The organism is Agrobacterium tumefaciens (genome assembly GCF_031801495.1).
Classification (GTDB): Bacteria; Pseudomonadota; Alphaproteobacteria; order Rhizobiales; family Rhizobiaceae; genus Agrobacterium; species Agrobacterium tumefaciens_K.
Genome location: NZ_JAOEGC010000001.1, coordinates 1,116,070 through 1,228,182 on the forward strand (window position 1 = coordinate 1,116,070; position 112,113 = coordinate 1,228,182).

The following is a 112,113-nucleotide window of genomic DNA, read 5'->3' on the forward strand; positions in this document are numbered from 1 at the left end:
GTTCTTCCTCTTTTTCCAGCGACTGCTGATCGAAGGCATCGCGACAACCGGCATGAAACGCTGAAAGGCTAGGGCATTCCCGATGAAACCTGTAAGATTTGCGACCATCGGCATCAATCACGACCACATTTACGGGCAGACGTCCTGCCTCCTGAATGCGGGTGCCGAATTCGCCGGCTTCTATGCCGAGGAAGATGACCTTGCCTCAGCCTATGCCGCGAAATTTCCCGGCGGTCCCCGGACGGACGATGCGCGCCGTTTTCTGGATGACGAAAGCATCGATCTCATCATCAGCGCGGCGGTTCCGGGAGACAGGGCGGGGATTGCCATCGCCGCCATGCGGGCGGGCAAGGACGTGATGGTAGACAAGCCCGGCATGGTCACGATGGAAGAGCTTGCCAGCGTGCGCCGGGTTCAGGCCGAAACCGGGCGTATTTTCTCGATCCTTTATTCGGAGCATTTCGAAAATCGCGCAACGGTCAAGGCGGGTGAACTGGTCGCGGCGGGCGCCATCGGCAAGGTCGTGTCCACCGCCGGATTCGGTCCGCACCGCCTGCGTGCGCCCACCCGACCGGAATGGTTTTTCAAACGCGAGCGTTATGGCGGCATTCTTGTCGATATCGCCTCGCATCAGTGCGAACAGTTTTTGTTCTTCACAGGTGCCGAAAGTGTCGAAATCCGCTCCGCTACCGTTTCTAACCGCGCAAACCCGCAATTTCCGGGCCTGCAGGACAGCGGCGACATTCATCTGTCGACGGCCGATGCGGACGGTTTTATCCGGGTGGACTGGTTTACCCCGGAAGGCCTTCCAAGTTGGGGGGATGGCCGTCTGTTCATCACCGGAACGGAGGGCGCGATCGAAATCCGCAAAAATATCGACATTGCAGGACGAGACGGCGGCAACCACCTGTTCCTGACTGACAGGAAAGGCGTGCAGTACATCGACTGCTCGGACGTGCCGTTGCCCTATGGCGGACAACTGCTGGACGATATCCGCAACCGCACCGAAACCGCCATGCCGCAGGCCCGTTGCTTTGCGGCGATGGAAGTAGCGCTCAAGGCACAGCAGATTGCGGAGGGTACATATCGTGGCTAAACGTTACAGGGTTGGCATTATCGGCTGCGGCATCGGCAAATCGCATATTGAGGAAGGTTATCTGCCGCACAGCGACAAGTACGAAGTCGCGGTTCTCTGCGATCTCAACACAGAAAGGCTCAACGCCGTTGCCGACGAATTCGGCATTGCCGGCCGCACACAGTCTTCTGACGAACTGATGGCTCGGGACGATATCGACATCATCGATATCTGCACGCCGCCTGCCACCCATACGGGGCTGATATTGCAGGCTCTCGCTGCTGGAAAACATGTCGTCTGCGAAAAGCCCCTGACCGGCTCTCTCGCCGAAGTGGATGAGGTCATGGCGGCGGAAAGGAACTCGAAGGGCGTGCTGATGCCGATCTTCCAGTACCGTTATGGCGAAGGTGTGCAGCAGGTCCGTCGTATCATCGAGAGCGGACTCGCCGGAAAGCCCTATGTCGGGACCGCCGAAACCTTCTGGAAGCGCGGCGCCGATTATTACGACAATCCATGGCGCGGTCGCTGGGCGACCGAACTGGGCGGCGTGATGATGACGCACGCCATCCACCTGCACGATATGCTGACCTATCTGATGGGGCCGGTATCACGGGTTTTTGCCCGCGCCACCACCCGCGTCAATTCGATCGAGGTTGAGGATTGCGTGTCGGCAAGCCTTCTCATGGAGAGTGGTGCGGTCGTGTCTGCCACTGCCACGCTCGGCGCACAGGAAGAAGAAAGCCGTCTGCATCTCGCCTTTGAGAATGTCACCTTTGAAAGCAATCATTCCGCCTATTCGCCCGGTGACGGACCATGGCGTATCGTTCCCGCCAACGAGGAGATTCGTGGGAAAATCGATGCGCTGCTGGCTGGGATGCCGCCGATAGGACGGCGTTTCAACGGACAGATGGAGGCATTTTATCAGGCACTGGAAAAAGGTGGGAAGCCGCCGGTCACAAGTGCCGATGCGCATCGTTCGCTAGAGCTTCTGGCGGCGGTCTATCATTCCAACGATACCAATAGCGATGTCGCCCTGCCAATCGGCAAGGGACATCCGAAATACGTCACCTGGCGGCCTTGAACGCGGGGCGGGAGGAACAGCATGGCAAGCAGCATCACTCTGGAAAAAATCGTCAAGCGCTACGGCGCATTGACCGTCGTTCACGGCATAGATCTGCAGATCGAACCGGGCGAATTTACTGTTTTCGTCGGTCCGTCCGGTTGCGGCAAGTCGACGCTCCTGCGCATGATTGCCGGACTTGAGGAGATTTCCGGCGGAGATCTGAAGATCGACGGCGTGCGCGTCAATGAGACGGCCGCCTCCAAGCGCGGCATTGCCATGGTGTTTCAGTCCTATGCACTGTATCCGCACATGAGCGTTTACAAGAACCTCGCTTTCGGTCTGGAAACGGCAGGCTACAAGAAGGCCGAAATCGAGGAGCGTGTAAAGAAGGCGGCGGATATCCTGCAGATCGGGCCGCTCCTGCAGCGCAAGCCGAAGGCGCTTTCCGGCGGTCAGCGCCAGCGCGTCGCAATCGGCCGCGCCATCGTCCGCGAACCGAAAATTTTCCTGTTCGACGAGCCGCTTTCCAACCTCGATGCGGAACTGCGCGTGCAGATGCGTGTCGAGATCGCCAAACTGCACCAGACGCTGGGCAGCACCATGATCTACGTCACGCACGATCAGGTCGAAGCCATGACCATGGCGGACAAGATCGTCGTGCTGCGCGATGGCAAGATCATGCAGGTGGGCCGTCCGCTCGACCTTTACAACAACCCCGCCAACCAGTTCGTTGCGGGCTTCATTGGATCGCCGAAGATGAACTTCCTGTCTGCCAGGCTCTCGCCGGGTGACAACTCTAACCGCACCATCGAGGTTGCGGGACGTCGCATCACGCTGGAGAAGCCGGTGGCAGCGCAGGAAAACGAACCGCTGACCTTCGGTGTGCGGCCGGAACATGTGAACCCGCAATCGCAATCGGCGTCGCTCGGTGACGCGTCGATCCAGCTTGTCGAACATCTCGGCGGCTCGACGGTGATCTACACCAGTACGCCTGATGGTCAGCCAGCCACCGTCCTGCTGGACGGCCAGCGGCAGATCCGGATCGGCGAAACCATTCCGCTGGCGTTCGATCTGTCGCAGACGCACCTGTTCGGTGCGGACGGCCGGCGCATATGAAGCGCACACGGGCCTTTCGATACGCATCATAGGGATCGGAAAACGCCTCACGGCACCTCATGAAAAAGCGCAATCCCGGAAATGTGTTTTCCGGGATTGTGCAATATGACCCGTACGATAAAAACGCCTTCATGTCCGTTCCCCTGTTTATCTTCGCTGATGGATCCTTCAATCCTGACACCCGGTCGGGTGGGTGGGCGTTTGTGGTCTATGAAAACGGCAGGCAGATTCATGCGGATAGCGGATCGGCGACCGGCCCTGCCAATAACGGGTTCGAGGTGCTGGCCGTTCTGAAAGCCCTGACATGGCTGGCAACGGAAGCGCCGGATCGAAAGGCCGTCCTGCAGACGGACTCGCGCCATGTTTTCGAAGGCTGCCATCGCTGGCGGGCCATATGGCGTGGTAACGGCTGGAAACGTGTCAATCCGAACCCTCGGGCGCGGAAACGGCAGATACCGGATGCAGACCTTTGGCAGGGTGTGGACCGCTTGCTCCTTGGCAATCCGGGTGTCGTCATAGAGTGGTGTAAGGGGCATTCCGGTGTCGCTGGTAACGACGTCGCGGATTGTCTGGCGAGGAACCGCATGCACGCAACCTGACCTTTCTGACCGTGCAATCAGATGCTTGCCAACCTTGCTCCCTGATCCCGGCCATCCTCCAGGGGAAGGGCGCTGCGATCCCGCGCAGAACAATGATGCTATATATGAACTGGGGAGAAATTCATGTTGACCATCAAACGTCTAAGTCTGGCCGACGCACGCGTCCTGATTGCAGGCGCTGTCGCAAAAGCCGAAGAAATAGGCGTTCCGATGTGCATAGCTGTCACGGATGAATCCGGGCAGCTCATTGCGTTCGAAAGAATGGATGGAGGCAAGTTCACGAGCGTTATCATCGCGCAGGACAAGGCCTTTGCGGCTGCGGGAACAAGGAAATCGACGGAAGCCCTGGCGAGCGCCAGCCAGCCCGGACAACCCGCCTATGGCATCAACTCCGCGATCGGTGGCAGGCTCGTGATTGTTGCCGGTGGGATTCCGGTGGTTGTCGACGGCGAGGTTGTCGGCGGCATCGGTCTTAGCTCCGGCACACCTGCTCAGGATAGCGAGTGCGCGCAGGCGGGTATCGACCACTTCCTCGCTTCGTTGCACGCGTAACGGTCGTCACGCTTGGCTGAGCCCGGTTCCCAGTTATGTGTCTGACCGGGAACCGCCACTTACCAAGGTGTCACTTGATGGCGTCAGAATCCGGCGAAGTGCCTGGGCATCCTGCGCGAATTGCGCCGCATCGTCATTCCTGACGAATTCCAGCATTGCGTAGTTGGTGCCCTTCCAGTCGCTTTGAGGCAGGGCGGCGAGGCACGTGCGCCAATAATCCGTTCGTTCGGCAAACGGCAGGCGGCTGGAATCGACAAGCCATGCGAACACATGCAGATGGCAGATACGAGATCCAATCGCCTGGATTTCTGCCAGCGCGGATTCCAGCGGCAGACCGGGAGCGGGCTGCCAGTAGAAGAACAGGTTCGCAAACGGCAGATCCTTCGCGAGTTGCAGCGAGGAGTTGAGGTTGTCCGTCAGCGAGTTCGGATGGTATTCCAGCCCGATGGTCATGCCTCGGTCCTCGGCCTTTTCAGCGATCCCGGCAAGCGCATCTGTCGCCATGCGTCGTTCCTCGGCCGTATAATCGACGGAAGGGCGCTTGCGGCTGCCCGGCCAGATACGGATGTGGGTTGTCCCGAGCACCTCCGTCGTATCCAGAACCGCATTGATCTCCTGCATCGTGAAATCCGGTGCGAAAATATAGGAACCGTATGATGAAATTCGAAGACCCGCATCGGTTGTGCGGGTGTTGACGGCTCTGGCATTGGCAAGGTCGCCAGGCGGGACGTGAACATCTGCGCCCCATTCGATCGCGGACATGCCGTTGGATGCGGCAAGATCGATCACTGCGTCCGGCCTCAAGGAGCGGAAGGTGACGGAACAGAGGCCGGGTTCGAACGGCCTCATGCGATGAGTTCCAGGTGTTCGGCGTGCACCTGCTGTTCCAGTGCCGCGCCGAGACAGTAGCGCTCGATTTCGGCAATCGCCATATCGCCCAGACGCGCACGCTCCAGCCCGACAGCTCCGGCGATATGCGGTGTCAGAAACACGTTCGGCAGGCTGTAGAAGGGGGATGACTGCGGCGGAACTTCCGGATCGGTCACGTCGATCACGGCCTCGATCCTCCCGGTTTGCAGCTCGTTCAGCAACGCCTTTTCATCCACCAGCGCCCCGCGCGCGGTGTTGATGAGCGTCGCCCCGTCCTTCATGCGCGCAAGCATCTCTGCTCCGATCATATGCCGGGTTGCCGGCAAGGAAGGGGCGTGCAGGGAAATGACGTCACTCATCGCCATCAGCTCATCAAGCGTAACAAGGCGCGCCCCGAGTTCACCAGCGTCTGCCTCGCCCAGGAACGGGTCGAACAGCACGCAGTCAAGATCGAAAGGTTGAAGCAGCTTCAGAACCCGGCGGCCGATGCGCGATGCACCGATAATGCCGACTGTCAGACCGAGATTGCCGATCGCTTGCGATTGCAGAGCCTCGGAATTCTTCCGGCCTCGCTCCTCGCCGTAGAGGCGCCGGAACGCGAAGGTGCGTTTTCCGGCAAGCAGGATCATCGCCAGCGTAAATTCCGCGACCGGCTGCGCATTGGCTTCTGCCGCGCTCGAGACGGTGATGCCGCATGCGAACACGTCGCCCGACAGGAAATATTTCACGGTTCCGGCCGCATGCGAAATCATCCGCAAGTTCGGCATCAGGGCGAGTTCCGGCGCTCCTATCTGAGGGCAGCCCCATCCCGTCAGCAGAATGTCGGTGTCGGCCAGTTGCTTGCGCCATTGTGGATCCTGAAAATCGATGACCGACCTTTCATCGAGAACATCGACCACCTGCGACAGCCGCTCCATCGCGGCAGGCGTTAACACGTGCCGCGTCCTTTGCGGGTCCATTGCGAAGCTGAGCCGGAGACGCGGTGTCGTCATGTACCATCCCCGGTGACAGCGATTGCGCTTACCTTTTTACCCTGCATGGCGAAAAGCCGGTCCAGGGTATCAAGGTCAGGCAAAACGGGAACCTCGGCGATCGATTGCCTGCTGGCAGCATCCGCCTTGGCCGCAAACACTGCGCAGACGAGCAGGCTTTCCCCCGCCGGGATTTGGCCGCGCAATTGCGGCACGGTGGTCTTGCCGTGGATGAGGTTGGTGTTTGGCAGCGCTTTCAACGCCACACCGCTTCTCTCTATCGTGGAGCCGAGATCTATAATCGCTGAGATATCGCTGCCGCAGTCAGCCATCGCCTTGCCCGGCGCTTCCGTTACCGGGTCACGGTCGGCATCGTTTCGCTCTATCGCAAACCCGCCCTCTGTCACGAATAGCGGACGGGGGCTGGTTATCCTGTGCAGGCGGATATGCCAGTCGCCGGCCGCCACAAGCGTGGTCTGTACGGAAACATCGGCATAGGGCCGCCAGTTTGCCCGCAGGCTGGTATCCGCCAGTTGAGCGCTTTCATTGGTTTCACGTACCCGGTAGTGAAGCCCATCCTCTGAGAAGGCCAGCGCGTTGTCGAACCCGTTGGTCTTGAAGCCGCGTTCGTCAACCTCCACGCCGAAGCCGTAACGGGATGAATAGGCGAATTTCGCATATTTCTCAGGGCCGCCGCGCATCATGAGGTTTTCCTGGCCGCTGCTCAGCGCCGTCACGCTACCGGTGGTGCGCATCATCACCATGCCGGGATGGATCAGCGGATGCGTTTTTTTCGTTGTATCGAGCGGCTTTTCTTCCGCTTGCCAGAACGGATGCGTCTCGGGAAGTGCAAGCGGCAGGAAGGCCTTGAAAGCCCAGTAGGGAGAGCCAGCCGAATTGTAGCTTTCCGACATAGTCAGCTGCGGATAACCGTAGCCGATGGAAAGCACGCCATCGCGGTCGGCGATCGGCCTGTCCGCCCACCAGCGAAGATGGCGAAGGTAATGGCCCTTTATCTCGCCCCAGGGCAGGGCTTCCTCGTCGGCAAAGGCAAGCCCGGCCCAGAAGCCACCGCAGGCGAAACGGTAGGTCATGGAACGGCCGAAGGCGAGCGTCCCTCCGTCCTCGTCGAACCAGCTGGCAAAATCTCCCGCAAACAGCCGCGCCCTCTCGCGGTAGCGTTTGCCGTAAACGTCGTCCGGCTTGCAGATTTTCGCGTAGATCAGGCCGTAAAAGTGCATGGCGAAGGCAATGTAGTGATCGATCCGGCGATAGTTGCCATCGCGATACCAGCCGTCATCGATATAAAAGCCGTCCAGTTCAGCCTGAAATGTTTCCGTCAGCTTGCGGTCGAAGGGGATGCCGAGATGGTCGAGCGCCGCGTCGACCATGATACGGAAGAATTTCCAGTTGTTGTCGGCATAGATGCGCTCACGTGCGTTAAGAAAATAGCGGCTGACATTGTTTTTCTGGGCGTCAGACAACGGCTCCCAGAGATGTTGCGGCGCAAGTCTCAGGGAAAAGCCGAGTGCTGCAAGCTCCACGAGGCGCTGGTCTTTCTGGCGCACGTCACCCCAGTAGTCGGGGTGCTGCGGGTCGGTGCCGTTGGCGATGCCTCGGGCCAGAAGCGGCCAATGCTCGAAATGGTCGCCGCTCATCGCAAGCGGTGCGATGCCCCACAGAGGACGGGCAAACCCTTCGAGATCTGCTGCCGCACGGTCGAAATGGGCGGCCGTTGCGCTCAGCGTCACGCGTGCGCCGCTTTCGGAAAAGTAGGGCAGCAATGGCGCGAAGCAGTCATCCAGCGCCTTGCGCACGTCCCCGCGGTCGCGAAGCGGATTGCCGTGAAGAGGGTTGAACCGGATATTGGGATCATGCATTGCCTGCCGCCTTTCCTGTCACGCCTGCCGTCTGTCCTTCCACGAGATGTACGGCCAGCTGAACCTGCCGCGCATTGGCAGACGGTTCGAGGAGCCGCCTCCGCATGAGGTCGATTGCCTCGCGGGCGATTTCCCGGCGGTCGACACGAATGGTCGTTAGACGCGGCGTGGAAAGCTCGGCAAAAGGCAGGTCGTCGAAGCCGATAAGGGAGATATCCTGCGGAACACTCAGGCCGAGTTCCTGCACAGCTCCCAGCGCCCCAAGCGCTATCGCGTCGTTCATGCAGAACAGGCCGGTAATATCGGGCTTTTCGGCCAGTAGACGCCGTACGGCATCGCCCGCCTGTGCAAAGCCGCTTTCGGTGGTGGTCAACAGCGCCTCGTTATAATCCGTGCCCTCCGTTGCCCGCACCTCGTGACGGAAGCCGCGAATGCGTTCGCGCACCGTGTGGCGATGGTCCGGGCCGATATAGGCGACCTTGCGGTGACCGAGTTCCATCAGCCTGCGCCCTGCCAGCCTGCCGCCGTAGAAGTTGGACGGAGATACGCAGTCGAAGTCCATGCCTGGGTCGGCGCCGTTGACAAGTACGGTCGGCAACACGCCCTGCGCCATGCGGTTGATCTTGTCGTCTTCCGGGTCGAGGCCGATTGCCAGCAGGCCGTCGGCCTCGCAGGCGCGCTGGATCATCTTTTCATCGATCTGCGTCTGGTTCAGCAGTTTGATATCCAGTTCGAAGCCTTCGCTCTGGGCAAAACTGCGCAACGTGTCGAGAATGTCATGGTAGAAGGCGCCGATATCGCCGGTCGCCCTTTCTGCAGACATGAAGGCGATGATGCGCTTGCCGTCGAGGGGCATCACGCCATTCGCAGTCGCGGGTCTTAAAGGGTAGCCCAGTTCCGCCGCAACACCCAGAACCTTTGTCTGTATCGAGGCGCTGATTCCCTTTTCCCCGGCCAGAACGCGCGAAACCGTGCTGATGGAAACGCCCGCCCGCTGGGCAATATCGGCCTGTCTTGGGCGGTTGATATCGGTGGCGTCTGGCATTGTGACTCCTGCGCTTGCAAATAAAGCATTTATGATGCAAATATTGCAAAGATAGAAAATTTGCAAGAAATAACTCATTTATGCAAATTTTGCAAAACGCGGGAGGAGCAGATGCAAACTATCGACAGACGCAGTTTCTTGAAGACGGCAGCTTTCGGCCTTGGGGCGGCAGGTCTTGGTGTTACTCTGGGGGGAGTGAGCGCGAATGCACAGGATACCCGGCTCAGATGCGTATGGTGGGGATCGGCAGATCGTAGCAGACGTACCAATGAAGTCATTTCGCTCTACCAGAAGGCCGATCCGAAAACGGCGATCAGCGGCGAAATGATTGCCGGGTCGGACTACTGGACCAAGCTGGCCACCTCGATGGCGGGGCGCAACGTCGCGGATATCTTCCAGCTGGAACCCTCGACCATCGCCGACTATTCCGGCCGTGGCGCCTGCATGGAACTCGACAAATTCGTTGGTTCGTCGCTCGATCTTTCCGGTTTCGGCAAAAGCGAGATGGACCTTTGCCGTATCGATGGCAAGCTTTACGGGGTGGGCCTTGGGCTGAACTCCTTCTGCATGATGTATGATGCCGAAACGCTGAAGGAGGCAGGTGTTTCGATCCCGAAGGAGCAGATGACCTGGAAGGCACTGGCCGAACTGGCGCGGGATTTCAAGAAGAACGCACCGGCCCGCCGCAATTACTGGGCCGTGCCTTATGGCGGGCGTTATCATTATGTGTTCGATGTCTGGCTGCGCCAGCGCGGCAAGCTGCTGTTTCAGGACGGCAGCATCGGCTTCAACAAGGAAGATGCGAAGGAATGGTTCGCCTATTGGGAAGATCTGCGGCAGAACGGCCTTGCCGTTTCCGCCGATATCCAGACGCGTGACGACAACACCATCGAATCCAATGCGCTGACGCTCGGCAATTCGGCCATCGGTTTTGCCTACTCCAACCAGCTTGTCGGTTATCAGCAACTCAACAAGAAGACGCTGTCCATCGGCATGTTGCCGGGCGAGGGAGCGGGCAAGCCGACCGGCCACTATTATCGTCCGGGGCTGATCTGGTCGATCTCGTCCACCTCCACCAATCCCGAGGCGGCGGCGAAGTTCATCAGCTTCTTCGTGAATGATCTTGACGCAGGTAAGGTTCTCGGTGTGGAGCGCGGCGTGCCGCCATCGAAAGCGGTGCGCGAAGCCGTGCTTCCGAGCCTCAACGAAACCGAGCGCAAGACGGTCGACTATATCGAAAGCATGTCCGGCAAGCTCGACCCCTATCCGGAACCGGCTCCGATCGGTGCAAACGAATTCGACCGGGGTGTCATGCGGCCGATCGCCGATTCACTCGCCTTCGGGCGTGCCACGGTGGATGAGGCTGCGCAGAACCTCGTAGATACAGGAACACGCACCTTGCGCAAACGTGGCTGACAGAGCGTCATGCCGAAAAATGCCTCGGTGTTTTTCGGACTGTCACATGTTTGCTTTCAAAGAAGACGCCGGTTCGCCCGGCGTCTTCCTTTTTTACAAGCGATCGTGTCTTGAACCGTTTTCGAGCAGATGCGATGAACGGGAAGCAGGCAATTCCTGTTCTGCCTCACACGTCTTCTGTTTCGGGTTTTGAATGATGGCCACAGCTTCGCCGGAACGTTTCGTTCTGCTGGATGGGATACGGGGCGTTGCGGCCCTGTTTATCGTGCACCGGCATGCCGAGGTGTTTTTCGGCAGACCGGAAGAGTCGAGCTATCTGGCCGTCGATCTGTTTTTCGCACTCAGCGGTTTCGTACTGGCGCATGCCTATGGCGAGCGGCTTGCCGAAGGCAGAACGTCGCCGTCCATGTTCATGACGGCACGTTTCTTCAGGCTGTATCCGCTCTATGTTCTGGCCTTGGCGTTGATGGCGGCATTTTTCGTCTGCCTTTACATTCTTGGCCTGCCAACGCCTATCGATGACCTGCATCGGCAAATCGATATTCCGGAACTTGCCTTTGCGCTGCTGACAGGGCTGCTGTTCATTCCAGCACCCTTCACGCTGACGTTGAATGGCGCGTTGTTTCTGGTCAGTCCGGCATGGTCCCTGTTCAACGAGCTGGTGGTGAATACGGTTTATGCCCGTTGGGGTGTGCGTGCCAGCGTGCGCAATATTCTCATTGTGGTCTTTGTGAGCCTTTGCGTGCTTGTCGTTGCGGCTATTCAGTTCGGCAAGCTGCACGCCGGATTCCGCTGGCATGAAATGTATGCCGGCATGGGGCGGGTGTTCTTTTCGTTCTTTGTCGGTGTGTTGATCTACCGCTTTCGCTACAAGGTTCCGAAGGCAGCGCCATGGAGTGCGGCGCTGTATCTCTTCTTCGTCTGCCTGGTGCTGGCGCTGCCGATCTCAAAAGAGGTGCGGCCCTTCTTCGACCTGTTCATCGTTCTGCTGGGTTGGCCGGTTCTGCTTTATCTCGCCAGCCGCACCGTACCTGGGCGTATTCTCGGTGCCGTTTCCTCGTTTCTCGGGACGGCATCCTATGGCGTCTATGTGCTGCATATTCCGATGCTGGCGTGGACCGTCTTCCTGCTTCCGGGGGTGACGCGAGGCGGTGTCGTGCAACTCGCCGGTTTGGCCTTCATCGCGGTGGTCACGGTCGTCTGCTGGCTGCTGACGGTCTATTATGACCAGCCATTGCAGTCGTGGCTGAAAAAACGGCTCAAGGCAAAAGCCGCGAGCCGTCAGACAGCGTAAATTGCGCAATTGCAGAAAATGAAAGTCAGATCGTATCAGTGATAGGCGAGTATCGGCGCCGTCAGCACGAAAAGCGCGGTCAGGCTAATTATGGTCAGTTTCACGGCCCGCAGGCTGCGTGTCTTCCGTCCTTCCCAGTCGTACGTCATAAAACCCTCCATACAGACGTCCGCGGTCAAGGCATTCTTGCGTGAAGGTAGGCACCTGCCAAGCACGAATTTTCACCTCTATATTAGATATCCACGAAATTGACGGGCGTGGTGGCAGGAATGCATCACCTGTGGTGATGCCGTATCGCGTTACTTTCGCTCGGCGTCGCCCGCCCTGACAGTCTGATTTCGCCCGTTTGCCTTCGCCATGAGCAGTGCTTCGTCGGCGCGGCTGACCAATGTCTGAACCGGACCGTCTTCTGGGGAAGCCGCCACGCCGATCGATATGGAAACCCGACCAAGCGGTCTGCCATCGTGTGAAAGCAGGGCGCGGCTGGTGTTTTCACGCAGTTCCTCAGCTAGGGCGTAGCACTCGTCCTCAGCACGCTCGGGCACAAGCACGGTGAACTCCTCTCCGCCGAAGCGAAAGGCGGTGCCGCGCTCTGCGAGCGTATCGGCAAGGATCTGGCCGACATGCTGGATCACCATGTCGCCCGCGTCGTGGCCGAACATGTCGTTGAAGCGCTTGAAGTGGTCTATGTCGATCATCATGCAGGCAAGCTTCTCCTGTCTGCTCGCCTTCTTGTGCTGCTCGAGTTTTTCCTGAAGAAAACGGCGGTTGAACAGGCCGGTCAGCGCATCGCGCTCGGCAAGGTCCGTCAGCGTGTTGCGCAGTTGCAGGTTGGCAATCGCGAGGCCGACATTTTCAGCGATGAGTTCCAGATAAAGCTGCGATCCTGCCGCGGAGGCCGTCTCGTCCTCGGGCTTTTCCAGATAGAGCAGTCCGATCATCTCGCCCATCGCCGTCAGCGGCACGCACAGGGTTGCCGAGGCTTCACCATGCAGGTGCTGGCAAGGCACATCCGTGCCTGTCACGCCGCTGATGTGCGGCCGTCCCCGACGCAGCGCCCAACAGGCGTCGATGGAAAAGATGGCGTCGGAATGTTGCGGCTCAAGCCACGTTCCGGTCCGGTTGAGAACGGCCTTGTCCGCGGTTAGAATATAAAGCCCGCCTGGGTGGTCGGGAAAGATCTGCGGCGCGAAGCGGGCGACGATATCGGCCAGTTCGTTCTCCGTCTGGCAGGCCTGCAGCCGGTGCATCATCTGCAGCAGCAGGTCCTTGGTGTGCTGATCTGCGCGCCGTTCGGCATCCAGCCGTTCGCGTTCCAGCCCGTTTTCGCGGAAAACGAGTATGGCTTCGTTCATTTCACCAATCTCGTCGTGGCGGCGGTCCTGTGGCACCTCCACGGCATAATCCTCCCGCGCAAGCCGGCTGACGATACCGGTCATACGGGCAAGCGGCATGGTGATGCGCCGTCGCAGGATGAAATACAGCACCGCCAGAAACAGCGCCCCGGTCAGCCCAAGCATCGCCCGCGCCGCGAGGCTCCACCAGTCGGCAAATTCGCGTGCCGTGTCGAAAGCAGCGCTCGTACGCGTGTTGACGAGCGCACGGAATGTCCCGACCTTGCCGAGCAGGTCCGCCTGTAGCCGTTCATGTTCAGAACCGAACAAAGTTTCACGTGCGGACGCGGCATCGCCATTTTCGAATGCGGCAATCGCTGCCCGCTCGAGTACATCCAACGCATCGGCATCCGCCGTCAGCTGTTTCAGCGTGGTGGTTTCCGCCGCTGAAAGGCCGTGCTCTTCCAGCCGCTTCGCAATCTCTTCGAGCCGCCGCTCTTCGCCTTCTGCTCTCCGGAATGCATCCAGATGCCGCTTTTCACCACGCATCACATAAAGGCGCGCCTCGTCGCTGCGGATTTCCGCGTCGATCTCCAGATCTTCAACGAGTTCATCGAGCCGAAGGCGCTCCTCGACAGCCAACCGCTCATTATTGGCGCTGCGCGAGGCCATGATGAAGGCGCCTGCCGACAACGCCGTCAGCACGACCGTAATGCCATATGCCCAGTTCGTGATCGTACTTATTCGCATGTGAGCAGAATAGAAAATACCGGTTGAGAGAGCATTAAGAACGGCACCGGCGCGCTGAGATGAAAAAGCCGGAATATTGTCGAGGCCGTTGGTCTTTGCATATGGTCCGACTTGCGCGATAATCGGCGTATCGCGCCACACAAACGGGGAATAGGAGCGGGGAGCACGCGTGGCAATCGGGGCTGCAAGCCGTATCGGTGCTGGTATTTGGCTGCTGGTTCTGGCCGGCGGCACTGCGGCGGCCGAGAACAGGGCTGATGAGGTGGCCAAGGAGAAAACCGCCTGCATCTCCGCACACGATGTCGCGCCAGAACTCTGCATCCGGGCAGCGAGCTACAACGCCGACCTGTGTCATGCCATCGAGGTTCTGGCGCAGCGCAATGATGTTCCCGCGGATTATTTTGCCCGCCTCATCTGGCGAGAAAGCCTGTTCCGTGCCGATGCCATCAGCCCGAAGGGTGCGGAAGGCATCGCCCAGTTCATGCCGGGAACGGCAAAGCTGCGGGGGCTGGACGACAGCTTCAACGTTGTCGCGGCGCTGGAGGCATCTTCCCGCTATCTGTCGGAGCTGAAAACGCAGTTCGGCAATCTTGGCCTGGCCGCAGCGGCCTATAATGCCGGTGAAGCAGGGCTGCGGACCTTCATCGACAAAGGCCGCTTGCCCATGGAAACGCGTGATTACGTGTTTGCCATCACCGGCTATCCTGTGGAGACATGGAAAGACGCGCCGCCGGATCGTGCCGCTCCCGCACTTGATGACAACAGGTCTTTCATCGATGCCTGTGTGCGGCTGGCAGAGACGCGCACGATGAATGATCCTGTCCTCATGGCATCGGCGGATTGGGCGCCCTGGGGTGTGCAACTGGCGGCGCATTACAATCCCTCTGTCGCAAACCGGCTTTTCACCCGCGCCATTGTCCGGCTGCCCGAACCGCTGAATGCGGAACGCGCTTTGCTGGTTCGCCAGCGTGGTGGCAATTTCGGCTCCCGCCCCAGATATGCCGCCAGGATTGGCCGCGAAACGCGGGCTGAAGCCAACGAACTCTGCGGGCAGATCAAGCGGGGCGGCATTGCCTGCACGGTGTTTCGCAACAGGTAGAAAGCGTTGATGTCGCTCTTCTCTTGAGCGATGCTCCCACTTGCGGTGATGAAATCCGTGCCACGAAATGATCACGATTCATTCAGCTACAGTTCACTGGACGGGGCGCTAAATCCTCTCATCCCACAAGGAGGGAGATAAGATGCGCAAGATGATTTTAACCGCCGGACTGATCTTCGGCACCCTCGTTGGCACAGCCGCAAATGCCATGCCGGTCGGGCAACCGTCTGCTCCTGCCGCGTCGCAGATCCAGAAAGTGGACTACGCCTGCGGACGCGGATTCCATCTGTCGCCGCGCGGCTATTGCCGCCCGAACGGTCCACCGCGATATGAGCGCGGCTGGGATCGACGTGACCGCTGGGAAGCGCGTCGGGAATGGCGCGAGCGTCAGGCCAGAAGAGAATGGCGCGAGTGGCGTGAACGCAGGGACTGGCATGACCGTCGCGATTATTACCGCTGGTAATGAGAACAAGACCCTCCCTGACCGGGAGGGTCTTTTCGTTTGACTGTCTTGTCGTGATGTTCTCCGGCTGTACTCATCGCCCGTTGCTTGCCCTCAGGTGCATTTGAGTTACTATGCTTTCGTGGCGGGGAGGCCATGTTAGAGGAGGGTTCATGACTTATCGGTTTTCAAAGCGGCGCACGGTATTGAAACTTGCCGCGACGGCAGCGTCTTTCTGCTTTATGGGTTTGGCGGCCAACGCACAGGGTTTTCCCGATAGAACGATCACACTGGTCGTGCCGTTCGCGGCAGGCGGCTCCACCGATGTGGTTGCGCGCGTCGTGGCCCAGAAGATGGGCGATGAACTCGGCCAGCAGATCGTCGTCGAGAATGTGGCAGGTGCGGGCGGCAATCTGGGTGCCGATCGTGTCGCCCGCGCCGATCCTGATGGTTATACGATCCTCATGGGTACGGTCGCCACGCACGCCCTGAATCCGCTCATTCTCAAGACAAAGCCCTACGATCCCGAAAAGGATTTCGCACCCGTATCCCTGCTGGTGGTGGTTCCCAACGTGCTGGTCATCAATCCGCAACTGAAGGTCAACAACGTCGCGGAACTCATCGCTTTGCTAAAAGCCGAACCGGACAAGCACGCCTATGCGTCTTCCGGCAACGGCACGCCGCTGCATCTTTCCGGGGAACTGTTCAAAAGCATGGCGGGCGTCAGCATGCAGCACGTTCCCTACAAGGGGGCAGGCCCGGCGCTCAACGATTTGCTCGGCAACCAGATTTCGATCATGTTCGATAATCTGCCGTCATCGTCCAGCCATATCAAATCAGGAACCCTGAAGGCGCTGGGCGTAACCACCGCTGAGCGCGCCTCGTCGTTCCCCGATGTGCCGACGATTGCAGAGACTGTTCCGGGTTATGAAACCTACACTTGGAACGCGCTCTTTGCACCCGCTGGCACGCCGCCTGAGGCAATCGACAAGCTGAATGCAGCTGCGAAAAAGGCGCTCGCCGATCCGGCCGTCGCCGCACGTATGGCGGATTTCAGCGCTAAGATTGTCGCTTCGTCACCCGATGAGCTGAAGAACCATGTGTCCGCAGAAATTGCCAAGTGGGGACCGGTTGTAAAGGACGCCAACGTTCAGATGGATTGATCGAGAAGGTAAGGTCTGATCTTTGAGGTTGTCGCCACGCGCCTGTAAACGGCGCGTGGTCGTATTGTGAAGTCGAGGGTGTGCAAAGTTCGTCATCGGCCTTGGTGCCACTTGCGCTCTTGCTCCAGGATTGATTGCCATCCTGTCGTGAAAGATGGTCTGCAGACCAGATTTATTAGCTGAGGTATTCCCTCATCGCAGCGCGGTACTGCCGCAAGAAATTTGTGCTGCCCGTGAAGGTTGAGATCGCTGTTGATTTACTACTTTTCTGAATCGTCCGCACGAGTAGATATAAGCGCGAAACAGACCACTGCGTGGGTCAAGAAACTGTTGTCCGCCCCATGACCAGTTCCAGCAACAATACCCTCTGTTGAAGACGATCCAGTAGGTCCTTCTGGGGGCTGGATCTTCTCGATTAGAACCCCGCAAATGTGTTTGTTAAGCTTTGCTACCAGATCATACTCGTGCAGACATCTATTCAGATGCCAGCCGAGAGCCGCTGGTCAAAAAAACATTCGATTCCAAACCTATGGGCTTCCAAGGCGATAAGGGCGACAGGCTAGGCAACAACGTTGCGGAACCTTGGACCGCCCGACACCGTGCGTCCATCCAAGCCAAGGCATTGATCGGCGTTTCCAGCCCATTCTCAGCTCGCCCCGATTACGCCCCATGCGTCGGAAAAGCCGTCAAGCGAAAGCTGGATCGGAATTTTGTTCCCATCCGGAGCGGTTATGGTGAAGTGCGCGGAGGCCTCTTTTTTCATCGCATTGACAAACGCTTCCTCGGCGACGCCTTCCAGAATGCAACCCTGCTGTGTGCAGCGCGTAACCGAGAACTCCGTCGTGAACGTATCGCCAACTGCCACCACCACCTTCTGCTGAACCGCAATTCCGAGAGGGAGTGCCGCCTGGAACCGCATCGCCTTCTTATCCGCATCAGCAGCAAGGCTAAACACAAGTATGGTCTGTTTTTGATCGGCCGAGGCCGTTTTGCCGGTGATCTGACACTGCCTGCCCGCTTGAGGCACGGTCATGCATTCAACCGCCCAGTTCTGGAAGGACCTGGGCTTTTCCGTAGCCTGTGCGGCCTTAGGCTCCTGTGGAGCGGCGTGCGGAGCCGCATGGGGCGCGTTCGTCGACCTTGGTGACGCCGCGCCTCCGCCCGCCGAGTTCAAAATGCCACTCGCGTCATCCGCAGGCCTGTTCAAAATCGGAGCTCCGGTTGTAGAGCGCTGCGCCGGCGTCGAGAACATTGGTCCCGAGCCCTGGCTTTGCGCAACTGCTATGTGCGGCGAAGCCATGGAAACAGCGGCAAACAGCGTCACGACAAGAGCCTTGTTGTGAACGAACATATTGGAAATCCTCCAAGAATTGCATGAGATGAAACACAGTTTAAATCAATTTGTCCCTCTGGCAATTGCTTAGAGGCAATCTATTCGCTTATGATTTTGCAATATTACAAGTGTGAGACAGTTCCTATGAATATAAATCCGATTTCCACTGCCTTTTCGGTCGCAGTTCTTCTCTCTGCCATTCTGCCGTCCGCGCAGGGGGCTGCCCAGGCTTATGTCAATCAGGCCAATCCAAATGTGGGGTCTGTTTACCTTGACCAAGTACCCCCCGATGCCAAGCTCGCGCCCCCGGCAAAGGCCAAACCAGCACAAAGGGCTGCTGCGCAACGGGCACCTTCGACGCGTGCCGCAGCAGTCGCGGTCGCAGGCAAGCCCCACTATCCGGACGTGGGAAGCGGCTCGCTGGCGGTCGTTCGACCCGGCACAAGCGATTGGCCAACTGTCGGCAGCGGCGCAGTAACCCGCTAGAATAACCGACTGTTGCATAATTAACCACCCCGAACATTATTTGACCAAAAGCTGTGAAACAGGCAAATACACCCAAAAATGGGACTGCCACTTGATGGTTGCTTGGTGTTAGTAGGCGTTTATACGATCTGCAAAGTATTGCGTGTATATCTATTTTTCGGGGGTGCAATTTCAATTTACCGCATACCTGTCACGCGTCCATTTCACGTTTGGCTTGGGTAGTTGAAATAGCAAGAGTTGGGGATTGGGTTAGAATGAAAGTTCAGATCGCGGCTCTGTGCGCGATGAGTTTGGTTGTGGCTGGTTGCCAGAGCGGTCAGTATCTCGATACCCCTCCAGCCGCCATGACCTCCGCCACGAAGACAACCGCCAAGATTGAGCAGGCTCCGCAACCCGCGGTTCCAGTCGATGTCGCCGTATACGACTTCCCGGACCTTACCGGGCAGGCCAAGCCGAACGAAAGCTTCGCAGAATACAGTCGCGCCGTTACTCAAGGCGGGGGCGCAATACTTATCGACGTCTTGAAGCGAGCCGGAGGTGGACAGTGGTTCCGCGTCGTGGAACGTGGCGGCCTGAAGAACCTTGTTCAGGAACGAACTCTGATCGAGAACACCCAACGCTCTTTCAATCGTCCCAGCGGACTGCCTCCCGTACGTTTCGCAGGGCTTCTGCTTGAGGGCGGCATCGTCGGATACGACTCCAACGAAATTACGGGCGGCGCAGGCGCGAAATACCTCGGCGTTGGCGGGGACGTTCAATATCGCTCCGATGTCATAACGGTTAACCTTCGCGCCGTAAGCGTGCAGACCGGGGAAATTCTGGCATCCACCACCACGACCAAACAGGTTTATTCGGTTCAGCTTAGTGGGGGCGCTTACAAATTCGTGAAGGTCGGCGAACTGCTTGAGGTCGAACTCGGCCAGTCGCGTAACGATCCGGGTGCTCTTGCGGTGCGTGAAGGGATCGAGCTTGCTGTTTATTCGCTTCTGGTCGACGGGGTCCGGCAGGGGCTTTGGCACCTGAAAGACCGATCCCAGGAGCCTCAATTTATCAATAGTTTCGAGAAAAAATACCGGAAAGACCTGAAAGAAGGCGAAAAAATCGCATCGGCCAGCTGATTTACCAAGTACAAAATCGAAATACAAAGGCCTGAAGTCAGACTTCAGGCCTTTTTTATGTGCTTTTATTTTATTGTTTATCCCATTTTTGGGTTATTACACCTTTAGAAGTTAACTATTACTTAATGTATAATTAAAGGTGTCTTGCTCAGAGACACAAAATAATGTCATTAAGAAATTGTTAAGGCACCACTAGCCGAGGCATCACGATCCCAGAAGGATTGCCTCATAGGGAGAGAATTATGAGAGTTCCCAGCAGACGCACACTCCTGCTCGCAGGTGTTGCTGTCGTTGCGCTTAGCGGCCAGGCTTTGGCTCAAGACGCAAACTTCGGCTACATCGGCCAGCGCGATGACAGCAACCTTGCCTACCTTTTCCAGGAAGGCGCCAACAACGGCTTCGTATACCAGTACGGTAACAAGAACGTTTTCCTGCCTTTCGGTGACGCACAAAGCGGAACCAACGATCTTGGTGTAGAACAGCTCGGCAACAACAACTTCATCGGCGGCAACTTCCTCCAGACCGGTTCGAACACTGCGGGCCTTGCTCAGTTCGGCGCTGACAACGTTATCGATCAGTTCCTTCAGACCGGCCAGAACCGGGCTGCGATCTTCCAGGGCGGTCACGAGAACCTTGCCCGCAACATCCAGACCGGAAACGCCAACGAAACCGGCATCATCCAGCTGAATGGCGACTATACCGCGGCTGGCAACTATGCCATCAGCGAACAGACCGGCGGTAGCGAAGGCGCCTTCTCCGGCACGCTTCAGGCGGGTACAGGCAACGTAGCCTCCACGACGCAGCGCCTGGCCACTCAGGGTTCGACCGCGAACACCCTGCAGGTCGGCAGCGACAACTTCGCTTCCAATTCCCAGGTCGTCGAGATCTACTCGGCACCGCAGCTCGTAAGCCAATATGATATCGGCCAGGGTAACAAGGCCAATATCGCTCAGTTCGGCTCTGACAACGCAGGCATCAACGCTCAGGATTCGACCACCAGAAGCTCGGTCGGAATTCTGCAGGTCGGCGCTGAAAACGGCGCGACAAACGCCTACACGGGCGGTACGGAGCACGTCGGCACGATCGCCCAGTTTGGCGATAACAACACCGGCGCCAACGTCAGCCGCGACGGCACCGGCAACACGGCCGGCATCCTGCAGGTCGGCACAGGCAACATGGCCGGTAACACCTCGCGCGACGGCTTTGGCGACAACGCTTCGATCGGCCAGTTCGGTACTGACAACGTCGCCGCGAACGAACAGCGTGGCGCTACCAACCTTGCAAACGAAACCGGCGCACGTGCGGCCATCGTTCAGGTCGGCAAAACGAACCGCGCAGGCAACTCGCAGGTTGCACAGGCCGATGGTGCCAAGAACAACGCGGGCATCGTCCAGCTCGGCGACAACAACGTTGCTGCCAACAGCCAGACGGGCGGCAACTCCGGCAATGCCGGCATCCTTCAGGGCGGCGCAGGCGGCACGGCTGTCAACACCCAGGCGGGCGTTGCCGGTTCCAGCGCGGGCATCGTTCAGTACGGCGCAGGCTCCAACCTCAACCAGAACGTCGGCGCCAACGCCCAGACGACCACCGTTGGTGGCTCCGCTCTGATCGTACAGGGCAATGACGGCGGCGCAGTCAACGTTGCAACCAACACCCAGACGACAACGACCGACTCCACGGGCTTCATCGCCCAGGTCGGCTCGGGCAACACGGCTGGCAACCTTCAGGTCGCTTCCACGACGTCCAACGCTGCAATCGTGCAGCTCGGCGACAGCAACACGGCTGCCAACGTGCAGGACGTCTATACCGGCGTCGGCGGACCGATCGCTGGCACCAACCTGAATGCTGGGATCGCTCAGATCGGCGACGGCAACAACGCTGGCAACGCCCAGCAGGGTGCGGACAACAATGCCGGTATCCTTCAGGCTGGCGACAGCAACACTGCGGCCAACGCACAGGTCGGCGCCAACCTCAACGCTGCTATCGTTCAGGGCGGTTCGTCCAACGTTGGCACGAACACGCAGAACTCCGGCAGCTCGCAGGCCGCGATTGCTCAGTTCGGCACCTCCAACGCTGCTGCCAACGTTCAGTCAACGACCATTGGCCAGGCAGGCATTCTGCAGTTCGGCTCCAGCAACATCGCTGGCAACTCGCAGACCCGTGGTGGCGTAGTCGGTAATCCGAACCGTGCCGGCATCATCCAGGGCGGCACGTCCAACGTTGCTGCAAACGCCCAGGTAGACGGCCTCAACGATGCGGGCATCGCCCAGCTCGGCTCAGGCAACAACGCCGGCAATACCCAGACCGGTGGCGTCGACAGCCAGGCCGGTATTCTGCAGGTCGGTTCCGGCAACAATGCTGCCAACGTTCAGACGGCGACCGCCAACTTGAGCGGCGACACCAACACCGCTCTGACCGCTCAGATTGGTTCCGGCAACACGGCAGCCAACGTTCAGTCCGGCACGACCGGCGCTGCCCGTACCGGCCGTATCCTGCAGATCGGCGACACCAACACCGCGGGCAACGCCCAGACCAATGGCGATGCCCTCTCGGCAAACGTCATTCAGGGCGGCGTCGATAACGCGGCTGCAAACACCCAGAACGGCGGCCTGAACAACACGGCCAATGTTCTGCAGCTCGGCACCGGCAACATCGGCGGCAACGTCCAGACGGGCGGCGCGGATGCAACGGCAAACATCGCTCAGATCGGTTCCGGCAACGTCGGCGTCAACCTGCAGACGAATGTCGATCCGACGTCCGCACTCATCGTTCAGGGCGGCACCGGCAACGGCGCGTCCAACACCCAGACCACTGTCAACAACTCCACGGCTGCCATCGTTCAGCTCGGTAGCGGTAACGGTGCGGTCAACACCCAGACCGGCGGCAACAACCTGACGGCGCTGACGATCCAGGGTGGTACGGGCAACGCTGCAGTCAACACGCAGGACGGCGGCTACAACAACAACGCCCTTATCGCCCAGTTCGGTACGGGTAACGTTGCTGCCAACACCCAGCAGGAAAAGAGCACCGGTGTAACCGCTGCTGTTGTGCAGGTTGGTAACGGCAACCGCGCTCTCAACACGCAGGGCAAGAAGGAGACGGTCAGCTATCAGCTTGCTCCGGCAACTTCCACCGTCGTGTATGCGCCAGGCCAGAACTATACCAACTGGCAGTTTTGGAATCTGAGCGGCTCCTACAAGTGGGGCGTTGAAACCAGCCCGGTCATTGCTTCTGGCTCTGGTTCTGCTCCGGCCAAGGATTCGATCGCTGTCGTTGCTCAGTTCGGCGATAACAATACCGCTGCAAACTCTCAGGTTGGCAGGTTGTTGCTGCCGGCGTCTGGAACAGCTTCGTCCACCCTCACGACTTATCGTGCCGAGACGACATACAGCGGCTCCAGGATTGCGGGTGTATACAGAAACGGTTCTACGGCTCAAAAGTCCTCGACGACTGACGTTGTAGTGCCTTTCACCAACCCGCTTGGCGAAAGCTCTCTCCCGACGATTGCTTCGGCAGCTGGCATCGTACAGAGCGGAGATAACAACAACGCCTTCAACTTCCAGACTGTTGCCGCAGGTTCGCTTGCTGCCACGGTTCAGCTCGGAGACGGCAACTTCTCCAGCAACAACCAGACGGCCACCATTGGCGCGATTGCTGCTACCGTCCAGAAGGGCAACGGCAACTTCTCCAACACCACGCAGGAAGTCGCTCTCGCTTCGGCTGCCGGCGTTCTCCAGAACGGCAACGGGAACATCGCCACGACGACGCAGGTCGGCTCGCTGTTGGCTCCGTCTGCGGGCAACCTCTCGCTGATCGCGCAGAGCGGCAACAACAACGCCGCTCTCGTCAACCAGCCTGGCTTGGCCAACAACTCGCTCGTTGTCCAGAATTCCGCAAACAGCATCGCGCTGATCAGCCAGACCGGCAGCACCAACAACTCGGCAGTCTATCAGGCTGGCGCATATTCCAACGCCTGGATTTCCCAGCAGGGAAGTGCGTCGAACTCGGTTGTCCTGCAGATTGGTACCGGTTCGTCCGACGCGGAACGCAACCAGGCGTTCGTAGCCCAGCAGAACTCGGGCCAGAACTCTCTGGTCACGCAGATCGGCAAGGCCAACGTCGCGTACGTATCGCAGCGTTAATCAAGGCAGGGGGCGCCGCGAGGCGCCCCTTTCCCGGCCAACGGAGCGGACCGATGTATCCATGGGTTGATCGAAAAGCACTTTTGGTACCGTTTTTTCTGAATGCCCTGTTTGCAGATGGAGCGATCGCTCAGAGCAGCGATATCTATCTGGGAACAGTGACCGACGAACGGGTCACCCGCTGCGGCATCCTTGTCAACGCGGATGACATGATACGGATAGAGCCGTTTCTGGAAGGTCGGAAAGACCTTCAAGGCAGAGTGGTTCTTGATTTGATCAAGGACAGCGCAGCCGGCAAGAGCCAGTCCAGACAGGCAAGCGGGTTTGCGAACGGAGCCGCAGGAAAAATCCTCGCTTCGACCGGACGTCCCTCGGATGTGACGGTCGTACTGACAGCGACGGACCGATCCGGCAAGGCTCTGTGTGAAATGCGGCGGTCGATGAAATTCGATGCAGCACCGACAAAGATTTGAGAGAACGAGTGGAGGGCGTAGCCATGAAAATTGCAGGCAAGATGATCGCAAAGCTGAGGAGTGCACTCCTTGTTGCCAGTGTCGCCGCAATCGGCACCACGGCAGCGGCCGAAGGTCTCCTCGTAACGAACTACGAAACGAATACGGCGGCGGTGAAAGGGCTCATGGAGCCCATCATGCCGCTCATCAACAGCTCGACCGCTTCCAATGTCGGCATCATCCAGCTCGGTACGCAGAACAATGCCAATGCATCGATCGATGGCACGAGCAGTCTCGCACTGATCCAGCAGTCCGGCTCCAACAACCGCGCGGTCCAGGCGATCGAAGGTACGGGCTCGGCTTTGCTTCTGGTTCAGGGCGGCCAGAATAATTCGGTAGTACAGGCCAGCCAGGGAAATGATAATTTCCAGCTGGTCGGTGTTTCCGGCAATAACAATCAGATAGCTTACGTTCAGAAGGGCGATAACCTTGCCGGGGTTCTGGACGTGCGCGATTCCGTGAATTCGACGGTTGTGGCGATACAAACGCCGCAAAGCGGAAATTTCATGATGCCGACAGGGTTGCGCGGTCTTGAAAACAAGACTGTCGTTGTTGTTCCCGGTCGGATGTACGTTCTTCCAAAGCGCTAAGCGACAAACAGTTGGAGTTTGATATGAAAAATATGAGATATACTCTTCTTGCCGCAGCGGTTCTGCTTGCAGGCAGTGCACAAGCATCTCAACTGGTATACCGGCCGGTTAACCCGTCACTTGGCGGCGATCCGCTCAACGGCAGCTGGCTTCTCTCGCAGGCAACCTCGCAAGGAGACGGAGCAAGCCAGAGCCCTGGATTCACGATCGACTTTCCGGATTTTGGCGGCGTAACGCAACCGGTTCCTGATCCATCTACTTTGCCCGACGTGGACGGTTCGACCAGCGGAAACTGAGTGTCGACGTGGGGGCTGCATTTGCGGCCCCTTTTGCTTTCCTACCTCAACAATCCGAAGGCAACGCAGTTTCCAGCGTCGCCATGATTATTTTGAGATTAACGCTGGCGGATGACGGCAACGTTGTTGCGGCCCTGCTGGCTGATGAACGCATTATGACCGGTACCTGTCTGGGTGATCGAGGCAGCGTTCATATAACCGATCTGCTGTATGATGCCGATGTTACGCGTGCCGGTCTGTTCGATGGATGCCGTATTGAGCTCGCCACTCTGATAAGCCAGGGCGAGATTGCCGACCAGATTAGTGCTATCCATCGCCTTCGGCATCGACGAAATCACATCCATCGAAGGCTTGAAGATTGCAGCAGTATCCATCAGCGGAGCTGTAGTTACATAATTCGCGCTCGTCGCCTGCGGTACGTAGGCCAGGGAAGGAACGATAGGTCCTGCGGTAGCAGAAGATGCGGCCATTCCGAAAACAAGCGAAGCGAGAAGCATTACCGATTTATTGCGCATGTTTATTCTCCCTGTTTCTTTGTCGTTGGGGAGATAATTACGTGCGGAGTATAAAAATATACCTCACTAATAATGGTTATTATTATTGAAATATGTGATGGCCAATTCTACGCAACCAATTCATATATTGCTAAGCATGGTCCGGATACCTGTTTATCGTTCAAGTATTCGAATCTTCGATTTCGCTCCATGCTATCTGGATCGCGGCAAATTTTAGGGCCTGCCATAAACGGTAACTTTCTATGAGGTCGCGGGATATCCACAAGCTGCCCCCGTTACCCGATCTCTCCCAGCCAAGCAGTTGCCGTTCTTTTGCGCGGGCGAACACCCGCTGCGCATGGCTGCGCGATATTATATAAGCGCCGGTAATGTCCGATGCGCTGATGGAGCCGACCCAAATTCGGTCAGGCAGATCGATCTGCGGCGGTGTCCTCAGAAAGAGGTCGTGGAGAATGTTGCTGCCTGATTCAACCCACGCAAACGTGCCGACACTATCAGGCGGGTCAGACCACCCTTTTTCACCCAGCAGTATGCGTACCGCGCGCGGATGCGCCCGATAAAGAAGTTCAGGCTCGTTGAGGGAGCGTTCATGACGGGTGCCGCCATCCATCATGTCAAGTGACATCAGGTGACCGTTAAACCATCGGCAGACCAGTTCTTGCCCGGTTTCAGAAAGGAGCAGTGGCTTGGCGCGCTTGCCTGTATTGGTTTTGTCGTCGCTTACGAGGCCATATCTACGCATCTCCCCAAGATGAGAGACGATAGTATTTTTACTGACGGCACTAACCTCGTGCGCCGCAAAGAGCTTCAGGAGGTTGGCTGACGTCAAATTCGGCGCAGATTTTTTGCGGAGATGCTCGAAATACAAAAGCACGGCCCCTTGCGTCATAAGCCAGTTTGGCACGTTGGAGACATAGCGGGCTGTGCGAGGAGCGATCGTATTGAGTTCCAGCATCTTGCTTGCGGAGTCATGCAACGCGCGAGGAAAATCGCGCCGTGCGGCAATTGATAGGGCGAGGTCCAAGATATTCAAAGCAAATGCTCTAATACTACGCGTCTAATAATCCACGAAAGAATAATTCGGCATAACTTTTTATTGTAACATTATCTCTGTGTTCGCAATCTCAATTTAGTGAATAATTAATAATGCGATGGGCTCGATGCATATTTTGAAGAACGCCGCGACTTCATGATCGTTCCGGCCTTCATAGATGACTTCGATGATGGTGCTCCAAGGACCACAAAACCGAGAGGCAAGCCCCCAAATAGCCTCGCCCTCTTCCCCTATTCCAGAATATTGGTCTGACGCTTCAGAGCCTCAGAAATCGCACATCACCGATAAACGATTCCAGTGTCTGCAGGTAAGGTTGCACAGAAGGTGGAAATTTCTCCATTATCGGCTTTGGCACCACTAACGTTACTCTGGCGTCGAACATTTCTCTGAACTGCGTTTTAGAGATAGCCTCCTGCAGCGTAAGCAAATGTTTCTGTTGAACGCGATTGGCTTCGTTAAGAATCTGGCGCCAGCGGTCTTTCACCGTAGTCTTAACCGCAAGCATTCGCAGCCTGTCCTGAGGAAATTGCGGATCTTTGTAGGCCGATTCAGACGGAAACAGAAAATCTGGTGACTTCCCGGCTTCCGATTCCGGTTGATGCGAAAAGTCGGTTCCCTCAACCAGTTTCTCTTCCGTGAAAATCTCCCGGGCATGAAGCTCGAGCGACCGACCGGCACGGGATTTACGACGCTGAAGAATGGTCTGGGCTCTTGCAGATGCGGAGGTCTCGTTTCCAGTGCCGGTTCGATCCAGGTAGACAATCGTATTTGCATCTTCAATTGTGCTAATATCGTCGGCGGCTCAGCTTTTTGGGGACGCAACGCTTTTGAAGTCGAGAGTGATCAGCAGAGCGACCACGAACGCGGCGACGGTGGCAAGCAGAAATGCTCCGACGAAGAAGGCAAGCGCTCTTGCTGCGCCGATGCCCAGATCACGCATGAACCAACGCACCTGTGATTGTGCATACCAGCCCAGGGCAAACACCATCGCGATGACACCTGAGAGCGAACCTTTGCCTTCTGGCATGCTCAGAAAATCCAGACCCAGCACCAGTACGAAAGCGAAGGGTGCCGCGACGTAGCATTGGCTGAAGAAGGGCGGGCGGAGCGAATTGCGCGTGATACTGACCGTCTTCGATCGCAGAAGCGTAACGGCCATGCACAGGGGATAAATCCCGAAGATCACTCCTCGTGCGATGAGAAGGTTCGATCCAGACCCCAGTTCCCGGGCGGCTTCAGTCGGATCATAGACCGAGGGCAGAGACCCCGACAGTCCCTGCGAAAGAAGCAGAGTGATCAGCAGGAACAGCGGCGGGCTCAGAGTATCCTGATACTGGTCTTCAGGTTTGTCGGTGAGTTCGATGTCAGCGTAGCGCATCATGCTGAGCGGCCGCACGACCGAGCGCCACATCGTGACAGGATAGAAAACCAGCCATGACACCAGTTCGTATAGCAACTCTTCAAGCGACTTCAGCAGCTTCATGAAGTCCACGTGCCAATCCTTCCCGTCCTATTTCGTCCTGCGGATGCATCCTCTTACCAACGTCAGCGACCGACGTCACGTTGCTTTGGCTTCTTCGGCGGTTGCAACCATTGAGGACTTCGCCATTTTGGCTTCCCCCTTCGCGTGCTGCCGACTAGGGTAGGCAAGTGGAGTGCCTGGAACGATGACCGGATGTGGTCACAGGAACCCGAGCAACGCTGTCAGGGTGCGACGCCCTGAGGAAACGGTTGCGCATGCAGCGGACCACGAGGAGCCTTCCATGAAGATCGTGAAATCCCTGATTTTAGTCGTTGCCATGCTATCAGCCATGCCAGCGGTCGCCGACGACATGCGGCAGGAGACCGTTCGTTTCGCGCCCGGATCTTCGAGCGCGACAATCAAGGCATCCGTGAAGGCTATCAGACCGTCCGGTACGCGCTGTCTGTCACAGCCGGCCAGAAGATGAGCGTCCAACTCGATTCCCGCAATACCAGCCTCTATTTCAACGTCACCGCGCCGGGCGCCGATGCGGCGATGTATAACAGCTCGATCGATGGCAACGGCACTAGCATTACAATCCCGTCCAGCGGCAAGTACGTCATCGACGTGTACGTGATGCGCAACGCTGCCCGGCGGAACGAGACTGCAAGCTATGATCTCACCCTCTACGTCAAGTAATCAGATGCCGGGCCCCTGAGATGATGTCGTCCGATCGCGATCTCCAATTTTTACAACGGCAAACCCGTGGAGATCGACGGAATGGGCTGGCGCGTTCTCATGGCATCAGTGGCGATCGCCTTTCTGGCGCTCACCCTCACTCCGTTTCGCAGCTTCCCATACAATCTCGTTCCGGCGCTGGCCTTCGTCGGCATTCCGATCCTGGCGCTTTACAGGGTCGCTGGCAGATAATGGACGTGCCTGTTCCGGGTCCGTCGGCTTCCGAGCCGCAACTCTGATGGTGCTGTTCGGAGCGGCAACGCTGGCCGGATCCATGGCGATTGGTTGGATCTTGCAACGATTTTTCCAGATCAAGTCGAACCCGGTAGCAGATCGGATCGCCGCAATGTCGGCTTCTGAGATGGCCGCGACGCTTTTAGTAACCGGCATCCAGTTGGTCGGGGAAGAGCTGTTCGGAATACTTCATCAGCCGTCGTGGGAGGCGGCTGGATGACACCGCCTCAAGGTCGTGTCGATTGGGCCCGCGCAACCGGCTTTGAGGTCACTTCCGCCGGTAAGGGCATGAACTTCGAGCCGCGATACCGCTACTCTACGCCCGACACAGTCTAGAGCTTCTTCGGCTGGACCGAAGAAGAGGTTGCCAAAGGCGACTTTAATCAGTCCTCAGCCAGGGAGTCGATCGCGGCAAGCGTGCCGCTGCCAAAGCGCCCATCGATCGCGCCTTCATACTCGCCCAGTTCCTTCAGCCGCTTCTGGAATGCGCTGAGGAATTCCGGTACCCAGTCGGACCAATTCTCTTTCAGATCCTCGCGTGCTTGTTCATCCTTGCGAACGGCCAGTTCGGCGAGTTGTACAGACAGCGGAATGTCTTTCCTGGTTCCAAGGCCGCGTGAAAACAGGATCGCGAGATTGAGATTGGCGTAATGATTGCCCGCGGCCGCGGCCTTCTCGTACCACTTGCCCGCCTCCGCCGAATCCTTGGCGACGGATTCCCCGTTCGCGTACATCGCACCGATATTGTTCAGAGCTATTGCGTCACCCAGTTCGCCTGCCTTCCTGTACCATTTCATAGCCTCGGCAAGGTTCGGCTTGTTGCCCATGTCCTGTTCATAGAGCCTCCCCATGCGGCGCATCGCCTCCGCGTTGCCGAGGTCCGCGGCGGCGCGAAACCACTTCTCGGCCTCGGCGAGGGCGATCGGAGAGGCATTCCTGGCCAGCTTTCCCAGTTCCAGCATCGACTCAGTGTCGCCAGTCGCTGCGGCCTTCTCGTACCAGTCGCGCGCCTGATCCGTGTTGCCATCGAGATCGTGCATCTCCGCGATCCGGAGCATGGAGGGCACATGCCCCTGGTCGGCGGCCTTTCCATACCACTCCAGGGCACGTCGCCGATCCTTTTCGACGCCGTGGCCGATTTTATAAAGGAAACCGAGGCGCCACTGAGCAAGGGCAAAGCCGTGGTCCGCCGCCCTTGTGTACCAGCTTATGGCGTCAGCGAGCCGATCGGGCGGGGTATCCCCATAAAAGCCGTACTTCCCCAACCATGTGCGTTCGTTGCCGGGCCAGAATTCGCGCCTGACGCCGATCTGGAACTCGCCCTCAGGCCCCGCCTTCAGATACCATTTTTCCGCCTCCGCAGGGTATTTCGGCACGCCCAGGCCAAGGTCGTACATCTCCGCGATCTCGGCATTGCGGCTCTCGCTTTCACCAAAGGCAGCCGCCTTCAGATACATAGCGAGCGCCACGGCATAATTCCTTTCCGCAGGCGCGCCGGTTCGGTAAAGGTCTCCCAGCTGGTCGAGGCCCGCACCGGTGCCGCGGTTCATCGCCCGCTTGTACCATGCCATCGCATCCGCACGGCTCTTGGGCACACCGTTGCCGTCGCGGTACATGTCGCCCAAGGTCACCGCGGCCACCGCGTTGCCCTTTTCAGAGGCGGAATGCAGCAACCGCAGCGCTTCCGCGGTGTTCTGGCTGGGCGCCGAGGCCGAGAGGTGGAGGCGGCCGCGCGCGACCATCGCGCTGGTGGATCCCTTTGCAATCGCCTCGTCGAGCATCCGGGCGGCCGCCGCCTCATCCTTTGAAAAACCTGCCCGGCCGCCGAGGATCTGGTCGGCAAGGGCGACGCTCGCCTGCACGCTCCCGCCTTTGGCGGCACGTTCGAAATACCGCCGCTTCACGGCCTCGTCGCGCGCGGCGCGCCCCGCCTGGTATAATAGCCGGGGATCGTCAGGATGGGCGCCGAGCGCGGCCGTGCATGCCTCTTCCGCTGACCGCGGAATATTGGATTCGCTCTCCGAACCCGTGTAATTCGCGGCCTTCTGCGGGTCGTTGGGGTCACCCGCCAGGCGGTCGCATGTCTGCGCGGGTGTTTCATCCGCCGGCGGCTGTGCCGTTGCGACCTGCGGCTCGGGTGCTGCGGCCTGCTGCGGCAGAAGAGGCGGGCCTGCGGCAATGCTCCCGAAATGGACAGGCTTTGTTGTGTCTTTGTCGCCCATGCCATTGATGAAGGCGTTGAGGGCGGAAGCGAGGTCAGCGCCCGGTTGTGCCGCAGCCGATATGAAGCCGGTCGCATAGGCGCTCGGCTCATCCGCGTCGGCATGCAGCGTCTGTGCTTGCGAGACGAACACCGAACCCGCCGTCGTCTCGACCGGCGCAAAGACATTGTCCGCGTTGACTGAGGTTGTCCCTAGCCGCGTTGCCATCAAGAAAGGATTTTCCGATGCGGTGTTGACGAGCGCGACCTTCGTGCCGGCACGGGCCATGGAGGCAATCGCATCCTCGAGGTTTATCCCATCCAGCCTGACCGAGACGTCGCCTGACGGCCGCGCATCGACAGGCAGCAGGAAATTGTCGCTACCGGTCGCAAGGCCGTAGCCCGAAAAATAGAGGATGGCGATTTCCGCACCGTCCGAGCGCGCGGCAAAGCCGGAAAGAGCGTCGGCAAGTCCCGCTCGCGTGGGATCGACGACTGCGGTGGTTTCGAAGCCCAACTGCTCAAGCACCGACGCGATCAGGTCGGTGTCGGCGGCGGCGTGCGGCAGCGCGGTCGTGTATTTGTACTGAGCCTCGCCGATCACCAGCGCCACCCGGTCGGCGGCGGGCGCGGTGAAGGGTGTCAGCAGAGCAGCAACCGCAATCGGAAGGCAAAAACGTTTCATAGACATGCCCTCGCTTGGCTCACGACTTCCGGTAGACGTCAGGCAAAACACACAGCATCCTGTTGTTCTTCTGCGGCGTCATGTTGCAGACGATCCCCCGGACCTGCCAAGGCAGTTTCCTCGACGTTGCGATGCTTGTCGTGGTCTCGCCGGGGTTGAGTTCGATCGTTGCCCATGAACCGTTGCCGCCGGGCAGGCAGTTCCGTTCCTCGCCCACGTCGAAGTAACAGGCGATGACGGCAATCGGATAGGAGCAGCGGTTGGTGACCTTCACCCAGTCCCAATCGACAGCGCCGCGATTTGGCGCAGGCTGGAAGAGCGGGCAGTTGCGGTCCCCGTAGGGAGCCTTTGTCTTCATTTCCGGCAGTTGCTGAGTGTCGTCATCCTTGCCGTCGATCCGCTTTCGCGTGTCGCCCGTCCATTGGGGATCGACTTTGGCGCTGTCGGTCAGATTTCCGGAATCCTGCGGCTTGGTGGCGGTCCCGGCGGGTGGCTTGCTAGGCCGGGGCTTGGACTTGGACTTGTTGCGTGCGGCCCAGCTATCCCGCATGCACTGGTGCCATTCCGGCGTCCACCCGCTCAGGCCCAACGGATACAGCTTTATGTTGCATTGGTCGTAACGGCGATTGTATTCCGGCATGGTCTCGCCGGGGCCAGGCCGAACCCCGTCCTGAGAACTGGCGACAGTGGTGGAGAGCACCAAAGCCAAGAATATGCACAGGCCGCAAAGTGTATATCCCGCGAGAGTTTTCATGACCGCCCCAATTCTGTTCTGCAAGAAAACCCGGAGATAATCTTAATCCGAAGCCCATCCCTTATCTAATGCCCGCAATTTGTTAGAGTCCAGTATAAATCTCCTCTGTGACCGAACGTTGGACCGCCGGGCGCGTCTCGCAAATCTCCTTGATGCGTCGTTCGAGTGGGGCCTGTCCGGTGCGACAGGATTTTTAATGGTAGGTCGACGTGTCAAACTTCAGGACCTTGCAGGCCCGTCGGATCGAGATGCCCCAATCCACCAGCATCCCGTGTATCAGCTTGCGCTGCCGGACAGGCCGCAGAGCTAATGGGATGGTCCGCCCTGTCTCTCGAGAGCATAGTGGAGATGGGCAAAGGAGGGCCCTGATTATGAATCGTAACCAACCGCACGAGTGCGCCGTCTTTGGAATAGATATTGGAAAGAACCTCTTCCATGTCGTGGGCCTTGATTGCTCAGGCGCGATCATTCAGCGCGTTAAATTCCGACGTGAGACTTTGTTGCAGTTTTTCGAACGGGCGCACCGGACGCTTGTTGGAATGGAAGCCTGCCCGGGATCGCAATGGCTCGCGCGCAAACTGCAGACGATGGGCCACTCCGTCCGCATTATCCCTGCACAATTCGTCAAGCCCTATGTGAAGTCGAACAAGAATGACATCATCGATGCCGCGGCAATCGCCGAGGCTGCAACGCGGCCGACAATGCGTTTTGTTGGTGTCAAGCAAGCGGATCAGGTTGACCTACAAATGCTGCACCGGGTTCGTAGCCGACTGGTATCGGCCCGGACGAACCTGATTTGCCAAATGCGCGCCTATTGCCTCGAGCATGGCGTCGCGATGCGGCAGGGAGCTGGCGTATTCAAGGTTGACATTTGCCGGGTTATGGACGACCTCGACAATGATCTGACGCCTATGGCGCGATCTGTTCTACGAGATCTGCATGATGATTTCCGCCGGCTCGAAGCCCGGATCAGACAGGTCTCCGACGACATTGAGAAGATCGCCGATACCGACGAGCGCGCAAGACGCCTTATGACAATTCCTGGGATCGGGCCGCTTGGCGCAACCGCCATTCTTTCCGGGATCGGTGATCCGACACGCTTTTCCAAAGCCCGGGACGTTGCGGCCTAGCTGGGCTTGGTTCCTCGACAATATTCCACTGGAGGGAAGCAGAACCTCCTGGGCATCAGCAAACGCGGCAACAATTATCTTCGTCGCTTGATCATTCATGGAGCACGGTCATGCATGCTGCATCTTGATCGCGGCAAAGATCGTCTTGGCGTCTGGATCGATACCTTGCGACTGAGAATGCACGTTAACAAGGTGACCGTAGCTTTGGCTGCCAAGCTGGCCCGTATCGTTTGGGTTGTCCTGACAAAGCCGGGGGCCACGTACATGCGTCAGGTCGCAGCTTGACCCAATCGCCTTTCTGGCCGTTGAGGCCGGACAGATTGCGAGGTTCGAGGGTGATGACGAGTCAGGGCGGTCTATCTTTAAATAACTGTATTTTATTTGCTATTTTGAATGGTTTTTTGAGTGTGTGTAAAAATGTGCGTGTGAGGAGTGGAGTCTTACGCTTGCGTTCACGGAGATGTGATTGGTCGTGGTGAACTCTACTCCTCTATCCGGTCGGACACGTTGACGTTGGTGTCTTCGTAGTCAATTTCATTGGCGCCGCATTCCATACAATAATCGCAGCCCCAGTTTTCGCTATAGGTCCATCTACATGCCCATCCACATGCTGGGCAAAACTCTTGCGGATTTACATCTGCCCATCGCCAAGGGCTGGCGAATTCAGGTATTCCTTTGCAGTCGTATGACACTATTTCGAATGGATTGTCTCCAACTGTCAAATATGCACGGGACGAATATCGGTGCAGTGCTGTGATGACATCTTCGGGAAAAATTTCAAACCACTCGCCGTTTTCTCCCCTCCTGTCTGCAAACAGACGGTGAAGGTCCGATTCAATTGTTCTGTCTTCACGTTCGCCCTCACTTTTGATCTGTCCCATCAAAGCGATTGTACGCGGGTTACCAGTTTGCAGCTCTGCTCTTCGTCGTTCGACATTGTTTGAAAATCCGATCTTGACTGAGGGTGGATCGGCTTTGTCCTCAAGTTCGGTGAAGAAATATACGACCATGTTGCGGTTCTCTATTCTGTAGCAATGTCGCTAAATTCTTGGCCCTTGACGAGAATACGCAGAACAACCACGTCATCGTTCTCTACGACGAACGCCACGCTGGCGCTGCGCTCAAAGCCAATAATGCGGAGACCGGAGCGCACTTCCTCACGAACGGTACCGCGCTCAGGAAAAACATTCAGCGAACTTAGAAAGCCGCTAATGCGGTCAATGTAGCGGTCGGCGGTAACGGGTGAGCCGGAATTCTCAACGATGCTGGCGTGTATCCGCACGATGTCGGTCTGCGCCTCGGGCGACAGGCGCACAGCATAATATTTCATTTAATCGCGGCCTTCACCCTTGGCGATGCGGGCGCGGACGCTCGCCATTCCTTCATTGAGCGGAACGGCACGGGCAGGGTCAGCTTTGTGGGCGTCGTAAGCTGGCGCGACTTCATCCCGCAGCCAGCGCTCTACCGCAGCGTCTCGCGCAGCAAGGGTACGCAGACCATCACGAATGACCTCGCTTTCGGTGGCATATTCACCGGATGCGACCTTGGCCTTGACCATTTCGGCCATGTCGATGGGTAAGGTAATGCTCAGAGATTGGGTGGTGCGCATGGTCGTCACTTTCGTTTCTAGGCTTTTATACCATGCGACACGATTTAATCCTACACTTTCCTGACGGTGTTCGCGGACCCTTTGGCGTGGTTTAATCTCACGATTCGAACGCGTGCTGCATAGGCTCTCCCTAGGAAAGGGAGAGTTGCTGGTTTTCTGCTTCGCGCTTTCGCCATAATGCGGAATTCGCCGCAGCATCAAGTTCGGCGATGACAAAGGCCAGCGGCCCGCCCGCCTGCTCGAACTCTGGGTCCGTGAAATGCGAACGGTAGCCGGTTTCTGTAACGGGTAGGGGGCAGCGCGCGGGGGGGCGATGGTGGTGATGGTCAAGTGGCAGGGCCTATAGCCCTCGAAGAGTAGCCAGTTACGCTCGGTTGGGTTGCGGTCATGCAACCTTGCCCATCGGCGAGATGGGGTGTGCAGGCGGCAAGAAGAATCCGTCCGGTTGGTGCGGGCGCACAAGTGTAGCGCGGAGCCTAGGACGGGCGGATTGTGCTTGCCGCGCGCGGAGGGACTGGCCCCTTAGATTAGGTAGCACCGGCTCTAAAGGGGCCTTGATCCTCCTATTGACTCAGAATCATTGCACGGGCAGGATGTGCTTGGCCTCACGCACAGGCCGGAGTGCCCATCACGCGAAGCTTTGCAGTGCGATATTCGATTACCATGACTGATACCGTTCCATTGGACGGGTCTGGTCGGCAGTGGGCACCCGGTTGGATTCGTTTTCAACAAGGAATGGATCATTATGGCCACCGACACTCTCAACACATTCAGATATACCGCCAAGAAGATTGCTAAGATACGTTGCATCAAGCACATAGAAGGCTTGGAAATTGTCGCGCATGCACTGGGGAAACCTCATTGGCGCGGACTGGTCGAAGCCTATAAGCAGGGCTGGCGACCTACACCCGAGCAACTCGCCAATCTACCGAATTTGCTTTCGGTCTATGCAGACACACCTGCAATCCCAAATCGCGACCAGAGCAATGATTTCACTGTGTTCGGTGACAGACTCGCCTTTACCCGTTGGGTTCCTGACGATGTAAAACCGATGGAAGCTGATGAAATTTATGGCGAGCTTGACGGCCATAAATTCTATTTGGCTGGAGACGAGTTCGAGGTGGCCTTTGGTTCGCAAGGCTGGGAGATCAGCCTTGATCAGGCACCTTCAGCCAAGCCGGAGCTCAAGCGCTTGGGCGGGCGTGTCAAATCGGTGGATGCACTTGAGCCAGCCTTTATCGAAAACGCCACTCAATTGCTCATGATCCGTGCGCGCCGGATGCATGCCGAGGTTGCTGCCGATTGGCCACGGCGTTCGACCATGCCGGACAAGCAGGGACGGGCGCTTCATCCTTTGGGAGGCGGATTGTCGGCGGAGTGGCACTGCCTCCATTGCGACGGCGTGCATGATGGGTATGCCATGGCCAAAAATCTGTGGCACTGCACGAAATGCGGGGCGACACCCATCGACATTTTCCCCGAACCGTTCTGGAACGGGGTTAAGCAGCCCGCTTGACGGATATGTGGAAAGGAAGGCGTAGGCATCTACGCCTTTCTTTTTCGGTCTAGTATTCCTCGGCCAGCATGATGGTAAGTACCCGCTTGATGACAGCGGGATTGGCTGGGTCTTCCGAACCGTATTGCTTGGTGGGGTCGTAGTAGTCGATTTTCCAGAACACCTTATACCCATCAATGGTCACCGCGCCGAAATCATGCTCTCCGTACGGATCGTTGTCTGGTGTAAACGTGTCAAAGCCTTGTACGGCCTCCACGATGCGGGATTGGGTGATATCCGGCAGGTTCTGGATGCCGGAGGTCAGAAGCACGGTACCGGTGAGCCCGGTCCTACGGAATATGTCATTCAGTTCGCGAATGCGGTCGGTTTGAGTGGTTGTCATGGTTTTATCCCTTGTCCTGATTTCTTTCGTAGGACAGGGAAACAGGCCCCCGTCCTGCTTCCCGGAGCCGCGCGAGCGGTGGGGTTGGAAGGGGACCACAGGGATTCGCGGGGAACCGGCTGCACGTAATGCAGCACAGCGGAATGAAGGAAGCTGGGCGGAAGACCTGTTTGGGGGAGAGAAGGGGCAACGCCACTCGGCTCCCTTGAGCGAACAGGCTGTGAGGATCTCTCCGCTTATTTTGTTGCTGAGGATACCCTTGGTAGAGCGTCAGGGCCTAACCGCGGCCTTTGTATTAACGAAGCAATATTTGGAGTGTTAATGCTACAAAATACGCTAATTATTAGAAATAATTATTTAAAATCAGATTATTAAACGTTTTTTTATAATCGCAGATAAGCGTGACTTGCTTTGGTGTGCGCTTGTGACTAGTCATGGAGAAATGAAACGTTTAGTTGTGTTTTTCTCTGTTGTTTTTGCATTGGGTGTCGCTGCCTTTATTGGTTTTTTGCCTGATCCGGACAGGTTTCGTCATAACATCCCATGCGGGATTGAGGTCGAGCGGTCAGGGTTTGCCGTTTCTGATTATACAGGCATTGGCGGTCCCGGAGACTTCTTTGCGATATTTGCGGTCTTCGATCTTACGGAAAGTAACTCAGAGCAAATCAAAAAAGGTGGGACGCCTTTTCTTGAGGGATTGAGATGCGAGAAAGCAGCGACTCCTCATCAGGAATGGCCGCGCGATTATTTTTCATGGCGAGAAACACCAATTTTACTGAAATCCCGTTTCAATGCCAAAGCGTTCGAATCAATTAGCGAATATCTGTCGCAACGCGAGATAGACCTTAGCATCGCACCTGAGATTCTTACTGCATCTGAGAATGCGCTATCATCTAAAGGAAACTTCGTAGGTCAGCAAAACAACGGGTTTTTGCTAATCGTTCCTGACCAACGCAGAGCTTATTACTTTTACTCCAACTAGGTTTAGTCAAGAATTACCGTATATTCGTACACCGATTTAAGTATCCAAAACGCTATATATAAATTTCTTTATGGGACGTTCGATCCTATTAATGATTTAAACGGTCACGATGAGAGAATTCGTGAGGGTACGAGCTCAGGTGACAATATTTCTGTCGGATTGCAAGCATTCATGATTGACGGTCCGGGGAGATATATCAAGCCAAACAATTTCAGTATTGTTTCGGCTTTTTTTGACAATTCGATCTCTCTGGACGACGGGTCTTACAGTCTCTCGGCTTTGATGGGCGTGAACGGCTTTGGCAGTAAAAGCGCTACCGCATCGATTAGAACGTATCCAATTGATATAACGTCCGACGACTACGATACTCGTGCGTTTGTTTGGGGTACTACAGGATATAGCATTAGAAACGCTACCTTTACCGTCCAGAACGGCGTGCGGACAATCGAATATCTTGAAATTATTGCAGAACAGGAAAATTTTGATTTCACGGGTGGTCCAGGAACCAGCTACATAAACTCAATACTAAGTGACGTCGTTGATCCAATGAAATACTCTGGAATGGCGATAGAAATTTCTGCCAGAGTAGATTGTTCTTGGCTATGATCTGAGTGCTTGATTGTTTGATGCAAAAGGCCCATCGGGGCCTTTTGTGTTCTTGCGAAGAGGGATTTTATTCTGTTACATGAAAGTTACACGAAATCTGTTCGACGGGATGCAGTGGTTGTAATCTATTGAAAAACATGGTGCTGGAGAACGGATTCGAACCATCGACCTACGCATTACGAACCGAGTCAGTTGATCGACATTCTGTAAATCCTGGTTGAAAGCGGGCTTCGTGCCCGAAGAAGCTGTTTGGAAACAGAATGTGCGGATCTCATCAGGGCCTGGCTGCAACAGCAGTCCACTCGCGAGAGGCCGGATACATTTACGCAAACTGCTATCGCCGGAACCTAAAATCCTTGCAATGACAGGGCGGACCATACATTTCGGCGGATGACGTCCTGGAGCATCCCATGGTCCAGTGTCAGATCGGCGACAACCTTCTTTAAGCGGCTGTTTTTTTTCTTCCGAAGCTTTCAGACGACGCATCTCGTCCGGCAACAGGCCCGCATACTTCTTGCGCCAATTGAAATAGGTCGCCTGTCTGCCCGCCTTGCGGCAAATCTCCGCAACCGGCACGCTGTCATCGCCCTGCTTGAGAATGAACGCCTTCTGGGCGTCTGAAAAATTCGATGCCTTCATCGCTTCCGCTCCTGTTCCCAGCCGGGAATTAAACGCGGAAAATTCCAGTAATGAACGATCCAGTTTTTGGGGATCAGAGCAATAATCCCAGCCCTTTCGTGATGCTCCGAGACAACGTGTGTTCACGTGCGAGCTCGGCGCGGTGTAGTCTCTCCGCCAGAGCCGCAATGTTTTTGACCCGCTCAATGTTGTGAACTGTGTCAGCCGCAAGTCTGAGTGTTGGCGTGTCGATGTTGCGCAGGTCTGCTTTGCCGAACCTCTGCTCAAGGGCGCGGACCACTGCGGCAGCTTCCTGCAGGGCTCTTTGACCATCTTCCGAGCCTGCCATCTGCCTGAGGGCGTCTGGCCTGTCCTGGTGGGGCAGGGCATCGAAGGCTTTGAGGAGGGCTTCGCTGCGTTTCGAGATCCCCGGCACTTCGACCACGTCGCATTTTTCGCGCGCCCAGGTTTCGGTGTCGCGTGCGAGGGTGAGCTGCCTTGCCCACGTGTCGGCTGCGGCTTCGACATGGTTTCCCAATGCCCGGGCTGAGTGTAGGGCCTGTTTGCGCTCCGTGCTGTCGCGGAAGATGCCGGCGCTGCCACACAGGGGCCCGAACTGTTCGGGACGCTCCCTGACGGCTCTGGCGAGAATGGCGGGCTCGGCCGTGCCGTCCATGATGTGTTTCCTGAGTGTCGCCGCAGTGGCGAACGGATCGAGATAGACGTTGGAACCAACGGAACGGACGACCTGCATATCCCGCTCGAGATGCGGCAGGGCCCTGTCACGGGCTACCTCGTCAATGCTGCGATAATAGTCGGTGATGGCTGGAATAAGCGGGGGCGGATTTTTTTGATGGGGATGATGCAGGTCGTTGTGTTCACCGATCGGTGGTCGCGACTGCAGCAACCCGCCAGCCACCCCGGCATGGTGTGTCAGTCGATAATCCTTCTTTGCATCGGTCGATTGACGCAGCTCGTGTTGCGGTTGCTCGACAATGACCTTTGCGTCGTCGACCCGCCCCATATCCTCCCCAAGCCCGCGCCGCTCTGCGAACGCATTTGTATAATCGAGCGTGGTTTCCTTGAGGCCGTAGCGGCTCATGCTGGCGGTGAGGTTCTTCATGTCTTTCAGTTGATCACGACCGGCATAGAGCGTTGCCTGATGGCGATGCCGTGTCATGGCGACATAGGTGAGATGACGATCCATGGTGGTGGAGGCCATGAGAAAGGTCCGGTCAACCGTTGCGCCCTGTGCCTTGTGAATGGTGGTGGCATAGCCATGATCGAAGGCCTGGTAATCGCGAACTGGAATGGACAGGATCCGACCGGCGTCATGAGTGCCTGACGATCCATCGAGCCGGATGTGTACGGCGTTTTTCCCGACGGTTTCCACCGTTGCCAGCATGCCATTTTTGACACCGAGATCGCGGTTGTTCTGCAACAGCACCATGCGATCACCGGCGGCAAAGGCACGGGCACCATTGACGGTTTCGTAGATGATCTCACTATTCGGGTGCGGGGCATTTTGATGAGAGGCAATATTGATCCTGTCACTTGCCGGCGACGTTCCTTTTGCCAGCAGTCCTTCCGCCTGCAATACCGATCGGATCGCATCGTTGATCGCCCGGACATCGACACGACGATGAGCAAGAGCAAGGCGTGATCCTGCTGGATTGTTAATCCGGTCGGCAACGTAATCGCGCACCAGATCAGCCGTCGCCGCGTCCCGGTCTGCGGCGAACATGATGGCACCACGCTCTGCGTAATGGAAAAGTCTGTCTGCCGTGCGATGGGTGGCAAAGGCTCTGGATGCCAGGCGCTGCCAGTCCTGTTTCTGACGACGGATATCTGTCAGTTCGACGGCACCGATCCGCTCGACAAGAGCGCGAAACGGAGATCCCGCACCGATCGCCTGCAGCTGTTCGTGATCACCAACCAGGACAAGTTTGGCACCACGTGTCTGTGCCTCGTTGACGAAGCGCGCCAGCTGTCTGCTGCCGATCATGCCGGCCTCGTCGATGACCAGAATGTCGTCACCGCCCAGCATACCTTTGTCGTTTGTCCAGCCAAGCTCCCATGCGGCAAGCGTGCGTGAGGCAATGCCGGAGGAGGCGGTCAGGCCAGCGGCGGCTTTGCCGGCAAGGGCTGCCCCGTGAACGCAGTAACCCTGCAACTCCCAGGAACGGCGTGCGGCAGACAGCATGGTCGACTTTCCGGCACCGGCAAAGCCGATCACCGCGGCAATCTGCTGTGGTCCGCTGATGTGGCGGATGGCGTCCTCCTGCTCGTCGCTGAGACCGGCGCCTCCCAGTTGTTCATTCTGCTGTGCGATCGCACGTTCCACTGTGACGTCCCTGACCGGGTGGCGACTGGTCTTTGCCATATGGGTGGCAAGCGCTGCCATGCGGTGTTCGGTTTCGATCATCTCCCGGGTGGAATAGCGCGCCAGTTCACCGTTCTGTTCGGCCTGCAGTTCGACCAGCTGCGGTGAGGCCATGACAGCGGCAAAGGCCCGATGGAAGGCTTCCGTATCGGTGATGTAGCGGCTGAGTGTTCTGGCGATATGGTGACGGTCGAAGACGCTGCGTTCGCCGGTGATGAGCGACAGGATCTGGTCCGGGCGGCGCCGGATCAGCTCGGCGTTTCGGTGGGCGGCGGCGGCATCGATGCGAGATCTCGAGACATCCATGCCCCGCTGCTTCATCTGCGAAGCGTGCACGCCGACATGTTCGGTCGGTTCGAGGTCAAGGCCACGATCGGGATGGGAACGATGATCGACGCGGCGGTCGAAACCGGCCTGCAGCAGATGGCGGTTGATGTGGTCCGCCAGCACCTGCCGGACCTCGCGCATCTGCATGTGCGAGGTGGGGAGTGCGTTGGCCAGTAGCCATCCGTTCTCGCGCTCGATCAGCGATTTATCCGCAAAGCCGGTTGCCGTGATGACACGGGTGGTCATCATTACATGGGCATGGACATTGCGGGCGTCGTGCCTCTCATGGTGCTCACCTTCACTTTGCAGGGCACGGTCAGAGACGGTGACAGACGCCCTGGCATGGACGTTGCGTTTAACATTGACAGGGACATGAATGGCGAAGTCGACAGCGGTGCCAAACCGGTTGGCAAGATCGGTTGCAAAAGCGCGTGTCAGCGACAGTCTCTGCGCGTCATTCAGCTCATGGGGAAGAGCGATTTCGAACTCGCGGGCGACACGGGCATCGAGGCGGCGCTCAGCGGCTTCGGCTGCATTCCACAGCGTAGAGCGATCGCGCGCCCAGCTGGCATCGATGCCGTCGGGAAGGACAATCTCGCAATGGGCGACACCGCGTTTTGCGGTGAAGTCATAAAGCACATTCTCGCGTTCGTTGATGATGCGGCTGGCGGAGCGATAGGCGATGGCCGCAACCGCACTCCTGCCGGCACCGCGGGAGACCGGCTTCATGCTGCAATGGTAGATTGCCATGCCTGCCTCCACCGCAAAAGGAAGGAGCGTGGGCTGATCGTTGCCCACCCCGTTGCCTGCCGGATCGCCGGCGCCGCATTAGCCCCGGGGCCAGCGCATTCCGGGGCACTCGCCGGGGCAACTCGTAAGTGCGCCCTTGGTCCTTTCTGTTTTAGCGGGCCCAGTGGGATCGCTCTATTGTAGGATTCACCAGTATGCGGTTCGAAACGATGCCCGCTACCATGGTTGCCGGATGGAAACGGCGCTCATGGAGGCGGGAATGGCAGATGCGATGACGCGCAGGAAGGTGCAGGTTTCAGCGGACGGCAGAGCACGGATCCGGCAGCACAGGGCTGCACCGACACCTGTGCTGGCAGTGCTGATCGATGGGGACAATGTTTCGTCGAAGATTGCTGATGAGCTGTTTGGCGCCATTGAGGGTCTGGGGACAGCTGCAGTCCGGCGGATCTATGGTGACTGGACAAAGGCCAGTCACCGCGGCTGGAAAAGCAAACTGGCCGATCACGCCATTCAGCCTGTTCAGCAGTTTGCCACCCTGTCGGGTAAGAATGCCACCGACTTCGCCATGATCATCGATGCGATGGATCTTCTGCATCGGGGACGCTTCGATGGCTTTTGTCTCGCGACAAGCGATAGCGACTTCACGAGACTTGCCGTGCGCATTCGTGAGGAGGGGGTGGCTGTGCATGGTTTTGGCGCAAGGCATACCCCGCGATCGCTCATTGCCGCCTGCAGCAGCTTTACGCAGTTCGACCAGATAAGGCCATCGGTTGAGCGACAGTCCCTCTGGCCGGTACCGGCATTGGCGATCGGCATGCCAGACAGGATTCTGGAAATGATCGAGGCTGCCGTTGTTGCTACTGCCGATGATGATGGATGGGCGACGCTGGCAAGGGTCGGCCTTTATCTGGCGCTCCATGAACCGGGCTTTGATATGCGCCATTATGGCTTTACCAAACTGAGCAGGCTTGCCGATGCCTGTCCGGTACTTGATGTGCGGCGCACTGGCGATGCGGTTGAACATATCGGGGTGCGACTGCGTCAGGACAGAACCCTTCTGCGATCCAATGGAGCAGGCCATGGTGCGTAAGCCCGTTGCGTTGCTTACCGCCGAACCTGAGGCACGCAAATCCATGCCGATGGGACAGCGCAGGTGATCAGACATGACGCCGTTCCAGCTTTTGAAGGCACTCGTCTGGGCACCGGTGCTTGCCGTGATCAGTGCTGCACTCGGATTGCTGTTTGCTGCAATTCTCCTGCTCGCCGATTATGCCGTACATATGCTGGCGGGTATCGAGCAAGGTGCTGTCAGCCATGGTGTGGAGACCTTCGCCCGCGGTCTTCCGATCGTTCTGGGGATCGGCGGACTGTTTGCAGCTTTCCTGTCAGAACACACGGCACGATCAGTGTTCGGTTCGGCGCGCTGGGCAAAGACGGCAGAGCTCAACGTCCTGAAGGCGAAGGGCAGCACCGGATTGATTGTCGGGCGTGATCCGGACAGCCGGGCATTGCTGCGCTATGATGGACCGTCGCATCTGATCACCATGGCGCCAACCCGAACCGGCAAGGGTGTCGGCACCATCATTCCCAATCTGCTGATGGTGGACCGGTCGATCATCTGTGTCGATCCGAAAGGAGAGAACGCCAGGATAGCAGGAAGTGCGAGGGTCGGCTTTGGACCGGTCTACTATCTGGATCCCTTTGGTGTGAGCGAATGCCCATCTTCTGCCTTTAATCCGTTCAGCGACCTTGATCCCAACGATCCGGATATCGCCGAGGATGCAGGCATGCTCGCGGACGCCCTGGTTTTTGATGAACCGGGCACAACGGGTGACGTGCACTGGAATGAGGAAGCGAAGGCACTGATTGCCGGACTGATCCTGATGATCATGGTCACGGAGCCGCCGCACGCCCGGCACCCGGCGACACTGCGTGATTACCTGACCCGGTCACCTCAGGCTTTTGCAGAGCTTCTTGAAAAGATGCAGATGATGGGGGAATGCGATGGCCTGATTGCGCGTGCCGCCAATCGTCATCTTGGAAAATCGGACCGTGAGGCATCGGGTGTTCTGTCATCGGCGCAGCGGCACACACACTTCCTCGACAGTCGGCGCATGAAAGCCGTCATGCAACGATCCGACTTTGCGTTTGCCGATCTGAAGAGCCGGGTTGGATCCGTGTTTCTGGTGCTGCCGCCGGACCGGCTTTCGATGGGATCCCGCTGGTTACGGCTGCTGGTCACGCAAAGCCTGATGGTGTTTGCACGCGACCGGCGCGGACCCTCAGGTGCTCCGGTTCTGTTCCTGCTGGATGAGTTTGCAGCACTCGGACGGTTGACTGCGCTCGAGCGGGCCATGGGCTTGATGGCGGGTTACGGTGTACAGCTGTGGCCCATCCTGCAGGACATTCATCAGTTGCGTTCGACCTATGGCAAAAGCGCCAATACCTTTCTGTCGAATGCGGCGATCCTGCAGGTGTTCGGTGTCAACGACATTGACACCGCAGAGCTGATGGCACGCACCATTGGCAAGACGGATGTGGACTATCGCACCCGTTCCTTCAGCGAGGGCAAGGTCTCGTCATCGGAGCACGTGGCGGCACGCGATCTGATCAATGCGGACGAAATCATGCGGCTGCCTGACGACACGATGATCCTGCTCAGACAAGGGCAAAGACCTGCCCGGGCAACGAAACTCCGGTATCATGCCGACCCGGAGTTCAGGGGCCTGTTTGATCCCGGTTGAGGAAGAACGAAGACGCTGTTCGGGTGGACGCCGGGGTGCCGTGCCGCTCAGTCAACGATGTGGCGAAGGATCAGAAACGGCCGCTGCCACGCAGGCTGGAAATCTCCAGTCTACGCGGCCCGTCCATTTCGACATGCGCCACGAGGGCTGCGGATCAGCCCTCGACCGAACCGGCTCTCCGGTTGCAGGGAGAGGGAGGGTGCGGTGGTAAACGCCCCCTTTTCAGGGTTTGGTTTTTTAAGGCGAGAGGACGGCGAAGAACCTGTGCCCGGCGCCGCAATGGCGATCATGCCATTCAACCCCATCCTGCGCATCAGTTTGAAGTCCACACAACAGCCGGGTTGCTGGCAGGAAAGCTCAGCGAACTGGGCTGTGAGGAGATTGTGACAGGTATCGGCCTTCAGATGAATGTGTCGAATGCGTCAGCTTCACTTTGCGTGGTGAACGTGAACGTGACCAGTTCGCTGTCATCGCCCTGACGGATGCCAATTGCGGTCACGATCAACCGCGCGATCTCATCCTGGGCTTCGCTTCCCGACCGCAACGAATTCACGGCTTTCTCGATGGCTGGTGCGAATACCTCGCTGATGACACCGAGGCGCATGTTGTGTTTCATGATGATATCCCGGTCCTCGATGATCGCTGCCTGTTCGGCTTTCGGGATGCCGGCATTGTCCATCGCGGTTATCGTGGCACTGGTTGCAAGCTTGATCGGACCCTCCTCAAGCCACCGATCGACCAGCTGATGGAACTGCTGCATACGCGCAGCCGGGATTGTTTTCTGTACTGTGATCGACATCTGCGTTCCTCTGTCAGCTTCCATGTCTTCCTGATGCGGGTTCCCGAGACAAGCGTGCGGCGATCGCACGCATCAAAAACCCTGGCCAAGCAGGGTGTATGGGGTCGGGCATCAAGCTTCAATTCATTTCTGCGAATGGTTTGCTCCGCCGCCGCAGGTCAGCGAGAGGATCCAACGGGCTTCCCGTCGCCACGACATGGCAGCCATAAGCCACCAAGCACATCAATCTGATCGTCACCTTCAATGGGGACTTAGCGCGAGCCGAACAAACGAATGAACAGTTTTGACCCGAAGCCGTCAGGACGCCGATGCGCCAGTAGCAGTCAAAAGAGGCCATATAGGGCGGCGGTCTTCATCGGGTCGCGTCGCTAGATCACTCGCATGCTGGTGCCGGTACTGAGCCCATGCCTTTTAGCGAACCTGCCAGGGGAGCAGCCGAGCTTCTTGCTGAATGCTGTGCTAAAGGCGCTCGCAGATTCGTAACCTATCTCATCGGCGATCCGGTCGAGCGACTTTGAACCACTCAGAAGGGCTTGCTTGGCAAGAGCGATGCGCCAGTGTGAAAGATATTCGATTGGCGCGTACCCGAGCGTCTCATTGAACCGCGCGGCAAAACCCGATCGCGACATGCCAGCTATCCCCGCAAGTTCGGCTACCGTCCACCTCCGACGAACGTTCTCGTGAATTGCACGCAGGACACGGGCCATGGCGGGATCGCGCAGTCCATTCAGCACACCCGCCGAGGCTATCGTGATCCCGGTAATGTCCCACCTCAGTGCTTCTATCAGCAGCGTCTCCAGCAAACGCTGGACGATAAGTTCCTTGCCGGGATGTTCGGCAAAACATTCCTCAGATAACAGTTCGATCAAGCGGCCAAATCGCGTCCCGCGCCCCGCCGAAGCGGGAATATGAATTGCATCTGGCAGCAGCGCGAGCAGCAGCGGCGCGTTGACACTTTCGATAGAAAAGCTCCCGCCCAGCGCTTCAAAGTCTGGCTTTCCTTGTTGCTCGCCGTGGCGAACAGCTTCTGCCAGAGGTTCAGCGGGAATGCAGGGAGTTCCAGGTTGGTTTGACAGGCAGAATGCTGGGGTCGTGGGCAAAAGAAGAAAATCGCCCTGGGAGATGCGGAACGGTTCTCGATCACTCAAGGTGAGCCATGCGTCGCCAGTTAGGACGAGCGTGAACCCGGGTGCCTGATAGGCTCTGTAGCGAACGCCCCATTGACCTCGCCCGGAGATGGGCTTTGCTATCGCGGCTCGCGCCCGCAATAATGTGATGATATCGCTAAGAGGATCCATATTTGGACGATCCATAATCTTTCCTGGAGTCTGGACCATAGATCGTCTCCAGGCTGCGGTCTATCATTCTGTGATCGCAACCAGGGAGATTGACATGACAAAGACCATCCTCATCACCGGTACATCATCCGGCTACGGCAAGGCCACCACCGGACACTTCCTCACTCAGGGTTGGAACGTTCTCGCGACAATGCGGCGTCCGGATCCGTCGCTGTTTCCCGAAACTGACGGGCTGCGCGTGCTGCCGCTCGATGTCACCAGCCCCGAGAGCATCGCCAGCCTTGTCGAAAAGGCGGGTCCGATTGATGTGCTGGTCAACAATGCTGGGCTTGGCGGAATTGGTGCATTCGAGGCAATGCCAATGTCCCTCATCCGGCAGCTTTTCGAGACCAACACGATCGGCGTCATGGCGATGTGCCATGCGGTCATCCCACAGATGCGCGAGCGTCGGTCCGGAACCATCATCAATGTAACATCAAGCGTCGCCCTGGGAGAGTTCCCACTTGCAGCAGCCTACACCGCTACTAAACAGGCAATTGAGGGCTTCTCGGCTTCGCTGGCGCATGAGCTTGGTCATTTCGGGGTGCGCGTGAAACTCGTTGAGCCGGGCTATGCACCGACCACCCGTTTTGGGGCGAATGCCATCGTTCCCGTCTCTGATCTCCTTCCCGGCGGCTATGGGGAATTCGCACGGCCATTCCTCGAGGCGTTTGCGTATCCATCACTGACCACCACCGAAAGCGATGTTGCAGAGGCCATTTGGCAGGCCGTCCACGACACCGGGAACCAGCTTCGGTTCCCTGCTGGAGCGGACGCAGTCGCCCTTGCTCAGGCGCGCTGATGGAGAAGCAGGAGGGAGCGGCGGCTAGATCAGGGAGCATTCTGCCGCCCTTCGCCTGGACCGCTTGTTGCAGCGTCCTCATCGTCGGTTGTCTGACGCAGTACCAAGATCAACGTATACCGGCTCCCGGGCTTTGTGGCCATGACCGTTTGGGGCCGACATCCGCCATTGCTGCTACGCGCGCTACGTGACGGCGACGATCGAATAGTCCGGCGTGCCTTGCCAAATCAGATCCCAGGCCGCGCCCGGCCGGACGCTCTGGACAGCCCCCGGATCGAAACAAACCAGGCAGTTTCCGCCGGGAGCACGGACGGAGGGATAAATGAGGCCGCGGCTTCCATCTCTTCGCAACCGGGCGGCCAGTTCCTGCCCCTCGATATAGCCAGCCTTCGGGTCCGGATTGAGCGCGGCGTGTTCGGGTTCATCGGTCAGGTCATCGAATTCTCCGATGAAGTCGGAGATCAGTTCGACATAACGGGCGCTGTCATGGAATGTGCCGGTGAAACGAAGCTCGCGGGTCCTGTGCCATGCGACCTCCGCAACCGATACCATCACCTCCCAGGCGCAGTACCAGGCACCGCGATCTTCGGAGTTGAAGCGATTGCCGCCTACCCGCGTATAGGTGAAAGCAGCATTGACGTGGGTATCACCGTAGATCCTGAGATCACGGTTGCGCCGCCGCCAGGCAAGTTCCCGCGGATCGAGATGCGGATTGCGTCCGCGCTCGGCGAGCAACCGGGCGCTGGTCAATCCCTCGATCTCGGCAAGAACCTCCAGTTCCTCGTCGCTATCGACCAGACCGCGAAGCGCCGGCGGCTTGTGGTAGGTCGCAGGCAGCAGGCGGACCAGTCCCCGAACCGATAGTTCGGTTTTCTTCATGCGCCGCCCCGCAGCGCGTCGAGATAGGTTCGGATCGCCAGAATTTGCGGGAGGCCGCCATCAATGGCGGTGTCGATCGGCCGCGCGCCGCTGAAAAGCGGGCCCGTGTTCCGGCGCGTGAACCAGCTTCTGGAGAGTTGCTCAGAGAAATAAAGTTCGAGCGACTTGTAGATCCCGATCACGGCGCTGAGACGCAGCAACTGGTCTTTCGTCAATTCGCCGGTAAACCCCGGTTTACGCGCCCGCTTCCAGGTGCTCTCCGACATGTCGGCGAGGCCCGCAGCTTCCCTGAGGCTCAGCGACCACGCATCGGCGACCTTGGCATAGGCCTTGAGTGCAACGGCATTGAGTTCCGCGGGTTTGCGGGGCTTGACGGCGATTTCCATGGTTGCCTCCTGATGTTCGCAATATAGGTCATATGATCTGAAAGTAAAGATCATTTGGCCTGTATTGGATCGTGAAGGTGGCTCTTACTGCAAGAGCCTCGGCTCCTGCCTCCATATCGCGTCCTGAGCACGAGCAACGCGCATGCTCTGCCGGAATGGGGTGGCGAGCTGTGCTGCCAAATCGCCAGCTTCGGGCTGGAGAGGCCAGGCGATCGTGAAAATGTTTCAACCGAATTCGAATGAGCCCTGGCTGTGGGGCTCTCCTGCCTGTTTCGCAACCTCCTGCCGGGGAAAGTAACTGTCTTTGGAAAACGCGCGGAAGTACAGGAAATAGTTTTGCTGCGCCTAGCGCCTTTCCTCCTGCAGCCTCACGGCAGCTCGACCGCATTCCTCTACCTGACACAAAAAGAAACCCTCCGGGCCAGAGGGTTTCTACTTCAGCTCAATGTCTGGCTTGCTAGAGAGCGCTTTGCCGGACGACGGTAATTTTACCGAGTTCGACCAGCGGCGTGACGTCGAGGCTTGTGCCCTTTTCCACCAGTTCGAGGCTGTAGAGGAATGCCCGTCCGGTGGGATTATCGTCTGCTGTGCGGAGTTTTTCCTTGCCGAAATATGCTCCGGCAGGGATGGGAGTGCCTGAGGCCTCACAGTCCTCAATGGCTCTGAATCGTACGGGTGCACCTTCCATTTGGTCCTCCTTTGGGTTGGCAAATGAAGAATATGCAGCGGGTACTGCCGTTTCATGATGCCCTGAAACAAACCGTGAGGCAACTGCCGGCATCACGTTGACGAAGCCGGCTTTGCTGGACGTGGGTATTCCGGCAAAAAGAAACCCTCCGGCGGGGAGGGTTCGAGTTGTGCCTACCTCACCGGGGCTGCAAGGCGGATGGTCGGCGGGGAAAGGTCCGTCCGGCATATGAATGCGGGCAAGGGCGAACGGTTCCACGGCTCTCCTGGATAATCGCGATGATCTGCGCTCTTGCGCTGTTTCAACTCCCTGCCGGCAGATGGCGAGGACAGACTGTGACGGCCTGCTTTTCGGCCAGTGCAGGGCCATGAGCCAGCTTCATCAGTCTGGCCACCTGTTGATCCCGTTGACGGACTGGCCTTCGTCGGCTGCTGGGCACGTAGGTGATCAGCGAGCTTTGGAAAACAATCACAGAACCCCGAGTGCAGATGCTGCGCGATTTGCTGCAGCGTCAGTTGTCGAGGATAACGCTGCGTGGTGCCGATCGTCGACTGCTTGAGGAATTGGTCGAAGAGGGAAGACAAGATGAGAACAGCCGGGCTGCTGCAGGCCATCAGTCAAGCTGATATTCAATTGCGGCCTTGTCGATCACCGACCAGACCTTGCGGATTTTTCTGTGTTCAAACTCGTAGAAAACGTGTTCGCAGAACTGTATCTGCCGACCGTTGACGGGCAGGTCCATGAAGGTGGCCCTGGGTGTGCAATTGAACTCGAGCCGGGCTGCAATCCTGTTCGCGTCGCTAACAAGGATCTCTGCCTCAAACCGCAGATCGGGAATGTCGGCAAAGTCTTTCACTAGCATGTCGCGATAGCCCGACAGCCCGAATGGTCGTCCGTTGTGTTCGACGGTATCCTCGACGAATGTGCCGAGTTCATCGAAGGCCTGACGGTTGAGGCAGTCGAGATAGGCAAGATAGACTTCCTGAAGTGTCGGCATATGTTTCTCCGTATCGATGGATCCTGTTTTAGTGCCGAGGCCGGCTGATCGTTACACGGCTTCCCATTGTTTTGTTGAATAGCTTTGCCCGAACCTGATGGCGTTGACATGACGGTTTGTTCTCAGCAAAAAGTTGTCAATTCAGGGGGAGTTGAAGGTGCATGACAAGCTCGCAGGTAAACGCTGAGGTTCTCCTGAATCTCGGTTTCGTAGATGTTGGGAAATGGGGGCTGAAAGACGATTTCATCACTTACGAGCTTGACGGTGAGAACGCCGTCTCAAATCGAATTCTGCTGGATGCACCGAACGCGCTATACGCATTCGTGCGTGAAGACCAAGTTCTCTACATTGGGAAGACCGCCCGCTCAATCAGAAAGCGATATGTCGGGTACTGTCGTCCTGGTGGATCGCAAGCCACGAACCAACGTTGCCATCGCAACATAAAGATGGCGATCGCGGATGGGGGTATGGTCCGTATCTTTGTTTTCACGCCGATAACGCATCTCCAATATTTGGATTTTGAAATCAATTTGGCTGCCGGACTAGAGGACAGCCTGATCCGCGAATTCGACCCGCCCTGGAACGGAAAGGATAAAGGTCGTGCGATCTCGGAAGACGCAGAACGTGAGGAGGAACAGGAGGCCGAGCTTGACGCTTCGGCTATCACCGAGGCCGATCTGTCGTCACGCGAGACGGGTAGCATATTGGCGTCTTTTTCTGTCGTGCTGGGACCTACTTATTACAAAATGGGGATTCTCAACCCCGGCGCCGATGCCAGCAGATTTCTCGGAAAGGATGGAGAAGCTATTCAGGTCAAATTCAGTGATGATAGCCCGACGGTCGTTTCTAAGATCAACCGGAGCGCCAATCGAACCGGGGCTGTCAGAGTGGTAGGCCAGAATTCCCGGATTGCCAGATGGTTTCAGACGCACTTCGATGAGGGAGAGATAGTCGAGGGCGTTGTGCTCGATGAACATACAATCGTACTGGTGTGCAACTAGTACGCTTTCGTCAGGCAAAGTGGAGGGGCGAAACGGTATTTCGTTAGTTCGGTTGTTTCACTACCTTCTCAGTTGCGGTTGTTGACCCAGATCCCATATCCGTTTTCGTTCTCTGGCAGGAACTCAATTCCAGATTCCTCAAAAACCAACTTGATCGTCGCGACCGTATTGTCCTTGAGTGGCTCACCACGTTCAAGCCGCGATACGGTCTGTGTCGAGACGCCCGCAATTTTGGCCAGCTCGCGGACACCCCATCCGAGCGCTACACGAGCAAGTTTGCATTGAACGCCATTCATTTCGCTACGCTGTTGTGATTTTTCTTGCTCGTTGACATCTAATCTCGTAACCTCCGAAGCTGTAAGCGGCTGGACTCAGTGTTGGTACCACTTCGTCCAGCCTAACCACAATCTAGCTAGTTGGAGCTTGGATCATGGCTGATTCTGAGAATAGCAGAACTTTACCTAAAATTTCGTGCGTAAATGAATTCCCGAATGACCGGTTCGTGGAGAACCTTCCCAGTGTCATCAACCGCCGCAATCTGCTTCCGCTTGCGGCACGTATTTTGCCGGTTTTGCTGGAAGAACTGCCGTCGCGAACGATTGCTGGCCCGACGCATGCGAAAGAGTTGTGGCCGCGTTGGTGGGACCTTCACCAGCAGCAACTGGCTGCGGAGCGCAAGTGCCGGGACCTTGAGGCGAAATTACTGGAGGAGACTGGTGGCCGTCCTTCCGTGACGATCAATTTCGACGGCGATCCGTCTTTCTCCCGTGTTATTGACACGTTCGATGAGATCCGGGCGGTTGCACCGTGCATTGGAGCCGAGGCGGCCGCAAAGGTGAGGGCTCAGTTGCGCCAGCGCAGGCGGCAATGGAATGCCATGGACAAACGGGTCGGCTACAGCGCGGCCAGGGCTGAAGCTCAGGATATCTCCCGTTTCGCAGGAATAGCCGGACGCGTGCTGATTTCATTGCAGCCCTATTATATTCACGATCTCGCCGCCAAGCTTCACTGCATGCTGGTGATGTATGACCCGGAACTCAAGCGGCAGGAGATGCCCTGGCCTTATCTGCGCAAGATGCTGCGGCAGCTTATCCAGCCGCAATGGTCCATCATCGAACCGCAGTCGCGTATTCGCTGGTTGCGTCCAATCGCTCGCAAGGAAGATCTGCCTTCAGACGCAGATATGATTGCTGCCGGAAGAGAGTTGAGTGTCGCCGGAGAGCCACTTGCCAGAGAAGCGCACGCGGCATGAGCGGACAGTTTCATGGGAAGCGAGAACTGGCTTCAACAACCTTCCCGGACGTCTTTCCATTTTATGCCTGGGTATAAGAAACCCCGCCGTATTCCAGGCGGGGTCGAGGGCGAACCGAAGATGTTCGGCCGAGATCAGATCAGTATGGCGATATGCACTGTGCCCGAACGCCGACCCGAGGAGCGTAGGTGTTGTCATACGCCCGGTATGTGCGGTATCGGGAAGAGCACCAGTTCACATGCGCCTGGCTGACCCGACCATAGGATGGAGGCGGTGGTGCTGGCTGATTTGCAATTGCTCCGCCAATGATGGCACCGGCGCCGAATGCTGCCAGCGGGTACCACCAGCCATCGCTGTGGCGGCGGTAGCCTGGCCGGCGGTCACGGTAGCCCTGATGGCCATTGTGCCAGCCATGGCGCGGCGGTGGACGGCGAAAGTCCGGGCGGCGATCACGCTCCCAGCGATGGTCACCACGTCTATCATGACGATATTGAACCTGATCGACATCACTCTGGACGACGGGCTGTTTTGGCGCGGCAGAAAGAGGAGCTGCATTGACTGGCAGAACACCAGAAAGAGCTGTGAACGCTGCCATCAGCACGATTGGAATCTTTTTCATCAACAATCCTTTCATGCGATGCCTCATTATGGTGGCCGGGATTGAACGCAGTATGAACAAACGTTTCCGGGGCATGGCTGATCGCTGCGTTGATCAATCCCGCTCGCGCGGATGAATGTACTGATGTTTTATGGCGAGTGCCGGGACAGGGCACATCAGGTTTAAAATTTCCCGATCAGGATGATTTGGCATACTCTTGGCGGTAGCTTACCGATCGGGAAGCAATGCATTGATTTGCCGTAAATCTTCCTGTACGGTAAGTTTTTACGCGGAGGTCATGGATGTTTAGGTCCGCAGGCGATTTCGGCGCTGCTATCAAGGAAAGACGCAAAACTCTTGGTTGGACGCAAGCCGAACTGGCGACTCGTTCTGGAACAGGCGAACGTTTCATCGTTGAGCTTGAGGGCGGAAAGCCGAGCTGTCAGCTCGACAAGGCGCTAATCGTTGCGCGCACCGTCGGCATGGAGATTGGCGATATCAAAACTGTTCGGGCTGCTCCCTCTGCGCCAGACGACGACCTCAGCTTCCTGCCGACGTTCGGTGCCGATTGATACCATTTTCTACGAGACATTGCCGATCGCTCATCTGACGTTCGAGGGGGAGTGGCGGTTGGACTATGATCTGACTTGGGAGGCGCGTCGCCTGGCCTTTCCGGTTTCGCTCACCATGCCGCTGCGCTCAGGGCCGGTGGACGGCTCGAGGTTATTGCCGTGGCTTGCCAACCTGCTTCCGGAAACACATCTTGCCGAGATCGGCCAGCGGCTCAAGGTTTCTCCGCAAGACATTGTCGGCCTGCTTGGTCATATTGGACGAGACACGGCCGGGGCACTGTCGATCGGCGAGCCGCGCAAGGCTGGCGTCAACCTCCAGTCCGTGCCGGATGAGCAGGCCCTGGAGCGTATCCTCGAAGAACTGCCTGCCAAGCCCTTTCTGGTGGGAGAGCGTGGTGTTTCGATGTCACTGGCGGGCGTCCAGGAGAAGTTGCCGGTATTTGTCGGTGAGAATGGCGATATTTCAGTTCCTGTTGAGGGGACGCCATCCACGCATATCCTGAAGCCGGATACGAAACGACCTGGGGGAAGCGTGGAAAACGAAGCCTTTTGTCTTGCTCTTGCGCGTGCTTGTGGCCTGGATGCCGCCGAGGCGACGATCGGTGTGGCCGGTAAACGACGCTATCTGCTGGTTAAGCGCTACGATCGCTTCACAGATCCTCAAGGTGAGATCCGCAGGCTGCACCAGGAAGATCTTTGCCAGTTAACCGGTCATTTTCCGTTGCAGAAATACGAACGCTCGGCGATGGGTGGCGGCGTGACTCTTAAAATGATGTTTGACGCTGTCAGCGATCTCGTTTCGCCAGCCGAACGGCTAAAACTTCTCGACGCGGTGATCTTCAACCTTCTGATCTGCAATTCGGACTCGCATGCCAAGAATTACTCGATCCTCATCGGCGCAGGTGGGTCGGCGAAGATGGCGCCACTCTATGATCTGATGTGCGCTGCCGTCTATCGCCAGGTCGATCAAAGTTTGCCGCAGGGGATTGCCGGTCGGTTCCAGGTACCTGAGCTGCGGCGTGCCGATTGGCAGTCTCTGGCTGATGCTGTCTGCCTGAGCGGCGCATCAACGCTCAAAAGGGTGGATGAACTTGCGCAATCGGTCAGCATCGCATGCAACGAGGTCGCACGGCATATTGTTGACCTGGCCGGCGATCCGACAAGGGTTCTTGAGCAAATTACCCACAGTGTTCAAAAGCGGTGCCGACGAATTCAGGAGCAGATGCGTAGCCAGTGAGGTGAGACACGGTCCGCTCTCTGTTGGGGGCTTTATCGCGACAAGCGACGTTCATCGTCGATCAGGATCAGGATCAGGCGGCTGGGAGCGACGGTTAGAGTTCAACACCGCGGCCGGATAGCAGTTCACGGGCGTAGACTGGATTGAGCGCTCGATACAGTTTTCCGTGATAGCGCATAGTCTATGCGTGCACGCCAGCGTCGACAGCATCGATGTAGTCGAGGACGTCTTCGGCGCGACCATTCCGAACGAGTTGCATCGCCGTTTGACCGGAAAAACCGGCAAGTGGCTCAGAGCGATACCAGGCGTAAGCCATCAGGGCAGAGCCGTAGCGAGGTTCTATTTTGTTGATGATCTCGACCATCTCGCGTAACCGCCGTTGCGTCCGGTCGGAGCGAATACGGTCTCTGCGTTGGATCGCATCTTTCCCAGCCCCACAGTGCGGGCAATCTCTTCGCTGGTCGTGCGAAACGCATCTGCGATCTTGCGTGGCGTGAACAGTCCGTCGTCTGCGTATTGGGCGAGGCCCATGATCTGCCTCTATTCGTCGAAATGCCGTTTATATAGACGTGGCGAATGATGACTTCGCGGGTGCTGGGCTCTGACCGCAACTGTCTCTGAGGGCGTAACACCCGTTATGTGGCTGGGTGGTTGAAACTCTGGTGGCAAAGTAATACCATCTATGGAAACGGTATTACAGGAGTTTGCGATGACAACCACGGTAACGGCCAAAGGGCAGGTCACTATTCCAAAAGCCGTACGCGAGCTTCTTGGCATTTCACCAGGGAGCTCTGTCGATTTTGTGCGGGCGCCCGATGGACGGATTGTACTTGTCAGAGCTGACAAGCAGCAGCCAGTTACGCGTTTTGCCAAACTGCGCGGCCATGCTGGTGAAGGTCTCGATACCGATGCAATCATGGCACTAACCCGTGGTGACGAGTGACTCTTGTCGATACCAATGTCCTTCTTGATCTTGTGACGGATGATCCGGTTTGGGCGGACTGGTCAATCGAGCAACTTGAACTGGCAAGCGTTTCCGGTCCGCTGTTCATTAACGATATCGTTTACGCCGAGCTTTCTGTTCGATATGCGCGGATAGAAGCGCTTGATGCTTTTGTTGATCAGGCGGGATTGAAGCTCACGCCTTTGCCGCGCACTGCGTTATTTTTGGCAGGCAAAGTCTTTACGAGATATCGCCGCGGCGGCGGTACCCGCACCGGAGTTTTACCTGACTTTTTTATCGGGGCTCATGCAGCAATACAAAACCTTCCTTTGCTGACGCGAGACGTGGCTCGTTATCGGTCTTATTTTCCAACGGTCACCCTGATCACACCCGAACCCTAGGAGTGTGGTGGTTTCCGCGTCTGTGATTTGCCGCCGGTTCGGCCGCGAAAAAAGGCGTTCAGCTTGCAGGTTTGACGAAGCTGATTTCGGTGTTGCTGTCGAGGATGATATGCAGGTCCCGGATCATGCCTGCTGCCTGCAGGAGAGCGTTTCGGATGTCGGTATCGCTGCGCCATCCGCGTTCGATCAAGAGGGCAATGGTGTGGATGTCTATTAGACAGTCACGGCCTGGACCTGATGGCATCCCGATTGTTTCGCGCATGTCGCGGATTGTTTTGACTGCCCGTTCGAGCATGCGCCGCTTCTGATAGCTGTCGAGCTGATCGAGCCTGTTGGCGTCGCGGACAAGTTCGGCAATGAAACTGTTGGTCAGGGTCATGACATGAGGTTGCAGGGTCGACCGGCAGGCGTCAACGGAAGACGTGTATAGGGACGTTAATGCCCCGATTTTTGGGAGATGCTGTGATGATGATGCATCAGGAGATGACGCGAGGATTAGCTTTTCGATCGTGAATTCGTCGCTATGTTTATGCTCACCATCAGAATGTTGGTGCTGGTTTTGAAAGCACGAGATTCATTGTGATTATCTACGCACTGATGTTGCACGGCTAGGTTCAGGCTTGAGTGGAATTATTTTCCGATTACATCTTGGGTAATACATATAAATAACATAAAATATACTTTACATTAGGTTTTATTTCCAGCAAAGATTGCCGCGTCAGGGCGCGGTCGCGAGCTTGATGGCCTGGCTCGGAGAGGGTGATCTGCAGCAGGGCTAAATACACATATATTTATATGCGCCACGAGGAGTAAAATATATAAATAAACATAAGGCCAGCATTCCGCTAAGTGATTATCGCTTGAATCTGCGATTTTGATGTGGACAAATTACCTGCGCAATCAAGTATATGATTTTACGTTGATTTTAATGAGGGGAATACAGATATGCGGATGGATAATTGTGTGAATTGCCAGCAGATTGGCTTGAAACAGGGGGTGGGATTCTGTTGGCGGCAGATCATAATAACAATATCATGATATTCTATCTTGTGGCCGATTCCACCAAGATCAACCGGTCGTCCTTCACGCGGCTCGGCTCGCTCGATGTCATCCATTCGTTCATCACCGATGACGGGATTTCAGACCGCGACGCCAGGGAATTCGAGAAACGCGGCATCGAAATCCTCATAGCAAAATAAACCGGCTTTTATTTTAATTCTGAAATTTTTTCACCGATCGGGGTGCTTCCGTGGCGCGATTGGCTGTTGCAATTCGGGCAAATCTTGAAATATATTCCATCTGTTCTCAGGGCGGGGCGAAACTCCCCACCGGCGGTATCGGGGTTTTCCCGGAGCCCGCGAGCGCTTCCGGCAACGGGAGGTCAGCAGATCCGGTGAGATGCCGGAGCCGACGGTCATAGTCCGGATGGAAGAGAGCAAATCGCGACAGCCCTTCACCAGGCTGCCTGTCGTGCTTGTTCGCCCAAGGGAAAGTTTTTCGGTGAAAACCGATTCAACGGCCTTCGATGGCCTAACCCTTGAAAGACTTGTAAATGCCGATTTCCAGAATTGAAGATGCCATAGAGGCAATCGCTCGCGGTGAGATGGTCGTTGTTGTTGATGATCAGGACCGCGAGAATGAAGGTGATTTGATCTTTGCGTCGGAAGATGCGACCGCCGAGAAGATCGCTTTCATGATGAACAAGGCCCGTGGTCTTATTTGCGTGTCCATGGATCACGAGCGTCTCGATGCACTTGATCTGCCTCTTATGGTTCCAAACAATACCGAGTCAATGAAGACCGCTTTCACGGTGTCGGTGGACTATCTTCCCGGCACGACCACCGGGATTTCCGCCGCAGACCGCGCTGCGACGGTCAAGGCTCTTGTGGATCCCGCATCCCGTCCAGAGGATTTTGCCCGTCCTGGCCACATTTTCCCGTTGCGCGCCAATCCGAAGGGTGTTCTCGGCCGTCCCGGCCATACGGAAGCAGCGATTGATCTTTGCCGCCTCGCTGGCAAGTCGCTGTGTGGCGTCATTTGTGAAATCGCCAATGACGATGGAACGATGGCAAGGCTGCCGGAACTCGAGGTCTTTGCCGAAAAACACGGCCTGCTGGTCATCACGATCGAAGATCTTGTTGCCTATCTCGAAGAGGCTGCGCATATCGCGGCCAAGTCGGAACTCAGCGCCGCTTGAGTCTCGATATTTTCGTCGCGTCGCAGTTCCGGTCCGCCGGAGATGCGACGCGAAACTGTTTGAATTACCTTTTACTGACCTGTCTTTGCGCTCCTTGCGAGCTTTAGTCCGCGCGAAAGGCCGTTTCTGTTTCATCCCTGGCGCTGAGCGTTCCGCCAGACACTGAATTGGTGTGTCGCGCCATAAGCCTATTGGACTTTGGTGCGGTTCGTGTGTCGCCCACGATTGCCGCCCACGGCTTTGTCGAAGGCACACGCCTGTGCATCGAGTTTCAGGAATATACTCAAGTACTGTCGTTCCTTATCGCTTTTGGCCGCACCTGTGATGGACGGGTGTGATTCCTTTCGTAATATTTCGATCTCTGCGTTTTTCTCCGTTACTACAATCGATGTCATGTTGAATTCAGCGTTATCGCAAAAAATCGCTTGAATACGACAATGTTTTATGTGAATAGATGGCTAAATCGCAGGAAATCGAAGGTATTCGGAATATTTCCTCTTGCGAAAGGATGCGGTGGCTGCGTGACCATGGAGGGTGGGCGCGGGTTGTCCGTGGCAGGAGTACGTGCTGGTCTGTTCATGTTGGCTTCTGCGTCGTCAGGGCTTTTGTCCTGCTATGCGGCTCTGTGTACCAGTTGCGTTTGGATTGGATAAATGGAGGAAATTCGTGGCCACTCAACGTTTTGGCGCAGGGATCTGGCACTTTGCAACATATCTCGATCGTTATGCCACGGATGGCTATGGCGCGCCCCGCAGCGTCATCGAGGCGATAGATCTGGCCGGTCAGGTCAGGGATCTGTCGGTCGTGGATATCAATTATCCTTTCTTCGGCGGTGATTTTTCCAACGCCCAGGTCAAGGACGCGCTTGACCGCAACAATCTCGGTGTCATCGGTGTAACGCCCGAGATTTACACGCGTGAATTCGTCAAGGGATCGTTCACCAATCCCGATGCAGGCGTGCGTCGCCGGACCCATGAGCTGGTGACCCAGGCGTGCGATCAGGTCCGTTACTTTGGTGCGGATTACGTCAAGTTGTGGCCGGGCCAGGATGGTTGGGATTATCCGTTCCAGGTTGATTACGGCACGCTCTGGAAACACTCGCTGGATGGTGTGGGCCAGTTGGCGAGCGAAAATCCGGATCTGAAATTCGTCATCGAATACAAGCCGCGTGAACCGCGTGTGCGCATGAGCTTCGGTTCTGTTGCCCGCACGCTGCTCGGCATCGAGAAGATCGGTTTGCCGAATGTCGGCATTCTGCTTGATTTCGGCCATGCCATAATGGGTGGAGAATCGGCGGCTGACAGCGCCCAGCTTGCCATCGATTATGGTCGCCTTTTCGGGATGGATGTGAACGACAATTACCGCTCGTGGGACGATGATCTCGTGGCGGGCAGCCTGCATCCCATAGAGCTCTTCGAGTTTTTCTATGTACTCCGTAAGAACAAATGGGAGGGTGTCTGGCAACTCGACCAGTTCCCGTTCCGCGAAGACAGCGTTGCGACCGCCAACCACGCCATCGACTTCCTCAAGGCTGCCGACAAGGGGCTCGATGCGCTGGACGTAGATGCGCTCAGGGAGGCGCAGGCCCGACATGACGCGATCGGTGCGCTCAAAATCGCGCAGAAGGCTCTTTTCGGCGCCATGTAAGGCGTCGTTCAGGTCAGCAGCCAGCTTTGGCAATGAAAGGCCATGACAATGTTGAAGAATGATGTCGTCGAGACGATCCGCGAAAAAGCGTTGTGGATGCGCCGCAGGGCCTTCACGATGGTTTTCGACGCGCAGATCGGCCATCCGGGCGGGGACTTTTCTGCGATCGACATCATCGCGACACTCTATTTCGGCGTGATGCGCTATGACCCGAAAAAACCGGATATGGCGGAACGGGATCGCTTCATCATGTCGAAAGGGCATGCGACCGGCGCGCTCTATACCGCGCTTTGCGCGGCCGGTTATTACCCGGAAGACTGGCTGACCACCTATATGCAACCGGAGTCCATGCTGAACGGCCATCCGAACCGGAACTATCTGCCGGGTATCGAAACCAATACGGGGCCCTTGGGACACGGAATGCCGGTTGGTCTTGGAATCGCGATTGCCGGGCAGCTGACCAACAGCGATTATCGTACCTTCGTGCTCACCGGTGACGGTGAGTTGCAGGAGGGTTCCAACTGGGAAGCGGCCATGACGGCGGGCAATCGTAAGCTCGGTAAATTCACATTGATCGTGGACAGAAACCGTTTGCAACAGGGTATGGGCACCGAGGAGACGAACGGGCTTGATCCGCTCGATGACAAGTTCCGTGCCTTCGGCTGGGATGTCGAGGTTGTGGATGGCCATGATGTTGCGGCGCTCGTCAGCGCGCTGTCGGAGCCGCCCGGTGGACGTTCGAAGCCGCTCTGTGTGATCGCCAATACCGTCAAGGGCAAGGGCGTGTCTTTCATGGAAAACAAGGCCTCATGGCACCATGGCGTGCCGAATGTCGAGCACTATAAAACTGCCATGGAGGAATTGGTCTGATGGCTGCTCCCGCTGCAAAACAGGAAGGTTTCTACGATTGTCGCGACGCATGGGCGCGTACCATTGAGGAGCTTGCCGCTGCCGATCCCCGCATCGTGGCCGTTGTCAACGATTCCGTCGGGTCGTCTAAACTCGGTGGCTTCCAGAAGAGGTTTCCGGAGCGTCTCGTCAATGTCGGGATTGCCGAGCAGAACATGGTGGGCGTGGGGGCGGGTCTTGCGAATGGCGGACGTATTCCTTTCGTCTCCGCGGCATCCTGCTTTCTGACAGGTCGGGCGCTGGAACAGGTGAAGGCGGATATCGCCTACGCCAATTTCAACGTGAAGCTGGTTGGTCAGTCCTCTGGTGTCGCTTACGGTGAACTGGGACCGACCCACCACTCGATCGAGGATTTCGCCTGGCTGCGTCCCTTGAACAATATCACCGTCATCGTTCCGGCGGACCCGTGGGAAACGGCAGAAGCGGTGAAATGGGCCGCGGAGCATGACGGGCCGGTCTATATCCGCCTCAGCCGCATGCCGGTCCCGGAGCTTGCCGTCGAGAACCGCAAGTTTCAGCCGGGCAGGGCGGAACTTGTTCGTGATGGCCGCGATGTTACGCTGATTGCCTGCGGCACGATGGTGCATCTGGCGGCAAATGCGGCGGAAGAGCTGGCAAAGGATGGTATTTCTGCACGCGTGCTGAACATGGCGACGATCACGCCAATTGATGAGGCGGCCATTTCGCAGGCGGCAAGCGAAACGAGTGCCATCGTTACCATCGAGGAGGCCAATATCCATGGCGGGCTTGGCGGCGCGGTGGCAGAGTTTACCGCCTCCAACATCCCAGTTCCGGTCGAACGCATGGGCTTTCCGGGCTTCGTGCCGACAGGTTCCGTCGAATGGCTCTTCGATCACTTCGGCTTGACATCCAACGGCATTTCAAGAACGGCACGCAAGGCGATAGGACGCAAACGCTGATGACAGGCAGATCGGGAGGAGGATCTGTCATTGCCATCGATCAGGGAACAACCAATACCAAGGCGATACTGGTCGATACGTCAGGCAATGTGATTGCAAAAGCCTCGGCGCCGGTGAAGTCGACATACCCTCGCCCCGGATGGGCCGAGCAGTCCGCGGAGGATATCTGGGCCAGCGTCCAATCTGTGATCGCTGATATCGTAGGCGCGTCGGAAAGTACGATTGCAGGCATGGCGATTGCCAATCAACGCGAGACGCTTGTGACATGGGATTCCCTGACCGGCAAGCCAATCGCCCCTGCAATATTGTGGCAATGCCGACGCACGACGAAGGCCTGTGAAGGCATGATCGCCGATGGTGCTAACCCCACGGTGGTGGAAGCAACCGGGCTTTCCATCAATGCCCTGTTTCCGGCGTCCAAGCTTGCCTGGGTGATGGAAAACGTTCCCGAGGCACGGGTGCTTTCGCAGGAGGGCCGTCTCCGAGCCGGGACCGTCGATAGCTGGCTGCTCTACAAACTGACGGGCGGCAAAGAGTTTGCTACCGATCACTCCAACGCCTCACGCACGCAACTGTTCAATACCGGCCGGCTGCACTGGGATGACAGCCTTTGTGACGTTTTTGGCGTGCCACGTTCCGCATTGCCCGAAGTTAGACCGTCCGATGGTCTGTTCGGTGAAGTAGCCGAGGGCGCGACTGCACTCTCGTCCGGCGTTCCCATCCTTGCCATGATGGGTGACAGCCACGCGGCGCTTTATGGTCATGGCGTTCGCACTCCCGGCCTCGTCAAGGCGACCTATGGTACGGGCTCATCGCTGATGACGCTGACGCAGGAGCGCGTTCTGTCGAAAAACGGGTTGTCCGCAACGATTGCCTGGAGCGACAGTGACGGTGTTGCCTACGCCCTTGAGGGTAATATCACAGTGTCTGCGCAGGCTGCGGCTTTCGCAGCCGATCTACTTGGAATACCAGATGCACGCGCTCTTTCAGGACTTGCCCAAACCGTAGCGGATAGTGGCGGCGTGACCTTCGTTCCCGCATTAGCCGGTCTTGGCGCGCCGCACTGGGACGACAATGTTTCAGGAACGATCGCCGGTATGACGCTTGCTACGACCCGTGCGCATGTTGCCCGTGCGACGCTCGACGCCATCACCTTGCAGGTCGCAGATGTGTTCGGCGCCATGGAACGGGACATTGGTGGAAGGTTGCAGGGACTGCTGGCTGACGGTGGCGCCACGTCTAACGATTTCCTCATGCAGTTGCAGAGCGATGTTCTCGACCGGCCCGTCACACGCAGCGGTCAGGCTGAGGTCGGGGCAATCGGCGTTGCGGCCATGGCGCTTCGTCGTCTGACGGGGGAAAGTCCTCATTTGGACGCTTCAACGGTGGAGTTTTCGCCTCGGGCCGAAATGGCATCCTGGCGTTCGGCTGTGACAAACGACTGGAAATCGCTGCTGTCACGGCTTACCGCATCCTGATCGATGGTGCGATCGGCGGTTGGTGCCGGGCAGCCCGGCTATCAGCCTGGCCGGGAGGCGATGAATGCGCCGATCGATTCTTCCAGCAGGGCAACGCCATCACGGCGGATGGCACGAATCCAAGGATGGCGAGGATCTGGATGAACGGAAAATACCGGGGATTTCCTGTCTTGATCGCCAGAACAAGGCGTACAGCAGAGCGATTTATGCAGCGTGTCTGTCGCCATAATGCGGTAGTCTCCTACCAGTAGATGATCAATGAAGTCAGCATAGACAACCCCTTTTTGCCGCTTTGATACTCGGGCATTGCGAGGCGCCGTGTGGCGCTCATGCTGCCTATCGTTCTGCTAATGCCTTGGGAAGTGAACTGGAGAGCGGACGCACTCTCCAGTCAGAATTCGGCCCGCGCGGAGGCCGGATCGCGTGTTCGAACTCGCGGAGCATGCCTCGCCGTCAGGCCTCATCGAGAGCAAGTGTCAGGTCGGCGATGAGATCATCCGGGTGTTCGATGCCGATCGACAGGCGAATGGTGGATTCCAGTACGCCTATGCGTTGGCGCACATCGGCGGGTACGCCGGAATGCGTCATGGTTGCCGGGTGGGAAGCGAGAGATTCCGTGCCGCCTAGGCTGACGGCGAGTTTGAAGATCTCCAGTGCGTTGAGGAATTTGAAGGAAGCCGTCTGTCCGCCCACGATGTCAAACGAGAATGTCGATCCCGCACCTGTGCATTGCGCGGCGAAGGTTTTTCCCTCGGATGAAGCGGGGTCGTTGAAGGGCAGGTAGTGGATTTTTTCGACCTTGGGATGGGCCTGCAGGAACTCGGCCACGAGCTTTGCATTGCTGTTGGCCCGCTCCATGCGGATCTGTAGTGTCTCCAGCGAGCGGCCGAGCATCCAGCACGAATGCGGATCGAGCTGTGTGCCGATGGCGCCGCGCAGCGCCTTCACCTGCTTCATCACATCTTTCCGCCCGAGTGCTGCTCCGGCGATGAGGTCGGAGTGGCCGCCAACATATTTTGTCAGCGAATAGAGCGAGATATCGGCGCCGTGCTCGATGGGGCGCTGGAACACCGGTCCCAACAGCGTGTTGTCGCAGGCGATGATCGGCCGATGCCTCTGCTTCTCGCCAATCCTATCGGCAACGCGGCGTACCATGGGGATATCGACAACGCTGTTTGTCGGGTTGGCGGGGGTTTCGATGAGAATGACGGATACCCTGCCTTTTTGCATTGCCGCCTCTGCGGCGGCGGTGACCGATGCTTCGCTGACACCATCGGCGAAACCCACGGACGACACGCCGAAATTCTGGAAGGTCTTCGCCAGCAGCGTTTCCGTGCCGCCATAAAGCGGTTGCGAATGAAGAACAGTGTCGCCAGGGCGGACGAAGGCGAACAACGTTGTTGAAATGGCCGACATGCCGGAGGAAAACAGAGCACAGCTTTCCGTGCGCTCATAAACGGCCAGGCGATCCTCGACGATCTCGCTGTTGGGATGGTTGAAACGCGAGTAGACGAGACCTGCTCCCTTGCCGGCTGGCGGCTCCTTGCGGCCGGAAACGTAGTCAAAGAAATCACGGCCATCTTCCGCCGTTTTGAACACGAAGGTCGATGTCAGAAAGACCGGCGGTTTTACCGCACCCTCAGACAGTTCCGGATCGTAACCGTAGTTGAGCATCTGCGTTTCAGGATGAAGCGCATGGTTGCCGATGTGGGTTTTGGACGGATGCGGCGCGGTCATGTCCGGTGGGCCTCCTCAAACAGGCGTTGAACTCAGACAAGGTTACACCCAATCGAGCCGAAATACCTTGCATTCTGAAGCGCTGATCTGTCTCATGGCGCAATAAATTGCGAGGAACAGTCGCCTATGTCGCAGAAAATTGCTGACTCTATCGACAAACGGATATTGAAAGAGTTGTCTGCCGACGCGCGGATCACCAACAATGAACTGGCCGAGCGCGTCGGTCTTTCGGCATCGGCGTGTCTGCGTCGGCTCCGCCGCCTGGAGGAGTTGGGGGTGATCAAGGGCTATTCCGCCATCATCGATCCGGCCACCGAAGGCTGGACGATGACGGCGCTCGCCTCCATCCGCCTCAGCCGCCAGCATGACGACGAAATCCGCATGTTCGAGACGGCGGTGCTGGATTGGGACGAGGTGCTGGAATGTCACCTCGTCACCGGTTCGCGGGATTACATGCTCAAGGTCATGTGCTGCGGACTGGAAGATTACGAGCGCTTCATCAAGGAGAAGATCGCCAAGCTGAAATGCGTCGATACCATCGAAACCAGCTTCGTGATGAACACGATCAAGGCTCGCCGTATCTGACTAGCGTGATACAAATTGCTCCAGTTCGGCCAGCGTGAAACGCGGAGTGATGTGCTGCGGGCAGTTCCAGTCAAACGCTTCCACCGAGATGAGGGCGAGACGCTCCACTCTGGCGGGGTAATCCGGCATTGTCAGTCGCTTTGCGAGTTCCGGATCGTCGTCCGCATCGATGACCCGCATGTGGCCGAAGATCTTCAGACGACGCCGGTGGGCATAATCCATGAGGAACAGTGAAACGCGATCATTGGTATTTACATTGCCGGTGGTGATGTATTGCCGGTTTCCGCGAAAATCCGCAAAGCCCAGCAGCGTCGGGTCAACCGTGGTGAGAAAGCCCGCAGGCCCACCACGGTACTGCACGTAAGGCCAGCCGGTTTCCGAGACGCTGGCGAGATAGAAACCATCCCGCCCATGAATAAAGGCTGCTTCCGCCGGACCGAGGCGCTGGCTCCCACCCGTTTCTGCACCACCACGTGCGCCGATCCGCGCCCATTGATCCGCGCTGCCGTAATGTTCCTGCGCGGCCGCCACGGAAGGCGTCGTGGCGATATTGAGATATCTGCTCATTCCGTTTCATCCTTTCCACGCCAGTTCATGTCTGCGGGCGGCCGAAGCCGACCTCAATCCTGCAAGGCCCAGTCTGCCACTTCCCAGCGTGTCTGCCCACGGTCGGACACGACGCGGCCGAGCCCTGGGAACGGCATGTGCGTGGCCGCAATCAGCGCACCTTCGGCAGCGGCTTGTGGGAAAAACCGGTCACGCATCGCCTTGGCGGCTTCACGATCCTGCTCGAACAGGAAGAACACATCGGTAGCGCCCGGATGCACGACCGGGAAGATCATGTCCGACACCATGATCATGCTCTTGCCGCCGTCTTCCACCCGCACGCCGATATGGCCGGGCGTATGGCCGGTCAGGTCGACAATCGAGACGCCGGGGGCGATCTCACGCTCGCCATCAATCGCCTGCAGTCTTGGGTACAGGCGCACGATTTCATCCGCCATCTGGAAGCTGGTCTGCAGGTAATCCGGTGCACCGGCACGCTTGGCCGGGTCGGTCCAATGCTTGACGTCTCGGCGATCAATATAAAGCTCCGCCTTGGGATAGTTGTTCTTGCCGCCGGCGATCAGACCGCCCATGTGGTCCTGATGCATATGCGTTACGATCACCGCGTCGATCTGGTCGAGCTTGAGGCCAAGCGTGGCAAGCGCCTGCGGCAGTTTTCCGGTCTGGCCGATGGAACCCGCGGCACCGGCATCGATCAGGATGCGGCGTTGGCCATCATCGATCAGATACTGGTTGAACAGGAACCGCACGCCGCTTGGCCGGGCGGTAGACTGGGCAGCGGCGGCACGCTCCACCTCCGCCGGGGTGCGTCCGGGGAAAAAGTTGTAGGGCATGTCGGCGTAGCCGTCCGTCAGTGCCGTCACCGTAAATCGACCGATGCGGATCTGCGCCAGCGGTGTGATGCTCGCCAGAGCCTTGGCAGGTTCCTGCGCTGCGACGAGTTTCGGCAATGCGCCACCGATCAGTCCTCCCCCAAGGAGGCCGAGAGGAAGAGCGCTGGCAAATGCACGACGTGAAAGTTGGGGCATGACGTCTTTCTCCTGATCTTTGGTGATGTGGGGAGCTGTTTGCATCCCCTCTACGACATGAAGCTATGATATCCAAAACCGATGGGGTATCCTGCGATTTCAGGAGTTTTCCTCTCATTTTCTGGAAGGATGATATGGATCGGTTCGATGCGATGTCGGTGTTGCTGGCGGTGGTGGATGCCGGAAGCCTTTCGGCGGGAGCGCGGCGCCTGCACGCACCACTCGCAACGGTCAGCCGCAAGGTTGCCGATCTTGAAAAACACCTCGGCGTGCGCCTTGTGCTGCGCACCCGCCGTGGCCTGACCCTGACGGATGAAGGAAGGAGCTATGTCGCCGCTTCACGGCGTATTCTGGAAGAACTGGATGCGGCGGAGCGACAGGCCAGCGGCGATTATGGGGCGCTGCGCGGCGGTTTGCACATGACCGCGCCCGTCATCTTCGGGGAGCGGCATGTGCTGCCAATCGCGCTGGAATTCCTGAAGGAGCAACCGGAAATCAACCTGCGGCTGACACTGGCCGACCGACAGATAAGCTTTGCAGATGAGCACGTCGATGTCGCGTTGCGGATCGGCCATCTGGCCGACAGCGCGTTAATCGCAACCCGCGTCGGTACGGTGCGCCGCGTGGTCTGCGCCAGTCCGGATTATCTCGCCCGACGTGGCATTCCGCTGAAACCCGAAGACCTCGCCCAGCATGACGGGATAAGTTTCCAGGGCTTTGCCGTGGCGCCGGAAGTGCGCTACCGTCGAGACGGGATCGCCTTTAATGCTGAACCCCACCCCAAATTCGCTGTCAACACGACCGAGGCCGCTATCCAGGCGGCAGTGGCCGGTATCGGTATTGTCCGTGTGCTCTCTTATCAGATCACCGACCAGTTGCGATCCGGTGCTCTAAGGGAAGTGCTGACAGATTTTGCACCTGAACCGCTGCCGGTGAACGTGGTCTATGCGCCGGCCGATCCCCAGCCAATGAAGGTGCGTCGCTTCCTCGACTGGATCACGCCCCGCCTGCGCAAGCGAATGGCTATCTAGTCAGAATTCCTGTCTGTCTTTTCTTCGCTTTTCGACAACGAAAATTGAGCAGAAGGAAGACGATGAACATCATCAAAATCATCAGGCAATGGGCGGCTATACTACCCTCGCGTGTTACCCGGAATATTTCCATGGCCATGCAGATTGTGGGTTGCCTCACTCCGCACGGTCTTTTATATGATATAACATAACATTGTATATGACCAACCACACCAGATTACGAAAGAAACTCAGACCGTGCCAGAACCATGCCTGACACTCAGTGACTTGATACCGGGATTTAACCGGCACCCGGTCGTGTGTCATCTAGGCGGTGTTGTCGGGAAGACAGGACTTACCCGAAGTCCGTTGGCCATACGGCCCCGTTTGAAACTGCCAATCGAAGTTTAAATGAGAAAATTCACCTGCCTTCTGGCCGGCCTGATGTTGATGTCGGTCAGTTCGGCTGTGCGCGATCAACCGCAGTTGACTGGAGAAGCCACCTCCAGACTTCGACCAAATTTCGTTACTATATATCATTAATAAGGAGAAAGAAGTGAGATACTTGACCCTGAGCGTTTCCGCCCTTGCGCTATCCGTGAGCCTCGTTGGCCCACCGGTACAGGCCGAGGACGACGAGGAAAACGTGACGCTTTATCGAGTCTTCGTCGGCGACCACGCAGCTGGAAAGGTTACAGCCTTCGATCTGAGCAAGCCGGAAAATCGCTGGACGTTCGAAACGAAGGGGCAAAACAAACTCTACAGCGTAAACGAAGGAGCGGTCATTGTTTCGGTCCAGTCCGATAACGATGTGGTTAACTTCATCAATAGCGGCATCTCGCTTAACGCCCACGGCGATCACGCGGACATCGAGATCGGCGACCCGTCGGCTGTGCAGCGGCCTTTGACAGGACCCAGGCCGTTCCACGTCATCGACCATGACGGCAAGATCGTGATCAACTTCGACAAGGGCGGTTACAATGAAATTGTCGATGCCCATAAACTTTCGGATGGCAAAGTCGAAGCGACCCGCCTCAACCAAGCTCGTCCGCACCACGGGTTTGCGTCACCCATCGGAAACGCATGGGTGACGACTGTCGCCTCGGATGCTGCAGTCGAAGGTGATGCCGCGCCGTCGCGTGTCGGCCTGAGGGCGGTCAAGGCGGACGGGACGCCGGTCGGAGACGTGGCAACCTGCACGGGTATTCATGGCGAAGCTTTTTCTGGAGCCTATCTCGCGGCGGGTTGCAAGGAAGGCATCCTGACCGTCAAGGCAAGCGCCGATGGGCCCGTGACGAACATGTTGACCTATCCGGCCGAACTCCCGAGCGGGCAATCCACGGGCACTTTGCTTGGTGCCAAAAGCATGCAGGTGTTCCTTGGCAATTACGGAGCAAAGGGCCTGGTCGTCGTAGATCCGGTCGATGTGCCGAATTTCCGCTATATCGGGCTACCGTTCCGCAGGATCGATTTCGTGCTCGACCCTGCAAATGCGCGTTTCGGTTACGTCCTCACCGAGGACGGATCGCTACACCAGATCGATGTTCTGGACGGCAAACTGTCGAAGAGCGCGAAGATAACCGAACCTTACTCGATGGACGGCCATTGGAACGAACCGCGTCCGCGCATTGCCATGGCAGGCGATGCCGTGGTCCTTAGCGATCCGAATGCCGGACTGGTGCGTGTCATCTCCAAAACGGAGCTGAAGGAAATCGAAGCAATCAAGGTGGACGGCAAGCCTTACAACATCGCGGTAGCCGGTGGCAGCGGCAAGGCGCATGAGGCGGGCGAGGGCCATGATCACGCCCATAGCCACGGCGATCCGAAGATTTACGCAGGCTATTTCGAGGATAGCCAGGTCAAGGATCGTCCGTTGTCAGATTATGCAGGTGATTGGCAGTCGGTCTATCCTTATCTGCAGGACGGCACACTGGACCCCGTCTGGTCACACAAAGCCGAGAAGGGATCAGCAAGTGTCGAACAGATCCGAGCGGAATATGAGGTGGGTTACAAGACCGATGTGGAGCGCATCACGATCAAGGGCAATGAGGTCAGCTTCTACCGAAGCGGCAAGCCATTGAAGGCGACGTACGTTTACGACGGCAAGGAAATACTGACATACAAAAAGGGTAACCGCGGCGTTCGTTTCGTCTTCAAGAAGGATGAAGGTGATGCGAATGCCCCAAAGTTCATCCAGTTCAGCGACCATAAGATCGCACCGGAAAAGACCGACCACTACCACATCTATTGGGGCGATGACCGGGCAGCCTTGCTGAAGGAAGTGACGAACTGGCCGACCTATTATCCATCGTCCTTGAAGGCGAAGGATATTGTCAGCGAAATGAAGGCGCACTGATCTCGCAAAAATGATGCGGCGTCCGACCGAACCGAACGTCGGACGCCGAGAACAGTAACGGCGGTAAGCCCGTATAGCCTACCGCCGTCAGTTTCCCTGCAACCGAATAGGGATTTCGGAAGGAGCAAGAGGGTGCTCAAGTTTGTCTTCGTATTCCCAATTTGTCAGTCGACCCAAAGACGTTGATCGCAAGATTTCGAGCGTTCATCCGGGTGTATCATCGGACCATGCGTTACTGTCGTTTCAGCAAACGATAGGGGGAGATGTCCACGCCAGTCTCGGCATATTCCGGAAAACCGCTGCATTTCTTATCGGCGATCACAAATTCAGCCTGAACGTCGGCAATCTTGGCTATGCTGACCTTGTAGAAGCGCTGCATGTAGGTGTGCAGGGCCCAATCCTGCCAAGCTTCTTCACATGCACTGATGCTTGGCCTGCAATCGACTTTGTCGGCGCAAACGAATGCCTCGATGGCGGTAGCCTGTTCGATTGTCCGTGCATCATTCCCAAGTCGTCCGATGTTGAGGGCCACCGCCGCGATGGAAGCCGCCAAAATGAATAGGGAACCGAACCGGAGGATTTTCGCATCTCGTTCCCTCAGTCGAGAGAGGCCGTCCATGATGACAGGCGTTGCTAGGATGGCAAAGCCAGCCGAGTAAAAGAGGAGCGACGTATTGAAATAGAAATTGGAGACCCGTGGGCTGAGGCCGATAGGAAGAGAAGCCGAAAGCCCGACAATCACGAGGAAAGCTGCCCGTTTCAATCGTAACCGGCGCATCTCACTTTCGCTTTTGCCGAGCCCCAGGCGCCATGCGGCGAGGGCTGCGATCGCGACGACTGCCAGCGAGTAACCGTTGATTCCGAGAATCTTGCGGAAGGTGTAAAGTCCGCCGCCATAGTGGCCGCGTGCGCCGCTTAAACTTGAAAACAACTGTGCGGTGGCATAGCGTTGAACCGCTTCTCTCGAAGCGTCAAATGAGTAAAGAAGCGCCGCAAACAGGGCGATCACGAGCAGGATGATGAGAGTGTCGAAGACCATCGTCAGAAAAGCCGGCCTCCGAAATACCAGCCAGTAGATGGCCGGGGTCGCCAAGGGGAACAATCCGACCAGCCCCTTGGTCATGAGCGACAGGCAAATGGCAAGTCCGGCGGCCGCTACAAGGGCCAGTCGTTTCCCGCAGAGCATGGGCGCCGGTCGGTCGTAAGCGATAACGAGCACAAGGACGGCCGTTGCCGTGAAGACTGCGAGCAGGTTGTCGAGCAGGCCGTTGGCAAAGCCCCAGTTCACTCGACCTGCAATCAGGGTCAGCATGAGCGCAATCGGGAACGCCCGCTGAACCATGGTATCTTGCTTGTTCAGGCGCACCCAGATCTGGAGTAGCAAGGCAGCAGCAATCACGAAAATCAGCAGCGAGAAGCCCTTCTCCACCGCGACGCTGTCGCCGAACACGGCAAAGCCGATTGCCTGTAGCCAAAACATCAGGGGAGGATGTTCGGCGAAGACCGGAAACAGCGCCTCCGAAAAATACGGGGACCATGCCGATCCGCGACCTTCCGCCAGATTTCTGGCGAGGACGGCGTAGATGCCGCCATCGAAGAACATCGATATGTGGACAAGCTGCACGAGGATCTGCAGGCAGACCATGCCGCAGAGAAGGATCCAGAGCGAAGCTGTGATCGTTCGGGAAGGCGATGGGCTCAGACGCGCGGTCTCACTCATTTCCAGATAAACCTGTTGGCGATGACAAACTTCCAGACAGTGTCGATCGCAATGCCGGCGAGCGTTGCGATGAAGACGACATGGATCAGGTTCTCATAGGCGAGAGTTGCGGCTGAAACGTTGGCCACGATGCCAACTGCGGAAACAGCCAGGAACTTGAAATAGCCCGAAATCAAGCGGATCCCGCGTAGTCGCCTGTCCTGGAAGGTCAGCAGATTGTTGAGTAGGAAGTTGCTGGTGGCGGCGACCAGTGTCGCAACCGTCTGGGCCGTGGCAAAGGACGTTGAAACGGCGAACATGGAATACAGGACGGCGAAGTGGACGAAGACACCGGAACCTCCGACAAACAGGAAAGAGATGAGGTTCGCAGGCACGATGCCCTTGGTCATCTTGCTCATCAGGAAGGTTGCAAACTTCCAAAGGACATAACTGTCCAGCTTCGAATTGCCATGCAGGCGCGTACCGAAGTCGAAATAGACCTCTCCGTGACGTAGTGCTTTATCCGAATAAAGGATGTCGAGCAGCAGTTTGAAGCCCGGATCTCCGAGCTTGGGGCCGATTTGAAGGAAGCGGTCGCGACGAATGACAAAGAAGCCCGTCAGTGGATCCGAGAGCTCTCGGCCAATCACGAAGCTGCTTAGGGCATTTCCTATCTGGGACAGTTTGCGGCGGAGCGGCGAAAGGCCCTCCATCTTTTGGTCGTCTTCGAGGCGGCGCGCGGCGCTGACGATATCCAGTCCCTCGCGCTCCATGAGCTCGACCATCTCGAGGACCACGGAGGGATCGTGCTGTCCGTCGGCATCCATCACGCACAGGAGGTCGCCCTTTGCAGTCAACATGCCCTGGATGCTTGATTTGGCAAGCCCGCGATCGCTGAAGCGGATGATCGGCCGAACACGCGGTTCGGTAACTCCATATTCGAAAGCTTTTTGAGCCGTTCCATCGGCGGAGTTGTCATCGACAAACAGCAACTCCCAGTCGCAGCCAGCAAGCGCGGACTTCACGCGCTCTGCGAAAGGTACAACGTTCGCGACCTCGTTATAGGTCGGGGCAATGATCGAAATGCGCTTTGAGCGCGCGGCAAGTCCTACCAAAGGTTCCATGGGCAGGTGCTCTCAGTTTTTTGCCAATGGAGCTGATGGAATAAAAGTATTGATAAGGTCTATTGGTCCGGAGGTATTGGGGAAAACAGAGGCGATGTTGTTCTCGTAGCGCTCAGATACAATGCGGATACCCATATCTCTTCTGTCCCCGTCAGGCCATTCTGGCCTTGTTCCCCACTTGCTGGTCAGGGGGCTCGGTAGCATTTGGACGACCATGCAGCAAGAGGTGGTGGTTGCCATATCGAACTCTTCTGCAGGGCCAACGTTGGATATTGTTGATATTCGTCAGCCAGGGGCTAATCCATAGAGCTTCTTCGCGTGGGTGTCAGGCCGCCAGTGATGGCAAAAACATCAATAAAAATCGTAAAATCAATGATTTAATATATTTTTTGACGGAATTGACTGGGGCGCTGGATTCCCAGCTGTTTCCAAAGACTTGACGAAATAGGCTTTGGATTCCCTATATTTTTCCGCCGCGAGCGATCGTGGATGCCACAGTCGTGCCTTGGCTTTTGGCGTCAGTCAACATCGGGGGAGAACGGAAGTAATTTTCGTTCTCTGAGGTCAAGTTCACGCTGAGATGGCATCAAGTGCACGAAAGTTTTGTGTCTTCAAATCTCTCGTTCTTGCCATGTTGATCGGTCCTCAAAAGCGGACATTTATTAGCACGAGATTCGGCTGGCGTTGAGGTCTTTGATAAGGGGGCGCCTCGTCAAGGCAATGGTCACCAGGGATGGCGCGGGCCGAAAGGGGCGCGCAAGCTTGAACGCACGCGCGACATGTGCAAACCCGACCGGATATCATCAACAACCCGACGATCATGGGCTTTGGCTTCTCGCGCGACGGCTGGTTGCAGCAGGTCATCGTCCAGGCAAAGCCGGCAAGCCGCAGGCAGGCTGACGATATTCTCAATCTGCATCTCCGAAGTCATACCGGGAATATGCAAACAGCGGAGCAATAGAGATTGCAGCGGACCATCTGGCCCGCTGCAATCTTATTTGTTATGCGTCCTTGAAGACGTCCTCTCGGCCGCGTCGCATCGAGGGCGAGATGGCGACGATGAGTGCCACCATCCCTACCGCAAGGAGGGTGGCGGAAAGCGGCGACTGGATGAAGGTCAGCGGGTTTCCATCCGAGATGATCAGCGACTGCCGCAGTTTCTCTTCCAGCAGTCGCCCGAGCACGAAGCCGAGGGCAAGTGGTGCCGGTTCGAAATCGAGCTTGTAGAGCGCGTAGCCGACGAAGCCAAAGAAGGCAGCCATCATCACCTGCGCAGCATCGTTGGCGATCGAATAGAGGCCGATGCAGCAGAAGCAGACGATGGCGGGGAAGAGCAGCCGGTATGGAACCCTCAAGAGCTTCACCCAGAGCCCGATCAGCGGCAGGTTGATGATGACGAGCATCAGGTTACCGATCCACATCGAGGCGACCAGACCCCAGAAGAGTTCCGGGTTGCGCTCGATGACCTGCGGACCGGGTACGATCCCCTGGATCATCATCGCACCGACCATCAGGGCCATGACCGCATTCGGCGGCAGGCCAAGGGTGAGCAGCGGAATAAAGGATGTCTGTGCGCCGGCATTGTTGGCACTCTCCGGGCCGGCGACTGCGGCCGGTGCACCCTGGCCGAAATCCTGCGGCCGTTTGGAAAGGCGCTTCTCTACGGCATAGCTCGCGAAGGGTCCGAGGATTGCGCCATTGCCCGGCAGGACGCCAAGAATGGAGCCGAGGAAGGTGCCGCGGGCGATGGGCGCAAGATTTTCGCGCAACTCCCGAAGTGTCGGCCACAAGCGGCCGATCCGGCTGCGCACGACGTCGCGCGTCTCGGGATCGGCCAGGTTCTTGAAGATCTCACCGAAGCCGAAGATGCCCATGGCGAGAACCACGAATTCGATACCGTCATGAAGCATTTCGAGATCGAAGGTCATGCGCTCGCGGCCGGTCTCCATGTCGGCGCCGACACAGGAGAGAAGGATGCCAACGACGATCATCGCGATTGCCTTGACCAGCGAGCCGCGGGCCAGGACAACGGCCAGGACCAGTCCCATGATCATCAGCGAGAAATACTCCGCCGGCCCAAAGAGCAGACCCATGCGGGTCATCGGCACGCCGAGCGCTGCAATCACGATGGTTGCGGCGGTGCCAGCGATGAAGGAGCCGATCGCGGCCAGGCCGAGAGCGAGGCCAGCCTGGCCCTTCTGCGCCATCTTGTGTCCATCAATGGCGGTGACGACTGCGGTTGCTTCGCCGGGAATATTGACCAGAATGGCGGTGGTGGAACCGCCATACTGAGCGCCGTAATAGATGCCGGCGAGCATGATGAGCGAGCCGGTCGGATCAAGCGACAGGGTGACCGGCAGCAGGATCGCAATCGTTGCGACCGGGCCCACCCCCGGAAGAACGCCGACCAGCGTGCCGATCAGGCAGCCGATGAAACAGAGCGCGACGTTGTTGAGTGTCAGTGCCACGGACAGGCCGAGGCCGAGATTGGTGAAAACTTCGAACATCTCAGTATCCTAGCAGCCAGGGTGCCACGGGGACCGACAGGCCCAGCGCATAGCGGAACAGCCCGATACAGAAGGCGGTCAGCACAACCGCAAAGACGAGCAGTTCGGGAAGACGGCTGTCGCGTGCGGCCAGGCCGGATGCGACGATCGCCAGCGGGCAGGCCACCGCCATCCCGAAATTCGGGATGGCGATCGGACCGAGGTGATAACCACGGATCGTGATGGCAAAGAGAATGACGCCGAGGACGACAGGAATGGTCTCCCGGATCGCCCAATGGCCCGTCGCGGGACCGGGATCCTTGATGCTGAGGATGATCTGGATAATGCCAAGTCCCATAATGATGAGCGAGAGGATGCGGGGCATAAGCCCCGATCCGACGCCGCCGCTTGTCATGAAGGGAAGGTCTGCACCACCCCAGAGACCGAGGCCGCCCAGAGCCAGAAGCGTAAGGCCGGCAATCCTCTCCCGTCCCTGCCACCCGTTCGCAGCTGGTGGTTCCGTATTGGTCGTAACGTTCTGCATGTCATTCGACCTTGATGTCGGCGGCCTTGACGACCTCACCCCACCGGGCGCGTTCCTCGGCCATAAAGTCAGCAAAGGCCTGAGCACCCATGGCGGAGGCCGTGGCTCCGTCATTCTTCAGCTTGTCGAGAACTTCGGTATCGCCGAGCGTTTCCGCAGTCGCCGTCTCGAGCTTCGCCTTGACTTCCGGCGGCATTCCCTTGGGGCCGACGAGACCGTACCAGGCCGATGCGGTGTAGCCGGTAAGCCCGGCTTCGATGGCTGTCGGAACGTCCGGAAGGGTTTCGAAGCGCTTGTCGCCGGTGACAGCCAATGCCTTCAGAGTGCCGCTTTCGATGAGGCCGATTGCGGACGGAATGGTCGTGACCATGAAGTCGATATGACCGCCAACGAGGTCGTTGACCGCCGGGCCAGCGCCCTTATAGGGAACGTGCTTTACCTTGATGCCGGCCGTCTGTCCGAGGAGCAGTGCTCCGAGGTGACTAGCCGAAGCATTACCGGCGGAACCATATACCAGTTCCTTCGATTTTGCGGCCTCGACCAGTTCACCAAGCGAGTTGACCTGGAGGCGCGGACCGACGACGACGACGAGCGACGCATCGGCGATCATGGCGATCGGGTCGAGCGCTTCGGCCGGATCGGCCTTCAGCTTGAAGATGTGCGGATTGACCACCATCGGCCCTTGGTTGCCGATGAGCAGCGTGTAACCGTCCGGATCTGCCGATGCAGCCACTTCGGTGCCGATGTTGGCAGCGGCGCCGGGCCGGTTTTCGACGATCACGCGGCCATCAAGCGCCTTTTCAAGGCGAGCGGCAAAGACGCGTGCGATGGCGTCGGTGCCGCCACCAGCGGCGTAGGATACAACGAGCGTTATCGGTTTGGACGGATAGGCATCCTGGGCAAGGCCGGAGCCAGCCAAGGAAAAGGCGAGTGCCGTGCTGCAAAGGGAAAGCACGAGGCGGCGTGTCATTGTCGTGGGCATTTCTGATCTCCTCCCGAGTCAAGTATGGCATTCACTTCGAAGCGAAGCGATAGTCTGTCACCATCGGATCGCGTTTGCGGACAAGCGCCGCGCCTTCAAACAGCCGTCGGCTGGTTCTCATAACCGAAACGGTTGGGCTGTTGTCTCCCTGGGCCTTCTCGATGCGAATGCGAAGAAGACCAGTCGGATGTTCCCAGGCCAGTGAGACCGGCAGGGTCAAATTCGGTACTTGCTCCCCGACGAGACTCGTAGGGATGGTGGCGGCGAGCCCAAGGCTGACGGCGCCTGTCGTGGCCAGCGCCGTGTGGCAGGTCGCCGGCGTGAAATACCGGACGGCGAGGTCGCCACCGTGGCGCGGTGCGCCGATCAAAAGCGGCTTGGGCAGGACCGACTGGCTGACATCGCCGAGCCCCATCATGCGTCCGGCCTCGCGCCGCACGGTTTCAAGCCGGTCCAGAAAGGCCGCGTCGGCGTCGAGCACCGCTGCCGGTTCGGAGCCGGTGAAGCCGAAATCGGTGGCGCGCATCACGACGAGCGGCGTTGCGCCATCGACCAACGTGGCGTCGATATCGAGCACCCGGTCGATGGCGTTTCCGGTCGGCAGGAGCTTGCCGGTCTTGGCCCCGATCGCGTTGCGGAAGGCGAGATAGACCGGTGCCGCGGTTCCCGGCACGCCATCGATCTGTGCCTCGCCCTGATAGACGAGCTGACCATGCGGGGTGTGGACCCGGGCCTCGATAATCTTGCCGGTGTTGACGTTATGCACGCGTATCAGCGTTTCATCGGCCTGTATCGTCACCAGCCCGGCTTCGATCGCAAAGGGGCCGACGGCTGACAGCATGTTGCCGCAATTGGGAGCCGTATCGACGGCGTTCTCCAGAACCTTCACCTGAGCGAACAGGTAATCCACGTCCGCTTCCGGATGCGACGACGGCCCGACGATCGCGACCTTGCTGCTGAGCGAATTGCCGCCGCCGATGCCGTCGATCTGCAAAGCGTGGCCGGAGCCCATGATTTCCAAAAGGAGACGATCGCGCTCGTCCGGGTCGACCGGGAGATCGCGGGACAGGAAAAAGGGGCCCTTCGATGTTCCGCCACGCATCATCACACAGGGTATCCTGATCAGGTCGTCCATTCGGTATCATCCTCCGGGCTGGTCTCTGCCAGTTGCGAGAGGAGAGTTCTCACGTCACAAATCGGTTGTGAAATGCAAAGAATTGCGCGATTATTCCGATATGCGAAATAATTTCGAATTCCTTGACCTCAAGGCGTTTCTCGCCGTCCTTGATCTGGGCTCGTTCAACGAGGCAGCCCGGCAGCTCAATTTGTCACAACCTGCGCTTTCAAGGCGGATCAAGGGTTTTGAAGAAGCTGTCGGAGCACAGCTTATCGAGAGAACGACGCGTCACGTTGCGCCGACCCAGATCGGACGGGAGCTTCTGCCACTTGTGCGCCGTCTTGTCGACGAATTCGAGGATTCCATCCTCTCGATCAGCGATCTCGGGGGCCGTCATCGCGCACAGGTGACGATCGCCTCAGTCCCAACGGCAGCATTCTATTTTCTTCCTAGAGTTGTGCACTCATTCAACGAAAAATTCCCCGGCATTCGCTTTCGAATTCTTGACCTGTCGGCCAATGAGGGGCTCGATGCTGTCGCGAACGGTGAAGTCGAGTTCGGTATCAATATAACCGGTGCTGCTCGCGCGGATCTCAACTTTACGCCGCTGATCGAGGATCCCTTCGTTCTCGCATGCCGCCGCGACCACCCGCTTGCCACCGCAAAGTCGCTGACATGGGCCGACCTAGCAGGCCATCCCCTCATCGGAGTAAGCAAGACGAGTGGAAATCGCGCGGTTCTCGATAGGGCGCTGACGACCGCCCAGGTGCAGCTCAACTGGTTCTACGAGGTCAACCATCTCTCTACCTCGCTCGGTCTGGTTGAGGCGGGGCTCGGGATATCGGTGATGCCGAAACTCGCGACCCCACAGCTGGAGCATCCCGTCATTGCCACCGTGCCGCTGAAGGGCCCTCTGGTCAGCCGCACAATCGGCCTCGTAGAACGCCGCGGTGGTCGCCTGTCGCCGGCCGCGATCCGTTTTCGGGAAATGCTCATTCAGGAATGGACGGATTGCTGAAGCGGATTGAGGTGGCCAATCGCAGGCCAGGAACGAAGGGTTGGAAGTGCGTGGGCAATGTCAGCGACCAACGCTCGGCATTGGCCGTTCCTTTCCTTCGAAACGTAGAAGGCGAACAGCGACATCTATGCCTATCCCGCCGCTCTGCATCCTCGCCCACCTTGACCCGCCATGAGGCTGCAACTTTTTCCTCCTTGAGCTTCAGCGGCTCAAGTCTGTCGGCTTGGCGCAGCTGATCGCTTGGCGATTTGACGAGGCTTTCCCAAATCGTACCAAGCCGCATCTCTTCGTGGCGGTGGACATTAGGATCTTGCCTACGCTCATGTTGTTCATAAACGTGCGTCATATCGGTCATGATTGAAACGCCCCCGCTGTGCGGTGACGCAGCTCTTGGCCTAAGCCTCAGTGTGATTAGCCCGACTTCTTCGGACTCGGAGATGCGTGCCCGCCAGTAGAAAATGTCTCCGCGGAGTATGAGACTCTCAACCTCGTGGCGCATGGCCATGACGAATACCGTGTCTTCCCCAGGGCTCGTCCATCGCGCTCGATCGGCGCGTGCATCACCTCTGGGCATCAGGTCGCCAATGATGCCAAAACGGGACCCGGCACGACTGGAAAATCAAGGAACTAAAGATATTTAGGGAGAACTGGCGGGGATCATGTATTCTAACATGATTTCAATGACTCAGCTGAAAATCCTTGAAGTACCCTGTGCTTTTCCATCGCGAGCGACCTTTGATGCCACGTTTGTGCCTTGGGTTTGGGTGTCAGTCAACCGGGCGGGGTACGGAAACAATTTCGGCTTCGTGCCTTAAGCGGGCACATACAGGCGATGATTTGAGTTCAGGGCAATCTAAGAAATACTTGCAACGTATTATCGCTGACGGTCTTCACGCTCTTTCCGGAACAAATGGCTTTCAATTCGGAGTGGGTGATATGCGCCGTGGAAAGCCCGGCCCACCGCAAGCAATCTTCAAATTTTGCAAGCTTCTGACCGTCATTCAAAGGCGCAGCTATAGAGCCGTTGGCGTGAAGTCGCTCGGTGGAGAACCTGCGCCCATCCTTTAAAAAGATATGGACTTGATGCGGTAGGCGCTCAACGCCGCGTTCTTTTTCTGCGCTGTAAGAACTCATTGTGATCTTCGACATATGGACGCGCAAACTGGGCCGGGTAGCCGCTTGAGGAGTAAAGTCACGAAGTGATAATCCTCCGCTCAATAGTGCGACGGCCAAGCAGTATTGCATGGAAAATCTCGCCTGCATCTCATCTGAGGGATCGGGATATGCGAGGTTGTCAGATGCAGATCGGCCAACTTTCGTATCGATCTGTTCGATGTCGTCAATCGAGAATCCATGCTCCTTCTGGAGGTCCAAGGCCGCATCGATGGCCCTATGTGTTGAGGCGCAGCATGGGTGGAGTTTCGTGACCAGACCGCGGGTTTCGATGACGGGCTTCTCGTCCCATGACAGGTCTGCCCAACCAGTTGCCTCGTCACCCCCGAAGATATCTAGGAAACCTTGCGGGCGTTCGAGGATATCGGGCCTGCCGCCTAAACCAGATTGGGCAAGCAGGGCTGCCTCAACGGCGTTTCGGGCCGCGATGCCTGCGTGGAAGGGTTTTGCGCCAGTGCCGAATTGTCCTTTTGGACCAGAGGCCATGCTGGTGGCAAGGCTCATTGCGTTTGCTATCTGAGCTTCGTCAAGTCCTAGAAGGACGGCCACACCTGCGGCGGCTCCTATGCAGCCTATTGTCGAGGTGCCGTGCCAGCCCCGATTATAGTGCGAGGGGATGACGCCGAAGCCAATGGATGCCTGCGCTTCCAGCCCTGCGAGATAGGCACGGGTTAGCATGTGCCCTGAAAAATCCTCGCTGCTTGTCGCAACGGAGAGAAGCGCTGGCACCAGGACCGCTGATGCGTGGGCGCGTGCGGGATGAAAATTGTCATCGAAGTCTAGGCAGTGGGCGGCTGTCCCGTTGATCAGGGCAGCGATGGAGGGCGATGCACGGCCTCCTGTGAAAACCAGCGATGCGCCGCTGTCATTGATCTCGTCACGGAAAGCTGCGGCCACGGACAGCGGGACAGCGTCATTCATGCCTGCAACCATGCAGCCGATCGTATCCACAATCGCGTCTTCCGCCCGCTCGACTGCGACGGCTGAAAAGGACGTTCTTGAAACGATCTGCCGGGCAATTTTTTCGAGAACGGTTGTCATTCAAACGCTTCCTTGCAAATTTCATGGGGAGCGGCATTGATGACCGGGCAGGTATATCGGCGCAATCTTATGCAAATGGCGGGTGACGTTATCCGGGAGAACGAGAATGAAGACATCGGGCGACGTCCAGATCAGCATCAAGCATATTCATGCCTTCGATGCGATTGCAGCCACCGGCTCCACCATTGCCGCTGCGGTTGATCTCGGTATTTCTCAGTCCAATACCAGCCGTCTTCTGCATCAGTTGGAGGTCTATCTCGGTGTGCGGCTGTTCGACAGGGATAAGAACCGGCTTTCGATGACGCGTGAGGGGTTGAAGCTGGGACCGGAAATCCGAGCCATCGCGGACAAGCTCACCGCCCTGAAAATAACGGCGCAGGAACTGGAGGAGGGACGCTCGACGGAAATTCCGTTGCGGATAGCTTTTCCGGCCAGTCTTTCGGGAACGCTGGTGCCGCGTCTGGTCAAGAGGTTTCTGGCCGACGCGGGGCCTGTCAGAATCGAAATTGCGTCTGGAAATTATCTTGCGATAGAGCGGATGGTGGCAGAGGGGGCGGTCGATCTCGGCTTTACGCGTTTGCCATCACCGACGCCCGGGCTTCGCGAAGAGCACATCATGCCGACGCGCAATATTTGCGTGCTGCATGAGAGCCATCCGCTGGCCGGAGCCTCGAAGATCGACGTTGAACAGTTGAAGACCGAGAATTTGATTCTCCTGAACCGGGAGCGGGCCGTTCGTCATGAGCTTGAAGCGATCTTCTATCGCGCCGGGCTTCGCCGCCGCCCGGCCATCGAAGCGCATTCCGTCGGTTGCGGCTGCGCGCTTGCGGCAGAAGGGCTGGGCATAGCAATCGTCAGCGAATTGCTGGCGCTTGAATTTCAGGCGTTGCCACTGGCATTCGTTCCGCTTGAACCGACCATTTCCGTCGATTACGCCATCGTCAGCTCCGAACTTTCCCCGCTGCCGAAAATCGCTATGCCGTTCTTGAACTACATTCGGGAATGGGCTTAAGCCAATTTGTCTCGGCCGAAGAGGGAGCGGTGAAAGCATGATCAATTTCAGGCAGCTTGAGGTTCTGAAAACCCTGCTTGCGACAGGTTCGACCATCGCCACCGCCAAGAGCATGGGGCTCAGCCAGTCCGGTGTGAGCCGTCTTCTCCAGCAACTGGAAACCGATCTGGAACTGAGGCTCTTTGACCGGGATAAGGGCAGGCTTATCCCAACGCCTGAGGCCAGCATTCTGGCGCGGGATGCCGAAACCATATTGCTCGGCTTGAACAGGTTTTCGGGACTGGCGGAAGATCTCCGCAGCGGTGCGAAGGGTCCGGAACTTGTGCGGGTAGGGCTGCCCAGCAGCATGTGGGAAAATTTCGCGCCCGCAATGATGACGGACTTCGTGCGTGATTATCCTTCCGTCCGTATCGAGACCTTTTTCGAGACGACGTCCAATATCGCGCGTCTCGTCGAGCAGAAGGTCATCGATTTCGGCTTTCTGCGCAATGAACATCCCGCATTGCCCGGTATCGACATGGAAATCGTGGCGACGGGAACAAGTGTTTGTGTTCTGCCGGAAGGTCACGAACTGGCGTCGATGAAAGAAATCAGCGCTCGCGACCTGCGCGGTGTGCCGCTCATCCTCATTGGTCGCCAGAGACCGACGCGAATGTTGCTCGACCAGACCTTTACCCGTGAAGCCGTAAAGCAGAACGTGAAAATCGAGACTCACACGAATAGTTCGGCCTGCTCCTATGTAGCTCACGGGTTGGGTGTTGCGATATTGAGCAGCTTTTTCGCCAATCTTTACCGGCACCTTCCAATCGTCCAGCGCCCGTTCGTTCCGGTCACGACACAGGAGTTTGCGCTCGCCACACCTTCTGGAACATCGTCTTCACTGGCGGCAAAAGCGTTGATGGACGCACTCAAGCGCCAGATCGAAATCTCACAGAAGCGTCGATCCAACGAATAGGCGCCACGCCAAAGATCAATCTCAAGGCGGGCCTGCGTCTGCAAGTTATGCATTGCCCTATGAGGAAATCGCATAATATTGCGCTATTTTTTTTGATCCGTCATAGTTTCAATCATAACAGCCGGTGACTTTGCAGATCCGGTCCCGACAATCGCGTTCAGGGGAACCGATGATTAGATTCATATTCCATCGACTGCTGATGGCGATCCCGACATTGGTGATCGTCGCAATCACAGTCTTCGCCCTCATTCGATTTATCCCGGGTGATCCTGCAGCTTTGATGCTGGGGGACATGGCGACGCCCGATCAGATTGCCGAGATGCGTACGGAACTTGGCCTCGATACATCGCTGCCTCAGCAGTTTCTCGTCTGGGCGGGCAATGTGCTGACCGGAGATTTCGGCCAATCCATCGTCAACAAGGAGCCGGTTCTTCCGCTTGTTGTTTCGCGCTTCATGGTTTCAGCCGAGATCGTTGTGGCGGCAGTCATTCTCGCGAGCCTGATCGCAGTGCCTGCCGGTGTCATTGCCGCCTGGCGCCAGAACAGCGCGACGGACCTCGTATTGATCGGTACGGCGACGGTTCTGCTTTCGATCCCGACCTTCTGGCTTGGATTGCTTTTGCTTCTCTTCTTCGGGCTGAAGCTTGGCTGGCTGCCGGTGCTGGGATACGTGTCCCTTTCGGATAATTTTATCTCCGGCCTGCTGTATCTCGTCCTGCCCATAATGACGCTCGTCATTCATGAAGCCGGTGTTCTGATCCGCATGGCGCGTGCCTCCACGCTGGAAGTTCTAAGGCTGGACTACATCACTCACGCTCGTGCCAAAGGACTTTCGGAGCATGCGGTTCTCTGGAAGCACGCTTTCAAGAATGCTTTCGGTCCGACATGGACGATGATTGGCCTGATCCTTGGAAATCTGCTTGGCGGCATCGCCGTCATCGAAACAGTCTTCACCATTCCCGGCCTTGGCCGCCTGATGGTCGATAGCATCTTCCAGCGCGATTACCCCGTTATTCAAGGCTGCCTTCTCTTCGTCGCCATGTCCTATGTGATCGTCAATCTGGTTGTCGATCTCCTTTACCCACTCTTTGATCCGCGCGTGGTGGCCGAATGAAACACGTTTCTCTTAACGGCGTAATCGGCGGCGTTCTCATCGCGGCTCTGCTTACTGTCGCAGGCTTGAGTTTGTTCTGGACGCCTTTCGATCCCATGAAGCTGAGCTTCACGGCAAGATTGGCGGCCCCCAGCCAACTCCATCTCCTTGGTACCGATGAATTTGGGCGCGATGTCCTGAGCCGATTGATGGTCGGCGCGCGGGCCAGTGTCTGGATCGGCTGCCTCACGGTCGGTTTTGCGGTTATCGCAGGCACCTTGATCGGTCTTATCAGCGGATATGCACGCGGCTGGATCGACGGTTTGATCATGGCGGTGAACAATGCGCTGCTGGCGTTCCCCGGCATCCTGCTGGCACTCGGACTGCTCGCGGTGTTCGGCGCAAACCAATATGGCATCATCTTTGCGCTGGGCATCGCCTACACGCCGTCTATGGCGCGCGTCGTTCGGGGAGCAGTGCTGTCTTTGCGGGAGCGCGAATTCGTCGAAGCGTCCCGTGTCATGGGCAACGGCGAAATCTTCACGATGTTCAGACACATCCTGCCGAATTGTCTCGCCCCAATCACCGTACTCGCAACCTCGATGTTCGGCTGGGCCATCCTTTCGGAAAGCGCATTGAGCTTCCTCGGTCTCGGCGTGCCGCCTCCAGCACCGACCTGGGGCAACATGCTGGCCGCGGGTCGCCCCTTCATCGAGCAGGCTGTCTGGCTCGGACTATTTCCCGGCCTTTGCATCGCTCTCACCCTGCTCGGCATCAACCTTCTTGGTGATGCTCTGCGCGACAAACTCGACCCACGCATGAGAGGTTTGAAATGACTGAAGGAAAGCTTCTCAGCGTCCGCAATCTTTCGCTGGAAATCGTCCGTCGCGACGTCGGTGTGGTGAAGGACGTCAGCTTCGATGTTGAGCCGGGAGAAATCTTTGGCATCGTCGGCGAAAGCGGTTCGGGCAAATCCCTTGCGACGCGAGCGATTGTCTCGCTATTGCCGCCCGTCATCCGCAAGACGGCGGGTACGGTCAGTTTCAAGGGCCGCGACATCACCGCCATCAGCGAAAAGGACCTGCGCACGCTGCGTGGTGCGGAGATCGGATTGGTCTTTCAGGAGCCCATGACCTCGCTGAACCCTTCCATGACCATCGGACGGCAGCTCGAAGAGGGGCTTGCGCTGCACACGCAGGATCAAGCTTCCACGAGGCGCGAGAAAATCCTGTCCATGCTACAACGTGTCGGCATTCGCGATCCTGAGAGGGCGCTGACTTCTTATCCGCACGAATTCTCCGGGGGCATGCGCCAGCGCATCATGCTGGCATCCGTCATGCTTCTGAAACCGGCATTGCTCATTGCCGATGAGCCGACGACGGCACTGGACGCCGTCATTCAGCGTGACGTCATGGAACTGATGGTGGAACTGACGAAGGCGGAGGGCACGGCAGTCCTTCTCATCAGCCATGACCTGCCGATGGTGGCGCGCTACACCGACCGCATCGTCGTGATGGAAAAGGGCTCCATCGTTGAAGCGGGTACGACGGAACAGATATTGGAACGGCCGCAGCACCCTTACACGCGCAAGCTTCTATCATCCTTGCCCGTGCGCGGTGAGGTGCGGTCCATCGATACCACTTCGGCTCCGATGATTTCGGCCCGCAATATCATCGTGGATTATCCCGGACGAAAATCGTTTCTCAAGAAGGGTGAGCCAAAACGTGCATTGCACGGTGTCTCAATTGACATTCATGAAGGCGAAGTCGTGGCTCTGGTCGGTGGTTCCGGTTCCGGCAAGACGACCTTGGGGCGAACCATCGCCGGACTTGTCGAGGAAACCGAGGGCGAGGTTCTTTTTCAGGGCCGCACGCGTGATCAGGACTGGCGCGACTATCGCCTGAATTGCCAGATGGTTTTTCAGGATCCCTATTCCTCGCTCGATCCTCGCATGACGATACTTGCTCTTGTTGAAGAGGCGCTGCGTCTGGTTCCCGGAATCGACAGAGTTGCCAAGATGAAGCGCGCTTACGAAACGCTAGAAGAGGTCGGTCTCAGCGCCGATTTCGCACTTCGTTACCCGCATGAGCTTTCGGGCGGCCAGCGGCAGAGAGTGGCCATTGCCAGAGCGATTGCGCGCAGACCGCGCTTTCTCATTGCCGACGAGCCTGTCTCGGCGCTGGACGTGACTGTTCGGGCACAGGTGCTCTCGCTCTTTTCTGATTTGCAGAAACGATATGGCTTTTCCTGTTTGTTCATCAGCCACGATCTTGGCGTGGTCGAACAGGTGGCTGATCGCGTCATCGTCATGCAGGACGGCAGGATCATCGAGGAGGGCGACCGCAACACCATCTTCGACACGCCTAAGGAGGCCTACACGCGGCGTCTTCTCTCGGCAATTCCCGCGCTCGATCTTAACGAGACCGGCGGCGTGAAACTCAAATGGCGCTTGGAGGCGTGACGATGAATACAGCACCCATGACATCCGGTAAGCTCGGATCAACCGCCGGGAGGCTGAACGCGATTTGCGATGCTCAGCCATTCGTCACACGCTTCAGCATCAAGAACCTGCGTAATGGCGACGTTTTTGAGCGTGGCGCGAATGAGGAGACGCCCTCGGCGAGCACACGCAAGACTTCGATCATGATGGCAGCGCTGAAAGCCGTGCATGAAGGCAGGCTCAATCTCGATGAGCAGATTGTCTACGAGGCGCGTTTTGCCGAAGAAGTCGCAAGCGGGATGTTTCGCTATCTGACGCCTGGAATCGTGATTTCGCTTCGCGACGCCATTACCGGCATGATGGTTCTTTCCGACAATGTCTGCACCAAGATGGTCTTCGAGCGCCTGACGCTGGAAGAAGTGGACAGCTATTGCAAGTCAATCGGCTTGGAAGGCACGCATCATCGCTTTCTGATCCCGCCGCTTGCTCTTTCTCCTGATCATTCGCTGAAGTCCGTTACGACGACAACGGCACGCGACCAGATGTTCCTGCTCCAGTCCATTCTTGATGCTCAGGGGTCCGAAGAGGCTTCCAGTCGACTGGGCGTTTCTCAGGAATTGAGCGCCTACGCGTTGCAGACGCTAAAAAACCAGATTCTGCGATACGCCATCCCCTCGCGTCTGCCGTTCGGCACGATCGTCGCCCATAAGGGGGGGACGGGTAAGCGAGGACGGATGAATGCAGGTATCGTCTACAGCGACAGTAAGCCGCTCTACATCATCACCGCTTTTACGGATCAGGTGCCACAGGAAATGCCGGATGGAACGCCGGGCTACACCATGTCTCTCGAAACAATCGGACGCCTTTCGCGCATCTGCTGGGATGATTTTCGAGCCTGACCAAACAGCATCAAATTTACAAAAACAGAGGGTAGAACATGAAAAGCTTACTTTTTGCCGGAACCATACTGATGGCGCTTTCGGGCGTGACGCAAGCGCGAGATATCGTCATTGCGCAAAGCTCAGACCTGCGAAGCAACATTCCCGGCGTGAACCGCGATGGCAATACGGACGGCGTTATTCTGCATATTGTGGAAGGGCTTGTGGGTTATGCCAATAACGGAGAGGTAAAGCCTCTGCTGGCAGAAAGCGTGGAGACGTCAAGCGATGGCCTGACCTACACCTTCAAGCTTCGCCAGAACGCCAAGTTCCATAACGGCACGCCACTGACCGCAGATGACGTGGTGTGGAACTGGAACCGGTACATGGACCCCGCCACGAAATGGACCTGCATCAAGGATTTCGACGGCGGTACAGTGAAGGTGACAGCTATCAAGGCCGTCGATGCGCAAACCGTCACCATGTCGCTCGACAAGCCCTCTGCCGTTTTCCTCGGCCTGATGGCGCGACCTGAATGCGGCTACACCGGCATGATTTCGAAGGATTCGCTGAAGGCTGACGGTGCGTTCGACAAGCCAATCGGCACTGGACCGTTCAAGTGGGACGAGTGGAAGAAGGGCGAATACATCCATCTGTCCAAGTTCGATGATTACCAGTCTCCGGCAAATGATGGCAAACCGGATGGCATGGTCGGCTCAAAGCGACCGCTGGTAGATGGTATCAAATTCATGGTCATTCCCGACGCATCGACCGTAAAGGCCGGTCTGCAATCGGGCGTTCTCGATACGGCGGAAATCTCGCCTGACCTCATTCCCGAGTTCGAAAAGAGCGAAAAAGCCAAGGTCATCATTTCCCAGAACAACGGAAAAAACCTTTTCTACATCCAGACACGCGACCCTGTAATGAGCAAGCCGGGCGTCCGCCGTGCAATGGCGATGGCGCTCGATATGGATGAACTCGTCGCTGCTGCCTCCAACGGCACCGGAAAAGCTAACGGCTCCATGGTGGCGTCGGACTCGATCTACTTCAGCGAGACCCAGAAAAAGCGCCTTCCCTACGATCTGGATGCGGCAAAAAAGGAGCTCGAAGCCTCCGGATATAAGGGTGAGCAGATCAACATCATCGCCAACAAGCGCGGCAATGTTCCCAGCTTCCCGGCAGCCGTTATAGCTCAGGCCATGTTGCAGCAAATCGGCCTGAACGTGCAGATCGAGGTTCTGGATTATGCGACGCAGGTGGACCGCCGCCGCTCCGGTAACTACCAGATCATATCGCAATCCGTCGCACCGCGTCTCGATCCTGCTTTGATGTACAGCTTCTATGTGGGCGATAAGGACAAAAATGCCTCGCTCATGTGGGAGAACCCCAAGGCAATCGAATTGATGAAGGCCGCCTATGCGGAAATCGATCAGCAGAAGCGTCAGGCGATTTTCGACCAATTCCACGAACTCATGATGCAGGATATGCCGGGCATCTTCCTCTACGACATGATCGACGTTTGGGGCGCAACCAAGTCCCTTGAGGGGCAGCCAGTCTGGCAATCCAATGCTCGGCTTTGGGAAGTGTCGGTCGGCAAATAATCCAGTCATCAGGCACCGCGGATAAGCGGTGCCTTTCATACGCCAAAGAAGCCTCTGCCATCATCGATGCGCAGTGCGGGTTTCGCTTTGTCTCGAGGAACAGCATGCCAGATCAATCAGCCCTGAAATCACTGACGCAATCAATCGACGGTCTAGCGCCCGATTTCACCTCGCTCAGCGACCAGATATGGGAGTTGGCGGAGTTGAAATATGATGAGTTCAAGTCGGCTGAACTTCTTGTAAACATGCTGAAGCAGCATGGATTTGCCGTTGAAGAAGGCATTGCGGGGATGGCAACCGCGTTTGTCGGCGAGTATGGCAGCGGCAGGCCGGTCATTGCATTTCTTGGCGAGTATGATGCTCTGGCAGGGATGAGCCAGCTCGCGGACATGGATGAACAACGTGAGGGCGAGCCCGGTGCCAGCGGCCACGGCTGCGGCCACAACCTTCTGGGGGCGGGCTCTCTGCTGGCCGCTATTTCGCTGGCAAAGCATCTGGAAGCCAACGGTCTGCCGGGCACTATCAGATATTATGGTTGCCCCGGGGAAGAGGGCGGTTCCGGCAAAACCTTCATGGTGCGCGCGGGTGCATTCGACAATGTGGACGCTGCGCTCACTTGGCACCCAGCGCCGTTCAATGGCGTCAGATCGACAAGCAATCTCGCAGTGCTTGAATATTACTATCGGTTCAAGGGCACAGCCGCGCACGCGGCCAACGCGGCCCATCTCGGTCGGTCTGCCCTTGATGCCGTCGAACTGATGAATGTCGGTGTGAATTTTTTGCGGGAACACATGCCGCAGGATTGCCGCGTACATTACGCTATCACCGATGCTGGTGGACGCGCCGCGAACGTTGTTCAATCAAAGGCAGAGGTGCTTTATCTCGTTCGCGCGCCGGAGATGTCGCAGGCACTGGCACTGGCGGAGCGCGTGCATCAGGTCGCTCGCGGCGCGGCAATGATGACAGGAACTGAGGTCGAGATCGTGTTCGACACCGCCGCCACCAACCTGCTGCCAAACCTCACACTCGAAAATGCCATCCACGAAAATCTGGTGGCCATAGGGCCGGTTTCGTTCGATGAGGCCGATATAGATTTTGCCCGTAAAATCCAGGCGACCTTTACGCAGGAAGCGATCAAAAGCAGCATTAAACTCTACCAAATTAAAGACGATGTCTTCTCCAACGAAAAGATCGATGGATCTACGCCTCTGCACACGGGCCTGCGCGCATTCGAAGGGCATTCCCATTTCCGGGCAGGATCTACCGACGTCGGCGACGTGAGCCGCGTTACCCCGACAGCACAGTGCTGGGCTCCAGCCTGGGCAATCGGAACCAATCCTCATACGTGGCAGGTGGTCGCACAGGGAAGAAGCGCTGCTGCTCATAAAGCAATGGTGCACGCCGCGAAAGCTTTGGCCTCAACAGGTCTCGATTTGGCCACCTCACCAGACCTTTTAGCGAGAGCAAAGGACGAGTGGCAAACCGCCGTGCAAAGTGAGCCTTATGTTTGTCCAATCCCTAGCCATATTATGCCGGGTACCCACTTGTCGAATAAATAGGACCCGTCAAAGTATTGGGTTTGTTGAGCCCATGATGTCCGCAAATGAACAGGCTCGAGCGCGTCGCGGTGAAAAGGTACAAGAGCCGCGTTTGAGGATGCGCCAGCCTGCCGAGGTGCGAAGCCGACAAGCGCTTCGGCATCATCTGGATACAGGTTTTTCTAGCTCCTTGAACCCGTGCTATATCTTTTACCTGACCACTATAATCCGTTGCCGTCATCGCCAGAGGGTCCCCAGCCAATTTTCCTAGCGGCCTTCGAACGCGACGGATGGCTCAGTGAACCTGCGGAACATTGCCGAAGTTATTGAGAAGACACCACTTTTCCGAGGGGGAGGTGATCACCGTCATAGATCGAAAACTTGGTCAAAAATTACTTTCCTGGGGGGCTTGTATTCTCACATTATTTTAATGACTTAGAGAAAAAACCTTTGTTTTCCTTATCTTTCCCCATCGCGAGCGACCGTGGATGCCACCTTTGTGCCCCGGCTTTGGGCATCAGTCAACAGCACGGTCGAGCGGCAATAATTTCCGCTTACTGGGCGGAAATTATGCGGCAGAATAGAGGACGTTGGAAATTGAAGACGGGAAAACAAATCCCATCGTGACACGCCTTTCAATCAGCGAGCGAACCTTTTTCGTATTCCTCGTCTGACACCTTCTCCATCCATGTCACGGAACTTCCGTTGATCGCCTCGGCCACGGCGAAGTGCGCCATCGCTTCGGTACTTACCGCTCCGTGCCAGTGTCGGACATGGGGTGGAATCCAAACTACGTCTCCCGGCCCAACCGTCCGGATCTCTTCGCCCTCCCTCTGCACCCAGCCCCGGCCGCTCACGATGAACAGCGTCTGACCGAGGGGATGGGTGTGCCAGGCGGTACGAGCGCCTGCCTCGAAGGAGACCGTCGCGCCGCCGACGCGGGCCGGCGCTTCGGCCTGGTAAAGTCCCGAGATTTCCACCTGTCCGGAGAAATATTGTAGGGGCCCCGGCGTCCTGCCGTTGCCCGCCTGGGTGATCTCGATGTCCTGCTGCGGTGTAGTCATAGTGTTTTCCTTCCTTTTCTCAAAGACATGCTTGAGCACGGGCACGGCGGACATGGCTCGGGGCCATCCTGCGTAGAAGGCGATATGGCTCAGGACTTCGGAGGTCTCCGTGGCCGTCAGTCCATTGTCCATGGCGCGGTTGGCATGGAAGGGCAGTTGTTCGGGCTGCCCGGTGGCGATCAGCGCCGACAGGGTCACGAGGCTCCGGTCACGCGCCGAAAGATCCGGTCGCCGCCACAGGTCGCCGAACAGAACGCGATTGGTGAGATCGGAAAGTACCGCCGCCGTTGGCGCGACGGTCGTGTCGACGATGGCCTTGCGGGCAGCCTCGGCCGTGGCCTCTAGTTCCATGCGTGCGTCTTCGCTGTTCCGGACGGCTCCGATCTGTCGAGCATCAAAGACCTTCTTCGTCTCCTCGACCGCGAAGATGGCATTCGGCCAGCCGGAATAGAAGGCGAGCTGGGTGATGAGCTCGCCGATCTCCGCAGGCTTTACTCCGTTGTCGAGGGCGCGGTCGACATGTGCCGCGATCTGCGCCGTTTTCCCGGTAGAAACGATTGCCGAGACCGTGACGAGGCTGCGGTCGCGCGGGGCGAGTTCCTTTCGTTCCCAGACCTCGCCGAACAGGACCTCGTCCGTGAAGTGGCCGAGGCCGGGTGCAACGTCGTATACAGCCGCCGGAGCTATCTTGCGGCGTTCTTCCTGGGCTTCGACGCTTGTCGCGGCGATCGCCGAGATGGCGATCGATGCTGCGATGTTCTTCATCTTCAATTCCTCTCGAAACAACGGCGTCGTCACGGTCGGTCGACGACGCCGGAAGCCTTCGTCATGCCAGGTGCTGTCCGAAAAAGTCCGACATGCGGTCGAAGGGAATCTTGTCCATTCGGTCGTAGAGATCGGTATGGCTAGCGCCGGGGATGATCATCAGCTCCTTCGGCTCCGCGGCCGCTGCGAAGGCCGTCTCGGAAAAGTAGCGCGAATGGGCCTTCTCGCCGTGGACAAGCAGGATCGGCCGCGGCGAGATTTCCACGATGTAGGTCAGGATCGGCATGTTCATGAACGACAGCGGGGTCGTCTGCGACCACGAATTACCGGAGTTGACGGCGCGGGGATGATAGCCGCGCGGCGTCATGTAGTAGTCGTGGTAGTCGACGAGGAACTGCGCTTCGCCGCCCTGGAGCTCGTTGTAAGGAGGCTGATAGGCGGGGCTGCCTTTCTCCGCATCGGTCCAGCGCTGCCGGCTCATCTGGTCCAGCGCCTTCGTCCTCTGTTCGAGCGTCACGCTGTCGTTGTAGCCCTTCGACATGACGCGGGTCATGTCGTACATGGTGCTCGCGACGACGGCCTTGACCCGCTTGTCGACAGCGGCGGCGTTCAGGGCCATGCCGCCCCAGCCGCAGATGCCGATCATGCCGATGCGCTCGCGGTCGACGAAGGACTGGAGGCCGATGAAGTCCACGGCTGCGCTGAAGTCTTCCGTATTGACGTCGGGGGAGGCGATGTTGCGGGGTTCGCCGCCGCTTTCACCGGTATAGGATCCGTCGAATGCGAGCGTCGCGAAACCACGCTCGGCCATCGTCTGGGCGTAGAGGCCGGAAGACTGCTCCTTCACGGCGCCGAACGGTCCGCCGACGACGAGTGCTGCAAGCCTGCCGCTTCCCCGTTCTTTCGGAAGATAGAGATCGCCCGACAGCGTGATCCCGTACCGGTTCTTGAACGAGACCTTCTGGTGGTCGACCTTGTCGCTCTTCGGGAACACCTTGTCCCACGAGCTCGTCTGGGCGAGCGCCTGGGTTGCGGCAGCCGCTGGAATAACGCCGAGTGCTGCGACGGCGACGCCTGTCGCCTTCATCAGGCTACGCCGGCCGGCGTCGAATCCTTCGGTATTATCGGTCTTCCTGGTCATCGTGTGATCTCCTTAGATAGAGGTTTTGACTTACTGGATGCGTTCGATGCGCAGCGGGAATTTCCCGCGGACATGCAGCGCTTCGTAGCCCTCGTCGAAGCGGCCGAGGCGCACGAGGCCCGGATGCTTGTAGTCGGCGTAGAACATCGCCAGATTGCCCCAGGGCATGTAGTAGCAGAGGTCGTATGGCCGCTCGTTCGAGAAGGGGCCGTGCCCGTCCACCGACAGTTTGCGCGGCAGGTAAGCGATCTTCTCGTTGGAGCCGAAGTCGTCGATCTCCAAGTCCAGCGGCAGCATCGAAGCAAAGTCGCGTGCCGACGTATTGTCGTAGAGGGTCGCGGTCATTGTGTGCGTGTCGAATATCAATCTGATCTTCACGTCCGTGCGCTCCTGGTTGTCAGGGCCGTTCTGGCCGAACACTCTTGTCGGTAGGATTGCGGCTGCTGCTGCGGCCGAGACGAGAAGACCGCGGCGGGTCGGACTTGTGCGCGGGACGCTCATCGGGACCTCCTCGTGGCATGCCATGCGGCAATGGACATCAGCGACGAGCCTAGCAGCAGCACGGCGGCGAGCGTGAAAGTCGAGCGCCAGCCGACCGTGTCGAAGAGCAGGCCGCCGAGGGATGCGCCGGCCGTGATCGCAAGCTGGATAACAGCCACCTGCATGCCGCCGCCCGCTTCCGCGTCGTCGGGAAGGGCGCGGCTCAACCATGTTCCCCAGCCGACCGGAGCGGCGGTTCCGAGAAAACCCCATCCTGCCAGGGACAGGAGCACGGCGAGCTTCATCTCGCCAAACCCGATCATGGCGCCTGCAATGCAGGCCATCAGCAGCGGGATGGCAACGAGGATGCTGAACAGTCGGCTGGACAGGAGCTTTCCGATGATCCATGTGCCGACCGCTCCGGCCAGACCCATCACCAGAAGGGCGATGGAAAGAGTTTCGATGTCCAGTCTGGTGACCGTTTCCAAGAACGGCCTCAGATAGGTGAAGAGCGCGAATTGACCCATAAACAGGAGAAGGATCGCCGCCATGCCGAGCGCGACGGGTAGCCGTCCAAGAAGCCGGAACACGTTTCCTGATGTTTCTCCGCGTGGCGAAAGGCTGGGCAGGCTCATCCACTGCCAGACAAGAGCGAGCAGCGCGATCGGTACGACAAGGAAGAAGGCGCCGCGCCAACCGATGTAGGCGCCGAGAAGGCTGCCAAGCGGAGCCGAAATCGTCGCGGCGATGGCATTGCCGGCGTTTAGCAGCGCGAGCGCCTTTGGTACCTGATCCCTTTCGACGAGGCGCATCACGATCGACGTCGACATCGACCAGAAGCCGCCGATCGAGATGCCGAGCAGCGCTCGGCCGAGCATCAGGACCGAGTAGGCCGGTGCGATGGTTACGAGGATGCCGGACAACATCAGTAGCGCTGTCAAGGCCAGCACGAGCAGGCGCCGGTCAAGTCGACCTGCTAGGGTGGCGATGGACAGGCTCGTTATTACCGCGAAGATCCCGGAGATCGAAATCGCCTGACCCGTATTTCCTTCTGAAACGCCTAGGTCGAGAGCGATAGGGGTCAGCAGGCTGACTGGCATGAACTCCGACGCGATCAGCACGAACACGCACAGGGTCATGGAGAGAACGGCCCCCCATGCCGATGGTTTCCGTTCGATGTTGTCTAAGGTGAGCGTCATCGCTTTGTCCTGGACCTTCAATGTTCAACGTTGCCCTGAAGATAGTCCTCATCTATTTTTCGGATTAGATGGGCTAATCCGCATGGACCTATCGATTTTCAACATGAATAGGATGCGCAGATGCAACGCGAGGACATGAAGGACTTGTTGTGGTTCCTAGAGGTCGCGAAGGAAGGGAGCTTCACCAAGGCAGCCGCAAACCTCGCGACGTCTCAGTCTACCCTCAGTCATACAATCAAGCAGTTGGAGGCCCGCCTCGGCGTCCGTCTTCTTACAAGAACGACCCGCAGCGTCGCGACGACGGACGCTGGAGAACGCCTGTTCAGATCGATCTTACCTCGGTTTGAAGGCATTGAAGCGGATCTTGGAGATCTGGTCGCATTCCGCGAGAAGCCCTCCGGCACCGTAAGGTTGACCTTGTCCGATCATGCTCTGCAGACAACCGTATGGCCAAAGTTGTCTGTCGTTCTCGACAAATATCCCGACGTCAAGGTAGAGCTCTACGCCGACAATGGAATGCGCAACATCGTGGAAGAACGTTTCGATGCCGGCGTTCGCCTTGGGGAAAACGTCGACAAAGATATGGTCGCCGTCCGTATCGGTCCTGATTGGCGGCTCCGCGCAGTCGCTTCACCAAAATACTTCGCCAGACGCGGGCGTCCTCAGGCGCCTCAGGATCTAGTGGGTCACGTCTGCATCAACATGCGTCAGGCGACGCTCGGCGGCTTCTACGCGTGGGAGTTCGAAAAAGACGGCCGGGAACTGCGGGTGAGGGTGGATGGCCAGTTAAGTTTCAACTCCTCGATTTCCCTGCTAGAGGCCGCGGTCTCAGGCTTCGGCATCGCCTACGTTCCTGACAACCTTGTGGAGGAGCATATTGCCGATGGCCGTTTGCAAGCTGTCTTGGATGACTGGAGCCACCCATTCACCGGCTACCATCTCTACTATCCCAGCAGACGTCAGATGTCGCCTGCCATGGCGGTAATTGTGGACGCTCTTCGACAGCGCGGATCAAATTGAGTTGAGCGAATTTTAGGTGCCGACCGGGTACCAAGGTCCCCAGCCAATTTCCTAGCCGTCTTCGAACACCACGGAAAGCCTGAGGAACTGCAGCCGGGATTGACCAAGTTATTGAGAAGACGTCACTTTTTAGTGCGGGTAATGGTCGCCGATTTGGATTGGAAAATCAGTCTAAAGTGGCTTGCCTGGGAGGCCTGGATTATCACGTGATTTCAATGTCTTAGCTGGAAGCAATGAAATTGCCTCTATTTTTCCCATCGCGAGCGACCGTGGATGCCACCCTTGTGCCCTGGCTTTGGGCATCAGTCAACAGGACGGGCGAGCGGCAATAATTTCCGCTTTCGGACCTCCAGTTTGCGGTGAGGCGGCCATAAACCTCCCGGCAGCTTTGCGCCCCCTGTTCGGGCGTCAGCGCGAATTTCGCCGCGCGCAGAAAGCCGCCGTCGCAGCGAGAAGCGTTATGTCGCGCTGGCCCTCTGCAATGGGCGAGGGCGCCAAATCGGAGCGGTTCATGATCAGTGCCGTCTGCGCACGACGCAGCTTAATGGCCGCGCGACCTAGAAATCTTCGTGGGCATCATCTCTGGGCATCAGGTCGCCAATGATGCCAAAACGATATCCGGCACGACTGGAAAATCAAGGCATTAAGGGCATTTAGGGAGAATTGGCTGGGGAACCTGGATTCGAACCAAGATTAACGGAGTCAGAGTCCGTCGTTCTACCATTGAACTATTCCCCAAAAGCCTGGAACGCGAAGCGCGTTTGCGTCTGGTGGGTCGTCATATAGATGATTTATCTCGTGGCGCAAGTCGAAAAATGTTTTTTTGATATTCTTTTCCACTAGAGCCTCGCCCGCGTCGAGCGCGGGGTCGAAAGCAGCAGGCTTGTCTCGCTGCCGGTGATGCCGGGCACAAGGCGAATACGTCGGAGAACGGCGTCTAGGTCGCTCAATGTTGCGGCGTGAAGTTCCACGATCAGATCCCAGCGACCATTGGTCGTGTGGATTTCCGATATTTCCGGGAAGCCTCCGAGGGTGCGGATGACGCGGTCGGTTACGTGGCCTTCGATTTCGACCATCATGATACCGCGCACGGCAGCTTCCACAGCATCGGCTCTCAGGATCACCGTGTAACCGATGATCGTCCCGTCGTCCTCCATCTTCTCGATTCGCGATCTGACGGTTGCACGCGATGCACCGGCCTCGATCGCCAGATCGGAAATGCTTCTCCTGCCGTTGTGTCTGAGCAGGGTCACGAGTTTTTCATCGAGGGTATCCATTGGGTTCCATTTTGATAAATTGATTGATCAAAATGATATGCCATTTGGATATATTTGCCACTATTATCTATTCAATCTGCCACCTCTTTTGTGGTTCACTGCTGAAAACAGACATTGGGGATGATGCATTATGGATATCAGGCTGATCGGTGCGCCGTTGCAGATCGGGGCGGGGCAACTGGGATGTGAAATGGGGCCGAGCGCGTATCGTGTAGCCGGTCTTACGAAGGCGCTGGAGGAGCTTGGGCATAACGTCAGCGATGTCGGCAATGTCACGCCCACACTGATGAAGACGTTCAATCATCCCAATCCGGCAGTGCATCACCTGGCCGAAACGGTTGCGTGGACGGAAGCGCTGATGGAGGCTGCCTATCGCGAGAGCGAACATGCCATGCCGATTTTTCTGGGCGGGGATCATGCTATTTCGGCGGGAACCGTCGCGGGGATGGCGCGCCGCGTCGCCGAGAGCGGCCAGCCGTTCTTTGTCCTCTGGCTGGATGCGCATACGGATTATCATACGCTGGAAACGACGCGCAGCGGCAACCTGCATGGCACGCCGGTGGCCTACTTCAGCGGCCGAGATGGTTTCGAAGGCTACTTCCCGCCATTGCCGAACAAGGTACCGGAAGAGAACATCTGCATGATCGGTATTCGAAGCGTCGATCCGGCTGAAAATGCGGCGCTTGAGCAGAGCCGCATCACCATCAACGACATGCGCGCCATAGACGAGCACGGAGTTGCGGTGCTGCTGCGCAAGTTTCTGGCACGCGTTCGTGATGCCAACGGTGTGCTGCATGTCAGTCTCGATGTCGATTTTCTCGATCCGGCCATCGCGCCTGCCGTCGGCACCACCGTACCGGGTGGTGCCACCTTCCGGGAGGCGCATCTTGTCATGGAAATGCTTCATGACAGCGGGCTGGTGCGCAGTCTCGATCTGGTGGAACTCAATCCGTTCCTGGATGAGCGCGGCAGAACCGCGACCCTGATGGTGGATCTGGCCGCAAGCCTGATGGGCAAGCGCGTCATGGATCGTCCGACCCGAGCCGGCTGATAGGAGAACTTGTGATGACCGTTATACCCAATCTCAACATCGTACCCTTTGTCAGCGTCGATCACATGATGAAACTCGTTCTGCTGGTTGGTGTAGACACATTCCTGCGGGAACTCGCCGATGTGGTCGAGGAGGATTTCGTCCGCTGGGAGAGCTTCGACAAGACACCGCGCATCGCATCGCACTCCAAGGAGGGCGTCATCGAATTGATGCCGACGAGTGACGGAACGCTTTACGGCTTCAAATATGTGAACGGCCACCCGAAGAACATGAAGGAGGGCCGCCAGACGGTCACGGCTTTTGGCGTCCTTTCCGATGTTGGAAACGGTTATCCTCTGCTGCTGACGGAAATGACGATCCTGACCGCACTGCGCACGGCTGCGACGTCGGCGGTTGCGGCGAAGTATCTTGCCCGCAGCAACTCCCGTTCGATGGCCATCATCGGGAACGGCGCGCAGAGCGAGTTTCAGGCCCGCGCCTTCAAGGCGATCCTCGGCGTCGACCAGTTGCGTCTTTTCGATATCGATCGAACCGCAAGCGAAAAATGCGCCCGCAACCTTCAGGGCCAGGGGTTTTCGCTCGAGATTTGCGAAAGCGCCGAGGATGCCGTGGATGGCGCCGACATCATCACGACCGTGACGGCAGACAAGCAATATGCGACGATCCTGACCGACAACATGGTCGGCCCCGGCGTGCATATCAACGCGGTGGGTGGAGATTGCCCTGGCAAAACGGAACTGCATCGGGATATCCTGTTGCGGTCCGATATCTTCGTGGAGTACCCGCCCCAGACCCGCATTGAAGGCGAGATCCAGCAATTGCCGCAGGATCATCCGGTAACGGAGCTGTGGCAGGTTATTGCCGGCTCTAAAGAGGGACGCCGCAGCGAACGCCAGATCACGCTTTTCGACAGTGTTGGTTTTGCGACCGAGGATTTCTCGGCCCTGCGTTATGTCCGGTCGAAACTGCCATCCACGGGCCTCTATGCCGAACTGGATCTGCTGGCCGATCCGGACGAGCCGCGCGACCTGTTCGGCATGCTTCTGCGATGCGAGGCGGCGATGGCGTGAATGCCAAGGCGGGGCTCGGTTCAGGCCCCGCGTCGGCTTTTGCGGGCAGCGACATGTTCCCGCCAGAAGGTGAACAGGCCAGCCGCGATGACGATTGCTGCGCCGATGACCATGTTGGCGCTGACAATCTCGCCAAACATGGTGACACCCAGAATGGAAACCAGCACCAGCTGATAATAGGAAAAGGGCTGGATAGAGGCGGCATCCGCCAGCTCGAACGCCTTGATAAGGCAATAATGACCGCTCATGCCGGTAATGCAGAGCGCCAGCATCCATCCCCAGTCGTAGGGTGCCAGCTCAACCCAGTAAAACGGCCCGATGAGGGTCAGGGCGGCTGCACCTGCGACGCCGGTATAGAAGAAGCTCGTCATGGACGAATCGCTCTTGCTTCCAAGGCGCGTGAGCACGCCGTAGAGCGCAAGCATGAATGCGGCCATGAAGGTGATTAGCAGGGTGCTGTCGAAGCCGCCGTCATCGGGTTTGAGGATGACGAGAACGCCGATGAAGCCCACGAAAATGGCGCACCAGCGCCGCCAGCCCACCTGTTCCCCAAGCAGAGGCACGGAAAGGGCAGCAACGATCAAAGGCGCTGAAGCCACGATCGCGTGGGTGTGGGCAAGTCCGATCATAGCAAAGGAAAAGATCGAAAATACGATCTGTACGGCGAGCAGAACGCCACGGCCGATCTGGAGCCATGGCCGGTTCGCCATTATCGCACCGCGAATGCCACCGGATGACCGGGCAGCCATCAGCAATACGAAAACGGCAAAAGCCCAATATCGCAGCATAGCGACAAAAACCGGCGGATAGGCGCTGCCAAGGTGTTTGGAGATACCGTCCTGCACCGCAAAGATGCTGAAGGCGACAAGCGCGTAAAGATAACCGGTTTTCTGTGACGGCATTAAAAAACTCGTTGTCCGGCTTTCGCCGCTTGAAAGGCAAGGTGCGGTGAGGTCCGCAATATTCCGGAAACTATGTCTCCCGAGATTGCTTGTCAGACAACATTATTTTGCGAATGGCAGCGATGCAAGCGTGCCGCCCGCCACATCGGGAGCGACACGCGAATTTTTTGCCGGTTTTATGTCTTGAACTGTCGAGGCCTGAACGCTCGGTTTGATCAGTTCCGAACCTGCAGCAAAACCGTACCGGCTTGCAGATAATCGCCTTCCTTTGCGAGCAGATGGACTTTGCCTGCCTGAGGCGCGGTGATCTGCGTTTCCATCTTCATGGCTTCCATCACCGCCAGAAGGTCGCCCTCGGCAACGGTGGCACCATCTTCCACCTTGAAGGACTGCAAGGTTCCGGAAACCGGCGCGGTAACACCGTCTTGCTGCTTCTGTCCGTCTGTCCCGGATGCGGCGGCATCGATGCGACCGACAGAGCCAAGACCGGAGAGCAGCACGTTCGGCAAACCGACCGCAACACGCTTGCCGTCAATTTCCAGCCAGGTGCGGGTCATGGATGGGTCGTTTGCCGGTGCCGGGCGCTCCATGGCTTCAGGCATGGCGGCAAACTCCGTCTCGATCCAGCGGGTATGCACCTTGAAGCCATCCGTACCGATGAAATCCTCGGTTTCGATTGCTGCGCGATGGAAGGGCAGGACTGTCGCCACACCCTCGATGCGGAATTCCCTCAAAGCCCGGCGGGCGCGGCGAAGCACCTGGTCGCGGTCCGCGCCGGTGACGATGAGTTTTGCCATCAGTGAATCGAACACGCCCGGAATGGACGAGCCGCTGACGACGCCGCTGTCCATGCGGATGCCGGGGCCGGAAGGCGGATCGAACAGGGTGATCTCGCCGGGCGTCGGCAGGAAACCGCGACCGGGATCTTCGGCGTTGATGCGGAATTCCATCGAGTGACCGCGTGGCTCGGGCGTTTCGAGAACGCGCAGCTTTTCACCTTCGGCGATACGGAACTGTTCGATGACGAGATCGATGCCGGTCGTTTCCTCGGTAACAGGATGTTCCACCTGAAGGCGCGTGTTGACCTCGAGGAATGAAATCGTGCCATCGACGCCCAGCAGGAATTCCACTGTGCCCGCACCGGAATAACCCGCGGCTGCACAGATCGACTTGGCGGCGTCGTGGATTTTCTGCCGCTGCACATCGGAGAGGAACGGTGCCGGTGCTTCTTCGATCAGTTTCTGGTTACGGCGCTGCAAAGAGCAGTCGCGTGTGCCGAGGACCAGCACGTTGCCGTGCTTGTCGGCAATGACCTGAGCTTCGATGTGGCGGGGCCGGTCAAGGAAACGCTCAAGGAAACATTCACCGCGACCGAAGGCGGCGGTCGCCTCGCGAACGGCGGATTCATAGAGATCGGCGATCTCTTCCATCTTCCATGCGACCTTGATACCGCGACCGCCACCGCCATGGGCCGCCTTGATGGCAACCGGCAGTCCGTGCTGTTCTGCAAAGGCAATGACGTCTGCCGCAGTCGACACCGGACCGTCACTGCCCGCCACGAGCGGTGCGCCGACGCTGGTGGCGATGCGGCGTGCCTCGACCTTATCGCCCAGAACCTTGATGACATCCGGGTCAGGACCGATCCAGATGAGCCCTGCATCCAGCACGGCCTGCGCAAATTCGGCGCGTTCGGAGAGGAAACCGTAACCGGGATGGACGGCGTCCGCGCCAGCGCGCTTTGCAATGGCGATCAGCTTGGAAATGTCGAGATAGGTTTCAGCCGGGCGTACGCCTTCCAGTGCGTAAGCCTCATCGGCCAGCCGGACGAAGAGCGCGTCCTGATCGGGGTCGGCATAAACGGCGACCGACTGGATGCCGTAGTCGCGGCAGGCGCGAATGATGCGCACCGCGATCTCGCCGCGATTGGCGATCAGTACTTTTTTCATCGCTGTTCTCCTCGGAATTCTGTTTTTTTGATCGCCGATATTTCGGCAAAGGGGCCAATCGGCCGGAATCTGATTTTTGCGTTGACGGGAATCTGGCCCGCCAGATCAAGGTGATATTCGGCAACCGCACCGATAACCGGGTAACCGCCGGTCAGCGGGTGATCGGCAAGGAACAGCACCGGCTGACCGCTGTGCGGTATCTGGATGGCGCCCGTTGCGGTGCCTTCACTCGGCAGTTCGGCGCTATCCTTGCGTTCGATTGAAACGTCGCCGGAAAGGCGAATGCCGACACGGTTCGATTGCGGCGTCACCTGCCAGAGCTGACCCGTCAGTGTGTCCAGGCCTTTTTCAGTAAACCAGTCGGTACGCGGACCCAGCACCACATCGAGGGTTACCACTTCGCCGGTTTGCGGTGGGTCAAATGCGGGAGCCTCATCGATTGAAAGGCTGGAAAGGCCCGATTTTTCAGCATTCAAAAACAGAACAGAACCTGCGGTGACCGGCTGCGGGCCGACGACGGCAAGTGTATCCGTTGCGAAGCTGCCGAGAACCGGGTCAACGTTGAAACCACCACGAACGGCGAGATAACAGCGCATGCCCTTTTGTGGCTGGCCGAACGTCACCACGTCGCCGGATTCCAGCGAAACCGGAGTGTAAGGCGGGGCATCGATCATGTTGCCAGCTGCCGTTCTGATCGAGATCGGGCAGGGAGCCCCTGCAACGCCGATGACGGTGCGGCTGGAGCTTTTGAAGGAGAAGCCGCCGAGTGTCAGTTCCAGGCTGGGCGTGTTGACAGGGTTTCCGACAATGCGGTTTGCAGCATTGAAGGCGCTTCGATCAAGCGCACCGGAAGCAGAGACGCCTTGTCCGGTCTGCCCGAGGCGACCGAGATCCTGAAACAGTGCAGGCATCGGGGCAGCGAGCACCTCGAAATGCGCTGCACTTCTGTCTGGTTCCGGCTGCTCTTCGCGCGGCTTGGCAGGGGCGGTGGAAAAGGCTTTGCCTGCCTTGGCCATGTCGAAGAAACGGACGCGATATCCGGGCTGGAAAAGCGCGCCGGGGTCGCGGTCGATATCCCACATCTTGGACGGCGTGGTGCCGATGATCTGCCAGCCGCCGGGGCTGCTTTGCGGATAGACGCCGCTGAAGGCACCGGCAAGCGCCACCGAGCCAGCCGGAATGCGCGTGCGCGGGCTCTGGCGGCGTGGAACATGAAGTGCGGGATCCCCGCCCACGAGATAGCCGAAACCGGGTGCGAAGCCGCAGAAGGCAACGGTGAACTCGCTTTCCGTGTGACGGCGGATGACCTCTTCGACGCTGAGGCCGGTGAGTTCGGCAACGTCGCCAAGGTCTTCGCCATCGTAACGAACGGGAATTTCGACCAGATTTTCCGACGGCGCGATTTTTGCCGAAAGATCGCGGGTCGAAAGTTGGTTGGCTAGCGCCTCGGCACTGATCTTTTCCGGACGAAAGCGGATCATCAGCGTGCGTGCAGCCGGAACCGTCTCTTCGATACCTTCGACAGGATCGGCCTGAAGCGAGGCGAACAAGGCCAGCGTCTGGTCGAGATCGGCCAGTTCGACAAGCAGGGTGGTAAGGCTGACGGGGAGAAAGCGCATCCTGTCCTCACGCATGATAGGCGGAATCGGGAATGTCGGTGATGAACATGTGGCCTGGCGCGTGGGTGATGGCGAAGGGTACGCCGGACGCCATGACAGCCGCCTGCGGAGTGACGCCACAGGCCCAGAATACGGGAACTTCGCCGGGCTCGATGCGAACGGCATCGCCAAACTCCGGCTTGGACAGATCGGCGATACCGATTTCCTCTGGCGATCCGATATGAACCGGTGCGCCGTGTACGGCAGGAAAGCGGCCGGAGATCGTGGCGGCGTCGGCGACGCGGGAGGCGGGGATCGGCCGCATCGAAACAACCATGTTGCCCTTGAGGCGTCCCGCCGGGCGACAGGGCTGGTTGGTCAAGTACATCGGCACGTTGGTCTTGTCCGTCATGTGACGGATTTCGATGCCTGCCTCGACCATCGGCGTTTCGAAGGTGAAGCTGCAGCCGATCAGGAATGCGACAAGATCGTCACGCTCGGCCCAGGCTGCGGTGGCATCTGCCGTTTCTTCAACCAGTTTGCCGTCGCGCCAGATGCGGTAGAGCGGCAGATCGGTGCGCAGGTCTGCGCCGGGTGCCAGAAGCGTGGTGGGGGAGCCGGGGTCGGAAACGTCCAGAACCGGGCAGGGCTTCGGGTTGCGCTGCGCGTATAGCAGGAAATCGAACGCCCAGTCGCGTGGCAGAACGATCATGTTTGCCTGCGTAAAACCGGGTGCGACGCCGGATGTGGGCTGAACAAGACCGCCGCGGTAAGTGGCGCGCGCCTTTTGTGCGGCTTCAGCGTTCGTGTGTCTGAGGAAAGATGTGGGGATGGTCATTGGCCTCGCCTTACACGCTGGATACGAAAGAACGGATTTCAACACCTTCCGCTTCGAAGCGGCGGCGGATTTCCTGCGCGATGGCCACCGCGCCGGGGCTGTCGCCGTGCACGCAGATCGATTGCGCCTCGAGTTTGATGAGGCTGCCGTCGATGGCTTTCAGCGTCCCCTCGCGGGCCAGCTGCACCATGCGATCGGCGATCCTGGTGGGGTCATGCAAAACGGCGCCTGCTTCACGGCGCGAAACCAGTTGCCCCTGCGGCGTGTATGCGCGATCGGCGAAGGCTTCAGCGACGACGGCAAGACCGGACTTGCGGGCCAGGTCGAGGATGGGGGCGCCAGCAAGTCCCATCAGAACCAGCGAGGGATCGACGGCCTTGATGCCATCGATGACTGCCTGCCCCTGTTTGGCATCATTGGCGATCCGATTGTAAAGCGCGCCATGCGGTTTCACATAACGGACGGTGGTCCCTGCAGCGGCTGCAAGGCCCTTCAATGCGCCGATCTGGTAGATGACGTCTGCGATCAGTTCTTCATAGGTGGCATCGAGATCGCGGCGGCCGAAGCCGACGCGATCCGGGTAGGAGACATGTGCGCCGACCACGACGCCTTTTTCGGCTGCGGCCTTAACGGTGCGGTAGATACCGGCCGGATCACCGGCATGAAAACCGCAGGCGATGTTGGCGCTGGAAACGACGGCGAGCATCGCCGCGTCATCTCCCATTTTCCACGCGCCGTAGCTTTCTCCGAGGTCGCTGTTGAGGTCGATTACCGCCATGTCTTTTCTCCCAATATCGTCTTACAGGCTAAGCAGGCTGAAGATCGTGCCGGCTGATTTATAGCCCATGTACCATGTCAGAGCGCATGTCAGAACGCCGAGTACCAGCAGCCAGCGCGGATAGCGATAACCGCCCATCAGGTCTTCGCGTTTCCAGGCGGCGAACAGGAAGATGCTGAGGCCGATTGGAAGGATGAGGCCGTTCAGGCCGCCCACGAATACCAGCATAGCTGCGGGCGGCGTGGTGATGAGCAGGTAGCAGATGAGCGAGATGGCGATGAAAACCACCGTCGCCAGATTGCGGGCGCGTTCGGTGATGTCCTGTTTGAAGACGGTGATGAAGGACACGGATGTGTAGGCCGCGCCGATGACGCTGGTGATGGCGGCGGCCCAGAAAATGACGCCGAAGAGCCTGTAGCCCAAATCGCCTGCCGCATGCTGGAAAGCCTGCGCCGCCGGGTTTGCGGCCTTCCCCGACGTGTCGATGATGATGCCACTGGCAACAACGCCGAGGATGGCAAGGAACAGAACGTAGCGCATGACACCGGTGACGGCGATGCCGGTCAGAGCCGCGCGGTTGACTGCGGGCAGGTTCTCGATGCCGACCATGCCACGATCCAGAAGGCGGTGCGCGCCGGAGTAGGTGATGTAGCCGCCGACCGTGCCGCCAACGATGGTGGTAATGGTCGCGAAGTTGATGGTGTCTGGCAGGAAAGTCTGTCTGAAGGCGTCGCCCACCGGAGGCTGGGACACGAAAGCGACATAGAGGGTAAGCGCAATCATCAGGATGCCGGCAAAAATGATAAAGCGATCAACGGCCATGCCAGCGCGTTTGGAAACAAAGATGGCGATGGAGAAAGCCGCACTGATTGCGCCGCCAATTTTAGGGTCCATGCCAAAAATGGCATTCAAACCTAGACCGGTGCCACCAATGTTGCCGATGTTGAAGAACAACCCGCCGACAATCACGAGAATGGCGAGCAGATAACCGGATCCGGGAATCGCGGCATTGGCGATGTCGGATGCACGCATGCGGGTGAGCGTGACAATGCGCCAGATGTTTAGCTGCACCACGAAGTCGATCAGGATGGACGCCAGGATGCCGAACGCAAAGGCCGCGCCGAGTTGGGTCGTAAATGTGGCCGTCTGGGTGATGAAGCCCGGGCCGATGGCTGATGTGGCCATGAGGAAGATTGCCGCCATCAAGGATGCGCGTCTGGATTTTATCGTGTCGACGCCCTGTGCGAGCTTCGTTTGCTGCATGGATTTGCTCCCATCCTGTGCTGCGATCCGCCCCTCGCGGATGCTTTATGGTGTTGATCTTGGCGTGTTCTGCGAAATTGTCAATATTGTTCAACAATAGTAATATATCGTTCTTTTATTTTGCTCGTTTGTTGGACGTGGTGCGCAGTGTTTCATCACGATTTTTTCGTGCTTTGCCCAGTGTTTGTGCTAATGGCATTGGTGTCCGTGTGCGCAACCGTTGCCACGGCTTCCCAAAATCGCCTGCTCTTAGGAAAGGAGCGTCATGACGGAAACTGTGGAAGGTCTGCCGCTTGCCGACCGACTTGCCAAGGACATTCGCAACTTGCTGATCTCCGGTGAGTTGAAGCCTGGCCAGCGTCTTTCAGAGGCAGCCTTCAGCGAGCGTTTTGACGTGTCGCGCAATTCGCTGCGCGAAGCCTTCCGCCTGATGACCAAGGACGGACTTTTGCGGCACGAGGCCAATCGCGGCGTCTTCGTTGCCGTCCCTTCCATGGCGTCGGTCATCGATATCTACCGGGTCCGCCGTATGATCGAATGCGGCGCGCTTCGCCAGGCGTGGCATAAGCATCCTGCCGTCAGGAGCATGCGCAGGGCGGTGGAGGAAGCCAAGGTCAGACGGGAGCACGCCGATTGGAACGGGGTCGGCAGCGCAAACATGAAGTTTCATGCCGCTGTTGTGGACCTTCTCGACAGCGGCCGTCTGAGTGACTTTTACGAGCGCATTGCTGCGGAGCTGCGCCTTTGTTTCGGGCTCCTGAAAGATCCCGAGATGCTTCACTCGCCTTTCGTGGACATGAACAACAAGATTCTCTCACTCGTGGAAGAAGGACGGATGGGAGAGGCCGGTGATGAGATGGACGTGTATCTCAATCTTTCCGAGCGGACGGTTCTGAAGGCCCTTGAGCGGGCGGTGGAACACACGCCCTGATATTTTCGAGAAACCGGTCGCGCCACTGGCCGGATTTTGCGCTGGATATGATTGCCAAGTTTGTTGCGGTGCGTCATCTATTTGATCATGACGCTTCGCGACCTTACCATTCTTGTCATAGATGAAAATGCGATCCGCGCCTCGATTATCGAGGAGGGACTTCGTGAGGCAGGGCATCATCGCGTCACGGTTATTCATGAGGTGCACGGTGTGGCGCGGACGATCGAGACCCTGCAGCCAGACGTGATCTTCATTGATCTGGAAAATCCCAATCGTGACATGATGGAACATCTTTTCCAGCTTACGCGTACGGTCGGTCGCCCCATTGCCATGTTTGTCGACCGTTCGGACACCGCTTCCATCGAGGCAGCAGTGGAGGCGGGTGTCTCGGCTTATGTCGTGGACGGGCTGAAAAAAGAGCGTGTTAAACCCATTCTGGATATGGCGGTCAGCCGCTTCAATGCTTTCAGTCGCCTTCAGCGGGAACTGGCGGACGCCAAATCGGCGCTGGAGGACCGCAAACTCATCGAGCGTGCCAAAGGCATCTTGATGAAGATGCGTGGCCTCTCCGAAGAGGAAGCGTTTGCGCTGCTGCGCCAGACGGCGATGAACGAGAAGAAGAAGATATCCGAGATTGCGCAAAGCGTGGTCACGGCTGCGGGTCTGCTGATGTAATTGCCGGACCGGCGACAATGTGGAGTAAACGGTATGACTGCGCATGGAACGAAATCCGGGAAGGATGGCGAAGTGGCTGAAACTGCCGCTCCCGCAGTCATCGGCGACGACCGGCAGAGAACCCTGCGTGCAGGATTCATTCCGCTGGTCGATGCGTCGGTCCTGATTGCCGCTGCCGAATTCGGTTTTGCCAAGCGCGAGGGGTTGACGCTCGATCTTGTCAAGGATGTGTCCTGGGCGAATGTGCGTGACCGGCTGGCATTCCGGCAATTCGACATCGCCCATATGCTGTCTCCCATGCCGGTCGCGTCCATGCTTGACCTCGGCTCCAACCCATCCCCGACGATCGCGCCCTTTTCCCTCGGTCGCGGCGGCAATGCGATAACCTTGTCGACCCGGCTTTTCGCGCGGATGAAGGCCTCAAGCGGTCTGTCGGAAGCAGCGGGAGCGCTTGAAAATGCGCAGGCGCTGAAACGGGTGCTCGATGATATGCGGGCGCACGGCGAACCTGCGCCCACGTTGGGCATGACCTATCCGTTCTCCTCGCACAACTATGAATTCCGCTACTGGCTGGCGGCCGGCGGAATTCATCCCGATCACGACGTGAAGCTTGTGGTCGTGCCTCCACCCTTGACGTCGGATGCGCTGGCGGCCGGCGCGATCGACGGTTTCTGCGTCGGTGCGCCCTGGAATATCGTCGCTGCCGAGCGTGGCGTTGGCAGGATTGTCGCCGCCAAACAGGACTTGTGGCCATCCGCTCCCGAAAAGGTCATCGGCATGCGGCCCGAATGGGCGGATAGCCAGCAGGAGACAGTCTCGCGCCTGCTGATCGCGCTGGATGCCGCCGCCAAGTGGTGCGACCAACCGGAAAACCATGACGACCTCAGCCGGGCGCTCGCCGATCCGCGCTATATCGATGCGCCTGAAAACATCATTCGCCGCGTTCTTGCCGGTGAATTCAGTATCGACAGCCAAGGTAACCGGCGGGTGATCGACAATTATTTCTCCTTCCACGCTGGTAACGCCAATTATCCGCGGCAGTCACAGGCGCTGTGGATCTATAGCCAGATGATCCGGTGGGGGCAGGTGGCTTACTCTGATGCGGGTATCACGGCGGCGGCGTCAGCCTACAGGCCGGATATATATCGCCGTGCGCTTGGTGATGCCAGTGCTCCGGTCGATGCTGATATCCGGGTCGAAGGTGTGGAGGCTGGCGACCGTTTTCTCGATGGTTTCGTTTTCGACCCCGCCGA

The 112,113-nt window shown here is 57.8% G+C and carries 107 protein-coding genes, 1 tRNA gene, 5 pseudogenes and 1 riboswitch (2 of these 114 cut by a window edge); of the genes and pseudogenes, 57 read left to right on the forward strand and 56 right to left on the reverse strand.

Annotated elements, in window-relative coordinates; genetic code table 11:
* From N7578_RS05140 to N7578_RS05165, 6 genes are all read left to right on the forward strand, one after another.
* Positions 1–64: the end of a carbohydrate ABC transporter permease gene (locus tag N7578_RS05140; protein ID WP_311109222.1), read on the forward strand. 812 nt of this gene lie to the left of the window's left edge; only the last 64 of its 876 coding nucleotides appear in the window; its start codon lies off the left edge, out of view; the stop codon is at positions 62–64.
* 18 nt (positions 65–82) lie between these two features.
* Positions 83–1,096, forward strand: a complete 1,014-nt coding sequence (locus tag N7578_RS05145; RefSeq protein ID WP_311109223.1) for a Gfo/Idh/MocA family oxidoreductase — start codon at positions 83–85, stop codon at positions 1,094–1,096.
* On the forward strand, positions 1,089–2,156 hold the full coding sequence (locus tag N7578_RS05150; RefSeq protein ID WP_311109224.1) for a Gfo/Idh/MocA family oxidoreductase: 1,068 nt from the start codon (positions 1,089–1,091) through the stop codon (positions 2,154–2,156). Before N7578_RS05145 ends, N7578_RS05150 begins: the two co-directional genes overlap by 8 nt.
* 21 nt (positions 2,157–2,177) lie before the next feature.
* Positions 2,178–3,254: a sn-glycerol-3-phosphate ABC transporter ATP-binding protein UgpC gene (locus tag N7578_RS05155; protein ID WP_311109225.1), complete on the forward strand. Its 1,077-nt coding sequence runs from the start codon at positions 2,178–2,180 to the stop codon at positions 3,252–3,254.
* A 131-nt stretch (positions 3,255–3,385) separates the two neighbouring features.
* Positions 3,386–3,853, forward strand: coding sequence for a ribonuclease H (locus N7578_RS05160; protein WP_311109226.1), 468 nt, complete (start codon positions 3,386–3,388; stop codon positions 3,851–3,853).
* 123 nt (positions 3,854–3,976) lie between these two features.
* Complete coding sequence (locus N7578_RS05165) at positions 3,977–4,405, forward strand: heme-binding protein (protein ID WP_311109227.1); 429 nt, start codon at positions 3,977–3,979, stop codon at positions 4,403–4,405.
* A gap of 33 nt (positions 4,406–4,438) precedes the next feature.
* Here N7578_RS05165 and N7578_RS05170 read toward each other — a convergent pair whose 3' ends face one another.
* The 4 genes from N7578_RS05170 to N7578_RS05185 are packed head-to-tail and all read right to left on the reverse strand — an operon-like array spanning position 4,439 to position 9,171.
* Positions 4,439–5,254, reverse strand: a complete 816-nt coding sequence (locus tag N7578_RS05170; RefSeq protein ID WP_311109228.1) for a TIM barrel protein — start codon at positions 5,252–5,254, stop codon at positions 4,439–4,441.
* Positions 5,251–6,267, reverse strand: a complete 1,017-nt coding sequence (locus tag N7578_RS05175) for a hydroxyacid dehydrogenase (RefSeq protein ID WP_311109229.1) — start codon at positions 6,265–6,267, stop codon at positions 5,251–5,253. Before N7578_RS05175 ends, N7578_RS05170 begins: the two co-directional genes overlap by 4 nt.
* Positions 6,264–8,126 carry a DUF2264 domain-containing protein gene (locus tag N7578_RS05180; RefSeq protein ID WP_311109230.1) on the reverse strand — a complete coding sequence of 621 codons (1,863 nt, stop codon included), beginning with the start codon at positions 8,124–8,126 and terminating at the stop codon, positions 6,264–6,266. The genes N7578_RS05175 and N7578_RS05180 overlap by 4 nt, the downstream gene beginning before the upstream one ends.
* Positions 8,119–9,171, reverse strand: a complete 1,053-nt coding sequence (locus tag N7578_RS05185) for a LacI family DNA-binding transcriptional regulator (protein ID WP_311109231.1) — start codon at positions 9,169–9,171, stop codon at positions 8,119–8,121. Before N7578_RS05185 ends, N7578_RS05180 begins: the two co-directional genes overlap by 8 nt.
* Positions 9,172–9,282: 111 nt before the next feature.
* On the opposite strand from N7578_RS05185, the gene N7578_RS05190 reads away from it, so the two are divergent.
* Together N7578_RS05190 and N7578_RS05195 are read left to right on the forward strand one after the other, a co-directional pair.
* The gene (locus tag N7578_RS05190; protein WP_311109232.1) at positions 9,283–10,587 is read left to right on the forward strand and encodes an ABC transporter substrate-binding protein; all 1,305 of its coding nucleotides are present in this window, start codon (positions 9,283–9,285) and stop codon (positions 10,585–10,587) included.
* A 196-nt stretch (positions 10,588–10,783) separates the two neighbouring features.
* Complete coding sequence (locus N7578_RS05195) at positions 10,784–11,881, forward strand: acyltransferase (RefSeq protein ID WP_311110060.1); 1,098 nt, start codon at positions 10,784–10,786, stop codon at positions 11,879–11,881.
* Positions 11,882–12,180: 299 nt separating this feature from the next.
* Here the strand turns inward: N7578_RS05195 and N7578_RS05200 are convergent, their stop codons facing one another.
* A complete protein-coding gene (locus N7578_RS05200) occupies positions 12,181–13,965 on the reverse strand; it encodes a diguanylate cyclase (RefSeq protein ID WP_311109233.1) in 1,785 nt (594 codons plus the stop codon).
* A 169-nt stretch (positions 13,966–14,134) separates the two neighbouring features.
* Between N7578_RS05200 and N7578_RS05205 the strand changes: the two genes are divergently transcribed.
* From N7578_RS05205 to N7578_RS05215, 3 genes are all read left to right on the forward strand, one after another.
* Positions 14,135–15,064: a transglycosylase SLT domain-containing protein gene (locus tag N7578_RS05205; protein ID WP_422646669.1), complete on the forward strand. Its 930-nt coding sequence runs from the start codon at positions 14,135–14,137 to the stop codon at positions 15,062–15,064.
* A gap of 142 nt (positions 15,065–15,206) precedes the next feature.
* Positions 15,207–15,527 carry a GCG_CRPN prefix-to-repeats domain-containing protein gene (locus N7578_RS05210; RefSeq protein ID WP_311109234.1) on the forward strand — a complete coding sequence of 107 codons (321 nt, stop codon included), beginning with the start codon at positions 15,207–15,209 and terminating at the stop codon, positions 15,525–15,527.
* 152 nt (positions 15,528–15,679) lie between these two features.
* Positions 15,680–16,669: a tripartite tricarboxylate transporter substrate binding protein gene (locus tag N7578_RS05215; protein ID WP_311109235.1), complete on the forward strand. Its 990-nt coding sequence runs from the start codon at positions 15,680–15,682 to the stop codon at positions 16,667–16,669.
* A 646-nt stretch (positions 16,670–17,315) separates the two neighbouring features.
* Here the strand turns inward: N7578_RS05215 and N7578_RS05220 are convergent.
* Positions 17,316–17,993: an invasion associated locus B family protein gene (locus N7578_RS05220; RefSeq protein ID WP_311109236.1), complete on the reverse strand. Its 678-nt coding sequence runs from the start codon at positions 17,991–17,993 to the stop codon at positions 17,316–17,318.
* 153 nt (positions 17,994–18,146) lie between these two features.
* Between N7578_RS05220 and N7578_RS05225 the strand changes: the two genes are divergently transcribed.
* The 6 genes from N7578_RS05225 (at position 18,147) to N7578_RS05250 (ending at position 25,146) form a co-directional block, all read left to right on the forward strand.
* Complete coding sequence (locus tag N7578_RS05225) at positions 18,147–18,488, forward strand: hypothetical protein (protein ID WP_311109237.1); 342 nt, start codon at positions 18,147–18,149, stop codon at positions 18,486–18,488.
* A 254-nt stretch (positions 18,489–18,742) separates the two neighbouring features.
* Positions 18,743–19,606 carry a CsgG/HfaB family protein gene (locus N7578_RS05230; RefSeq protein ID WP_311109238.1) on the forward strand — a complete coding sequence of 288 codons (864 nt, stop codon included), beginning with the start codon at positions 18,743–18,745 and terminating at the stop codon, positions 19,604–19,606.
* A 242-nt stretch (positions 19,607–19,848) separates the two neighbouring features.
* Entirely contained in the window at positions 19,849–23,748 is a 3,900-nt protein-coding gene (locus N7578_RS05235; RefSeq protein ID WP_311109239.1) for a hypothetical protein, read from the forward strand.
* An 83-nt stretch (positions 23,749–23,831) separates the two neighbouring features.
* The gene (gene csgH / locus N7578_RS05240) at positions 23,832–24,221 is read left to right on the forward strand and encodes a curli-like amyloid fiber formation chaperone CsgH (RefSeq protein WP_311109240.1); all 390 of its coding nucleotides are present in this window, start codon (positions 23,832–23,834) and stop codon (positions 24,219–24,221) included.
* Between the two features lie 23 nt (positions 24,222–24,244).
* Positions 24,245–24,850 carry a hypothetical protein gene (locus tag N7578_RS05245; RefSeq protein ID WP_311109241.1) on the forward strand — a complete coding sequence of 202 codons (606 nt, stop codon included), beginning with the start codon at positions 24,245–24,247 and terminating at the stop codon, positions 24,848–24,850.
* 23 nt (positions 24,851–24,873) lie between these two features.
* Positions 24,874–25,146 carry a curli assembly protein CsgF gene (locus tag N7578_RS05250; RefSeq protein ID WP_311109242.1) on the forward strand — a complete coding sequence of 91 codons (273 nt, stop codon included), beginning with the start codon at positions 24,874–24,876 and terminating at the stop codon, positions 25,144–25,146.
* Positions 25,147–25,244: 98 nt separating this feature from the next.
* On the opposite strand, the gene N7578_RS05255 is transcribed toward N7578_RS05250, so the two are convergent.
* The 5 genes from N7578_RS05255 to N7578_RS05275 all read right to left on the reverse strand — a co-directional run bounded on the left by N7578_RS05255 (position 25,245) and on the right by N7578_RS05275 (position 28,672).
* The gene (locus N7578_RS05255) at positions 25,245–25,661 is read right to left on the reverse strand and encodes a hypothetical protein (protein ID WP_311109243.1); all 417 of its coding nucleotides are present in this window, start codon (positions 25,659–25,661) and stop codon (positions 25,245–25,247) included.
* A 160-nt stretch (positions 25,662–25,821) separates the two neighbouring features.
* Entirely contained in the window at positions 25,822–26,694 is an 873-nt protein-coding gene (locus tag N7578_RS05260) for a hypothetical protein (RefSeq protein WP_311109244.1), read from the reverse strand.
* A gap of 277 nt (positions 26,695–26,971) precedes the next feature.
* Positions 26,972–27,505, reverse strand: a complete 534-nt coding sequence (locus N7578_RS05265) for a type II restriction endonuclease (RefSeq protein ID WP_311110062.1) — start codon at positions 27,503–27,505, stop codon at positions 26,972–26,974.
* Positions 27,506–27,517: 12 nt separating this feature from the next.
* Positions 27,518–28,198 carry a permease gene (locus tag N7578_RS05270; protein WP_422646689.1) on the reverse strand — a complete coding sequence of 227 codons (681 nt, stop codon included), beginning with the start codon at positions 28,196–28,198 and terminating at the stop codon, positions 27,518–27,520.
* Positions 28,199–28,396: 198 nt separating this feature from the next.
* Positions 28,397–28,672 (reverse strand): hypothetical protein, encoded by a 276-nt coding sequence (locus N7578_RS05275; protein WP_311109246.1) that lies wholly within the window; start codon positions 28,670–28,672, stop codon positions 28,397–28,399.
* Here N7578_RS05275 and N7578_RS05280 point away from each other — a divergent pair.
* The 3 genes from N7578_RS05280 (at position 28,661) to N7578_RS05290 (ending at position 29,369) form a co-directional block, all read left to right on the forward strand.
* On the forward strand, positions 28,661–28,876 hold the full coding sequence (locus N7578_RS05280) for a hypothetical protein (RefSeq protein ID WP_311109247.1): 216 nt from the start codon (positions 28,661–28,663) through the stop codon (positions 28,874–28,876). The genes N7578_RS05275 and N7578_RS05280 overlap by 12 nt on opposite strands.
* A gap of 81 nt (positions 28,877–28,957) precedes the next feature.
* Positions 28,958–29,107, forward strand: a complete 150-nt coding sequence (locus tag N7578_RS05285) for a hypothetical protein (protein ID WP_311109248.1) — start codon at positions 28,958–28,960, stop codon at positions 29,105–29,107.
* A 46-nt stretch (positions 29,108–29,153) separates the two neighbouring features.
* Complete coding sequence (locus N7578_RS05290) at positions 29,154–29,369, forward strand: hypothetical protein (RefSeq protein WP_311109249.1); 216 nt, start codon at positions 29,154–29,156, stop codon at positions 29,367–29,369.
* Positions 29,370–29,532: 163 nt separating this feature from the next.
* Here N7578_RS05290 and N7578_RS05295 read toward each other — a convergent pair whose 3' ends face one another.
* From N7578_RS05295 to N7578_RS05305, 3 genes and pseudogenes are all read right to left on the reverse strand, one after another.
* Positions 29,533–32,034 carry a caspase family protein gene (locus tag N7578_RS05295; RefSeq protein ID WP_311109250.1) on the reverse strand — a complete coding sequence of 834 codons (2,502 nt, stop codon included), beginning with the start codon at positions 32,032–32,034 and terminating at the stop codon, positions 29,533–29,535.
* 19 nt (positions 32,035–32,053) lie between these two features.
* Positions 32,054–32,674, reverse strand: coding sequence for a hypothetical protein (locus tag N7578_RS05300; protein WP_311109251.1), 621 nt, complete (start codon positions 32,672–32,674; stop codon positions 32,054–32,056).
* Positions 32,675–32,918: 244 nt separating this feature from the next.
* Positions 32,919–33,095 (reverse strand): annotated as a pseudogene (locus tag N7578_RS05305) (IS3 family transposase); the annotation flags it as partial.
* Positions 33,096–33,156: 61 nt separating this feature from the next.
* On the opposite strand from N7578_RS05305, the pseudogene N7578_RS05310 reads away from it, so the two are divergent.
* A pseudogene (locus N7578_RS05310) lies at positions 33,157–34,203 on the forward strand (IS110 family transposase).
* 197 nt (positions 34,204–34,400) lie between these two features.
* Here N7578_RS05310 and N7578_RS05320 read toward each other — a convergent pair.
* The 3 genes from N7578_RS05320 to N7578_RS05330 are packed head-to-tail and all read right to left on the reverse strand — an operon-like array spanning position 34,401 to position 35,527.
* Positions 34,401–34,928, reverse strand: coding sequence for a GIY-YIG nuclease family protein (locus N7578_RS05320; RefSeq protein WP_311109252.1), 528 nt, complete (start codon positions 34,926–34,928; stop codon positions 34,401–34,403).
* Between the two features lie 11 nt (positions 34,929–34,939).
* Positions 34,940–35,248, reverse strand: a complete 309-nt coding sequence (locus N7578_RS05325; RefSeq protein WP_311109253.1) for a type II toxin-antitoxin system RelE/ParE family toxin — start codon at positions 35,246–35,248, stop codon at positions 34,940–34,942.
* Complete coding sequence (locus N7578_RS05330; protein WP_311109254.1) at positions 35,249–35,527, reverse strand: type II toxin-antitoxin system ParD family antitoxin; 279 nt, start codon at positions 35,525–35,527, stop codon at positions 35,249–35,251.
* A gap of 745 nt (positions 35,528–36,272) precedes the next feature.
* Between N7578_RS05330 and N7578_RS05335 the strand changes: the two genes are divergently transcribed.
* A complete protein-coding gene (locus N7578_RS05335; protein WP_311109255.1) occupies positions 36,273–37,043 on the forward strand; it encodes a hypothetical protein in 771 nt (256 codons plus the stop codon).
* 49 nt (positions 37,044–37,092) lie between these two features.
* Here N7578_RS05335 and N7578_RS05340 read toward each other — a convergent pair whose 3' ends face one another.
* Entirely contained in the window at positions 37,093–37,425 is a 333-nt protein-coding gene (locus N7578_RS05340) for a DUF3768 domain-containing protein (protein ID WP_311109256.1), read from the reverse strand.
* Positions 37,426–37,867: 442 nt separating this feature from the next.
* Here N7578_RS05340 and N7578_RS05345 point away from each other — a divergent pair, with 442 nt between their 5' ends.
* On the forward strand, positions 37,868–38,407 hold the full coding sequence (locus tag N7578_RS05345; protein ID WP_311109257.1) for a hypothetical protein: 540 nt from the start codon (positions 37,868–37,870) through the stop codon (positions 38,405–38,407).
* Positions 38,408–38,578: 171 nt separating this feature from the next.
* Positions 38,579–39,013 (forward strand): hypothetical protein, encoded by a 435-nt coding sequence (locus tag N7578_RS05350; RefSeq protein ID WP_311109258.1) that lies wholly within the window; start codon positions 38,579–38,581, stop codon positions 39,011–39,013.
* Between the two features lie 383 nt (positions 39,014–39,396).
* On the opposite strand, the pseudogene N7578_RS05355 reads toward N7578_RS05350, so the two are convergent.
* Both N7578_RS05355 and traA read right to left on the reverse strand, forming a co-directional pair.
* Positions 39,397–39,652, reverse strand: a pseudogene (locus N7578_RS05355) (transposase); the annotation flags it as partial.
* 73 nt (positions 39,653–39,725) lie between these two features.
* Positions 39,726–43,091, reverse strand: coding sequence for a Ti-type conjugative transfer relaxase TraA (gene traA, locus N7578_RS05360; RefSeq protein ID WP_311109259.1), 3,366 nt, complete (start codon positions 43,089–43,091; stop codon positions 39,726–39,728).
* Between the two features lie 259 nt (positions 43,092–43,350).
* On the opposite strand from traA, the gene N7578_RS05365 reads away from it, so the two are divergent.
* Positions 43,351–44,181, forward strand: a complete 831-nt coding sequence (locus N7578_RS05365) for an NYN domain-containing protein (RefSeq protein WP_311109260.1) — start codon at positions 43,351–43,353, stop codon at positions 44,179–44,181.
* Between the two features lie 73 nt (positions 44,182–44,254).
* Positions 44,255–45,835, forward strand: coding sequence for a type IV secretory system conjugative DNA transfer family protein (locus N7578_RS05370; RefSeq protein WP_311109261.1), 1,581 nt, complete (start codon positions 44,255–44,257; stop codon positions 45,833–45,835).
* Positions 45,836–46,235: 400 nt separating this feature from the next.
* Here N7578_RS05370 and N7578_RS05375 read toward each other — a convergent pair whose 3' ends face one another.
* A complete protein-coding gene (locus tag N7578_RS05375) occupies positions 46,236–46,634 on the reverse strand; it encodes a hypothetical protein (RefSeq protein ID WP_311109262.1) in 399 nt (132 codons plus the stop codon).
* Between the two features lie 368 nt (positions 46,635–47,002).
* Positions 47,003–47,932, reverse strand: coding sequence for an AraC family transcriptional regulator (locus tag N7578_RS05380; protein WP_311110063.1), 930 nt, complete (start codon positions 47,930–47,932; stop codon positions 47,003–47,005).
* A gap of 94 nt (positions 47,933–48,026) precedes the next feature.
* On the opposite strand from N7578_RS05380, the gene N7578_RS05385 reads away from it, so the two are divergent.
* Positions 48,027–48,773: an SDR family oxidoreductase gene (locus N7578_RS05385; RefSeq protein WP_311109263.1), complete on the forward strand. Its 747-nt coding sequence runs from the start codon at positions 48,027–48,029 to the stop codon at positions 48,771–48,773.
* A 183-nt stretch (positions 48,774–48,956) separates the two neighbouring features.
* Here the strand turns inward: N7578_RS05385 and N7578_RS05390 are convergent, their stop codons facing one another.
* From N7578_RS05390 to N7578_RS05405, 4 genes are all read right to left on the reverse strand, one after another.
* Complete coding sequence (locus N7578_RS05390; RefSeq protein WP_311109264.1) at positions 48,957–49,652, reverse strand: RES family NAD+ phosphorylase; 696 nt, start codon at positions 49,650–49,652, stop codon at positions 48,957–48,959.
* The gene (locus N7578_RS05395) at positions 49,649–50,038 is read right to left on the reverse strand and encodes an antitoxin Xre-like helix-turn-helix domain-containing protein (protein ID WP_311109265.1); all 390 of its coding nucleotides are present in this window, start codon (positions 50,036–50,038) and stop codon (positions 49,649–49,651) included. Before N7578_RS05395 ends, N7578_RS05390 begins: the two co-directional genes overlap by 4 nt.
* Before the next feature lie 457 nt (positions 50,039–50,495).
* The gene (locus N7578_RS05400; RefSeq protein ID WP_311109266.1) at positions 50,496–50,726 is read right to left on the reverse strand and encodes a hypothetical protein; all 231 of its coding nucleotides are present in this window, start codon (positions 50,724–50,726) and stop codon (positions 50,496–50,498) included.
* A gap of 613 nt (positions 50,727–51,339) precedes the next feature.
* On the reverse strand, positions 51,340–51,723 hold the full coding sequence (locus N7578_RS05405) for an ester cyclase (RefSeq protein WP_311109267.1): 384 nt from the start codon (positions 51,721–51,723) through the stop codon (positions 51,340–51,342).
* Between the two features lie 161 nt (positions 51,724–51,884).
* Here N7578_RS05405 and N7578_RS05410 point away from each other — a divergent pair, with 161 nt between their 5' ends.
* A complete protein-coding gene (locus N7578_RS05410) occupies positions 51,885–52,724 on the forward strand; it encodes a GIY-YIG nuclease family protein (protein WP_311109268.1) in 840 nt (279 codons plus the stop codon).
* 68 nt (positions 52,725–52,792) lie between these two features.
* Here the strand turns inward: N7578_RS05410 and N7578_RS05415 are convergent, their stop codons facing one another.
* Complete coding sequence (locus N7578_RS05415) at positions 52,793–53,020, reverse strand: helix-turn-helix transcriptional regulator (RefSeq protein ID WP_311109269.1); 228 nt, start codon at positions 53,018–53,020, stop codon at positions 52,793–52,795.
* Between the two features lie 206 nt (positions 53,021–53,226).
* Here N7578_RS05415 and N7578_RS05420 point away from each other — a divergent pair, with 206 nt between their 5' ends.
* Entirely contained in the window at positions 53,227–53,976 is a 750-nt protein-coding gene (locus N7578_RS05420; protein WP_311109270.1) for a hypothetical protein, read from the forward strand.
* A 139-nt stretch (positions 53,977–54,115) separates the two neighbouring features.
* Here N7578_RS05420 and N7578_RS05425 read toward each other — a convergent pair whose 3' ends face one another.
* On the reverse strand, positions 54,116–54,595 hold the full coding sequence (locus N7578_RS05425) for a BA14K family protein (protein ID WP_311109271.1): 480 nt from the start codon (positions 54,593–54,595) through the stop codon (positions 54,116–54,118).
* Between the two features lie 281 nt (positions 54,596–54,876).
* On the opposite strand from N7578_RS05425, the gene N7578_RS05430 reads away from it, so the two are divergent.
* Together N7578_RS05430 and N7578_RS05435 are read left to right on the forward strand one after the other, a co-directional pair.
* Positions 54,877–55,146, forward strand: coding sequence for a helix-turn-helix transcriptional regulator (locus tag N7578_RS05430; protein ID WP_311109272.1), 270 nt, complete (start codon positions 54,877–54,879; stop codon positions 55,144–55,146).
* Positions 55,136–56,383: a type II toxin-antitoxin system HipA family toxin gene (locus N7578_RS05435; RefSeq protein WP_311109273.1), complete on the forward strand. Its 1,248-nt coding sequence runs from the start codon at positions 55,136–55,138 to the stop codon at positions 56,381–56,383. Before N7578_RS05430 ends, N7578_RS05435 begins: the two co-directional genes overlap by 11 nt.
* A 97-nt stretch (positions 56,384–56,480) precedes the next feature.
* Here N7578_RS05435 and N7578_RS05440 read toward each other — a convergent pair.
* Together N7578_RS05440 and N7578_RS05445 are read right to left on the reverse strand one after the other, a co-directional pair.
* Positions 56,481–56,561, reverse strand: a pseudogene (locus N7578_RS05440) (RES domain-containing protein); the annotation flags it as partial.
* Positions 56,562–56,564: 3 nt separating this feature from the next.
* Positions 56,565–56,914, reverse strand: a pseudogene (locus tag N7578_RS05445) (antitoxin Xre/MbcA/ParS toxin-binding domain-containing protein).
* Between the two features lie 178 nt (positions 56,915–57,092).
* On the opposite strand from N7578_RS05445, the gene N7578_RS05450 reads away from it, so the two are divergent.
* Positions 57,093–57,326: an AbrB/MazE/SpoVT family DNA-binding domain-containing protein gene (locus N7578_RS05450; protein WP_311109274.1), complete on the forward strand. Its 234-nt coding sequence runs from the start codon at positions 57,093–57,095 to the stop codon at positions 57,324–57,326.
* Positions 57,323–57,727 carry a type II toxin-antitoxin system VapC family toxin gene (locus N7578_RS05455; RefSeq protein ID WP_311109275.1) on the forward strand — a complete coding sequence of 135 codons (405 nt, stop codon included), beginning with the start codon at positions 57,323–57,325 and terminating at the stop codon, positions 57,725–57,727. The genes N7578_RS05450 and N7578_RS05455 overlap by 4 nt, the downstream gene beginning before the upstream one ends.
* Positions 57,728–57,785: 58 nt before the next feature.
* On the opposite strand, the gene N7578_RS05460 is transcribed toward N7578_RS05455, so the two are convergent.
* Positions 57,786–58,106, reverse strand: a complete 321-nt coding sequence (locus tag N7578_RS05460) for a hypothetical protein (protein ID WP_311109276.1) — start codon at positions 58,104–58,106, stop codon at positions 57,786–57,788.
* 655 nt (positions 58,107–58,761) lie between these two features.
* On the opposite strand from N7578_RS05460, the gene N7578_RS05465 reads away from it, so the two are divergent.
* The 6 genes from N7578_RS05465 (at position 58,762) to N7578_RS05490 (ending at position 64,878) form a co-directional block, all read left to right on the forward strand.
* Positions 58,762–58,926, forward strand: a complete 165-nt coding sequence (locus tag N7578_RS05465; RefSeq protein WP_311109277.1) for a hypothetical protein — start codon at positions 58,762–58,764, stop codon at positions 58,924–58,926.
* 98 nt (positions 58,927–59,024) lie between these two features.
* Positions 59,025–59,168: riboswitch (FMN riboswitch) on the forward strand.
* A 111-nt stretch (positions 59,169–59,279) separates the two neighbouring features.
* Positions 59,280–59,924, forward strand: coding sequence for a 3,4-dihydroxy-2-butanone-4-phosphate synthase (gene ribB, locus N7578_RS05470; RefSeq protein ID WP_311109278.1), 645 nt, complete (start codon positions 59,280–59,282; stop codon positions 59,922–59,924).
* A 666-nt stretch (positions 59,925–60,590) separates the two neighbouring features.
* On the forward strand, positions 60,591–61,571 hold the full coding sequence (locus N7578_RS05475) for a TIM barrel protein (RefSeq protein ID WP_311109279.1): 981 nt from the start codon (positions 60,591–60,593) through the stop codon (positions 61,569–61,571).
* A gap of 42 nt (positions 61,572–61,613) precedes the next feature.
* A complete protein-coding gene (locus N7578_RS05480; protein WP_311109280.1) occupies positions 61,614–62,441 on the forward strand; it encodes a transketolase in 828 nt (275 codons plus the stop codon).
* Positions 62,441–63,400 carry a transketolase C-terminal domain-containing protein gene (locus N7578_RS05485; RefSeq protein ID WP_311109281.1) on the forward strand — a complete coding sequence of 320 codons (960 nt, stop codon included), beginning with the start codon at positions 62,441–62,443 and terminating at the stop codon, positions 63,398–63,400. The genes N7578_RS05480 and N7578_RS05485 overlap by 1 nt, the downstream gene beginning before the upstream one ends.
* Complete coding sequence (locus tag N7578_RS05490; protein WP_311109282.1) at positions 63,400–64,878, forward strand: FGGY family carbohydrate kinase; 1,479 nt, start codon at positions 63,400–63,402, stop codon at positions 64,876–64,878. The genes N7578_RS05485 and N7578_RS05490 overlap by 1 nt, the downstream gene beginning before the upstream one ends.
* Positions 64,879–64,919: 41 nt before the next feature.
* On the opposite strand, the gene N7578_RS05495 is transcribed toward N7578_RS05490, so the two are convergent.
* Both N7578_RS05495 and N7578_RS05500 read right to left on the reverse strand, forming a co-directional pair.
* On the reverse strand, positions 64,920–65,105 hold the full coding sequence (locus tag N7578_RS05495; RefSeq protein WP_311109283.1) for a hypothetical protein: 186 nt from the start codon (positions 65,103–65,105) through the stop codon (positions 64,920–64,922).
* Between the two features lie 226 nt (positions 65,106–65,331).
* Positions 65,332–66,615: a cystathionine gamma-synthase family protein gene (locus N7578_RS05500; protein ID WP_311109284.1), complete on the reverse strand. Its 1,284-nt coding sequence runs from the start codon at positions 66,613–66,615 to the stop codon at positions 65,332–65,334.
* A 126-nt stretch (positions 66,616–66,741) separates the two neighbouring features.
* Between N7578_RS05500 and N7578_RS05505 the strand changes: the two genes are divergently transcribed.
* A complete protein-coding gene (locus N7578_RS05505) occupies positions 66,742–67,200 on the forward strand; it encodes an Lrp/AsnC family transcriptional regulator (protein ID WP_311109285.1) in 459 nt (152 codons plus the stop codon).
* On the opposite strand, the gene N7578_RS05510 is transcribed toward N7578_RS05505, so the two are convergent.
* A complete protein-coding gene (locus N7578_RS05510) occupies positions 67,201–67,767 on the reverse strand; it encodes a pyridoxamine 5'-phosphate oxidase family protein (RefSeq protein WP_311109286.1) in 567 nt (188 codons plus the stop codon). It lies immediately after the preceding gene.
* 53 nt (positions 67,768–67,820) lie between these two features.
* On the reverse strand, positions 67,821–68,795 hold the full coding sequence (locus tag N7578_RS05515; protein WP_311109287.1) for an MBL fold metallo-hydrolase: 975 nt from the start codon (positions 68,793–68,795) through the stop codon (positions 67,821–67,823).
* A gap of 134 nt (positions 68,796–68,929) precedes the next feature.
* Here N7578_RS05515 and N7578_RS05520 point away from each other — a divergent pair, with 134 nt between their 5' ends.
* Both N7578_RS05520 and N7578_RS05525 read left to right on the forward strand, forming a co-directional pair.
* A complete protein-coding gene (locus N7578_RS05520) occupies positions 68,930–69,826 on the forward strand; it encodes a LysR family transcriptional regulator (RefSeq protein WP_311109288.1) in 897 nt (298 codons plus the stop codon).
* 1,666 nt (positions 69,827–71,492) lie between these two features.
* On the forward strand, positions 71,493–72,161 hold the full coding sequence (locus tag N7578_RS05525) for a ZinT family metal-binding protein (RefSeq protein WP_422646690.1): 669 nt from the start codon (positions 71,493–71,495) through the stop codon (positions 72,159–72,161).
* A gap of 232 nt (positions 72,162–72,393) precedes the next feature.
* On the opposite strand, the gene N7578_RS05530 is transcribed toward N7578_RS05525, so the two are convergent.
* The 7 genes from N7578_RS05530 to N7578_RS05560 all read right to left on the reverse strand — a co-directional run bounded on the left by N7578_RS05530 (position 72,394) and on the right by N7578_RS05560 (position 80,131).
* Entirely contained in the window at positions 72,394–73,764 is a 1,371-nt protein-coding gene (locus tag N7578_RS05530; RefSeq protein ID WP_311109289.1) for a glycosyltransferase family 39 protein, read from the reverse strand.
* A gap of 113 nt (positions 73,765–73,877) precedes the next feature.
* A complete protein-coding gene (locus N7578_RS05535; RefSeq protein ID WP_311109290.1) occupies positions 73,878–74,984 on the reverse strand; it encodes a glycosyltransferase in 1,107 nt (368 codons plus the stop codon).
* A gap of 12 nt (positions 74,985–74,996) precedes the next feature.
* Positions 74,997–75,224, reverse strand: coding sequence for a hypothetical protein (locus tag N7578_RS05540; protein ID WP_311109291.1), 228 nt, complete (start codon positions 75,222–75,224; stop codon positions 74,997–74,999).
* A 761-nt stretch (positions 75,225–75,985) separates the two neighbouring features.
* A complete protein-coding gene (locus N7578_RS05545; RefSeq protein ID WP_311109292.1) occupies positions 75,986–77,491 on the reverse strand; it encodes a tripartite tricarboxylate transporter permease in 1,506 nt (501 codons plus the stop codon).
* A gap of 1 nt (position 77,492) precedes the next feature.
* A complete protein-coding gene (locus N7578_RS05550; protein ID WP_311109293.1) occupies positions 77,493–78,014 on the reverse strand; it encodes a tripartite tricarboxylate transporter TctB family protein in 522 nt (173 codons plus the stop codon).
* A gap of 1 nt (position 78,015) precedes the next feature.
* A complete protein-coding gene (locus N7578_RS05555; protein ID WP_311109294.1) occupies positions 78,016–78,996 on the reverse strand; it encodes a tripartite tricarboxylate transporter substrate binding protein in 981 nt (326 codons plus the stop codon).
* A gap of 31 nt (positions 78,997–79,027) precedes the next feature.
* Positions 79,028–80,131, reverse strand: coding sequence for a 4-oxalomesaconate tautomerase (locus N7578_RS05560; protein ID WP_311109295.1), 1,104 nt, complete (start codon positions 80,129–80,131; stop codon positions 79,028–79,030).
* Positions 80,132–80,231: 100 nt separating this feature from the next.
* Here N7578_RS05560 and N7578_RS05565 point away from each other — a divergent pair, with 100 nt between their 5' ends.
* The gene (locus N7578_RS05565; protein WP_115421381.1) at positions 80,232–81,131 is read left to right on the forward strand and encodes a LysR family transcriptional regulator; all 900 of its coding nucleotides are present in this window, start codon (positions 80,232–80,234) and stop codon (positions 81,129–81,131) included.
* Here N7578_RS05565 and N7578_RS05570 read toward each other — a convergent pair.
* Both N7578_RS05570 and N7578_RS05575 read right to left on the reverse strand, forming a co-directional pair.
* On the reverse strand, positions 81,106–81,486 hold the full coding sequence (locus N7578_RS05570) for a hypothetical protein (RefSeq protein WP_311109296.1): 381 nt from the start codon (positions 81,484–81,486) through the stop codon (positions 81,106–81,108). The genes N7578_RS05565 and N7578_RS05570 overlap by 26 nt on opposite strands.
* Positions 81,487–81,974: 488 nt before the next feature.
* Positions 81,975–83,345: an MmgE/PrpD family protein gene (locus N7578_RS05575; RefSeq protein ID WP_311109297.1), complete on the reverse strand. Its 1,371-nt coding sequence runs from the start codon at positions 83,343–83,345 to the stop codon at positions 81,975–81,977.
* 106 nt (positions 83,346–83,451) lie between these two features.
* Between N7578_RS05575 and N7578_RS05580 the strand changes: the two genes are divergently transcribed.
* The 8 genes from N7578_RS05580 (at position 83,452) to N7578_RS05615 (ending at position 92,883) form a co-directional block, all read left to right on the forward strand.
* Positions 83,452–84,357 carry a LysR family transcriptional regulator gene (locus tag N7578_RS05580; protein ID WP_311109298.1) on the forward strand — a complete coding sequence of 302 codons (906 nt, stop codon included), beginning with the start codon at positions 83,452–83,454 and terminating at the stop codon, positions 84,355–84,357.
* Positions 84,358–84,397: 40 nt separating this feature from the next.
* Positions 84,398–85,312, forward strand: a complete 915-nt coding sequence (locus N7578_RS05585) for a LysR family transcriptional regulator (RefSeq protein WP_311110064.1) — start codon at positions 84,398–84,400, stop codon at positions 85,310–85,312.
* Positions 85,313–85,481: 169 nt separating this feature from the next.
* Complete coding sequence (locus tag N7578_RS05590) at positions 85,482–86,426, forward strand: ABC transporter permease (RefSeq protein WP_311109299.1); 945 nt, start codon at positions 85,482–85,484, stop codon at positions 86,424–86,426.
* A complete protein-coding gene (locus tag N7578_RS05595; protein WP_311109300.1) occupies positions 86,423–87,241 on the forward strand; it encodes an ABC transporter permease in 819 nt (272 codons plus the stop codon). Before N7578_RS05590 ends, N7578_RS05595 begins: the two co-directional genes overlap by 4 nt.
* Positions 87,238–88,866 carry an ABC transporter ATP-binding protein gene (locus N7578_RS05600; RefSeq protein ID WP_311109301.1) on the forward strand — a complete coding sequence of 543 codons (1,629 nt, stop codon included), beginning with the start codon at positions 87,238–87,240 and terminating at the stop codon, positions 88,864–88,866. The genes N7578_RS05595 and N7578_RS05600 overlap by 4 nt, the downstream gene beginning before the upstream one ends.
* Positions 88,867–88,883: 17 nt before the next feature.
* The gene (locus tag N7578_RS05605) at positions 88,884–89,744 is read left to right on the forward strand and encodes a serine hydrolase (protein ID WP_311110065.1); all 861 of its coding nucleotides are present in this window, start codon (positions 88,884–88,886) and stop codon (positions 89,742–89,744) included.
* A 38-nt stretch (positions 89,745–89,782) separates the two neighbouring features.
* Positions 89,783–91,324 carry an ABC transporter substrate-binding protein gene (locus N7578_RS05610; protein WP_311109302.1) on the forward strand — a complete coding sequence of 514 codons (1,542 nt, stop codon included), beginning with the start codon at positions 89,783–89,785 and terminating at the stop codon, positions 91,322–91,324.
* A 104-nt stretch (positions 91,325–91,428) separates the two neighbouring features.
* Positions 91,429–92,883, forward strand: a complete 1,455-nt coding sequence (locus N7578_RS05615; RefSeq protein WP_311109303.1) for a M20 family metallopeptidase — start codon at positions 91,429–91,431, stop codon at positions 92,881–92,883.
* A 614-nt stretch (positions 92,884–93,497) separates the two neighbouring features.
* On the opposite strand, the gene N7578_RS05620 is transcribed toward N7578_RS05615, so the two are convergent.
* From N7578_RS05620 to N7578_RS05635, 4 genes are all read right to left on the reverse strand, one after another.
* Complete coding sequence (locus N7578_RS05620; protein ID WP_311109304.1) at positions 93,498–94,691, reverse strand: (R)-mandelonitrile lyase; 1,194 nt, start codon at positions 94,689–94,691, stop codon at positions 93,498–93,500.
* Positions 94,692–94,752: 61 nt separating this feature from the next.
* Positions 94,753–95,832 (reverse strand): alpha/beta hydrolase, encoded by a 1,080-nt coding sequence (locus tag N7578_RS05625; protein ID WP_311109305.1) that lies wholly within the window; start codon positions 95,830–95,832, stop codon positions 94,753–94,755.
* A gap of 30 nt (positions 95,833–95,862) precedes the next feature.
* Positions 95,863–96,333, reverse strand: a complete 471-nt coding sequence (locus N7578_RS05630; protein WP_311109306.1) for a cyclophilin-like fold protein — start codon at positions 96,331–96,333, stop codon at positions 95,863–95,865.
* Entirely contained in the window at positions 96,330–97,511 is a 1,182-nt protein-coding gene (locus tag N7578_RS05635) for an MFS transporter (protein ID WP_311109307.1), read from the reverse strand. Before N7578_RS05635 ends, N7578_RS05630 begins: the two co-directional genes overlap by 4 nt.
* A gap of 120 nt (positions 97,512–97,631) precedes the next feature.
* On the opposite strand from N7578_RS05635, the gene N7578_RS05640 reads away from it, so the two are divergent.
* A complete protein-coding gene (locus N7578_RS05640; protein WP_311109308.1) occupies positions 97,632–98,531 on the forward strand; it encodes a LysR family transcriptional regulator in 900 nt (299 codons plus the stop codon).
* A 664-nt stretch (positions 98,532–99,195) separates the two neighbouring features.
* Here N7578_RS05640 and N7578_RS05645 read toward each other — a convergent pair.
* Positions 99,196–99,269: transfer RNA gene (locus N7578_RS05645), tRNA-Gln, on the reverse strand.
* Positions 99,270–99,370: 101 nt separating this feature from the next.
* On the reverse strand, positions 99,371–99,808 hold the full coding sequence (locus N7578_RS05650) for an Lrp/AsnC family transcriptional regulator (RefSeq protein ID WP_311109309.1): 438 nt from the start codon (positions 99,806–99,808) through the stop codon (positions 99,371–99,373).
* Positions 99,809–99,938: 130 nt separating this feature from the next.
* Here N7578_RS05650 and rocF point away from each other — a divergent pair, with 130 nt between their 5' ends.
* Positions 99,939–100,859: an arginase gene (gene rocF / locus N7578_RS05655; RefSeq protein WP_311109310.1), complete on the forward strand. Its 921-nt coding sequence runs from the start codon at positions 99,939–99,941 to the stop codon at positions 100,857–100,859.
* A 14-nt stretch (positions 100,860–100,873) separates the two neighbouring features.
* Complete coding sequence (locus N7578_RS05660) at positions 100,874–101,929, forward strand: ornithine cyclodeaminase (RefSeq protein ID WP_311109311.1); 1,056 nt, start codon at positions 100,874–100,876, stop codon at positions 101,927–101,929.
* 20 nt (positions 101,930–101,949) lie between these two features.
* Here the strand turns inward: N7578_RS05660 and N7578_RS05665 are convergent, their stop codons facing one another.
* From N7578_RS05665 to N7578_RS05690, 6 genes are all read right to left on the reverse strand, one after another.
* Positions 101,950–102,831 (reverse strand): DMT family transporter, encoded by an 882-nt coding sequence (locus N7578_RS05665; RefSeq protein WP_311109312.1) that lies wholly within the window; start codon positions 102,829–102,831, stop codon positions 101,950–101,952.
* 215 nt (positions 102,832–103,046) lie between these two features.
* Positions 103,047–104,777 carry an acetyl/propionyl/methylcrotonyl-CoA carboxylase subunit alpha gene (locus tag N7578_RS05670; protein ID WP_311109313.1) on the reverse strand — a complete coding sequence of 577 codons (1,731 nt, stop codon included), beginning with the start codon at positions 104,775–104,777 and terminating at the stop codon, positions 103,047–103,049.
* Positions 104,774–106,396, reverse strand: coding sequence for a 5-oxoprolinase/urea amidolyase family protein (locus N7578_RS05675; protein WP_311109314.1), 1,623 nt, complete (start codon positions 106,394–106,396; stop codon positions 104,774–104,776). The genes N7578_RS05670 and N7578_RS05675 overlap by 4 nt, the downstream gene beginning before the upstream one ends.
* Before the next feature lie 7 nt (positions 106,397–106,403).
* A complete protein-coding gene (locus N7578_RS05680; protein WP_311109315.1) occupies positions 106,404–107,213 on the reverse strand; it encodes a putative hydro-lyase in 810 nt (269 codons plus the stop codon).
* 10 nt (positions 107,214–107,223) lie between these two features.
* On the reverse strand, positions 107,224–107,991 hold the full coding sequence (locus tag N7578_RS05685) for a 5-oxoprolinase subunit PxpA (RefSeq protein ID WP_311109316.1): 768 nt from the start codon (positions 107,989–107,991) through the stop codon (positions 107,224–107,226).
* A gap of 21 nt (positions 107,992–108,012) precedes the next feature.
* Positions 108,013–109,254 (reverse strand): divalent metal cation transporter, encoded by a 1,242-nt coding sequence (locus N7578_RS05690; RefSeq protein WP_311109317.1) that lies wholly within the window; start codon positions 109,252–109,254, stop codon positions 108,013–108,015.
* 265 nt (positions 109,255–109,519) lie between these two features.
* On the opposite strand from N7578_RS05690, the gene N7578_RS05695 reads away from it, so the two are divergent.
* The 3 genes from N7578_RS05695 to N7578_RS05705 form a co-directional block, all read left to right on the forward strand.
* The gene (locus N7578_RS05695) at positions 109,520–110,185 is read left to right on the forward strand and encodes a GntR family transcriptional regulator (RefSeq protein ID WP_311109318.1); all 666 of its coding nucleotides are present in this window, start codon (positions 109,520–109,522) and stop codon (positions 110,183–110,185) included.
* Between the two features lie 87 nt (positions 110,186–110,272).
* Entirely contained in the window at positions 110,273–110,860 is a 588-nt protein-coding gene (locus N7578_RS05700; RefSeq protein WP_311109319.1) for an ANTAR domain-containing response regulator, read from the forward strand.
* A 33-nt stretch (positions 110,861–110,893) separates the two neighbouring features.
* Positions 110,894–112,113: the 5' portion of a CmpA/NrtA family ABC transporter substrate-binding protein gene (locus N7578_RS05705; RefSeq protein ID WP_311109320.1), read on the forward strand. 73 nt of this gene lie beyond the right edge of the window; the window shows 1,220 of its 1,293 coding nt (coding positions 1–1,220); its start codon is at positions 110,894–110,896; the stop codon falls past the right edge of the window.

What these genes read in the sequence shown, in the direction of transcription:
- N7578_RS05145 (WP_311109223.1), top strand. Translation starts at nt 83, where the DNA reads ATGAAACCTGTAAGATTTGCGACCATCGGCATCAATCACGACCACATT.
- N7578_RS05155 (WP_311109225.1), top strand. Translation starts at nt 2,178, where the DNA reads ATGGCAAGCAGCATCACTCTGGAAAAAATCGTCAAGCGCTACGGCGCA.
- N7578_RS05160 (WP_311109226.1), top strand. Translation starts at nt 3,386, where the DNA reads ATGTCCGTTCCCCTGTTTATCTTCGCTGATGGATCCTTCAATCCTGAC.
- N7578_RS05165 (WP_311109227.1), top strand. Translation starts at nt 3,977, where the DNA reads ATGTTGACCATCAAACGTCTAAGTCTGGCCGACGCACGCGTCCTGATT.
- N7578_RS05170 (WP_311109228.1), bottom strand. Translation starts at nt 5,254, where the DNA reads ATGAGGCCGTTCGAACCCGGCCTCTGTTCCGTCACCTTCCGCTCCTTG.
- N7578_RS05175 (WP_311109229.1), bottom strand. Translation starts at nt 6,267, where the DNA reads ATGACGACACCGCGTCTCCGGCTCAGCTTCGCAATGGACCCGCAAAGG.
- N7578_RS05180 (WP_311109230.1), bottom strand. Translation starts at nt 8,126, where the DNA reads ATGCATGATCCCAATATCCGGTTCAACCCTCTTCACGGCAATCCGCTT.
- N7578_RS05185 (WP_311109231.1), bottom strand. Translation starts at nt 9,171, where the DNA reads ATGCCAGACGCCACCGATATCAACCGCCCAAGACAGGCCGATATTGCC.
- N7578_RS05190 (WP_311109232.1), top strand. Translation starts at nt 9,283, where the DNA reads ATGCAAACTATCGACAGACGCAGTTTCTTGAAGACGGCAGCTTTCGGC.
- N7578_RS05195 (WP_311110060.1), top strand. Translation starts at nt 10,784, where the DNA reads ATGGCCACAGCTTCGCCGGAACGTTTCGTTCTGCTGGATGGGATACGG.
- N7578_RS05200 (WP_311109233.1), bottom strand. Translation starts at nt 13,965, where the DNA reads ATGCGAATAAGTACGATCACGAACTGGGCATATGGCATTACGGTCGTG.
- N7578_RS05210 (WP_311109234.1), top strand. Translation starts at nt 15,207, where the DNA reads ATGCGCAAGATGATTTTAACCGCCGGACTGATCTTCGGCACCCTCGTT.
- N7578_RS05215 (WP_311109235.1), top strand. Translation starts at nt 15,680, where the DNA reads ATGACTTATCGGTTTTCAAAGCGGCGCACGGTATTGAAACTTGCCGCG.
- N7578_RS05225 (WP_311109237.1), top strand. Translation starts at nt 18,147, where the DNA reads ATGAATATAAATCCGATTTCCACTGCCTTTTCGGTCGCAGTTCTTCTC.
- N7578_RS05230 (WP_311109238.1), top strand. Translation starts at nt 18,743, where the DNA reads ATGAAAGTTCAGATCGCGGCTCTGTGCGCGATGAGTTTGGTTGTGGCT.
- N7578_RS05235 (WP_311109239.1), top strand. Translation starts at nt 19,849, where the DNA reads ATGAGAGTTCCCAGCAGACGCACACTCCTGCTCGCAGGTGTTGCTGTC.
- N7578_RS05245 (WP_311109241.1), top strand. Translation starts at nt 24,245, where the DNA reads ATGAAAATTGCAGGCAAGATGATCGCAAAGCTGAGGAGTGCACTCCTT.
- N7578_RS05250 (WP_311109242.1), top strand. Translation starts at nt 24,874, where the DNA reads ATGAAAAATATGAGATATACTCTTCTTGCCGCAGCGGTTCTGCTTGCA.
- N7578_RS05255 (WP_311109243.1), bottom strand. Translation starts at nt 25,661, where the DNA reads ATGCGCAATAAATCGGTAATGCTTCTCGCTTCGCTTGTTTTCGGAATG.
- N7578_RS05270 (WP_422646689.1), bottom strand. Translation starts at nt 28,198, where the DNA reads ATGAAGCTGCTGAAGTCGCTTGAAGAGTTGCTATACGAACTGGTGTCA.
- N7578_RS05280 (WP_311109247.1), top strand. Translation starts at nt 28,661, where the DNA reads ATGAGCGTCCAACTCGATTCCCGCAATACCAGCCTCTATTTCAACGTC.
- N7578_RS05285 (WP_311109248.1), top strand. Translation starts at nt 28,958, where the DNA reads ATGGGCTGGCGCGTTCTCATGGCATCAGTGGCGATCGCCTTTCTGGCG.
- N7578_RS05290 (WP_311109249.1), top strand. Translation starts at nt 29,154, where the DNA reads ATGGTGCTGTTCGGAGCGGCAACGCTGGCCGGATCCATGGCGATTGGT.
- N7578_RS05295 (WP_311109250.1), bottom strand. Translation starts at nt 32,034, where the DNA reads ATGAAACGTTTTTGCCTTCCGATTGCGGTTGCTGCTCTGCTGACACCC.
- N7578_RS05300 (WP_311109251.1), bottom strand. Translation starts at nt 32,674, where the DNA reads ATGCCGGAATACAATCGCCGTTACGACCAATGCAACATAAAGCTGTAT.
- N7578_RS05320 (WP_311109252.1), bottom strand. Translation starts at nt 34,928, where the DNA reads ATGGTCGTATATTTCTTCACCGAACTTGAGGACAAAGCCGATCCACCC.
- N7578_RS05325 (WP_311109253.1), bottom strand. Translation starts at nt 35,248, where the DNA reads ATGAAATATTATGCTGTGCGCCTGTCGCCCGAGGCGCAGACCGACATC.
- N7578_RS05330 (WP_311109254.1), bottom strand. Translation starts at nt 35,527, where the DNA reads ATGCGCACCACCCAATCTCTGAGCATTACCTTACCCATCGACATGGCC.
- N7578_RS05335 (WP_311109255.1), top strand. Translation starts at nt 36,273, where the DNA reads ATGGCCACCGACACTCTCAACACATTCAGATATACCGCCAAGAAGATT.
- N7578_RS05340 (WP_311109256.1), bottom strand. Translation starts at nt 37,425, where the DNA reads ATGACAACCACTCAAACCGACCGCATTCGCGAACTGAATGACATATTC.
- N7578_RS05345 (WP_311109257.1), top strand. Translation starts at nt 37,868, where the DNA reads ATGAAACGTTTAGTTGTGTTTTTCTCTGTTGTTTTTGCATTGGGTGTC.
- N7578_RS05350 (WP_311109258.1), top strand. Translation starts at nt 38,579, where the DNA reads ATGATTGACGGTCCGGGGAGATATATCAAGCCAAACAATTTCAGTATT.
- traA (WP_311109259.1), bottom strand. Translation starts at nt 43,091, where the DNA reads ATGGCAATCTACCATTGCAGCATGAAGCCGGTCTCCCGCGGTGCCGGC.
- N7578_RS05365 (WP_311109260.1), top strand. Translation starts at nt 43,351, where the DNA reads ATGGCAGATGCGATGACGCGCAGGAAGGTGCAGGTTTCAGCGGACGGC.
- N7578_RS05370 (WP_311109261.1), top strand. Translation starts at nt 44,255, where the DNA reads ATGACGCCGTTCCAGCTTTTGAAGGCACTCGTCTGGGCACCGGTGCTT.
- N7578_RS05375 (WP_311109262.1), bottom strand. Translation starts at nt 46,634, where the DNA reads ATGTCGATCACAGTACAGAAAACAATCCCGGCTGCGCGTATGCAGCAG.
- N7578_RS05380 (WP_311110063.1), bottom strand. Translation starts at nt 47,932, where the DNA reads ATGGATCCTCTTAGCGATATCATCACATTATTGCGGGCGCGAGCCGCG.
- N7578_RS05385 (WP_311109263.1), top strand. Translation starts at nt 48,027, where the DNA reads ATGACAAAGACCATCCTCATCACCGGTACATCATCCGGCTACGGCAAG.
- N7578_RS05390 (WP_311109264.1), bottom strand. Translation starts at nt 49,652, where the DNA reads ATGAAGAAAACCGAACTATCGGTTCGGGGACTGGTCCGCCTGCTGCCT.
- N7578_RS05395 (WP_311109265.1), bottom strand. Translation starts at nt 50,038, where the DNA reads ATGGAAATCGCCGTCAAGCCCCGCAAACCCGCGGAACTCAATGCCGTT.
- N7578_RS05400 (WP_311109266.1), bottom strand. Translation starts at nt 50,726, where the DNA reads ATGGAAGGTGCACCCGTACGATTCAGAGCCATTGAGGACTGTGAGGCC.
- N7578_RS05405 (WP_311109267.1), bottom strand. Translation starts at nt 51,723, where the DNA reads ATGCCGACACTTCAGGAAGTCTATCTTGCCTATCTCGACTGCCTCAAC.
- N7578_RS05410 (WP_311109268.1), top strand. Translation starts at nt 51,885, where the DNA reads ATGACAAGCTCGCAGGTAAACGCTGAGGTTCTCCTGAATCTCGGTTTC.
- N7578_RS05415 (WP_311109269.1), bottom strand. Translation starts at nt 53,020, where the DNA reads ATGAATGGCGTTCAATGCAAACTTGCTCGTGTAGCGCTCGGATGGGGT.
- N7578_RS05425 (WP_311109271.1), bottom strand. Translation starts at nt 54,595, where the DNA reads ATGAAAAAGATTCCAATCGTGCTGATGGCAGCGTTCACAGCTCTTTCT.
- N7578_RS05430 (WP_311109272.1), top strand. Translation starts at nt 54,877, where the DNA reads ATGTTTAGGTCCGCAGGCGATTTCGGCGCTGCTATCAAGGAAAGACGC.
- N7578_RS05450 (WP_311109274.1), top strand. Translation starts at nt 57,093, where the DNA reads ATGACAACCACGGTAACGGCCAAAGGGCAGGTCACTATTCCAAAAGCC.
- N7578_RS05460 (WP_311109276.1), bottom strand. Translation starts at nt 58,106, where the DNA reads ATGACCCTGACCAACAGTTTCATTGCCGAACTTGTCCGCGACGCCAAC.
- N7578_RS05465 (WP_311109277.1), top strand. Translation starts at nt 58,762, where the DNA reads ATGATATTCTATCTTGTGGCCGATTCCACCAAGATCAACCGGTCGTCC.
- ribB (WP_311109278.1), top strand. Translation starts at nt 59,280, where the DNA reads ATGCCGATTTCCAGAATTGAAGATGCCATAGAGGCAATCGCTCGCGGT.
- N7578_RS05480 (WP_311109280.1), top strand. Translation starts at nt 61,614, where the DNA reads ATGACAATGTTGAAGAATGATGTCGTCGAGACGATCCGCGAAAAAGCG.
- N7578_RS05485 (WP_311109281.1), top strand. Translation starts at nt 62,441, where the DNA reads ATGGCTGCTCCCGCTGCAAAACAGGAAGGTTTCTACGATTGTCGCGAC.
- N7578_RS05490 (WP_311109282.1), top strand. Translation starts at nt 63,400, where the DNA reads ATGACAGGCAGATCGGGAGGAGGATCTGTCATTGCCATCGATCAGGGA.
- N7578_RS05495 (WP_311109283.1), bottom strand. Translation starts at nt 65,105, where the DNA reads ATGGCGACAGACACGCTGCATAAATCGCTCTGCTGTACGCCTTGTTCT.
- N7578_RS05500 (WP_311109284.1), bottom strand. Translation starts at nt 66,615, where the DNA reads ATGACCGCGCCGCATCCGTCCAAAACCCACATCGGCAACCATGCGCTT.
- N7578_RS05505 (WP_311109285.1), top strand. Translation starts at nt 66,742, where the DNA reads ATGTCGCAGAAAATTGCTGACTCTATCGACAAACGGATATTGAAAGAG.
- N7578_RS05510 (WP_311109286.1), bottom strand. Translation starts at nt 67,767, where the DNA reads ATGAGCAGATATCTCAATATCGCCACGACGCCTTCCGTGGCGGCCGCG.
- N7578_RS05515 (WP_311109287.1), bottom strand. Translation starts at nt 68,795, where the DNA reads ATGCCCCAACTTTCACGTCGTGCATTTGCCAGCGCTCTTCCTCTCGGC.
- N7578_RS05520 (WP_311109288.1), top strand. Translation starts at nt 68,930, where the DNA reads ATGGATCGGTTCGATGCGATGTCGGTGTTGCTGGCGGTGGTGGATGCC.
- N7578_RS05530 (WP_311109289.1), bottom strand. Translation starts at nt 73,764, where the DNA reads ATGTTCTTCGATGGCGGCATCTACGCCGTCCTCGCCAGAAATCTGGCG.
- N7578_RS05535 (WP_311109290.1), bottom strand. Translation starts at nt 74,984, where the DNA reads ATGGAACCTTTGGTAGGACTTGCCGCGCGCTCAAAGCGCATTTCGATC.
- N7578_RS05540 (WP_311109291.1), bottom strand. Translation starts at nt 75,224, where the DNA reads ATGGCAACCACCACCTCTTGCTGCATGGTCGTCCAAATGCTACCGAGC.
- N7578_RS05545 (WP_311109292.1), bottom strand. Translation starts at nt 77,491, where the DNA reads ATGTTCGAAGTTTTCACCAATCTCGGCCTCGGCCTGTCCGTGGCACTG.
- N7578_RS05550 (WP_311109293.1), bottom strand. Translation starts at nt 78,014, where the DNA reads ATGCAGAACGTTACGACCAATACGGAACCACCAGCTGCGAACGGGTGG.
- N7578_RS05555 (WP_311109294.1), bottom strand. Translation starts at nt 78,996, where the DNA reads ATGCCCACGACAATGACACGCCGCCTCGTGCTTTCCCTTTGCAGCACG.
- N7578_RS05560 (WP_311109295.1), bottom strand. Translation starts at nt 80,131, where the DNA reads ATGGACGACCTGATCAGGATACCCTGTGTGATGATGCGTGGCGGAACA.
- N7578_RS05565 (WP_115421381.1), top strand. Translation starts at nt 80,232, where the DNA reads ATGCGAAATAATTTCGAATTCCTTGACCTCAAGGCGTTTCTCGCCGTC.
- N7578_RS05570 (WP_311109296.1), bottom strand. Translation starts at nt 81,486, where the DNA reads ATGACCGATATGACGCACGTTTATGAACAACATGAGCGTAGGCAAGAT.
- N7578_RS05575 (WP_311109297.1), bottom strand. Translation starts at nt 83,345, where the DNA reads ATGACAACCGTTCTCGAAAAAATTGCCCGGCAGATCGTTTCAAGAACG.
- N7578_RS05580 (WP_311109298.1), top strand. Translation starts at nt 83,452, where the DNA reads ATGAAGACATCGGGCGACGTCCAGATCAGCATCAAGCATATTCATGCC.
- N7578_RS05590 (WP_311109299.1), top strand. Translation starts at nt 85,482, where the DNA reads ATGATTAGATTCATATTCCATCGACTGCTGATGGCGATCCCGACATTG.
- N7578_RS05595 (WP_311109300.1), top strand. Translation starts at nt 86,423, where the DNA reads ATGAAACACGTTTCTCTTAACGGCGTAATCGGCGGCGTTCTCATCGCG.
- N7578_RS05600 (WP_311109301.1), top strand. Translation starts at nt 87,238, where the DNA reads ATGACTGAAGGAAAGCTTCTCAGCGTCCGCAATCTTTCGCTGGAAATC.
- N7578_RS05605 (WP_311110065.1), top strand. Translation starts at nt 88,884, where the DNA reads ATGACATCCGGTAAGCTCGGATCAACCGCCGGGAGGCTGAACGCGATT.
- N7578_RS05610 (WP_311109302.1), top strand. Translation starts at nt 89,783, where the DNA reads ATGAAAAGCTTACTTTTTGCCGGAACCATACTGATGGCGCTTTCGGGC.
- N7578_RS05615 (WP_311109303.1), top strand. Translation starts at nt 91,429, where the DNA reads ATGCCAGATCAATCAGCCCTGAAATCACTGACGCAATCAATCGACGGT.
- N7578_RS05620 (WP_311109304.1), bottom strand. Translation starts at nt 94,691, where the DNA reads ATGAAGAACATCGCAGCATCGATCGCCATCTCGGCGATCGCCGCGACA.
- N7578_RS05625 (WP_311109305.1), bottom strand. Translation starts at nt 95,832, where the DNA reads ATGACCAGGAAGACCGATAATACCGAAGGATTCGACGCCGGCCGGCGT.
- N7578_RS05630 (WP_311109306.1), bottom strand. Translation starts at nt 96,333, where the DNA reads ATGAGCGTCCCGCGCACAAGTCCGACCCGCCGCGGTCTTCTCGTCTCG.
- N7578_RS05635 (WP_311109307.1), bottom strand. Translation starts at nt 97,511, where the DNA reads ATGACGCTCACCTTAGACAACATCGAACGGAAACCATCGGCATGGGGG.
- N7578_RS05640 (WP_311109308.1), top strand. Translation starts at nt 97,632, where the DNA reads ATGCAACGCGAGGACATGAAGGACTTGTTGTGGTTCCTAGAGGTCGCG.
- N7578_RS05650 (WP_311109309.1), bottom strand. Translation starts at nt 99,808, where the DNA reads ATGGATACCCTCGATGAAAAACTCGTGACCCTGCTCAGACACAACGGC.
- rocF (WP_311109310.1), top strand. Translation starts at nt 99,939, where the DNA reads ATGGATATCAGGCTGATCGGTGCGCCGTTGCAGATCGGGGCGGGGCAA.
- N7578_RS05660 (WP_311109311.1), top strand. Translation starts at nt 100,874, where the DNA reads ATGACCGTTATACCCAATCTCAACATCGTACCCTTTGTCAGCGTCGAT.
- N7578_RS05665 (WP_311109312.1), bottom strand. Translation starts at nt 102,831, where the DNA reads ATGCCGTCACAGAAAACCGGTTATCTTTACGCGCTTGTCGCCTTCAGC.
- N7578_RS05670 (WP_311109313.1), bottom strand. Translation starts at nt 104,777, where the DNA reads ATGAAAAAAGTACTGATCGCCAATCGCGGCGAGATCGCGGTGCGCATC.
- N7578_RS05675 (WP_311109314.1), bottom strand. Translation starts at nt 106,396, where the DNA reads ATGCGCTTTCTCCCCGTCAGCCTTACCACCCTGCTTGTCGAACTGGCC.
- N7578_RS05680 (WP_311109315.1), bottom strand. Translation starts at nt 107,213, where the DNA reads ATGACCATCCCCACATCTTTCCTCAGACACACGAACGCTGAAGCCGCA.
- N7578_RS05685 (WP_311109316.1), bottom strand. Translation starts at nt 107,991, where the DNA reads ATGGCGGTAATCGACCTCAACAGCGACCTCGGAGAAAGCTACGGCGCG.
- N7578_RS05690 (WP_311109317.1), bottom strand. Translation starts at nt 109,254, where the DNA reads ATGCAGCAAACGAAGCTCGCACAGGGCGTCGACACGATAAAATCCAGA.
- N7578_RS05695 (WP_311109318.1), top strand. Translation starts at nt 109,520, where the DNA reads ATGACGGAAACTGTGGAAGGTCTGCCGCTTGCCGACCGACTTGCCAAG.
- N7578_RS05700 (WP_311109319.1), top strand. Translation starts at nt 110,273, where the DNA reads ATGACGCTTCGCGACCTTACCATTCTTGTCATAGATGAAAATGCGATC.